Here is an 81,225-nt window from a genome sequence, read left to right as displayed (position 1 = left end):
TGGGGTTTGTCTACGGTCTGGGACTTTCTTTATAAAGAAAGTCTTTTTTTCATTTTTATCATATCTTGCAGCACTAAACCCTCCATCGATATAGTATCTCTCGTTATGTTGATCCCTTTTTTTGGGTTTTTATATAACAAAAATGTGTATAAAATTACAACATTTTTAATAAAACCCCTTTACATTTGGAAGTTTTATAGTAGTATAGTCAGGTTGGAGGTGAAAGAAATGCTAAAAAGCTACTATTTTATTCATACAAAAGATCAACAGGGACAATTTGTTGTACATACAGAAGATTGTGCATTTTTAGGTGATGCTGCAAGCCGAACGTTGATTGGCCTGCATATGAATGGTGAAAGCGCCATTGAAGAAGCCAAACAATTGACGAATGAAGCTGATTTTAATGGATGTTTCTATTGCGCTTATTCTATTCATACAAAATAAAACATGATGTTATGTTTGTCTTACATATGATAAATCTGCAGTCATCTAAACCTATTTAACTTTAATTTGTAAAATAAAAATTCTCCCTATTAAAGGGAGAATGAATTATATATATTAGTTATTAACTTTTATGAGGTTTCTAACGTTTTTTTATATTAATTGTTTTAGATTGTACATACCCTAGATCTTTACCATTCTTACTAGATAAATCGACATGTACAACAGCTTCATATCCTCTATGTTTGTATTCTGGTAGATTTAAGCTTAATTTTTTCAGCGGGGTTTTATATTTAAAACTCCCTCTTTCAAATTTTGCGGTATATGTATAGAGTCCGATTGGGGACAAATGAGCATCATATCTTAGTTCACCACATTTACCATTTTGTTCAATTGTAAAATCAACAGTTTTAGCTTTTTTAGAATAATTGGTAGCATCTGTCCATACTCTTACCTTACATGTAGATTTAGCAAAATAAGGGGTTTGCCAATTGCTAGTAGCAGCTGATGCATCGATAGAAAAAAAGATTGATACACATAAAAATACAAACGATATTACTAGTCTTAACTTCATAAAATCACCCTTTTTTTTAAATATATAGAAATTATATAATATTATTACATTTTGATCAACAATTCTTTCTGAATTACAATATACCAAAACGTTTTCAAAATTATTTATTCAATTTTCATATTATAAATAATTTTTTCGTATTTAATCCCATTTTGTTTCTATAATAAACATCAAAGTCATGTTCATAATTTAAAAAAAATGCCGACCAAGTCCAATACATATATCACTTTTAACCATAACCCTATTTGCAATTTACTAATAAAAACGTATAATTTATACTAAGCACAGGAAGACGAAAGACAAAGGAGAGAAAAAATGGACGATTATGCTCATACTAAAGACATAGAACCTACAGCAGAAAACATCGCAAAAGCCATTTATACTGTTAACCGCCATGCTAAAACCGCACCAAACCCCAAGTTTCTTTATCTTTTGAAAAAACGCGCGCTGCAAAAACTATTGCAAGAAGGTAAAGGAAGAAAAGTGGGCCTACATTTCTCTAACAATCCCAAGTATAGTCAACAACAGTCCGACGTGCTGATTGAAATTGGAGATTATTATTTTCACCTGCCACCAACGAAAGAAGACTTCGAATTTTTGCCACACTTAGGAAATTTAAATCAATCATATCGCAATCCGAAAGCGAATATGTCATTAAACCGAGCAAAGCAAATACTTCAAACGTATGTCGGTTTAAAAGAAAAACCTGCCGCCACAAAACAAAAATCACATTACACAAAGCCCGTCTTCAAACGTCTCGGGGAAAGTTATTTTTAAACAGAAAAAAACCACTCATACCGAGTGGTTTTTTAGTTTAGATAATAAAATGATCGACTTTTTCAATCAGCTGATGAATTTCTGGTTTACTGATTTGATCATCCGCCCCGATCGTTTCCCCTTTATGACGCAAATCTTCAGTGATTAACGAAGAGAAAATAAGAATCGGAATGGAATTTGTTAAAGGATTGTCCTTCAGCAGTTTTGTTAGCCGGTGGCCATCCATTTTAGGCATTTCAATATCCGTAATAATCATATCAATTTCTTCTGTGACACTGATTCCTTTGCTGACAAGGTCCATGACATGATCATATGCTTGTTTGCCATCTTCAAAGGTCACAATGTTTTTATAGCCTGCTTCGGTTAATTCATTTGTTAATAAACGCATGAGAAGCGGAGAATCTTCAACGACATACAGTTTCTTCCCTGTTCTTCTCTCGTCTTTCTCACCGTCAAACATATGATACGTATCAACACCAGAAGCGGATTCAATATCATAAATGATTTTTTCGTAATCTGGAAGGAAAATCATTTTTTCATCAAGCTTAATGATGCCCGTTAAATGACGGTCCATCCCTTGATTGAGTGCAGTCGGCTTCTCAATCTCTTCCCAGCTGACGCGGTGAATTTGTGATACCGTTCCTGTATGGAACACAAATTTCCGTTGGTTGAATTCAGTCACAATATATTTCTCTTGTTCTGACTGATCTGACTCGACATTAAAAAAGGAAAATAGATTGATGACTGGTAAAATCTCGCCTCGTAAACTAATCATCCCTTCTACATCTTGGTGAGAGTGCGGTACAACCGTCACCTCAACCGGCTGAATGATTTCTCTAACTTTCATGACGTTAATGCCAAATTGATTTGCACCAATTTCAAACTTCACAATTTCCAATTCATTGGTACCAGAGTCAAGTAAAATTTCTTGTTTGTTTAAAGCCACGGAAATCCCTCTATTCTTCAATATAAGATTGTACTTTTTATATCGGCAGCATAGGTAAAAAGTTGACGTTTCTTTACGCTTTCTCTCGAACGAATTGATGAATCACAAGTCCTATCGCTGCAAGGATGAGCAAAGACCCTAGTGCAAGGCGGCTTGCGAGATTTCCGTGCTCTGCAAACAGCAGGGTAACTGAGCCATAAATGATCGGCCCGATAATGGAAGATACCTTCCCTGAGAACGCAAAGAGGCCAAAAAACTGTCCTCGCTTTTCCTTCGGTGTCAGTTCAATAATCAAGATTCGTGATGCCCCCCAGCTTGCGCCAAGTGAAATCCCGAATAAACTGCCCGCTATCCAGAAGACCCATTCGGTTGCCGCTGTCACAGCCAGAATGAGCGCCACAATCAAAATGACATACACGACTGTAATCGATCGCTTTGCCCCTATCGCTTTTGTGATATAACCAAACAGAAAGGAGCCAATGATACTTGAAATGGTCGACACAAGATAGAGCAAAATAAATTGCCCAGCAGTAAAGCCAATGATGATTTTGGCATAAACAGCCATCATCGCAATCGCTGTTTGTAAAGCATCATTCATAAAAAAGAAAGCAATCATAAAGATAAAAGCTGGCTTGTACTTTTTCATCTCTTTAAACGTGTGAATAATCTCTTTATACCCGCTGAAAAAAGACGCCTTTTTCTCTCGCTGAGGCAGCGGATGAGGATCTTTTACAAAAAAGAGAAAGGGTAGAAAAAAGAGAAGGAATAAAAGAGCTGTCGGAATAAATGCTTCATGAAACTGGTCATTGCCGACAAGTAAATAAACAGAGAGACCGACAAGTGTTCCTAAATAGCCGACGGCGATACCAAATCCTGAAATAAGCGGGATTTCTTCCTTTGTCCCAAGATCGGGCAAAATGGTGTCATAGAAAACAAGACTAGAATGATAAAAAAACTTTGCGATCACAAACAAGGTGACCACGACTAATAAAGAAACAGGCAGCCCAAACCATTCACTTGAGAAATCAATCCCAGCAAAAATCCCCATCATCAACGTACAAGCAATACATATGAACGTAAACACCGTAATGTAGCGTTTCTTTTTCCCTGTACGATCAATCAGCACTCCGTATAAAGGTGTAAAAATGACGAGAAAAAAGCTGGCTAGTGCGTTTGCATAAGAAATAAAGGTGCTGGCGATCTGGTCCATTCTCGCACTGTCCCCGATCGTTTCCTGCAAGTAAAATGGGAAGAAAATGGTGATCATATTTGATGAAAAGATCGTATTTGCAAAATCATACAACGCCCAGGCCAGCACAGGTGCTGTCAAAAACAGCCCAAAGCCTGCCCCTTTTTTCTGTGCGGTCTTTTTTCCTGTTCTCAATCAATTGTCTCCCTTCCCTGCCTCATTTTTCACTATCATTCTATTTTATGTGCTGTTTCCCTCTTCCATACGAGCGATCTATGAAAAAAAGCACCTCTTACCATATAGCAGAGGTGCTTTTTTCATTATTTCTTCACAACAATGGTACTTGCAATCAAATCGTGAAGTGCTTGTTTTTTTTCTGTGAAGAAAGCAATGATATAGCCAATATATAAGATCGGAGACAAAAAGCCTTTTGCAAAGAAGCGGCCAGTTGCACGGCCAAATGTGACCTTTTCGCCTGTGACTTTTGTTACTTTGATGCCGAGAGCCATCTTTCCAAGTGTTCCTTGCAATTTTGATGATTCCATGATGGCGTAATAAAGCCATGTCACCACGGTACCCATCAAGATTGCCCCTATATAGAAAAAGATCAGTCCCATAATAGCTTCCCACTCCTCATCCGTTATGACGGTTGAAGAATAGTAATAACTGTCGTCATCCATCATCATTGCTGCCTCTGGGCTTGAGATAAAAAAGACTGACGCCAAAATAAACATGATAAATGCAATTGGTACACCGATAATGATACCGTCCAAAAGGTGTGCAAGAAAACGATAGCCTACACCTGCTAGCTCAGGATGCTTCTTTTCTTGAATGTGTGGTTCTGTTATGTTGGTTTCCATCCTATTTCTCCTTTATTATGTATGTTTTCTATAAATTTCTTATAATCATCCGTTATTATATCCTATGAATATAGCAAGATCAATGGAGCTTTACACTTTTACATACATTTTAGATCAGTTTGATCTAAGCGATTTATGTGAATAAATACTGAAAATTTGTGAAAAACATGGCACTTCTAGTTCTTTTACTCCTGATTTTTTAACATTTTGTGATATTTTCGTCTTGTTTCCATTCTTCTGTTGACAATGATTCTTCAAATGGTACAATAGTCAAGGATTTTTTAAAGAAAGGTGTTCATGATGGGAACTGTCGTATTATTAAAGAACAACGAAATGACTGTAATTGAAGATATTTGCGAGGCTGACTTTTTAGATATGAAGCATGGTTTGTCAAATGATGACACAGCTTATATCTCTTGGTATGAAGACTACGATACTGCTTATGGATATTGATTTCATTTCATAGATGAAGCGTAAAAAAAGGCGATACAACCTGAGAATAGGTTGATCGCCTTTTTTACGTTTGTGCGCTTCTTTCACTTTCAGGTTCCACATGAATAAAGATTTGTGCATGCGGAAATTCCAGCTGAATCTTCTCTTCAATTCGATCACATAATTGGTGAACATCTTCAATCGTTGTCTTTCCATCTACAATCAAATGAAAATCAATATATTCCTCGGCACCAGACCGCCTTGTTCGAAAGTCATGATATTCAATAAATTCTTGACTAAATCCTTGAATGATCGCTTCGATTGATTGTTCTTCCTCTGGTGTTAACCGAGCATCAACAAGCGGGGGGAAGGCTTCCTTCATGAGTTTAAACGCTTCACGCATAATAAAGAGGGCCAGAACCATTCCAATGATCGGATCTAGGAAATACCAGTCGGTTAATGCCACAAGCAATAAACTAAATGCCACCCCTAATGACGTAAACACATCCGTTAAAAGATGCAGTGCATTTGATTTCATGGCAACTGAATGTACTCGCTCAGCCTCTTTGTTCACAATCCTCGATACAACAAAATTGATGAGCGCACCTAGCAGCATGACCACAATGCCAAGCACAGGCAGCTTGACTGGCTCTGGATGCATTAATTTGTGAACACATTCGTATATAATCCAAATGCCAGCAACGAAAATCAGCAGTGTCTCAATCGTTCCAGAAATATTTTCGACTTTTCCATGTCCATAAGGATGTTTAGAATCTGCTGGCTTTCTTGAAATACGAACAGAAATAAATGCAATAAACGATGCCATTAAATCGAGAAACGAATGAATGGCTTCTGATAAAACCGCGACAGATCCGGTTAATAGACCCACAATGATTTTTAAGATGACAACAAATGTGTTGCTCAGCACGGATAGAAACGCGATTTTCGATGTCTTCGCTGATTGTTCCATCTATCGTCCTCCTTTAGGAGATCGTATGTCTATGAAAGCAATTCCCATGACCCTGATTCTCACGTTCTTTCAGTTTACGCAGTTTTGCCGTTTTCTAATCATCTTCATCACAGCCTGTATTTTCTCTTGAGGTTACGCTATAATAAATGTTGCTCTTTCTTTAATATATCACTCATGCGGTGATGGATAGGAGAATAGACTACATATAACGATATCCAGTGCCTTTCGCAGGTGACATTTATGCAGTGAATGGTAAAATAGGATAAAAACATAAATTTTTAAGGTGATGAGAAATGGAGCATTTGCTGAATCCAAGAGTAAAGGATATTGAAATTTCAGGCATTCGAACATTTTCAAATCTCGTATCGTCATATGAAGATGTCGTTTCATTGACGATAGGCCAGCCCGATTTTTATACGCCGCATCATGTCAAAACAGCTGCCAAAGCAGCCATTGACGAGAATTACACCTCATACACTCACAATGCTGGTTTCCTAGAGCTAAGACAAGCGATCCAGCATTATATCAAGAAGAAAGTGAATCTTGATTATGATGCAGAGTCAGAAATCATTGTGACGACAGGTGCAAGTCAAGCAATCGATGCTGCGTTTCGAACCATTTTAACAGAAGGCGATGAGGTCATTTTACCTGGACCTGTATACCCCGGATATGAACCGATCATTCGAATGTGCGGTGCCATGCCCGTACATATTGACACAACGAATGCCGGCTTTAAATTGAATGCCAAGCTGATTGAGGATGCGCTAACGGAAAAGACAAAGTGTGTGGTTCTTCCTTACCCTTCAAACCCGACTGGTGTCACGCTTTCAGAAGAAGAATTGAAAGAAATTGCCCAGCTCCTTGAAGGAAAAGACATCTTTATTTTATCCGATGAAATCTACAGCGAGCTGACATTTGACCGGCCGCATCATTCAATTGCCTCTTTCTTAAAAGAACAGACCATTGTCATCAATGGACTGTCTAAATCTCATAGCATGACTGGATGGAGAATTGGATTTTTATTTGCTTCAGCTCCAATTGCTAAACATGTATTAAAAGTACATCAATATAACGTGTCTTGTGCCTCGGCTGTCTCACAAAAGGCGGCACTTGAAGCTGTGACAAATGGTGTGGATGATGCACTGATCATGAGAGAGCAATATAAGAAAAGACTCGATTATGTATATGATCGGCTCATTTCTATGGGGCTTCCGGTGATTAAACCTTCTGGCGCTTTCTATATTTTTCCATCCATTGAATCGTTTGGGATGAGTTCCTTTGATTTTTGCATGGAGCTGTTAGAAAGTACAAGACTTGCGGTCGTACCAGGCTCTGCTTTCTCTCCACTCGGCGAAGGGTATGTGCGCCTGTCTTACGCTTATTCACTTGAAACGCTGAAAGAAGGACTTGACCGGCTAGAACAATTTGTACTCGAAAAACGTTCTATTCATTCGCTAGATTGAAACAACGGCTCTCTTGCCGTTGTTTTTATTTTGCAGGAAACATGATGTGAAATACGGTGCCCTTTTCAGGCTGACTATCCACACGGATCGTCCCGTTATGATTTTCTAAAATATTAAATGTGACCATGAGGCCAAGTCCTGTTCCTTTTTCCTTTGTGGTTAAAAAGGGCTCTCCAATCCGCTTCATCACCGATTCAGGAATGCCGATCCCTTCATCACGAATCGTGACAAGTATTCCATCACCTTCTGCTTTGGCTGTGATGTCTACCTTTCCTCCGTCCGGCATGGATTCTACGGCATTTTTGATTAAATTGATAAACACTTGCTTGAGCTGATTTTGATCTCCGTTCATCAGGAGACCCTCCTCTATCTCACTTGTGTTCATTAAAATGCCATTTAAGTTCGCTTGTGTTTCTAACAAGGCTGTGACTTCGCTGATGATTTTTTTCAAATCCAGCGTCTGCATTGAGGAGGTTTGCTGCGGTTTCGCCAGCATTAGCAGCTCACTCAAGATAATTTCTATTCGGCTCAGCTCAGAGAAAACAATCTCGAAGTATTGATCGCGATCTTTTGTTTTCGGTTTAATGAGCTGTAAAAAGCCTTTGATGGCGGTCAATGGGTTTCTGATTTCATGTGCAATGCCAGCCGCCAATTGGCCTGCAATCGATAATTTTTCAGAGCGGAGCATGAGCTCTTCTGTCTGCTTACGTTCGGAGATATCTCTTAAAATAATTTGAACCGCTGTTTCTCCAAAAAATGTAGTTGGGATACAGACCATTTCTGTATAAATCAGCTTATGTTTAAACGTATGACAGCTCATTGTGACAATCTCAGAATCTGATGCTCTTTCAATAATACGTGATAAACTCTTTTTGACCTTTTGCTGATCACAGGAATGAATTTGATGAAAGATATCCTTTCCTATTAATTTATCGTAATGCTCGGCTTCAAATAATTTAATGCCAGATTCATTCATAAACACCCATTTGTGATCATGGATGACCGCAATCGTATCAATGGAATTTTGAATGAGCAGCTGATACCTCTCCCGGCTTTTTTGAAGAACGGTTTGAAACTTTTTACGGGATGAGATGTCCACGAGCAGTAAAAGCTCTGCCCGCTGATTTTGATAAATCGTCGGTGATGACTTTACCTCAATATGAATACTACTCCCATCTTGACGCTTCCATATCTGTTCAATCATTCCGACTGGAAGGCCTTGCTGCAGCCTTGTTATTCGGCTTCTGACAATATCATGGTACTCTTCAGCAATAAAATCAAACGCGGACTTGCCGATCATGTCATCTCTTGCACTTACCCCCATTAATTGCAGCATCGCATCATTCGCATACACAATTTTCCCTAAAATCGTAATACATAACGGATTTGGCAGCATGGCAATCAATTGTTCAGCTTCACCGACATTTTGGAAAGCCGGCAGACTGCCTAACGACTGTTCTGCTACGTTTGATGTTGTTTGAAATGCTGCTTTTTGGGGCTCAGTATCCAGCACCCTCATTTTCAGGATCATTTCTCTACTTACTTCGTTGTCTAACCCATCACAAGCAACAAAATCAATGCTTGCTTCGATCCATACAGCTGTCAGATCACTTCTTAGCAGTCTAAAGTGGCAAACCTCTAGCATGTGCTGATTGTAAAAATAACTTTCGACGAGAAATTGATCTTCGGTATGAACAAAGTCTTTCAAAAAACACCCTAGTAAATCCTTTTGTTCATAGAGCAAAAGCTGCTTACAGTTGGAAGAAATGTAGAGAAAGCGGCCATTAGAAGAAAGAACGGCATGTAAATCGATGTTCGAATACAATTGATTCGAATCTTTCATTTGTTGTTCCATCGTCGTCCGACCCTCCTTTTCATTTTTTAGGGTTGTCCTTAGATTGATGTATAAAAAAGATTCGCTAGAAAACCCGTATTTTCCTTCTGTCATCGAGGGAAACGTCCATATTTTCAGCAAAAAGGGAGCACTTTCTGCTGCTGTGCTCCCTGCGGTTTATTGTTTTTCATATTTCTTTTGTAATTCAACGTACTTATCCACAATTTTACTTGGGATGTTTTTAATAACAGGATCCTTATCTGAGACATAAGGTGTCACGACACTAAACGCCACCTTTGGATTAGAAGAAGGATAATATCCTCCAAAGGTTAAGTTGTACGTTGAATTTCCCCACCAGCTGCGGTTGGCACCATAGTAGAACGTTTGCGCTGTACCTGTTTTTCCCGCGACATCATGCTGACCAAACCGGCCAGCAGCAGTTCCGCCTGTTGATGTGACCATTTTCAGTCCCGTTTTTACGCGGTCAATATCTGCTTTCGAGTTGTTAATCGTATTCAGCACCTTCGGCTCATATTTTTTTACGACTGGGCCTACTTCATCCTTCTTCGTTGGAAGATGAACACTTTTCACTACTCTTGGCTGAATACGGCTGCCTCCATTGGCGATCGTTGACATGTATTGCGCCACTTGAAGCGGTGTATACGTGTCGTACTGACCAATTGCTTCATCAAGCAAGAGTCCGCCGACCGTCTTAGGATGCGTCTGCATCCCGCTTGATTCCTGCGGCAGATCGATCCCCGTTTTCACGCCAAGACCGAATTGCGCATAGTAGTTTCTCATTTTTTGTAAGTGCTCAGGCCTTGCCGGTAACGGACCATCCTTTTGATAGGTGATGCCCGCCATTCTCATCGCTACTTGGAACATGTAGACGTTGGAACTTTTTTGGAGTGCTTGAATGTCGTTAACCCATCCAAGATCTTTGTAAGACCGCTTCGGTTTTCCATTACTTCCTGCAAAGTAGAGCGGTGTATCCATATAGGCTTGGTTGTGTGACATTCCGTCTTGATAACCAGAGAGGACAGTGGCTCCTTTGACAACAGAGCCCATTTCGTACTGGGTCGTAAATGTTCCGATTGCATAATCTGTGACGTCTCTGCCGTCCATTTTCTTGCCTGACATCGCGAGAACATCCCCTGTGTGAGGGTCCATCATGACGACAAAGGCACGATCCATCATATAGTTTCTCGCGCTGGCAGATCTAAGCTCTGATTCAACGATTTTGTCGACTTCCTTTTGCAGCTCCATATCAAATGTCAGCGCAAGATCAAGTCCTCTTCGTCCTTCTGTCCGCTTGATTTCATCGAGCAGCTTCCCGCCAACCTGTGTATATTGAACGGTCGCTTTCTCTGGGTTTAGAAAATCCTCGTATTGATATTCTAAATAGCTCTTCCCTACCCGGTCATTTCGCGAGTAGCCTCTTGCCATATAGTAATCTTCACGCTCTTTAATGATTCCTTGCTCTGGTGTAGTCACACCGCCAAGTACATTATAAAGGGTCTTTTCATACGGATATTTTCTTGTCCAGTCGTTGATGACGTTCACACCAGGCAGTTCATCAAGATGCTCTGAGACAAGTGAAATTTCTTCATATGTCAGGCTTACGGATGAAGTTTGTTTTGATTCTTTCGTTTCATCGAGTAAAGCCACTTTTTCGTCCCCTTTTTTCTCTTCGTTTGGGTTCATTGCCTTCACGATTTGGGGCTCAAAGGCATATCCGCCTGTAAATCTACGGTAGATCGCTGCAACAGCTTTTTCCTCTGCATCCTTTTCGATCGCTTTGACTTCTTTCTTTGGGACACGCTCTACTTGAAGCGGATAGACATCCTTTGCATCGATATCTTTTTTCTCCGCTTTTGAAATGAGTTTATCCGCTTCTTTCGGATGGCTCGCCAGCCAAAAATCTCGAATGTCACGCTCTCTCAAAAAATCAGTATCCATTTTTATATAAGTCGCAAGTTTTCTTGCTACCTTAATCTTATCCTTCGCTTTCACACCGCTTTCTGATGTATAAACGATGGCAGGTACACTTTCGTTATCAACGACGACTCTTCCTCTCGCGTCATACATTTTTCCTCTTGGAGACGGGTATGATGCTGTTTTGACCTCTGTTCGGTTGGCTTGCTTTTTATAATCTTCACCATTGACGATTTGCAGCACACCCAGCTTGATCACAAGTCCAGCAAATAAACTAAATACAGCGAAGAAAAAGAGATTAATTCTCCAGGCGTTCCGGCGCTTGATTTTTTTTTGCTCGGCAGCACCTTGATGCTGTTTCTCTCCCACTTATGTAGCTCCTCTCATCCTTTTCAATCTTTTACAATTACCACTCATTATTGTAACACTTTTGTAATAGTTGTTACAGCGAAACGAGTGAAAAAAAGCTGTCAATCCCTAATCTGCAAAAAAATATACTAACACTTTAAAATATTGGTATGTTTATGTCGTTTTCTTTAAATGGAAGAATTCCCTATCCTTTGATATGAAGCGGCTCTTACGATGACTTTAACAAAAATGACAAACTTGCATTGTCAATGGAGGATGCTGGTACGTTTATAACAAAAAGTCCATGTTATGATTTTTTGTGAGAAAACAAAACAAAGATTTTAGGAGGAGTTACAATATGAAGAAGAAATCATTCTTTTTTTCAGCGCTGACAGCTGCTGCACTCATCACGTTCACTGGAGGACATTCAGCTGATGCGAAGGAGCTTAACCTGAAACAAGTAATAAATGTACAGCATCAAGCCATTGATCTTCATACACTAGCAGCAAAATTACATATCTCTTCAGATGTAAACAAGCTAAGCAAGTCGAATCAAAAAGAGATCGAAGCTCTATTAAACAAACTGATCAAAAGCGGTCAACCTGTTACAGGAACAAAAGTAGTAAAAGAAGTAAACAAAGCAAAACAAGAACAAAAACAAGAATCAGTGAAAAAACCAACTGCTTCTAAACCAAGCACTCCAGCAAAAGAAAATACAAACAACAACAGCAACACAAAAGCTGACCAAAAAGACACAACGGCATCAAAAGCAGACAGCAGCTTAAATGCATTTGAAAAAGAAGTGGTTGAGCTTACAAATAAAGAGCGTGCAAAACAAGGCTTAAAGGCCCTTTCTGTTGATTCTAAATTAAGCAAATCTGCTCGCGCAAAATCTCAAGATATGAAAGATAAAAACTATTTCTCTCATACAAGCCCAACTTATGGATCTCCATTTGATCAAATGAAGCAATTCGGTATCACTTACAAATCAGCAGGTGAAAACATTGCCCAAGGTCAAAAATCTCCTCAAGAAGTTGTGACAGCATGGATGAACAGTGAAGGCCACAGAGCGAACATTTTAAACAAAAGCTACACACATATCGGTGTTGGTTATGTGAAATCTGGCAACTACTGGACGCAGCAATTCATCGGAAAATAATATCAAGAAAACCTGTCCCTATTTGGGACAGGTTTTTAGTTTGTTTTGAGGATGCTGCAAACTATTTGACCCATAATTTATAGATGCTCTGGGTCCCGCTGTTTTCTTCGCCCTGTTCGCTCAGCTTTTCATAAAGGGACTTCGCAAGTGAGAGCCCTGGCATTTCTTCCCCCATCAGCTCTGCTTCTTCAAGTGCAATGCCCATATCTTTGATAAAATGCTTCACATAAAACCCTGGCTCGAAATCGCCTTTCAGCATTCTTGGTGCAAGGTTTGACAAAGACCAGCTGCCGGCTGCACCTGTTGTGATGCTTTTGAGCACCTGCTCTGGATCAAGCCCTGATTTTTCGGCATAAGCCATTGCCTCTGCGACACCGACCATTCCCGCTGCAATGGCAATTTGGTTACACATTTTTGTATGCTGACCGCTTCCTGCCGGTCCTTGATATTGAATGTTTTCACCCATTTGCTCAAATAGCGGCAGACAGGCTTCATAGGCTGACCTTTCTCCGCCGATCATAATGGCCAGCGTGCCATTTTTGGCTCCTATGTCTCCGCCTGATACAGGTGCATCTAATGTAAATATACCTCTTTCCTTCGCTTTCAACTCAATTTCTTTTGCAAGCTGAGGCTTCGATGTCGTCATATCAATGAGATATGTACCTGGCGCGGCATGTGCCACAAGCCCATCTTCACCTAAATAGATCTCTTCTACATCAGATGGATATCCCACCATTGTAATGACGGCATCTGCACTTTCTGCAATCTCCTTTACTGCCGGCTTCCATGATGCGCCTTTTTGAATCAATGCGTCTGCTTTTGCTTTCGTTCTTGTATAAACGATCACTTCATAGCCTGCATCCATTAAATGTCCTGCCATACTGCGACCCATTACACCGATTCCTATAAAACCAACTGTTTTGATTTGTGCCATCACTTGTTCCTCCTTAAAGAGACTTTGTCAATCCACCATCAATGATCAGTGTTTGACCTGTCATATATGTATTGGCTTCTGATAAAAGAAACACTGCATATGCTGCAAATTCCTCTGGCTGGCCGTAACGGCCAAGCGGGATCGCTCGTTCAGCCTGTGCTTTGATTTCTTCAACCGTTCGATTCTCTCTTTGTGCGCGGTGCTTCTCCAGCTGTTTCACACGGTCTGTTTCAATTTTTCCCGGTGCTAACGTATTGATCAAAATACCATCCTTTGCAAACTCCAGAGCGGCTGTTTTTGTCCAGCCGGCTATGGCCGGTCTAAATGTATTCGACAGCATCAAGCCCGGGATCGGTTCTTTCACTGACATTGACGCAATATTTAAAACACGTGCGCCGCGTTTTTTCAAATAAGGCAATGCCTCTTTTAATAATCGAATATAGCTGAGTAAATGAAGCTGAAATGATTCGATCCAATCTTCATCTGTTAAGGTGTCGAGCGTTCCTGTTTTAGGCCCGCCTGTATTGTTCACAAGAATGTCTAGACACTTCTCATCACCAGCCGCCGCTTGAACAAGCGCCTTGATTTGCCCGGCGTCAGATACATCACATACTTGATAAGTCAGCTGTCCTTTGACAAGCGGAGACAGCTCCTTGACTGTTTCTTTCAGCTTCTGTTCATGTCTTCCCGAGAGCATCACATCTGCTCCCTCTTTTGCTAGAGCAAAGGCAATCGATTTTCCGATACCTTGACTGCTTGCAGCTACCAATGCTTTTTTTCCAGTTAGATTGACATCCATGTCAACACCTCCTCTAGTTTATTTTATCATACAAAAAGAACCTTGCTCACATCGCAAGGTTCCTTTCCGCTCATTACACCTTAAATCGGTCAACCGCCTGACGCAGTGCCTGGCTTGATTCGTTCAGCATTTCAGTTGAGGTTTTCGTTCTTTCTAACACTTGAACTTGTTCATCTGTAGACGCATGCACTTCCTCAGCTGAGGCAGCAGATTCTTCTGAAATGGCAGCAATACTTTGAATGGAGTCACTCATCTTCTGCTGTTCTTCTGTCATTTCATTAATCTGTGTATGAATGCTGTCGATTGAACCGACAAGTGCCTGCATTTCCATTGTGATGCTGCTGAGTGCCTCACCTGTTGCATTGATGGCGGCACCTTGTTCCTCATTCATTTTACTTGCTGTTGTCATCGCTTCAGCCGCCTTCTTCGATTCATCTTGAATGAGTTTGACGGTTTCACTAATGTGTTTTGTTGACTGCGCAGATTGTTCAGCAAGCTTTCTCACTTCTTCTGCTACTACAGCAAATCCTCGTCCGCTTTCTCCTGCTCTCGCTGCTTCAATGCTTGCATTTAGTGCAAGTAAATTCGTTTGATCCGAGATTTCAGAGATGGCGGTCACGACATTTTCAATATTTTTCGTTTTATGCTCAAGGTCTAGCAGCATTTGCTCAACCTTTTTCGATTCTTCACTCGCTTGTGTTGATTTTTGGACGAGCAAACCAAGTGCGTCAAGCCCTTTATAGCTTGCATCTTCAGATGATTTTGAGTTGGTTTGCATTTGTGAAGCGAGCTCACCCATATGGCGCACTTTCTCATACAAATACTCTGATTTTTCATTAATCGTTTCTGCATCTGACGCCTGCTTAGTCGCTCCTGTTGCCACCTCTTGAATGGCCGTTGCAATCTGTTCGCTAGACAGCAAAGTCTCATTTGAAATGTGGGTCACTTCATCCGCTGATTTCACAACTTGATCTGAAGCCCCTTTCACTTTTTCAATTAACTCCCTGACATCCTCGGTCATTTGATTAATGCTTTTCGTGAGGGAACCAATTTCATCTTGGGATTTCACTGCAAGCGTACTTGTTAAATCGCCTTCTGACACCTTACGCACATGCTCTATTAGACGCTTGATTGGCGTTGTAATGCTTCTTGCCAATAAGAAGCTGAGGATTATCGCAAGAATAATGGCAATGACGGATATAATGATACTTGTCTGATTCATTTGTTCTGTGATCCAAAGCAGTTTACTTTTCTCAAAGCTGACACCAACCGTCCAATCGGCTTCTTTGATTTTAGATAGGACCGTCAGTTCTTTGCTGTCATCAACACCTGAGTTGTCAAGCGCTTTTTTCACAGAAGGGACCTTTGATATGTTTTTTCCTTGCTCTGTTGGATGCGCCAAAAGGGTGCCTGTGCCATCAACTAAGAAAGCGGTCCCCTTATAAGGAATCTCTTGTTCATTTATATACGTTTGAATAGACGACAGCTTCAAATCAAGTCCAGCGACCCCAATGACTTTTCCATTTTTGACAATCGCCTTCGTGGCTGAGACAATCACTTTTTTCGTTGCTTCATCGACATATGGATCTGTCCAAACGACCTGATCAGGCTTTTCTGCTGCTTGTTTAAACCAGCCTTGTTTCGATGGATCATATCCTTCGCCAAGATCGAACTCCGGAAAGCCGAACATTTTTCCGTCACTTGTTCCAATATAGGCAAACGAAATGAGCTTATCCTGTTCCTGCATGTTTTTTAGTTCATCGTTTTCAAAAGCCAATGTTTGCTTGGTTTGTTTTCGCGCAAATTCTTCAGTCATTGTACTTGTTGCGAGTTTATTAATTGTATTGCCGTAATTATCAAGCTTTTCTGTAATAATGTCTTTCATGCTTTCTGCCGTTGCTGCTGCGGTGGTTTTTGCATCTCGTTCAATCAGTGGTCTTAACACTAAGTTGGAACCCACTTGAACAGCCACGACGGTTAAAATTAAAATAACTGAGATGAAAACAGCTATTCTCACTTGAAGTTTCTTAAACATCTCATCACCCCTACATCTACTTTCACACCTTAATTTATATATCGGCAAAATGATACCGCATTCAATAGTTGTAAGAAAATTTAAATAGAAAAAACAAGCCTTATTGGCTTGTTTTAAGTAAAATATTCAATTTTTGCAGAAGGAAAGTACTGATCTATATATGACTCTAAAGTCTTTCTCAGTTCTTGTTCCTCATCTTTTTGATAGATATATTTTCCTATACCGTATCTTCCCCACTTGTATCTTCTTTTTTCTTCGTCCAACTCTAATTTTGATTTTGGGTAATTTTTTTGAATCACACGCTTTGCTGGTTTTGTAAAGCGATGCTGAATCATCTCAAAGGTGATATCGTCTCTCACATCTTCTGGAAGGGCTGCATCGAGCTTTTCGAATAGAACTTTATACCCTTCCTGCCAGCCTTCATGGATGTAGATTGGGGCAATAATAAAGCCTAGAGGATAGCCTGCCTTTGCGACCTTAACAGCCGCTTCAATCCGCTTATCTAGCGGTGATGTGCCAGGCTCGAAATATTTAATGACATAATCGGCATTGATGCTAAAACGGAATCGTGTCCGGCCATTATGCTTTGCATCTAACAGATGATCGACATGATGGAATTTCGTGACAAAGCGAAGTTTTCCTAGGTCCGTCTGCCCGAAGTATTCAATCGCTCGTTTGAGTGTATGTGTCAAATGGTCAATTCCTACGATGTCTGAAGTACATGATGCTTCAAATCTCGTGATATCCGGCGCCCGCTCGTTCATGTATTGATCTGCCTGATCTAATATTTCTTCTACATTGACGTACGTTCGAATGTACGGCTTACTTCCCATTGTTGTTTGCAAATAGCAATAATGACAATGCCCCATACATCCTGTTGCAAATGGGATCGCATACTCTGCAGATGGTTTAGACGAGTCAAACTTCAATGTCTTCCTCACACCAATGACAAGCGTTGACTTCGCATTACGATACTTTTGCAAGTCATTTTTTCCCGGAATATTTCTGACCTGGTTGTGTGAAGTCGTTTCTCTTATTTCGATTCCCATACCCTCAAACTTTTCCTTCAGCTCTCGTCCTAACGGGTAATCTAACGCCCGGGGTTCAATGTAAACAAGCTGGGGAACGAAAGGTTTGATCATATTAAGCACATCCTTACCTTTAAGGTTTTCATACCGTTACTTTAACCGCACAGGATGGCTTTTATCCTTTCTAAAATCTCCCTTATTCAAACAAGTCTTGATAAAGAGCTTCTGCTTCTTCATATGTTGGAAACACAGCATCATCAGGTGCTAGTGGATGATACGTTTCAAGTAAAAAGAGGGCAAGCTCTTCTTCGTTGTATGGATGTGAAACAATTTCTGCTTCTTTAATTTGTGCTACGTTTGCAGCATGTGGGTTTCGATAAATCACATATACTTGATCACCTGGTTTGTAGTCTGAGAAAGGCAATCTGGTCACCTCCATTTTTTAATTATAGGGTGCCCTTCTCACTGCCCAATATGACTCAATATGATAAAATTCGACAAAAAAACCAGACAGTTTCACCTGTCTGGTTTTCATTCACTTAGTTCTGTTGAAACGTCTTCTTGACGAAATCAACCACTTCTTCTGTTGTGCTAAGTGATAAAATATGCTCTTTAAATGATGCAGCTTCTTCTTTAGAAAGCTTGCTTAGCTGCGTTCTAGCTGGAAGAATGGATGTTGCACTCATTGAGAATTCATCTAATCCTAATCCAAGTAGAAGCGGGATTGCGATTTCATCTCCTGCCATCTCACCGCACATGCCAACCCATTTACCCTCTTTATGCGCTGCTTCGATTACAAGCGTAATAAGACGTAAAATCGCTGGGTTGTAAGGCTGGTAAAGATAAGACACTCGTTCGTTCATTCGATCAGCAGCCATTGTGTATTGAATCAAATCATTCGTTCCAATACTGAAGAAATCTACTTCTTTTGCAAATTGGTCTGCGATGACAGCCGTTGATGGAATTTCTACCATCATTCCGATTTCAATCGAATCAGAAACGTCTGTACCAGCGGCAACCAATGCTTCTTTTTCTTCAAGTAAAATGGCTTTTGCTTCTCTAAATTCTGATAACGTCGCGATCATAGGGAACATGATTTTCAAGTTTCCATATGTACTTGCACGAAGTAAGGCGCGTAGTTGTGTTCTGAAAATCTCCTGCTCTTCCAGGCAAAGGCGAATGGCTCTATAGCCAAGGAACGGGTTCATTTCTTTTGGAAGCTGCAAGTAAGGAAGTTCTTTATCGCCACCAATATCTAGTGTGCGGACAACCACTGCTTTCCCTTCCATCTTCTCTAAAACTGTTTTATACGCATCGAACTGCTCTTCTTCTGTAGGAAGCTGGTCTCTGCCCATGTATAAAAATTCAGTACGGTACAATCCAACTGCTTCGCCGCCATTTTCAAGTACACCTTTTACATCTTCAGGTGTTCCGATATTTGCAGCTAGCTCTACGTGAACGCCGTCTTTTGTAACCGTTGGCTGGTCAACAAGTTTCGCCCATTCCGCTTTTTGAGCTAAGTAGTCTTCATGCTTTTTTTGATACGCTTTCACTTCATCTTCAGAAGGCTGAATGATGACGTCTCCAGTAATACCATCCACAATGATCAGATCATCGTTTTTCACCGTTTTTGTTGCTTCTTTTGTCCCAACAACTGCTGGAATCTCCATAGATCTTGCCATGATCGCGGAGTGAGAAGTACGACCGCCGATATCTGTTGCAAAGCCTTTGACAAATTGTCTGTTCAGCTGAGCAGTATCAGAAGGTGTTAAATCTTCAGCAATGATGATGACTTCTTCAGAAATCATGCTTGGGTTTGGAATGTCAACGCCTAGCAAATGTCCAGTCACACGTTTCGTTACGTCGCGAATATCCGCTGCACGTTCCTTCATGTATTCATTGTCCATTGCTTCGAACATTGTGACAAACATCGTCGCTGTTTCTTTTAAAGCAAATTCAGCATTTACTTTATCAGATTTGATTTTATCCTTTACTGGGCTTAGCAGTTCAGGATCACTTAACACAAGAAGGTGGGCAGAAAAGATATCTGCTTTGTCTTGGCCAAGCTCTTTTAGCGCATGTTCTTTAATTGCTTCAAGTTCTTGTTTAGAAACATGAATTGCTTCTTCAAAACGCTTCACTTCTGTCTCTGGATCATTGATGTCTTTTTGGTGAACTGTTAAATCTGGTTCTTCCAGACGATACGCTTTTGCAATCGCAACGCCTGCTGAAGCACCGATTCCTTTCAGTTGTTGCATTACTCGCCTAGGCCTTCACTTTTCATTGTGTCTTTAAGCGCAGCAAGTGCATCATTTTCATCAGAACCAGAAGCAGAGATTGTGATTGTAGCACCTTTCGCAATTCCTAGAGACATTACACCCATAATAGATTTCAGGTTCACTGTTTTACCATTATATTCTAAGTTGATATCAGCATCATATTTACTAGCAGTTTGTACAAGAACTGTTGCAGGACGTGCGTGAATTCCAGAATCTGCAGTTACTTTGAATGTTTGTTGAGCCATTTTTATCAATCTCCTTTTTATACAATTAATACATCCACAATATTATATCATACTGCCGAGCTTGTCATCTAACAAGAACGGCAGTTATGAAAATTATTTTGAAATTTTCATGATGTTTTCTTGTCCAGCTTTGATTTCACCGGATGCTTGAAGGTCAATAAATTGTCCTTCACTTAAGTTGGTAAATACAATTGGAGTCATCAAAGATGGTACTTCAGACTTAATTTTATCAATATCAACCTCTAAAAGTTTTTGACCGATTTCTACTTGATCTCCCTCTTGTACAAATGCTTCAAATCCTTCTCCTTTGAGGCCGACCGTATCAATTCCGAAGTGGATCAAAATTTCAAGTCCACCATCAGATTGCAGACCAATAGCGTGTTTCGTTGGGAACACATTTAAGATCTTCCCTCTTACCGGTGAAACCACCGTTCCATCTGTTGGCAAGATAGCGAAACCGTCACCCATCATTTTCCCTGAGAATACTTGATCTGGTACATCTGTAATTGGATGAAGCTCCCCTGTAATTGGTGAAGCAAAAATTTCTTCCCCTTGCTCATTTTGAAGCGGCTTTGCAATAACTTCTTCGACCTGCTGGCTGACTTCTTCTTTTGCAGAAGGGTCTTTCGCTGGGCGAGGCGTGCGGCCTGCAATGATGTCCTGCATTTGTGTTTTTAAGTTATCAGAGCGCGGGCCGAAAATGGCCTGGATGTTGTTCCCTACTTCGAGAACACCAGAAGCGCCAAGCTTTTTCAAACGGTCTTTGTCCACTTTCTTCTGATCATTCACAGTGACACGTAACCGCGTGATACAAGCATCAAGGTGCTTAATGTTTTCTTGATCACCCATTGCTTCAAGAATTTCATAAGGCAAGTCATTACCTTTTTCAGACTTCGCCTCACTTGCTCCGTCTGCTGCTTCATCCTCGCGGCCTGGCGTTTTCAGATTAAATTTGCGAATGGCGAATCTAAATCCGAAGTAGTAAATGACAGCAAGTACGAGACCTACTGGAATGACGAGCCACCAAGCAGTTCTATTTGGCAGGATACCAAATAGGAAGAAGTCGATTAACCCTCCTGAGAAGGTCATCCCGATTTTCACGTTTAGAATATCCATTATCATAAAGGATAATCCAGCAAATACACAGTGAATCGCAAATAATACTGGTGCAACAAACAAGAATGAGAATTCAAGTGGTTCAGTGATCCCTGTTAGGAAAGAAGTAAGGGCCGCTGATCCCATAATTCCTGCTACTAGCTTTTTATTCTTTGGTTTTGCTTCATGGTAAATCGCAAGTGCTGCTGCTGGAAGACCGAACATCATGAACGGATATTTCCCTGTCATGAATGTACCAGCTGTCAGCTGAACACCATCTTTGATTTGCGCCATGAAAATACGCTGGTCACCACGGACAAGCTCTCCTGATAAGCTCTTGTAGCTAAAGAACTCATACCAGAATGGTGAGTAGAAAATATGGTGCAGACCAAACGGAATTAATGATCGTTCAATGACACCGAATACAAAGGCAGCCAGCGGCTCATTCGCTGCGAGCAGTCCTGTTGAAAATGAGTTCAGTGCACCTTGGATTGGCGGCCAAATGACTAGCATCAATAGCCCTAAAATAAGTGCTGAAATAGAAGTAACGATTGGAACAAAACGCTTACCAGCAAAGAAGCCAAGATATTGCGGAAGCTCAATTTTGTAAAATTTATTATACATATAAGCTGCTAATACCCCGACGATAATCCCGCCAAAAACGCCGGTAGACAAAGTCGGTATGCCGAGCATATTAATATATGCTGGATGGCTTTCCTTGAAGAACTGGGCCAGTTTGAGTGAATCGGATGGAATGGATCCGTTGGCCATTAATACAGCACTCATCGTGACGTTCATGACAAGGTAACCGATGATAGCGGCAATCCCTGCCACTCCGTCTCCATTGGCAAGACCGATGGCAACCCCTACAGCAAATAATAGCGGAAGATTCGAGAAAACGATGTTCCCCGCATTCTCCATGACACTTGCAACAAGCTGAATTGTATCATTGCTTAAAAATTGAGCTACATCAATCAGCTGCGGATTTTGCATCGCATTCCCAAGTGCCAGTAAAATACCAGCAGCAGGAAGGATCGCAACTGGAAGCATGAGTGCTCGTCCAATTTTTTGCAACACACCAAAAAGTGATTTAAACACTGGTTGAACCTCCTTTTGTTTTCGCTTACAACATACATTTGGGATGCTCCCTGACGTACATTTCATAATTAACCGTTTACATTTCACTTTCAAACGCAAAAAAAGGCATGGTGATATAAGGTTGCGCAAATAACAGGATCTTATCCTGTATTTACCTTAAGTCACTCATGCCTGATCGAATCAGTTACACGTTTCAAGGAAACTATGAAATTTTATTTGTCAATCTGTACAGATGAAGTGTCAGGTAGACAGCCTCAGCATCCTGTACAGGCTTTTTCAATGCATGCTGCAAAATTTTGATCATTTTCCAAGCAGTATTGTAGCATAAAGGATATTCATTTTTCAATAGATGAAGCAATTTTTCTGGCTCCTCTAATGATTCTCCCCGTTTAATACGCTCAATTGAAAACGTAATATGGCGTAATAAGCGTAAATAATGAATACTTTCTCTGTCTACTTTCATATGAAATGAATCTTCGATGACTTGGACCATTTGTGTAATGAGCTGCGAATGACGGTTCACTTCAGATAAAGGCCGATTCGTCAAAGCTGAATGAATATGAAGCGCTATAAAGCCTATTTCTCCTTCTGGCAGCTTCGTTTCGACATCTGGCCGCTCGTTAATCAGTTCAACGACTTCCTTTGCAACCTCGTATTCTTTAGGGTAAAGCGATTGCGTCTCAAGCATAAAAGGGTTCGTGATATCATAGCCTTGCTGCACCCGCTTAAAACTAAACGCAATATGGTCGGTCAGTGCAACATGTATATGCTCATTCAATCGTTGTCCCATTTTTTCTCGTATATGATAAATGACGTCATTGGCAAGCTCAATCATGTTCTCATCAATATGATGAAGCAGTTGTTTATATTCTGTTTGTTCCTTCGTGTTTTTTAACACAAACATTTTTTCAAACACGTCTTGATCGAGAAGATCCCCCGATTTTTTACCGAAGCCGATCCCTTTCCCAATCAGAACCACTTCGCCCAAAGAAGGGTGTCTTGCGATGATGACATTATTATTTAACGCTTTATCAACGGTGAAGGATTCCATGAACATCCCCACCTCCTTCTTATTCAATCCCTCTTATCGTACAAAACAGATGAAACGTGCGTCAACGATTGTTTTTCAAAACGGTTGTTGTTCGCTCAATCAGGCGAAATGGCAGCATTCTTTTTTCTGATTTCTCTCCCTTTAATGCCCGATCGAACAAGTCAAACGCTTCCTGCCCCATTTGTTTGAGGGGAATATGAATGCTGGAAATCCCCAAAGCCTCACTCAATTGGTTATTTTGAAAGCTGAGTATGGCTGGTGATTCTCCTACTTTTATGTCATGACGCTGCGCCTCTAATAAAAAGCCTGCAGAGACTTCGTCATTTGTGATGAATAAAGCTGTAGGACGATTTTTCATTTCCTGCCATTCTGCAAATAATTGCTTCCCATCAAGCAGGGATAACTTCCCTTCGATGATCCATTCCTCATCAATGGTCTGCCCGAGCGATTGCATCATGTCTTGATAAGCCTGAAGGCGCGACTTGCTATTCGCTCCTTCTGTTCTGGCGAGAACGATCGCTATTCGTTGATGGCCGCATGCCGCCAAATGACGCAGGCCTTCCTTAAATGCTTGATCATGCGCAATCGACACGGTTGAGCATTGATCGTGCAGCGCAGGATGACAAAATATAATCGGTCCTGATTCCTGCCACTTTAAAATGTGCCTTTCACTTAATGCATTTGAACAAAATATTAAACCGTCCACACGGCGTTCTTTTAAACTCATTAACGCTTCTTTTTCTTTTAATGGGTCATATCCTGTTTGAAATAAAGCAAAGTGCATACCGCGCGCCTGTGCTTTTTCTGCAATACCTGTGACGAGTGTGCTGAAATAAGAGTGTTCAATGTTTGGAAGGACAATGCCAAGCATATTCGAATAGCCCTTCGCTAAATGGACCGCCTGGATGTTTCTCGTATACTTGAGATCTTCCATCGCTTGTAGAACACGTTCTCTTTTTTCTTCTTTAACATAAGGATGCTCATTCAACACACGTGATACGGTTGTCACAGATACGCCCGCTCTTTTCGCAATCTCCCTTATGTTTGCCATTTTTTCTCCTACTTTCTCTTGATATGGTAAGCGTTTCATACTTTAAGATGTATGTGAGCTGAACAAATCACTGGATGGAAAGGGGAATTCAAGATGGGTTTCATCATATGGATTATATTATGTATGACTGTTTTGTTTTCTGCTCGTTTTGCATTACATCCTTTAGGAAAAGAACATAAAATCAAACCGTTTCAATCAATTGATGATTTTTTTGTTGATAAGGATCGAGAAGAGTGATAAAAAATCACGATGACACTTCCAAGACCTGGACGTTCATCGTGATTTTTTTATTACTTGATGATCGTCAGCTCTTTCGGATAATTGGTTAAGGTGACTGGACCATCTGCCGTAATGAGAACATCATCTTCAATTCTTACGCCGCCGACTCCTGGCACATAAATTCCTGGTTCAATCGTATACACCATACCTTCTTGCAGAAGGTCATCATTTGCCTGACTCATAGAAGGAAACTCATGAACAGAAACGCCTAATCCATGGCCGAGGCGATGCGGGAAATATTCACCATATCCCGCTTCTGTTATTAGCCCGCGAGCTTTTAAGTCAAGATCACCGATCCTCACGCCGGGCTTACTCATTTCAAGTGCTGCCATTTCTGCATTTAAGACGGTTTGATAGATGTCCTTTTGTTTTTCAGAAGCTTCCTGATAGATGAATGTTCTTGTGATGTCTGAGCAATATCCATCGACAATGACGCCAAGGTCAAATAACACAAAATCGCCTTTCTTTAAGGCTGCCTGCCCCGGATTTCCATGAGGCTCGCCTGATTTTTCACCAAAGAGAACCATGGTGGAAAAGGACATACCTTGAATGCCTTTTTTCTTTAGTTCATATTCTATGACAGCGAGCACTTCTGTTTCTGTGATTCCTTCTTTTAAGGCGTTAACCCCAATTTTTACACCTTCATCTGCCAATTGAGCCGCTTTTTTCAGTGTAGCAATTTCAGATTCATCTTTAATCAGTCTGAGCTGATTGAGCGCATCTTCAGCCCGAACGAACGTTTTAGCTCCGGTAACAGCTTGGAGCTGTTCTGCTCTTTGAAGCGGAATCGATTCTTTTTCAATCGCAAGACGCGCCGTTTGAATATCTCGTTTTTCTATCGCTGATTGAATGAAATCAAATGGATTCTCATGATCTTCATATCCAATAATATCGCCGGACCATCCTGCATTTTTTGCCTGCTCGACTTCCATTTTAGGCAAAATAAAAAATGGTTCTGCCTCTTGGAACACAAACAGCCCCATCACTCTTTCATGCGGCTCTGTGAAGTATCCAGATAGATAAAACACATTTTCCTTTGTATGTATAAATGCACCTTGAATGTCTTCTTTCTTAAGCCAAGAAGACAAGCTCTTCATTCGGTTCATCATGATCCTCCTCACACGTTTTACTACTGGTCTATTGTATCAGTTTTTGCTGTATTTCGCACAAAAGCGCACTGGCATGAATCCAGTGCGCCCTGATGATTGATTTAAGATGCACGAAGCAGACGCAGACCATTTAAAATGACCAAAATCGTACTTCCTTCATGCCCGATGACACCAAAAGGCAAATCAAGCACTTGTAAGAAATTCGCACAAATCAACAGACAGATCACCGTTAATGAGAAAATAATGTTTTGCTTAATGATTCGATTCATTTTTCTTGAAAGACGGATCATCTTTGTTAGGTTATTTAAATTGTTCTTCATTAAGATGAGATCCGCTGTTTCTAAGGCAACATCTGTGCCTCCGCCCATCGCAACCCCAACATCTGCTGTGGCGAGCGCTGGTGCATCATTGATTCCGTCTCCTACCATGATGATTGAATTACCTTGTTTTTTTAATTGATTGAGCTCATGTACCTTTTCATCTGGAAGACATTCAGCCACGACAGCTTGGATACCGGCTTCCTGCGCAATAGCTTCAGCCGTTTTTTGCTGATCTCCTGTCAGCATGACGGTTTGGATGCCTAAATCATTTAGTTCTTGAATCATTTTTTTGGCTTCAGGTCTGATTTGATCCTTAAGGCCAAGACAGCCAACCACTTTTTCATCCTTTTGAACGTAGACCACTGTGTATCCTTGCGCGGAAAGGTCATCACCTGTCTCTTCAATCTCGCGGTCGATTGACGCCTTACCCGCAAAGTCTTTCTTCCCAATCCGCCACGTTTCTCCATTTAATTGTGCTTTCACACCAAATCCAGAGGTTTCTTCAATGGTGACATGGGCTGTTCTTTCTGTTTGGTGCTCTTTTGCCATATCAGAAATTGCTTTTGCTAATGGGTGGTTTGATTGACTCTCAATTTGATAGAGTGCCTGGTAAAAAGCAGATTCATCCTGTCCTTTAGCCATGATGACTTGTTCTACGGCTGGCTTCCCGCTTGTAATCGTCCCCGTTTTATCAAAAGCAATCATGCTGCTCGTGCCTAGTTTTTCTAAAAAGACACTTCCTTTAACAAGCATTCCATTTCTCGCGCCATTTGAGATCAATGACAATGCTGCTGGCATGATGGATGCAACTAGAGCACAAGGTGAAGCAACGACCATAAACACCATTGCCCGGTAGAAGGTTTCACTCATACTCCAGCCGAGGACAAAATGAGGCAGTACCATTAATACCGCAACGGTGATCAGCACACCTTTTACATAGGCCCCTTCAAATTTTTCGATAAATGCCTGGCTTGGCGAAACACTTTCTTGAGCGGATTCAACAAGTTTAATAATTTTATGGAATAACGTTTCTTCATTATGTTTCGTGACTTCCACTGTTAAGGAACCATTTAAATTCACTGTTCCTGCAAATACGTCTTCCCCCTGCCCTTTTTCCTGTGGAATAGATTCGCCTGTGAGGGCAGATTCATCCACACTTGTTCTCCCGCTTAAAATGACACCATCTGCTGCAATGCGTTCCCCAGCTTTGACCATAATCCGGTCACCTGGTGTTAATGATGAAGCGGCGATTTGAATGGTCGTACCGTCTTCTTCAATTAAAGTTGCTTCATCCGGTGCAATGCTCATTAATGCTGTTAAATCTTTCTTGCTTTTATTTGACGTATACGTTTCAAGCGCACCACTCAGTGAGAAAATAAAAATTAAGATAGCGCCTTCTGCCCAATAGCCGATTAGAGCTGAGCCTATTGCTGCGAAAATCATTAAAAGTTCCACATTCAAGGTCTTAGACGAAATCGTTTCTTCAATTCCTTCCTTCGCCTTTGCAAAACCTCCAATAACAAATGCTAGGATGAAAAGAGGAATGCTCCACATGCTCTCATCCTTTAGAACCCATCCAATTAAAATGAGAATCCCTGAGATACCGGCTGCAATTAATTCTCCGTGCTGTGCCCATTTATGTAAGGACCATTTCGATTCCTTTTGATTTGTCGTTTGGTAAAGTGCTGTATTCTCATTCATAATTGTTTTCTCCTCTCTAATTGATAATCGTTTTCACATTATCAATCGTTACCCGTTTCTTTTTCCATCTATATTTTCTGCTATTTCAAGCTTTTTATTGGTCTGTAACTCATTATAACAGGTTCTGACCAATTTTCAATTAATAATTATTATAATTTCTTTTTGATAATAATTATCATTATTGATATAGACCGTTCCGTCTTCTTCTGAGCACAGTGTATTCAGATGAAAAGCAAACGAACACAAAAAAGAACCAACAGAATTGGTTCTTTCACAGAAAGGATTTGTTCTACGAATTTGTCCACTCTTTGATTTGTTTTTTTGTCAGTGGACCTACATGATTTTTCACCACTTCTCCTTTTTCATTAATCAAAAAGGTCGTTGGAATGGTGATGATTTGATATTTCTTCATCATTTCTCCGTGTTCATCTAGTATGATCGGGAATGTAAACCTTCTATCTTTCACAAATTGGGCAACAGCATGTTTACTTTGTTCAGCACCTAGTAAATTCACGGTTAATATGTCAACATCACTCTGATTTTCTTTGACAATCTGTTCAAATTCGGGCAGCTCCATTTTGCAGGACGGACACCATGTTGTCCAAAAATGCAAAATGGTCTTTTTCCCTTTTTCGGGAACCATCTTCATGTCACCATTTAATGTCGGCGCCTCTATCCTTGGCGCCATCACGGGCTCTTTTGCTTCTGCTGCTGCGCTCATTAGAAATAGCAGCAGGGTCATCATCAGAAGACTGGCGGATAGATGTTTACGATTCATCATGATCTTCCTTCCCAGTTTTCTTCTAGCTTGCCCTCTCGATGGCGATGACATTCAAGCTTTTTTCAATGTAAGAAACATTGAAACGCCGAGCTCCTTACAAATCGTCGCATAATGCAGGGCAGTCAACAGCAGCATGCCTGTGTTCATCCCTAAAATGACCCCCATCATATTCAAGCTTTCAATTGAACCGAGGAAATACACCATAGAAAAAGAGACGACATGCACCCATATATTATGTAGGAACACATCTTTGATGAGCCCCATACCGATTAAACACGCTTGAAACGGCATCACAAACAGATGGCATAAAAAGTATGGCCAAAGCAGCTGTAAATAGACAGCAGCTTGCGGTGAATCAAAAAAAAGCTGTGTGAGCGGGTAAGCAAAATAATACATGACCATCACTGCCGGCACCCCGTATCCAAACGTTATGAGAATCGCCTGTCTGACACGTTTTTTCACAAGATCATACTGACCTAAAGCATAGGCTTCAGAGACACTCGGAATCATCACAATCATGATGGAATGAGCAATAAACGCCGGGAAAAAACCGATCGACATTGCGACACCAGCCAGCATGCCGTAATGATCAACAGCAAGTGTTCCAGAAATGCCTGCTGCAACGAGCGCTCCTTTGATTAAAAATGGTTCAACCGCATTGGCGATCGCATGAAAGATGCGCATGCCCGTTGTCGGAATGGAAACGGCTAATAGGCGCTTTCGCACATCACTTCCTCTTAATTCAACAGACCTGACTTTCACAGCATTTTTTGCCATGACGTATTGGGAGTATAAATAAATAAAGACAACAAGATCACTCGCAACAATGACACCAATGGCGATGAGTACTGCTGTTTCAATATCAAACGAATACCAATGAAAAAACAAAAACAAGCAAATAAGCTGGATCGTTTTCTTCAGCATATTGGCTAAAGCGATTCTGCCCATTTGCTGTTTTCCCATAAAATAGCCGCGGGCAATGGAGGTAAACGCAATAATCGGGATAAGTGACAGCACTAGACCCTTCATTAATGGATGATACGACTGAAACACTGGAATGAAAGGCAGTACAATGGCTGCGACAGCTGTAGTTGTACTTGTCACCACAAGCGTCATTTTAAAGGCATGACGGAGCATGCTTTTGTGGAGACGCTCATGTGATTCTGCAATGAATTTAGAAATGGAGACTGGCAGCTCTAAACTGGCGATCACAAGGACAAGCATGATGATTGGAAGGATACTCATATATAAGCCCATTCCATGTTCTCCAAGCTCTCTCGCTAAAATCATATTGACTAAAAACTCTATACACTCTGCAATAAAAGCTGCGACAGATAGCAGAATGACCCCTTTTACAAATCGATTCATGTAGCCTCCCCTTGTCTAAAGCAAATTCTTTTCACATTCTATGAGACAAGTCCAAAAAATATTTTAATAATTGAAGACAAAAAAAGAGCAATCTCATTGATCGCTCTTTTTCTCTATACGGCAAACACGTGACGTCCAATACGTTCTACAATTTTGCGGGAACGAATCCAGTGATCTGTTGCCGTTTTTGGATTATAAAAATAGATAGCCTTTGTTGTTCTGTCATGTTCTTTGACTACCTGCTTCACCGCTTTAATAGAATCTTGATCTGCCTTATCATGAATACTTCCATTTGATACTGGCTGGAAAGCATTTCGCTGATAAATCACACCTTTCACGCTGTCAGGAAAAGAACGATGCTCTACTCTGTTTAAAACAACGCTTGCCACCGCTTTTTTCCCTTCGTAAGATTCACCTTTCGCTTCAGCGTGAACCAACCGAGAAAGCAGTTCCATTTCTTCATTAGAATACTGTTTGCCGCTTGCCTTATTCGTTGTTTCAGATTTTACTTTTTTCTTTTGCTTCGGTTTTGAAGACTTTTCTTCTGTTGACGTACTTAGCATTTTCACTTTTGGCTGACGCTTCTCTTCAGAAAATGCTGGGATGACTTGATCGTGATCTTGATCTATATATGAAAGCTGATGTTTAACAGGTGCTTGTGAAAGTTCGTGACTTAATGTGCCTTGCTGCTCTTGTATATTGTCCATCTTCATTGCTGCAACGAGCATAAGGATGACAAAAAGAGCTGTATGAATTTTAATCATTCGCCTTTTTCCTCCTTTAATCAAAGTAGGCTGTAAGATACTTGTCCACTCTAACAAGACCTCATTCTATTTTCACGCACAAAGATTTACATGCCTGTCCAAATTCCGTCATTAAATGGCATGTCCTAGTTTTGCGCACATAAAATGGAATTGTTAGCGCTTAAAAAGGTCCCTTTTTCACCTATCATCATCCTTATGCTCCTGATTATGGGTTATTACATTTTCTTTTCATATGTATCAGAGTGGTTTGAAGTGTGACAAAAGAACGAAAATAAAAAAAGCTTTCTCTCATCAATGAGAAAAAGCTTTAGCTTCTTGCTTCTGTAAGATATTCAAAAATAACATCTCCACCATGTTTGGCGATCCCACGAAAATGTTTAAAATCATCTTGATTCACCAAAACAGAACGAAACGTTAAAAAGTCATCTTTTTGGATGGTCACCTGTTTTTCCGTCCCATTCCGTAAAGATTCGAGGATGGTGAGGATTTGTTCTTCAGTCAAAAAAACCGCTCCTTTTCAGCCATGATCAATTATTAAATATACCATTCGTTAGAAGAGCATACAACGAAAACAAAACAAAAACGTCTTTATCCTTTACATTGGTATGAAAATATTGCAAAATACTTTTTAATAGGGAATGAAATCTGTTTTTAAAGGAGAGGGATCGGTTGAAGATTGCAAAAATTGGAAATGTGATCGAATTTAGAAATGGTTTAACAGGTGTAGTTGAAAAAGTGAATGAAAACTCTGTCATTGTGGATGTCACCATTATGGACAACTATAGAGATTTAGAACTGGATTCACTAACAGTCGTTAATCATAAAAACTATAAAATCATCAAAGACTCCGTACATTAATTTGCAATCCTCAATTCAGACGATCGGTACATACGTATATATAAAGCAAATTTGGCTCGTTTGACAACTTTGCTCTATTTGAACAATCACATATGAAAAAGACTGATACCACTTAAAGTGGGGTCAGTCTTTTTGCGTATGAAAGGTTTGCATTTCCGCCTTCGTCTTGTACATCTCGACTTCCTCGGGTGTGATCACTCCTTTATCAATCAAGAGGGCAATCACTCCAAGCAATGTGGAGGCACTCCATTTATACCGTTCTTTGTTTTGATGTTCAAGCATTTGAAGCTCTTCCTTTAGCTCCATTAGCAGCTGCTCTGCCCGCTCTTCTTTGTTTGCCAACTCAAACGCCTCCGTTTATCATTCATTGCCTCTATTTTATCTTACATCAAATGAAATAAGCAAAAAAAGCATGATCCCTCTTTACAAACATACGTTCTGTCATGTATAATAAATTTACGAGCTGGTAGCCCCCAGCCGTCCTAGCAAGTTCTATTCCCATTCGTATGAGAAGAGTGACATGACTCTTCTCTTTTTTTTATGGCTGATTCGCAAAAAAAGACATGCATCCGGCATGTCTTTTCCTTTTTTCTCATTTTACATATCCATCATCAAACTTAGTTTACAGCATTTGTGGTTACTCAAGGACATAAGGAAAACGACTTTTTTATGCGACTCAAGTAAAACCCCATTAACTTTTTTTGAGGACTTATTTGTAATCCCTTCGCAGGGACATTATACCTGTGCTAGCCCGCCATCTACGAACAATTCAACACCCGTCAAGTAACTGCTTTCGTCTGATGCAAGGAAAGATACAGCGTTTGCTACTTCTTCAGGTGTCCCAACTGTTCCAGCTGGAACAGTTTTTCTGGCATTTTCCATCGCTCCTTCAAGTGCATCACCAAAAAGCTCATCGTATGCAGGTGTAAGAATAACTCCTGGACTTACCACATTTACACGAATTTCAGTACCTTTTAGGTCAAGAATCCAGTTGCGAACTAGTGCTCTTAATGCTGCTTTAGATGCTCCATATACACTAAATGCTGGGTTACCAATTGATCCAGCAGTAGAGCCCGTTACAATAATAGAACCTACTTTGTCCGGGAATAGTGATAGCGCTTTTTGAACAGTAAAAATGGTTCCTTTCACGTTAATGTCGAACGTTCTATCAACCTGCTCTTCAGTAATTTCACCTAATGGAAGGAAGTTGCCGATGCCTGCATTAGCAAAAAGGATGTCCAACTTACCTTTTTCCTGCTTTATCATGTCATATAGTTTGTCTAAGTCTTCAAGCTTAGAAATATCACCTTGAACACCGGTTACGTTCTTGCCAATTTGGTTAACAGCTTTATCAAGTTCGTTTTGTCTACGTCCCGTGATATAAACATATGCACCTTCGTTTACAAATTTTTGTGCTGTAGCAAGACCAATCCCACTTGTTCCACCCGTTACAAGCGCTACTTTACCTTCAAATTTCCCCATACTTAACACTCCTTTAGAATTCATATTATTTTATGTTTAGTACCTTTAAGTACTTGAAGAACAACTTACAAGATATAGTATCCTTCAGTAAGCACATTATCGGAAGTACCCACTTTTTTGTGATATAGTAACTAAAAAGTAATAAATGTGGATTGGAGAGCTTTAGACATGAAAAAATTTAGCTGTGGGTTTGAAGTGACAAAGGAAGTGATTGGCGGAAAATGGAAAGGCCTTGTATTATACTTTTTAATGAATGGACCAAAGAGAACGAGTGAATTAAAGCGCATTATCCCAAATATCACTCAGAAAATGCTGATTCAAACACTTAGAGAGCTTGAGGCCAGTGGACTTGTGACCAGAAAGATGTATAATCAAGTACCGCCGAAGGTTGAATATTCATCCACTGAACTTGGAGAATCTCTTAAACCTATCTTGCAGGAGCTCTGTCAATGGGGGAGCCATTATGCGGAGCAAGAGTATGCAGAAGGTGAATATGAAATTGTACAACCAGAGCTGCAGCAGCTGAAGTAAATCCTAAACAACTTCAATACCATCACCTAACAGATGAAGAACAGTCAGAAATAAATGAGATAGTCAATTTTGAAAGTGAAGTTCTATTCAAAAGTGTCATGGACTATATTCAGGAAAACTTTGATGAAATTCAAAAAAGAGCTGTTTCAAATGTTAGAGAAGGTTTAGAAACTTAGCCAAAAAATGAATGAAGATATGATCATAATATTTAATGCCTCTGATCTCTAGATAGGCATTTTTTCTTTCGGATAAAAAAGAAAAGACGTACAAATTGTACGCCTTCATCTGCTTCTGAACTATCAATTTTTCTCTGCATAGAAGTCACAGTTCAGGTTGCACCTCAGGTCACACTTTATCATACAATTCCCATGAGTATTTTCAGGTGTGACTTTTTCCATTTTTATTGTGACCCCAGTTCGTTTCACACTCCGTCTCACACAGCGAAATAATTACCGATTATCAATCGTCTCCGGATACATATCATGGTTCATCATACGGTATTCTGCCATTTCCTCATATTTCGTGCCGGGTTTTCCGTAGTTCGTATACGGGTCAATGGAAATACCGCCTCTTGGCGTAAATTTGCCCCAAACTTCAATATACCTTGGGTCCATCAATTCAATCAGGTCGTTCATAATAATGTTCATACAGTCCTCATGGAAGTCACCATGGTTACGGAAGCTGAACAAATATAATTTTAGCGATTTACTTTCGACCATGATTTCATTTGGGATATAGCTGATATAAACTGTCGCAAAATCAGGCTGTCCTGTTTGCGGACATAGTGATGTAAATTCTGGGCAGTTGAATTTCACAAAGTAATCTCTATTTGTATGTTTATTTGGAAACGTTTCAAGCACTTGTGGTGCATAATCAAACAAATAATTGGTTCCTTGGTTTCCTAGTAACGTGACACCTTCTAATTCTTCTGGTTTTCTTGTCGTCATGTCATCTCTTCCTTTCTATACGCCTCGTTTATTTCCCCACAATAACGTGTGCAGCTGCGGCAGCACTCTTACGCGGTTTAAGTCTGGATCTTGCGCGACTTGATCGACAAGCGCTTCATATTTCTTTAATAAATGCGTCAATAAGTACGCATCATCACCTGTCGTCGTGTCATCATTTCCTACCTGCAAATAAAACGCAAGCTCAGGGTATTTCGCATGAACATCCTTCGCATACGCTAGATCACGATCGTCAAAAATCACGACCTTCAGGCTAGCATGCTGCAACCTATTTCCGTTTTTCAGCTCATCTATGATACGTGTTAGTTTCGTAAAATCTGTTTTCATATTCGAGCTTGGCGGCTTAGGAGAAATGGTTAAATCATCAATTTTCAAAAACCATTCCTGATACATTGTCCCTTGTGTTTCAAGCGCTGTATCAATTCCCTCTTCATGCAGTAAATCAATGAGGGATTCCATTTGTTTTAAAAGCGCCGGGTTTCCCCCTGAAATGGTGACATGAGAAAAAGCCTGCCCGCCTATTCTTTTTAATTCTTTGACAATGTCTTCTGCCTCAAGCCACTGAATGTCATGCTTCGCTGAGCCATCCCATGTAAAAGAGGAATCACACCAGCTGCACGAGTAGTCACAGCCAGCCGTTCTAACAAACATGGTTTTTTGTCCAATGACCATTCCTTCTCCTTGAATGGTTGGACCAAAGATTTCTAATACGGGAATCGCTTTAGCCATTGATCTCAACTCGTTTCGGACGGTAAATGCAATAGCTTGTTGGTGTCTCTCTGACAAAAACCTGAACACATGTCGGCTTGTTCGATAAAGTTGATAAATACGCTGCGACTTTGTCATGTATGGTCTTTGCCACCACCTCAGTGGTTGGCATCGCGTATCGATCGTTTGATGAGAATTCCTCATGATCATTGAGCAGCGTGTGATCGTACTGCCCATGAATGAGCTTCTTCAATGTACTGAAATTGACAAGGAAACCCGATTCATCTAGCTCGTCTCCCGCAATCGTGATATTGATGGTGTACGTATGACCATGAACACGGCTGCATGCGCCCGCATCTTCTCGCGGAATGAAATGGGCAGCAGATACATGCATGTCTTTATTTAATTCAAATGAAAATGGATGATTGGTTTGTGGATAGATTTGAGAAAGCATTTAGTTTGCCTCCTTCATTTCCATATAAGTGTCATAACCGTTTTTCCGCAGCTTACACGCAGGACATTCCCCGCAGCCATCAGAGATGATGCCGTTATAGCAAGTGAGCGTTTCATTTTTCACAAAATCCAGCGCATTGAGCTCGTCTGCCAGCTTCCATGTTTCTGCTTTATTCAGCCACATCAGTGGTGTATGAATCACAAATGGTTTTTCCATTGCTAAATTCACTGTGACGTTGCAAGATTTCACAAACTCGTCACGGCAATCTGGATAGCCGCTAAAGTCTGTTTCACAAACACCTGTGATAATATGTCTTGCTCCAATTTGATACGCCAGAATAGAGGCAAAGGATAAGAACACTAAGTTTCTTCCTGGCACAAATGTGGAAGGAAGCTCTCCTTCTTTTTCCTCAATGTCAATGTCATCTCTTGTTAAAGCATTAGGTGCCAGCTGATTTAAAAGTGACATATCTAATAGATGATTCTTCACACCTAACTTGTCAGCAATTCTTTTGGCGACATCAATTTCTTCTTGATGACGCTGATTATAATGAAAGGTCACTGTTTCTACCTCTTCAAATTGTTGAAGTGCCCATAATAAACATGTCGTACTGTCCTGTCCCCCGCTGAAGACAACGACTGCTTTTTCATTTTTCATTTTCTGTTCTCCTCCTTTTGCAGATGCGTACAACCGTACAACACTGCATCTGAAAGGCTCCTGAAAACCCCTATTCTTCTCAAAAGAAAAGACACCTTTACATGTGTATGAGGTGTCCCAGCCATAAAAAATAAAAAATGCCACATCCAAGGATACGGCAAGTCCTTAGTTTTTTATAGAGGGTTTTGCTAGAACCTCTCCCGTCTTCACGGATTTTTGTTCAATTTTCACAGAGGATAGTGTACCACATATTCTTCATGCAGGCTATCCTTTCTTTACTTACCTAGCGGTTCAGGCACTTTTTTTAGACAAAGAAAGAGAATAAAAAAGATGCTGACATATCCAAAAACCGGGTAAACCGTTGATATCAGTGTACCGTAACCAATTTTACTAATCACATAGCAGCATATGAGAATAAGGGATATCGTAAAGATGCTGTTCATTCGGATATATGCCCTTACTTGTCTCTCCAGCCCGTATAAATTGCCTATGACGGATGTAAAAACTTCACCGAAGATGACAAATAAATAAATGAGATGAATGGAGTTTGCGACTTGATACACCACCTGAGCCATTGGAATATCAAAGGCCTCCAGCATATCTAATGAAGAAAGAGATAAAAAGCAAGCAAGCAAAATGAGTGTCAGCATGACGCCCCCAAGCACCGCTCCCTTTTTAATGACTGCTTCAGAGGTCATTTCATTTGCAACGGGTACTAACACTGCCTGTGACAGTGCTAAATTAAAGGCACCATAGGACACTGCTGATAGTATCCACTCGCCCTCACCCATTTGCAGCGCAAGAACATAACTTTCACTGCTGCTAAAAACAAATGAATCAAGAAACACAATCAATGAAAAGAAAATCAGCATTGGAACGACAAGGACGTTAACACCAAATAGCCCTTTTGAACCTTTAAAGAGTACAATGACGCTCAGAATGATCGTCAAAAAGATCCCATACTCCTTCGATATGCCAAGCTGTTCTTCAAAAATAGCCCCTGCGCCTGAAATCATGACTGAGGTAACACCGAGTAAAATAAAAAACATCACAATATTAATATATCGACTCGCAGCAGCGCCAAATAAAAAACGGTTCATATCTTGATAAGATTCTGCTTTGATTCGTTTCGAAATCAGCATCATTTTTGCACCAAGGCCAGTAAAAATAACACCGCTAATCAGAATTCCTAGTAGTCCAATCCAGCCAAAACGAACAAAAAATTCTACGATTTCTTTTCCTGTCGCAAACCCAGCTCCAACCACTGTTCCTACATATACAAAGGCAAGCTGAAAAGCGGATTCATTTGAACGTTTCATGTGACCCCTCCGCACCCATCACTTTCGATTGTCTCTTTTTTATCCTATGAGACAAGTTCCTTGAAAAGAAGGACAAACCATGATTAAATGCAAAAAAGGATTTTTATCCGTCTTTGAGCAAAACAGTTGAAAGTCAAAATTGGTCAGAGTATACTATAGTCAAAGATGGTCAAACAATAGACCATTTTCTTTAACATTCATTGGTCAAATAAAGTCAAACTTTATTTTAAGGAGGTCATGGCAAATGCGTTGTCAACATTGTCAAGTAAATGAAGCAACTATTCGCCTGAATATGCAAGTAAATTCGTCCCGGAGCCAAATGGTTTTATGTGAAGACTGCTATACCTCTTTGATGGAGCAGTCAAAAATGAAAATGGGACCTCAGCTTTTTGGAGGAAGTTCATTCTTCTCTCAGCAGGCAGGTCATGCCCCAAACATGGAGCAATCAAAGCAAAAAGGCTTACTCGATGAGCTTGGCCGTAACTTAACAGATGGAGCAATTGCTGGTTTAATTGATCCAGTCATTGGCCGTGATGAAGAAGTCGCAAGAGTCATTGAGATTTTAAATAGAAGAAATAAAAATAACCCTGTTCTCATTGGTGAACCAGGTGTTGGGAAAACAGCGATTGCAGAAGGACTCGCGCTGAAAATTGCGAGCGGCGATGTGCCAAATAAATTAAAGAACAAACAGATCTATTTATTAGATGTTTCTTCACTTGTCGCAAACACAGGTGTACGCGGTCAATTTGAAGAAAGAATGAAGCAGTTAATTAAAGAACTGCAGAGCCGTAAAAATATCATCTTGTTTGTAGATGAAATCCACCTTCTTGTGGGCGCAGGATCTGCAGAAGGATCAATGGATGCTGGAAACATTTTAAAACCAGCCCTTGCAAGAGGCGAACTGCAGCTAGTAGGTGCGACGACATTAAAAGAATATCGCCAAATTGAAAAAGATGCTGCACTCGAACGACGCTTCCAGCCCGTTATCGTGGATGAGCCAACACCAGATGAAGCGATCGACATCTTAAAAGGTATTCAAGATAAGTACGAGGCCTATCATGGTGTCACCTATTCAGATGAAGCCATCAAAGCGTGCGTTCAATTATCTTCGCGGTATATTCAAGACCGTCATTTGCCGGATAAAGCCATTGATCTAATGGATGAAGCTGGTTCAAAAGCGAACCTCTCCATTGATGCAGCAAGTGAAGATGAACTGACAAACCGACTAGCGCAAATTGCCGCAGAAAAACAGGCTGCGCTAAAAGAAGAGCAATATGAAAAAGCAGCGAAGCTTCGCGATGAAGAAGAAGCTATTGAAGCAAGACTTCAAAACAAAACAACTGACAAAGAGCATATCGTCACAGCAGAGGACATTCAGGCCATTGTGGAACAAAAAACAGGCATTCCTGTCGGCAAACTGCAAGCAGACGAACAAACCAAAATGAAAGAAATTGATGTCCGTCTAAAAGCACGAGTAATCGGGCAGGAGCATGCGGTTGATAAAGTGGCGAAAGCCGTGAAAAGAAGCAGAGCTGGATTAAAATCGAAAGATAGACCGACAGGCTCCTTCCTTTTCGTTGGACCAACAGGTGTCGGGAAAACTGAATTGTCTAAAACACTGGCTGAAGAATTATTCGGTTCAAGAGATGCGATCATACGTTTAGATATGAGTGAGTACATGGAAAAACACTCTGTGTCCAAACTCATCGGTTCTCCTCCTGGTTACGTTGGACATGATGAAGCTGGCCAGTTGACTGAAAAAGTGCGCAGAAAACCTTACAGCATCATTTTGCTGGATGAAATTGAAAAAGCACACCCTGATGTACAACACATGTTCCTTCAAATCATGGAAGATGGCCGCTTAACAGACAGTCAAGGCAGAACGGTCAGCTTTAAAGATACAGTCATCATCATGACAAGTAACGCAGGCAGTGCAGATAAAACGGTCAAGGTCGGCTTCCAGTCTGATCAGGAGGAAGCAATTGAGGAACAATCACTCATTGATTCACTCAGCAGCTACTTCAAACCAGAATTTTTGAACCGTTTTGACAGCATCATTCAATTTGATTCACTAGACAGAGAGGACTTAGTGAAGATTGTTGATCTTCTGCTTAATGAGCTGTCAGAGCAATTAAAAGAGCAGAATTTAACAATCCATGTCACAAATGAAGCGAAAGAAAAAATCGCAGAGCTTGGATATCACCCTGCATTTGGTGCTCGTCCACTTCGAAGAACCATCCAAGAGCATGTTGAAGATCAAATGACGGAGATCCTGCTTGAAGAGGAGCATCTTTCTGGATTTACTGTGGATGTTGAACATGACGAAATCGTTGTAAAAAAAGGATAACTACATCTTCAGGATGATATGCCTCTCCATCATGTTGCGGCGTCTAAGTTCCATCTGAACGCTGACGCTCCCCCGCCTCTTTTCCTTTAGGATAAAAGAAAAAGAGGTGGATCACATGATGAATTGGAGCTACGATCTTGTCAAAATCATGTATGAAGAAAAATTAAAAGAGCTGCTTCATTTAGATGAACCAGCGCAAAACGATTAAATGGAGACTCCCTTTATATGAGAGGGAGTTTCTTCTTTTTACATATAGAAAGCGCTTTCGTCAAAAATTCTTCACAGAAACTGTCTTAATTTTATATTCTGACTAAAACCCTTCTAGAACACACCGATATTAACTATAGAAAAAGATAGTTAAAGGATTTGGTGAGATAATGGACAAAACATCGTTAATTGGTATTATTTTAGCATTTATTGCACTAGGTGTCGGTATGGTTTTGAAAGGTGTGAGTCTAACCGCTCTTATCAACCCGGCGGCTATATTAATCATCATTGTTGGGACGGTTGCAGCTGTTGTCATCGCATTCCCTTCTAGTGAAATTAAGAAAACACCAAAATTGTTCGGCAAAATTTTCAAAGACAGCCAGCTTCCAACGATTCAAGAAATGATCCCTCTATTTTCAAACTGGGCACAAATTGCGCGTCGTGAAGGTCTTTTGGCATTAGAAGCAAGTCTTGAGGAAGTCGATGATGATTTTCTAAAGAACGGGTTAAGCATGGCAGTTGACGGCCAAAGTGCTGAATTTATTCGAGACGTCTTAACAGAAGAAGTCGACGCCATGTCTGAACGACATCAGTCAGGCGCATTAATCTTTACACAAGCAGGTACATACGCTCCGACGCTAGGGGTACTTGGCGCCGTTGTCGGACTTATTGCCGCACTTGCCAACATGGGAGATATTGAAGCACTTGGACATGCAATCAGTGCTGCCTTCGTCGCCACACTGCTTGGGATTTTCACCGGGTATGTATTATGGCATCCATTTGCCAACAAGCTGAAGCGTAAATCAAAGGAAGAAGTAAAACTTCGTCTGATTATGATCGAAGGCATTCTTTCTGTTCTTGAAGGTCAATCTCCAAAAGTCATTGAACAAAAACTTCTTATGTACTTACCAGCAAAAGAACGTGCAAATCTTGTCATTGAAGAAGGAGAAAATCAAAATGGCTAGGAAACGTAAAAAACATGATCATGAAGACCATGTAGATGAATCTTGGCTTATCCCTTATGCCGATCTTCTGACGCTTCTTCTCGCCCTCTTCATTGTGCTTTTTGCATCTAGTTCGATTGATGCGGCAAAATATGAACAGATGGCTAAGTCTTTTAATGTTGTTTTTACTGGCGGTACTGGTGTCATGGATCAATCCAGCATGCAAAGCACGGAAGAAACTGAACACAGCAACCAAGTCAAGAAAGCAGCCGAGGAAGAGAAAGATGAAGAAGCCAAAGCAAAGGCTAGAGACCAAGCGGTTCTCACAAAGGTCAAACAGCAGGTCGATTCATTCATTGCAAATAAAAAACTTGGTTCCAAGCTCGAAACAAAGCTTACGGATGAAGGACTTCTCATTACAATTGAGGACAGTATCTTCTTTGATTCTGGTCGGGCAGTTATTCGCTCTCAGGATGTCCCGTTAGCAAAAGAAATCTCAAAGCTGCTCGTCATTAATCCCGCTCGTGACATTGTCATTAGCGGACATACAGATAATGTACCGATCAGAAATTCAGAATTTGAATCAAACTGGTATTTAAGCGCCATTCGTGCTGTGAACTTTTTAAATATTCTTCTTGAAAACAGCAATCTAGACCAAGAGAACTTTAGTACAAAAGGATATGGCGAATTCAAACCGATTGCCTCAAACGATACAGCAGAAGGCAGAAGTAAAAACCGACGTGTAGAAGTACTCATTTTACCGATTGAGAAAAAAGCGAAATAAAAAAGGAAGCCAGCGGCTTCCTTTTTATTTATTCTTGATGATCATATAAATGCTTTGCACGCAGCCCCACATGTTTGAGCATATCGATGCAGGCATCTTTCTCTTCTTCGCTCAAGACACTGATCATCTCATGAATTTCTTTCGCATGATCTGGGAAGATGTCATCAAGCAAAGCTCGTCCCTGCTTAGTAATATGCGCAAATGTCACCCTGCGGTCTTCTGCACAAGCCTTCCGGCTAAGGAGTTCTTTCTTCTCCAATTTATCGACCACATACGTGATACTGCCGCTTGCAAGTAAAATCTTATCACCGATTTGCTGAAGCGGCTGATCACCTTTATGATACAGCAATTCTAGTACAGCAAATTCAGTCGGATTCAGCCCGTGCTTCACAATATGTTTGTTCATGTGATGATTAATTGAGCGATAGGCACGTGATAATACGATAAATAATTTCAATGATTTTTCAACATTATGATTTTCCATTTTTTATCATCCTTTATGAAATGCAACCCACTAATGTGACATTAATAAACAATAAGTAAAATGTCAACATTTTGATCCATCTTTAGCACGAAAATGAGACCAGAACGAATCACCTAATTTTTTAAAAATCACACAAGTCATCGTAATAAAGATAGGTTCAATGCTATAATAAGTCTATTAGGTAATACGTTGGAGCGATGAATGATGAGTATACTCAAAGGGTTTTGGAAGAAGATCAGGCTTTACCTTATTTTGGTCATGATTCCAACCCTAATCATTAGTTATTTTATCTACGAAAAAGAAACTGAAAAAATTGATTTAAAGAACAAACAAACCGCTACACTTATGTTAAATATTCACAAAAATCAAATGAATTATTTAATAAGTGAAACAGAAGCGAGATTAACTTCCCTTGCTATGGGATTTGACCAGCCGCTTGATACGAAAAAAGTACAAATCATCCTAGAGAAAATCTATAAACAAGAACCTCGTTTTTCAGGTCTGTATCTCCTAGACAAAAAAGGAAATGTAACAGCAAGCACCACCCCGTTAAAGGAAAAAATCAACCTATCATTCAGAGATTACTTTAAACGCATTCAAGTGACCAAGCAGACCGTGATCACAGACAACTATGTGAGCCGAATTACAAAACAGCGGATTCTTTCCATTTGTGTGCCTGTTCTCGATGAAAACGAAGAAGTCACCAATGTGCTGATTGCCGCCATTCAAATTGATTATTTAAGAAATATTATGAATGTATTGAACCCTGATCTTCATTTTAAGATGCTGAATCAAAATGGACATGTCGTGTTTACAAGTGGTCCACAGCCAGTACCCGAGGGCGGCAGCACGGTGTCTACATATTTAGATGAAAACAGCTGGAAGCTGGAGGTCTTTCCGCAGCGTGCTTCAACAAGTGAAGTGCTGTCTGTGATGCTCATCCCTTTATCCAGTGCGTTTATTTTATTAAATATTTTATTCACACTAGTCCAATATATCGTGTTAAGGCGGCAAACTCAGCAGGAGCGTCATCAAAACGAAGCGCAAAAGCTTGAATTGATCGGAACACTCGCAGCAAGTACAGCACACGAAATTCGTAACCCATTAACAGGGATTAGCGGCTTTATCCAGCTATTGCAAAAGAAGTATCATTCAGAAGAAGATCAGCTCTATTTTTCTGTCATTGAGGAAGAAATTAAACGGATCAACCAAATCGTCAGTGAATTTCTTGTATTAGGAAAACCAACAGCAGAAAAATGGCAGAATAACTCTGTAAAAGAAATTGTAAGTGAGATCATGCCGATCGTTTTCTCAGAAGCAAACCTTTATAATGTCGAAGTAGATTTACAAATCAATACGATTCAAGATGTTGGCGTGTATTGCACGAAGGATCATATTAAACAAGTCGTTTTAAATGTAGCAAAGAACTCTTTAGAAGCGATGCCAAACGGCGGTCATTTGAAGATTGTGATCGAAGCTGAAAAAGAACATGTCATCATTAAAGTAGCGGATACAGGTGAAGGCATACCAGAAGAGATGTTAAAGCACATCTTCCTTCCCTTTATTACGTCGAAGGAAAAAGGCACAGGTCTTGGACTTGTCGTGTGTAAACGAATCATTTCGATGTATGGCGGAACAATTGATATTCATAGCGAAGTGAATAAAGGAACGACTGTTATGATCATGCTTCCTTCTGCTCACTCAGCATAGCTGAAGATGTCAGCCGGTTTTGCTTATGCAAGACCGGTTTTTCATGTCAAAAAGAGGGGCGGTTCACAGATAAAAGACTCATTTGAGACACAAGATCATGAAAGGAGGGGGCAGATTGTTTCTCATGAAAAAGAAGATGCTGATACTCATTCATCAGGTTGTCCAGTTCTTGACTATATTTAATTGTCATCTCACCAGTGTACCCTTCCACTTGAGCAGCTTCTACCATTTGTTTTCTCTTCTCATCAATGGACATCAGCAATTGTTCTTTCCTTACATAAATATTCATGATCTCAGCTCCCGCAATGAATTCGACTGTCTATGCTCAAAATGATCCGACACCAAAATTATACTTTATTTGTAAATTAAATTAAATATGCTTATTTTATTTAATTTTTTACAGCCTAAAGACCTTTTACCCAATCAAATTTGGGGGTAAACTTCAAATTTGGACAGGACTGTCACATTGATTAAACAGAATTTTATCCTATACAGAAGATCAAAATCAACTATTTTCTTTCTCATTTTATGTCTAATCTCCTAAAAAAAAGCTGATCTTCCGCCTCATGCGGAATGATCAGCTCTATCATTAAACCGTTTCTTCTTCGTAAATTGGCACCCAGCCCTCAGTTGTGACAAATATGCGAACTGCGACCACTTTGCGATCTTCTTGAAGTGTAAAGTAATGACGGATGTTTGGCGGAACAGAAATTAAATCACCTGGGTTCAATCTCACATCAAAAAAGACGCCATCCTTGCCTTGAATAGCAAAGATTCCGTGCCCGCTCACAATAAAGCGCACTTCATCATCTGTATGGTGATGCTCACGTTTAAAGTTTTGGAGCAGCTCATCAAGATTTGGCGTAGCATCAGATAATGAAATCACATCCTGTGCTTTGTATCCTCTTTTTTCAGAAATACTTTGGATTTCCTTTTGGAAAACAGTCAAAATCTCTTCCTTTTCCTCATCGGTTAAATCATACTTTTCTGATAAACGGTTTGGCAGCTTTTCAATATCCCAATGCTCATAAATAACCCCTTGGTTTTCTAAATATGATGCAACCTCTTGCTCGTTCTCAAGTAATGTGTTCTCTTCATTGTGAATCAAAATCGTCGCCATGTGCTTTTCCTCCTTTTTATCTTACAAGCTGCTGTTGATACAGCGCTAATTTTAAGTGATAGCTAAATAAAAATTCATATGCTTCTAATACTCGTTTTGCTTCAAAGGCTGTGTTTCCCCAGACCGTGATGCCATGATTGCGAATGAGTACAGCACCAGATGACGTCTCTAATGTCAGATGTTTTGCAAATTGCTCTGCAAGATGCGGAATATGAGCTGGATTTTCAATAATCGGAATCGACACTTCTGCATCCTCTTCCCAATAACCAAGCGCTTTGATGATTTCGTTGCCTTTAAAACGAATCTCTCCCTTATCCCCATACAGCTCTGACATCACATTATTATCGATTGTATGGACATGCAGACAGCAGCCTGCTTTCGTCCGCTCATACACATATGTGTGAAGCAATGTTTCAGCAGATGGTCTAAGTGACTCGTTCGGATCGTGAGGCTGGCCTTCCGCATTCACTAACAGAAAATCTTCGTTCGTTTCTTTTCGTTTATCTTTGCCGCTTGCCGTCACCAAAAACGTGATTGGATCATCCGACACCTTGATCGATAAATTTCCGCTTGTTCCGAAAAACCAGTCTCTTTGTGCCAGTTCACGTTTAACGTCTGCTAGCTCCTGCCAGCGTTTGCTTTTTGCGTCTGCCATTCCTTCACTTCCTTTATTTGAACAAATTGCGTGTGTAAATCAACAAATGTGTCATACTCCTTATGTACGAGCCCAAGCTCTTTACATTCATTGAGCAAGTAATCTCGTGCAAACGTGAGATCCGCATGTTTCGCTGCCTCTACATCGGTCACTGAATCTCCGATCATGATGATGAAGTCATTTTCATGAGTCAGCTCTCGAATGATCGAGGGCTTGCAGCATCCGCACCCATTTTGACATTGCGTATCGCAGGCATGAGGCCATTCAATTTGAATATGGTCTTCCCCAAATGATGCATGGTTGCAATAAATATCGTCTCGATCGACAATACCTTCGAGGATGGGGTAGACAAAAAAGTCCATCCCCCCGCTAAGTACATAGAAAGGAATGTCCGCTTTTTTTACCTCATCCACAAATTGCTTAAATCCTTCACGAATCTCTGTATCCTCTAAAATAAATGATTGAATGGCTTCCTTCTGATCACTTGTCAGTAATTGAAACATCTGCCCGACGCCTTCTTGAATGGTAATTTCCTTTGACAGGACACCATCCTTCAGCTTCGTCCATTCACTCGGTGCAAACTGTTTCATGATGCGGATGATATTATCATTTTTTGTAATTGTTCCATCAAAATCACAACATACAATTGGTTTTTTCATTTATTCTGCTACCCTTCCCCAAAGATCAAGTGCCGCTTTTAAGTCTTGGCAAGAAGATGCCTTATCTTCGATCGACTCTTTTTGAATCACTGCATCAATGATCGAACGAAATGCCTTCCCTCCACCGATGGCTCCCCGCGGATGTCCGTGAATGCCTCCGCCTGCGTTAATCACATGATCAACTCCAAAATCTTTGATTAATACTGGAACCATTCCAGGATGAATGCCTGCTGACGGGACAGGGAATGTTTTTTGAACCGTATCCTCTTTTACGCAAGCTTCATAGATTCCAAGGGCATCCTTTTTCGGAAGTGCAACCGATCCATAAGGTGAGGGAAAAAGGCTCAAATCAGCGCCAGCATATCGATTTAATTTGCCTAAAAGAAGAGAATGCGAGAATCCATATTCAGGAGAGGATGTCAATGCACCGCTCACTGCGGGATGCGCCATAATAGGCAGTGGAATATCTGGATCCTCAGCTAAGCTTTGCATGACATCAAGACCGTAAGCAAAGACATTGAATAAGAGTGCATCTGCTCCAAGTTCAGCGGCCTTTCTCGCTCTATCCCTCAGGTCAAAGGTTCTGCCCGTTAAATTGACAGCATACAGCGTGCGGTGTCCTGTCTCTTCATAGGTTTCTTTTAAAATCTCTTTTCCTTCTTTGATTCGCTCTTCAAAAGGAGCTAATGGACTTTCAAATAAAATTTCATCGTCTTTGATGAGGTCAACCCCGCCTAATGCCTGTAAACGGAGCTGCTCTTTTAAATCCTGCATATCACGGCCGATAACACCTTTAAAAATACTCATCAATAATGGACGATCAAATACATTTACCTTTTTACGTATGCCATCAATTCCAAATACCGGTCCTGGCAGGCTTTTTTTAAATTCTTCAGAAAATTGGATATCGACTAGCTTCACTTTTCCGTCTAGTGAAAGCTTTCCAAAAATCGTCGTGAAAACAGCTGGTAAATCTGCTGAAAAGTTTGCATCAGGATAAGCAATGGTCACCTCTGATTGATAAAGACCATTTTCGACTGGAGCAGCCTTTTCTAATACTTTTTCAACTCGGCCTTTATGCTTTTGAAGCTGCTCCTTTTTGAGCTGCGGCAAATCCGTCCATGATCCAACTGTTAAACCAAGCGCGATCTGCTCCGCTTTTCGATTTATTTGTTCATCCTCTCGATGTGTTAATACGTATGTTGCCAGTAATTCACTCACTAGGAATCCCCTTTCGATTGCGTCATGCATATGTTCAATAAAAAAACCTCTTCAAGTGCTTCTTGAGCGCCTTAAAGAGGTTGTTTCGTGTCATTCATCCGAATCTTATCTCTCAGCGCTTGCTGCAAGAATTAGCACCGTGCTTCATGGAAGTCGGTTGCCGGGCTTCATTGGGCTAGTCCCTCTGCCTACTCTTGATAAGAATATTCAATTTTCTTAAATATTGCCTGAATTATCGCACCATTTTTTTATGTTGTCAATGGCTTTTTTTCAAACAGCTTTAAGGCAGCGATGCGCTGAGCAGCTTCTTGTAACCGCTCCTCGCTTGTTAGAAGCCCTACTCTCACGTACCCTTCACCGTGAGCACCAAAGCCATTACCTGGCGCTACAACAACATGCGCTTTTTCTAATAATAAATCAGAGAAGGCTTCAGATGTATATCCTTCTGGCACCTTTAACCAAGCAAAAAATGATCCCTTTGGTGCACTGACTTCCCAGCCAATTTCTTTGCAGGCAGCTATCCACACATTCCGCCTTTTCTCATATCGGTCATTTTGCACCCGTACGCACGTTTGATCGCTTAATAGGGCCTCCGCTGCTGCATCCTGCGTGGCTTTAAACAACGAGACAAACAAATGATCCTGATAAAGCTCAATCGCTTCAATAACAGACGGATTCCCTGCTGCAAATCCTACTCTCCACCCTGCCATATTGTACGTTTTAGACAATGTGTAAATTTCTATTCCCGTCTCTTTCGCTCCATCTATTTGCAGAAAGCTGATCGGCTTTTCCCCATCAAATCCAATGCCGCCATATGCAAAATCATGAACAACACATAGCTTGTGATCTTTCGCAAATGTAACGGTTTCTTCAAAAAATGAACGACTTGCCGTAGCCCCCGTCGGATTGTTGGGATAATTTAAATACATTAATTTTGCCTTTTTCTTATCATCCTCAGGCAGCAAATCGTAGTCAGGTAAAAAATCATTTTTTTCAAGAAGTGGCATGGTCACCATATGAGCTCCAGCAAGTACAGCACCTGACCAATAATCAGGATAACCTGGGTCAGGGACGAGAAGCGTATCACCCGGATTCAGCAGGCACTGCGGCAGCTCAACAAGCCCTGCTTTCCCGCCAAATAAAATCGCAATTTCCGTCTTTGGATCAAGCGTGACGCCATATTCTCTTTCATAAAAAGCGGCCGCAGCCTTTTTTAATTTCGTTGTTCCACGGAATGAGGAGTATTGATGATTTTCAGGTTTTAATACCGCTTCCTGCATGGCTTTTACAATGTGCGGAGGAGTTGGCTGATCAGGATTTCCCTGCCCCAAATTAATGATATCTGCCCCTTCCTGCACTTTTTTCTGCACCTTTTGGACAAGGGACGCAAAAAATTGTTTCGGTAATTGTTTCAACACCTCTGATTGCTGGAATTCCATTTCTTCACCTTCTATTCAAGTTACGTGACAATACAAACACTGTAATGGATTGTTTTATGAATTGTAAAGCAATTTTGAAAAAAGATTGACATGTAAAGCGCAGCTCTGATAATATCTTGAATTAAGAAATGCAAACAGACACGAAACAATTACATATTGATTTCTCTTATCGAGAGTTGGGCGAGGGATTTGGCCTTTTGACCCCAACAGCAACCGACCGTTAATACCACTGTGAAGTGGGGCGCAGCAAGTAACGCGCCAAGACAATTGTCTTATAGGGCACGGTGCTAATTCCATCAGACGTATGTGCTGAGAGATAAGAGAGGCTTTGAGCATACACACCATCAAGCCTCTTTCTCTCAGGAGAAAGAGGCTTTTTTATATGATTTGGAGGGGAAGCAATTGGTTACACTTACGGCATCATATGAAGAACTAACAGAAAGTTCGGCAGTTGCACTTGCAATTAGACTTGGCTTAATCCAAGAAAGCAGTCATTTGACTTGTACTGAAATCGGCGACGGGAATTTAAATTACGTCTTTCATATTTATGATCACAAACAAGAAAAAGGATTGATCATCAAGCAGGCGCTGCCTTATGCAAAGGTGGTTGGTGAGAGCTGGCCTCTTACATTAGACCGGGCAAGAATTGAAAGTGCTGCCCTGATCAAACAGTCAGAATATGCGCCACATCTCGTACCAGCGGTCTATTACTCGGATACAGCTCTTGCAGTGACAGCCATGGAGGATCTCTCACACTTAGAAATCGTCAGAAAAGGGCTAATTGCCGGAAAACAATATCCGCATTTATCTGATCATGTCGGAGAATTTTTAGGAAAAACACTCTTTTACACATCTGACTTTGCCACAAATCCTAAAATCAAAAAACAATTTGTGAAGCAATTTACGAATCCTGACCTGTGTGATATCACAGAAAAACTCGTCTTCACAGACCCTTTCTTTGATAGTGAAACAAATGACTTCGAAGAAGAATTAAGAGAATCAGCAGAAGCGCTTTGGGCAGACCTTGAAGTGCAAGCCAAAGCAGCAGAGTTGAAGCGTATCTTCCTGACATCAGCTGAAACATTGGTTCATGGAGATCTTCATACAGGCAGTATTTTTGCAAATGAGACTGAAACGAAAATCATTGATCCAGAATTCGCGTTTTACGGTCCCTTCGGATTCGATATCGGCCACTTTATCGCCAATTTGTTCTTGAATGCTTTATCTCGCGAGAATGAACACGAACAGCAGCACCTTTTTGACCATGTCGTCAATGTATGGACAACATTCAAAGAAGTGTTCACAAAAGCTTGGAAAGAGGACAGCATTGAAGCGTTTAGTGTATCGGACAGTTTTTTAGAAACAACGTTTGACCGGATTTTAAAAGAAGCGACAGGCTTTGCCGGCTGTGAGCTTGTCCGCCGAACAATCGGTCTTGCTCATGCCGCTGATCTTGATGCGATTCCATCACCAACTAGACGGATTCAGCAGAAAAAAGCAGCACTGACACTTGGAAAAACATTTATCAAACAATATCATGCAGTGGAAACAGCGTCTGACCTCGTCGCATTATTCCAGCCATCTGTAAAGGAGTGACGGGTTTTGTCAAAAGAATTTGAAGTCCCCCGTTCTGTCGAATGGGAAGAAAACCGTATTAACATTTTAAATCAGCAAAAATTACCGGCCGAAACCGTCTTTGAGCATTTATATACGAAAGAGGATGTGTATGATGCAATTGTGACATTAAAAGTACGCGGAGCGCCTGCGATTGGCATTACAGCAGCATTTGGATTGGCGCTTAGTGCGCAAGCCATTGAGACAGAAGAAATCGATGCTTTTAAACAAGAAGTCATTCGGATAAAAGAATATTTAAATAGTGCTCGTCCAACCGCTGTGAACCTCGCCTGGGCATTAGACCGGCTGCTACAGCGCATTCAGCGTGCAGCATCAGTGAATGCAGCCAAAACAGACCTTGTCCATGAAGCCATTCAAATTCAAATTGAAGATGAAGAAACATGCAGACAAATCGGTCAAAATGCACTTCAGCTCTTTAAATCAGGTGACCGTATCATGACCATTTGTAATGCAGGCTCCATCGCAACGAGCCGGTACGGAACAGCTCTTGCTCCCTTTTATTTAGCCAAAAAGAAAAATCTTGATCTTCACATTTATGCATGTGAAACACGCCCTGTTCTTCAAGGCGCTCGTCTGACAACATGGGAGCTCATGCAAGGCGGCGTGGATGTGACGCTCATTACAGATAACATGGCCGCCCATACGATGAAAGAAAAGCAAATTTCTGCTGTCATTGTTGGAGCTGATCGTATCGCCCGGAATGGAGATACAGCGAATAAGATTGGAACGTTGGGTCTTGCCGTTCTAGCCAAGCATTTTCACATTCCATTTTTTGTAGCAGCACCGCTATCCACTTTTGATGTATCCACCCGCGACGGGTCAGATATCCCAATTGAAGAGCGCGACCCGCTGGAAGTAAAGGAATTAAATGGTGTCCCCATTGCACCGCCCGATGTTCAAGTATTCAATCCCGCCTTTGATGTCACTCCTCATCATCTTATTTCAGGCATCATTACAGAAAAGGGAATTATCACATCGAACTATGCAGAAGAGATTGATGCTCTTTTCGCCGAAAGCATCTCTCAATGAATCGCAAAAAGGCGCCGTGTTCTTGTCATTTAAGAGCACCGCGCTTTTTTGTTTCTTGATTCGTTTTTGTTAAGATTTCTTTTTTTTGTTCTTCCGTCAAAACGTTCATTTTGACACATAGTGACGTAACGGCATACATTTTACCTTTTTTGCCCCAAAACATCCCAGCGCCCTCCTTTTTCCCTCAACCAACTTTTTTAGCTTAATAAAAGGATATGTCGCTTGACAAACATTTGGAACAGGTCAATCGATTTATTTTTGAACAAATGGGATGCCTTCTAATTCAAGGAGGATCGCTTTCATGTCTGTCTTCGATCCTGCATAGCCCGTCAGAGAGCGGTCTTTTCCAATCACTCTGTGACAAGGGATAAAAATTGGTAGTGCATTTCGTCTGTTAGCTTGTCCGATCGCCCTTACAGCCTTGGGATTGCCAATCGCTTTTGCAATGTCTGCATAGCTTTTTGATTCACCATATGGAATGTCCGACAATGCTTCCCACACCTGCTCTTGGAACGGAGAACCTGTTTGCTTGAGCGGGAGATCGAATACTTGACGCTCACCCTTAAAATATTCATCCAGCTGCTTTTTCGCTTCTTGTAAGACAGAGGTATCTACTTGCTTTAGATTTACTGCCTGCTTTTTTGCTAAAAACGGCTCATCATCAAACATCACCTCGATGATGGCACCGTCCTTTTCTAGTATGTATAGTGCCCCGATGGGTGCGTGATAGACGGTATAATACACGTTACTGCTCTCCTTCTTGTTTCTGCTGCCTAAGTGGCAGTGTGAGATGGAAGACGGTTCCTACGCCTTCCTCACTTTCTACCTCAATGGTTCCTTGATGCTCTTCAATAATTTTATAACTAACCATTAAACCAAGTCCAGTTCCTCTTTCTTTCGTGGTATAAAAAGGCTCACCTAGACGCTTTAGCTTATCCTCTGCCATTCCGCAGCCTTCATCACGCAATGAAATGACAATATGCTCCTCGCCCTTCCGCTGAATACTCACATAGACATTTCCTTTACGCGGCATGACTTCAATTGCATTTTTTAAAATGTTAATAAAGACCTGCTTTAATTGGTTTTGTTCACAATAAATGAGCGGAATCTCGTCCAGCACATTGAGATGCATTTGAACATTACCAAGATTCGCCTGTGCGTGCAGAAGATCCATCGTGTCCTTCACAATTTGCACCACATTTTTTTCTTCATATACAATAGCTTGCGGTTTCGCTAAAATCAAAAATTCGGTGATGATGGATTCAATTCTTTTCAGCTCTGATGTGATGACATTAAAATAGAGCGAATACTCCCCTTCTATATTTCCTTTTAACAGCTGAATGAAGCCTTTTAATGCTGTCATGGGGTTTCTAATTTCATGAGCAATTCCAGCGGCAAGCTCTCCGACCACATGAAGGGTATCTGATTTTCTCACCCGCTCTTCTAATTCCTTCCGCTCTGTCACATCTCTAAAGATGGCCAAATTCATATTATGGATAATGTTGCGTTTAAAAGAGAATTCCAGTATACGCTGGTCTGGATGGTTCAACACAAATGGAACCTCATTGTCCATTTCATCTAATGACATCGCCTCGGCAGGCTGAGCCAAATTTTCAATTTGATAAGGGGCAAGGATGTGGAAAAGATTCATTTCTGTTAAATGATCGTCCTTCAATTGAAGCAGCTCGCTTGCAGATGGATTGACTTCAATGATTCGGTATTGATTATCAAAAAGAACAATGCCGTCCATTGACCCATTAAATACTTTACGGAATTTGAGCTCACTTTCGCGCAGCTCCTGCTCCATTCTTTTTCGATCACTTACATTACGTAAAATGGTTAAGTGCTGTCCTTCTAATACCGCATGCTTTGAAGTAAACTCAAGCTCTTTATATTGCCCATTTGCCATTTTAAACAATAACTCTTCCCTTATTTCATGATTCCGGATATAACGTCTTCTTGTTGGTCTATATCTCTTATCAGATTTGACGAGAAAATCGGTGAGTTTTTTGCCAATCAGCGAGTGCATCGGTAATTCAAAAATTCGGCAGGCTGATTCATTGGCTCTCACAATCTCTCCATCATCCGCCCATATGATGATGGCATCCATTGCATTTTCGAATATTTCTCTAAAGCGTTCTTCACTTTTTAACAGCTTCTCTTCCATCAGCCTTTTTTCTGTAATATCCCGCATGATGGACATATAAAAACCACTCATCACATTTGATGTAATGGTGAGTTCAAATAATTTTTGCTGGCCAGATTGAAGAGTAACAGGAAGCTCTCCCTTTGCTTTCCCTGTTTCTTTAAGTGACGTTAAAAGGTGCTGCAAGGCGGGAAGATTTCCTTCTTCGACAAATTCATGTAAATATCGATCGGTTAAATCAGTCTTTTGCAGTTCAAAGCTCTGACAAAAAGAATGATTCGCATCAATCATGCAGCCATCCTGATCAAAAATGACCATCCCGTCAATGGCCCGGTCAAACAAATCTTTGAACAGCTGCTCATTCATGGAACGTTCTCGTTCTAATATTTTCTTTGAAGAAATGTCTCGCATGACCACTATATATTGCTGATTCATGGTGTCATGCTCTGCGACAAATTCAATGTATTTTGTTTCGCCATTTTCTAGCTGAATGGAGATTTCTCTTTTTAACGTACCTTTTCGAAAAAATAGATCGAGTGAGCATTCAATTTTATCTTTCGGGATGCCGTATAGGAAATCTAGAACGGATTTATTGAGGAGGTCTTCTTTCGGTGTCTGTACAAGCCTGCATGTTGCTTCGTTGGCTTGGATGATGTTGAGGTGCTGATCAAATATAAAAATGGCATCTAGCGTCTTATTTAACAGCATTTTTTGCTGCATCAACTCAGTTCGCAAATATTCGTTCTCTTTTTCTAATTTTCTGATATCTCCCGCAGGGATTAACCTATTGCCATCGAGCGTTTCAGTCATTCTCTTACACTCCTTTTCCAGCCTCATTCCTCTACAATATTTCTACAATATTTTCATTGTTCCTTCATTCGACTCATAAAAAAAGATAACTTTTCACACGAAGACTGTCTCATTTATTTCATTTGGATGACAGGATTGTATAACGATTCACTTTTCTTACGCTTCTTTTACAACCATTCTACAATTTCACATCAAATAGCGAATTAAGCAAAAATGTATTTTAGAATGGGGCAAATAAGGGAACAGTGCACTTAGAACATTTATGTTTGAAATCGAGCAGGAAAGGTGATGTTATGGCATCTTCACGAGACAGTTATTTTGATAATGCGAAATTCCTTCTGATTTTTCTAGTTGTTTTTGGTCATTTGTTACGATCATTCATTCATGATAATGATTGGATGCTCTATTTATACAAATTTATTTATACCTTTCACATGCCCGCCTTTATTTTAGTTTCTGGCTTTTTTGCAAAAGGGTTTAGAAAACCGGGCTTTATGAAAAAAGTCGCCGTTAAGCTGATCATCCCATATTTAATCTTTCAGGTGATCTATTCGGTTTACTATTACCTATTACAGGAACAAAGCATGGCCAATTTAAATCCAATTGATCCGCAATGGTCCTTATGGTTTTTAATTAGTTTATTCTTTTGGAACTTGCTGCTCATTCCTTTTTCAAAACTGCCGTTCCACTGGGCGATGATCGTCAGTTTATCGATTGCATTACTTGTCGGTTATGTGGACAGCATCAGCAATACACTCAGCTTATCACGTACGTTTGTCTTTTTGCCTATGTTTTTAGCTGGATTTTATTTAAAAAAGCAGCATTTTGAATTCATCCGTACAAGCAAAGGAAAAATGGCAGCACTTTTTGTATTAATGGCTGTCTTCCTGTTTTGCTACTTCTATGAATTTGATTATTCCTTCTTATTTGGTTCAAAGTCGTATGCTTCTCTAGGAGATGAAGGAATGATTGCGGCGATGAAACGAATGGCATGGTACTTGCTTGCATTTGGCGCTACATTCAGCTTCTTTGCATTAGTTCCAACACGCCGTTTCTTCTTTACAAAATGGGGAACAAGAACGTTATATGTTTATTTATTACATGGCTTTGTGATCAAGCTGCTAAGAACCACTTGGTTTGATGACTGGGCACTAAATGCAGCAAGTGTACTCATTTTATTGCTGCTGACCATTCTGTTAACCTTTACACTGTCTAGCACTTTTGTTAAAACCGTTGCACAGCCAGTGATCGAGCTCAAAATGACCCATCTCATGCGAACGATCACTGGCAGGCAAGGGAGTTATATCAAATAAAAAACGATCCTTCATGGATCGTTTTTTCTATTTCTTATTCTGCTGACATGCAGCATCTTTCTTTGGCTTCACCAATGTATCAATCCATTTGCTGCTGTTAATATCTCCAAGCTCACTGCCAAATTCCTCTTCTAAAATATCTGGGTCCATTGGCTTTTTATGGTCCTTCATCTCTTTGCTCTTTACATGCTTCTTAGTCACGAGATGCTCCCCCTTGTTTCCCTTTATGAGAATTTCGGTTTGCCTGACGATCTCTTGATTGTTCGTCAAATTGAGTTTGTCCTTGATCATGTGCCATGCTTTCTGTCGGCGTCATATTATTTGTTAATGCTTCATTTTTCGCTGCTTTTCTTTTCATCTGCATTCAGTCCTTTTTTGACAGGTTTAGTTCTTCTCTTAATTGGTCAAGGAGTTCCTTCATTTGCTTGACCGTCACTGGCTTTTCCTCAGGTTTTAACTCGTAGCCAATTTGTCCATTGGCTTCTAGCGTGGCTTTTTTGAGACTGCTGATGTCAGTGATGCCTTGCTGCTTTAAACGCATTTTGAATTCATCCCTTGTGAGCCTCGTTTTCTTCAGCTTGTGATCAAGCATTGCTCCATCCTGCAAAATGACCACAGATTTCCCTGAAACCAATTTTTCAAAGAAATCAGATCGGATAGACAATTTTTCCATGATGACGAGTGCAATGATAAATGTAGAGGCAGCATAAATCGTTTCAAGTAAATTATGCTCAATAAAGGGTTGGATAATAATCGATCCGATTGAAATCATAATCACTGTTTGTTGCACAGTTAATTGACTAATGGATTTAGGCCCTGCTATTCTCAGCAGCAAGGTACCAACTAGCAGCATGACAATTGCTTTCCATATTACATCCAGCACGTCTCATTCACCTCTTACCTATAGATTGCGAACATCTCATGTGATTTAGCCAGTTAGATAATGGAAATAAAAAAACAGCATTCCATTTGAATGCTGTTTAGCCAATGATCACGCGCTCTTTCGGATAATGATAATTTGCTTCGCTTTCTCTTCGGCCTATTAAATATAAAAAGCTTGGAATGCCGATCCGGCCAATAAACATGACCACCATGATGATACATTTACCGAACACAGTGAGATCTGAGGTGATCCCAAGCGACAGCCCCGTTGTTCCGAAAGCAGAGCAAACTTCAAATAAATTTTCAAGAAGTGTATTATGCTCTGTTAAGGATAACAGGAACGTAGCGCCAAAGACCAAAATAAAGGCCATCATGGTTACCATAAGGGATTTATTAATATCCGCTTGATGAAGCTCTCTCTTGAAGATTTTAATGGACTTATTTCCCCTAGCAAAATGAAACAAGGCAAGTAAATTAAGGGCAAACGTAGTTGTCCGAATTCCGCCCCCCACAGAGCTTGGGGAAGCCCCGATAAACATGAGCATACATAAAAATAAAAGCGTCGGCTCCGTCAGCTGTGTAATATCTAACGTTGTCAGCCCCCCGCTTCTTGTTGCAGTCGATTGAAACAAAGAATAGAACAAGATTTCATGCCAGCTTTTCCCTACGAAGCTAAACCCTGCTTCAAGTGCATAGATTCCAATCGCTCCGACAACGACAAGGCCGCCGAATGTGAGCGTTGTGATTTTTGTAAACAATGAGAACGATGCGTGCTTTCGATCCTGATTGAACAAATAATCCTTCACTTCCACAAGCACAGGAAAACCAATTGCTCCAAAGATGATCAGCAGCATCGTAATAAACTGGACGAAATAATCATCTTTGTAAGGGATAAGAGAACTCCCTGTAATATCGAAGCCCCCATTGGTTGTCGCACTAATACTTGAGAAGAAGCCATGTAAGAAAGCGCTTTGCACATCATAATACTTGAGAAAATACATGCTTAAAATCAGCCCGCCGACAAACTCAATCAGCAAAATTAAATATAAGACCTGCTTCATTAGTTTCACAATTCCAGATAAATTGCTTTGGTTTTGATCTGCCATGATAAGCTTTCTTTCTTTAATTCCAATTCTTTTTCGCATGACAAGCCATACGAAGGTACCAAGCGTCATAATGCCGATTCCTCCGATTTGCAGAACAAACGCAAGGATCCACATCCCTGCCACACTAAATGTTTGTGAGGTGTCGACAACAGTCAGTCCTGTAACACTTACCGCACTTACCGCTGTAAACAAGGCATCAATGAATGTCCATTTGACTCCCTCTTGATGAGCCACTGGCAGGCTGAGAAGAATAAACGACACGGTCACAGCAAGAAAATAATAAAGGGCAATCAACTGAAACGCTGACAGCCGGTCAATTAGCTTTTTTATAGGATTCATTGTCATTCCTTCTTTTATCTATCTTTTCGAATACCTTTATCATTTTAATGAAAAGAGACATGATTTTAAAGCTATTTTATGCTTTATTTTCTTTTTCATCAAAAAGAAATAGACATCCTGTTAAAGAATGTCTATTCCTCTTTCTTATTTTGCTTCTAGTCTTCTGATTCTTTCGTTTAAATCAGGGTGTGTTGAGAAAAGAGAAGCTTTTCGTTTACCGCTGATTTTCAGCGTAGCAACTGCTGTTTGATCATCATCTTTGATTCTTGACGTGTACGCCTCAAGTGAACGAAGCGCATGAATCATTTTATCTTTACCTGCAAGGTCGGCTCCGCCGCGGTCTGCATGGAATTCACGGTGTCTAGAATATGCAAATACGACAAGGCTTCCTAGGATAGAGAAAATGATTTGGAAAACAATCACAGCGATAAAGTGAACAATCGGCACAAGCTCTTCGCGTGAAACAAAACGGCTAGCGATCCATGCCGCAATTCTTGAAAGGAACACAACGAACGTGTTGACGATTCCTTGAAGCAGCGTCATCGTCACCATGTCACCATTCGCAACGTGAGCGACTTCGTGGGCGATTACACCTTCAACTGCTGCATCATCCATTTCATGAAGCAATCCAGTTGATACCGCAACAAGTGATCTTCTCTTAGAAGGACCTGTTGCAAATGCATTTACTTCAGATGATTGATAAATACCAACCTCAGGCATTTTAGAAAGGCCTGCTGCTCTTGAAAGTCTGTGCACGCGGTCAACAAGCTGCTGCTCATCATATGTTAATGAATCCTTTTCTGGATTTAACACACGTACACCCATCATCATTTTTGCCATCCAGCGAGACATTGCAAGTGACATAAACGAGCCAACAAAACCAACAACTGCACTGAATACAAGAAGATAAAGGATATTAAGTCTTCCGTCTGCTCCTATATAAGAACCAACACCAGTTGCTGCACTAATAACCGACAGTACAATACCAATCGTAGTGATAACAAGAATGTTCGTTAATATAAACAGAAATATTCTCTTACCCATACATAACCTCCGCTGTCATATTAAGTTCAAATGAACTTATTAATAAAATTATAAAAATAAACCTCTCAAATTGCAAGGAAAAAGGAATCCCTTTCTCTGTTTATCATAACGGCTAAAGCCCCGTCACATCAATATTTACGACATTTGTCCCAGCAGAAAAGTGAACAAATTGTGACGCACAGGTCTGATTTTGAGTTTATTTTGCATTTTCATCAAAAAGAGACTATGATGTTGAATTAGATCAATAATCACGTTTTGACGTACAAATGAGGTGGAACATGGTTACTTTTAAATTAACGAGAATTGACATGACAAGACTTCTGTATTCTCTAAAAGGAGAGGGAGATCTGACTCCGCTTCAGCTTTTGAAACTATCTGTAAAAAATGGCAAGGATCATGACTATGATGAATTAAAGATCCCGTCTTTTTTTGAGAAGCTCGAACGGCGGAAGCAAAAATCAGAGCATGGTCTTTCTACAAATGAAATTGTTGAGCTTGGCAACTTGTGTGAGCTGACTTCTCTTAAATCGACAGCGATTCAAAATTGGATCAAACGTGATATTAAAGATATGATTGGCCATCCAGAGCTTGGCAAGAAGTACTCTATTGATCAGGTCGTGATTTTACTAATTGTCAGGGATTTAAAATCAGTTTTTGACTTCGATACCATTCGTATGATCTTATCTGCCTTATTTAACACCATCACAGATCGAACAGATGATATTATTAGTCCAATCCGTTTTTATGAAGCTTATGCGCACGTCCTTGATTTTATTTATCACCATACTCAATTTCCATTAAAGGAAACAAATTTACGAGAAATAACCGAAGAGCAGACAGATAAGCTCCATGACGAGTTTACAGAATTGACGAAGAGCCAATGGCATTTGATTAAAGGCATTATCAGTTCTACCGTCTTCTCTGTCTTTACTTCTCATTTGCAAAGTACCGCACAAGAAATGATGTTAAATACGCTGCAGCTGAATAAGGGATAAATAAGAACCGAGGTGACCTCCATCACCTCGGTTTTTTTGTACAGCAATTGCCAGCATAATTGCACGCCGTTTTTTTCAAAATAAGAAGGCGCAACAAACATGAGGTGAAAGGAGGAATATGACATGGCAAATCGAAATCAACTTCTTGTTCCTGGAGTAGAACAAGCCTTAGATCAATTTAAATACGAGATCGCGCAAGAATTTGGCGTCACTCTCGGTTCAGATACAGTCTCACGTGCAAACGGTTCTGTTGGCGGTGAAATCACAAAAAGACTCGTTCAACAGGCTCAATCACAAATGGGCAATCAATCTAAATAATGACATGGTAAAATACGCCGGAGCTAATCTGGCGTTTTTTATTGTTCATATGTGTGCTCATGCCGGTTCTCGCGATAAGGAAACGGTGCACCTTTCCCTTTTTGCTTTGCATGTTCTCTTTTTTGTTCAGCGGATGGATTGTTCTGATCCCTGCCGTTTTTTTTTGCATGTTTTTCTGCATCACCACGTGATGTGCCGTTCCATTGTCTTCTTTCATCAGGGTCAGTTGAGTGATTTTTTTTTTGCTCTTTATCGAAAGAATGATCCTTTTCTTCCTTTACGTTTTTGCCTTTGCTTTCATCATCAGGTCTTTGAGGCTTTTGAACAGATCCTTGTTCTTCCCTCTCTGCCTCCTTCTGCTCTTTGTCCTCAGCTTCAGGAGCCTCTTGATCTGGCTTCATCTCTTCGCTATCGTCTGTCTTTACGTCTTCTCGTTTGTCTTTATCTGCTTGTTCTTCATCATGTTTCTTAGGATCTTCTTCCTTCACAGCATCGTTCTCTACTGCGTTTTCATCCTTTTTGATGTCTTCATGTTCTTTATCTTGCATTTCTTGATTTCTAATATATGTTCCTGTTGAAATGCCTGCCTTTTGAGCTTTTTCTCTTGTTTCCAGGTCACTTTCCACAGTTTCCAGCTTATAATTGCGTTTTTGATATTCACCAGAAATGGTGTTAATTTTGCTTTTTACGTTTGTTTTATATGTATTGTCCTGCTTGTTTTCATAAACGGTTGAAATATAAATACTTTTAGAATGGTTCACATATCCTTTTTTGTCACAGTCATCTATAATTTCCTGCACGACTTTGGTCATGTCGTTTTTTTCTAAATCCTTCATACTCGCCAGTACTTGCTTTGCATCTTTATTCAGCGGTGTGACACCGATCACTTGATAATTGTGATCAAGCTTCAGCTCAAAGCTTGGGTTAATGTCAATTGTCATATACGCATATGCTTTTTGACTTGAGAAAGATGGCATCATAGTAAAAATTACGACAATAATCGCAGCTATTGATAGGATTCCTGCATTTAACGGACGTAAACGAAGCAGGTCAAAAAAACCGGCTCTTTTTCTTTCGAGACGTGATTCATTTGGAAATGTCACTTCTTGGCCGATTTCATAGTTTTGCTCTTCATATTTTGTCCGCAGAAATTGTCCATCAGGGGTCAGCAGCGTGACATATTTTTTGTTTTTCTCTACTATAATGCCTCTTCTCATGAATTAAGCACCCCTTTAAGGTAATCTTTCAAATACACATAATCACCTGTCATAATGATCGCCATCGCAATGATATATTTTCTATTTCTCTCAATCGTTTTGCGGCTGACTTCCACTAACTTTTCCAGCTGTTTGACGGGCAATTGTTTTTTCTGAAATAAAATGGTTCTCAGCTCATCGTGTTCAATGAGTGTATGGGCTACTTTAATGGCATTTTGCCTGGCATCTGCATGCTTTGGTGAATGCTCAAGCAGCTCTTGAAACGTGAGACCGTATACTTTCAATCGTTCTTTAAAATGTTCAATCTCTTCTCTTCTATGTTCTTGTTCAATTAAACGCCTATATTCATTTGCCGAGAGCTCTGCTTCAATCATGCTTTGAGAGTATTCGCCATTCTCACTTTCTTGCAGGTCCATTTGAACCGTTGGCGCATTCCTTGCTTCTTTTCGAATATAGTCAATCACTTTTCTTTTAATAATTAATTCTGCGAAAGCAAGCAGTGAGTTTCCTTTTTCGGCAGAGTATTTTTCTATCGCTTCATTAAAGGCTATTAAGCCTATGCTGAATTCATCATCTTTTTCATCTATATATCGTTTACAAACGGATGAAACCGTCTTAGCGACAAATGGTTTGTATTGCTCTATTAATGCATTTTGCAGTTCGATATCACCTTGTTGAATACTGATAGCCGACTGCTCTAATGTTTGCTTTTTCTTTCCTTTTTTAAACAAAAGGCTAAGCAATGGTTTCACCTCAGTTCTCCCTATATTACTCATTTATGATAGCTAATTTATGAGGGAAGCGCAAAGGAAGAAATGAGGAATTCATTTCCTATTACTCAATTATGACATGTATGTCACCATCTACTTTACAATGTTTCGTCTAAAAGCAAAGAAATAAGGGGGTATCTCCCCCTTATTTGTAATATACGTGTTATGAAAATGAAATGATATTTCTTTCAAAAAACCTACTCTCCCAGGCGTGCCTCTTGCTTCTCCTCGTTTTCCTGCCCGCCTTTTCTTGATGGATTTGATAAAAACCAGCCAAATGCTGCAATTGCGAGAAGCACTGTCCAGAAAATGACTTTCCATAATGCTGAATGGATAAAATGAGACGATACGACCCCAATAGCTGGATGTGACAATGTATAAAGCGTGAGCTTCACACCCACCCACCCGACAATGACAAATGCTGCTGTTTCTAGGCTCGGTCTTGTTTTGAGCAGTTTCACAAAGACCGTTGCTGCAAATCGCATAATAACAAGACCAATGATACCGCCTAAAAGAATGACAATAAATTGACCGCCATCAAGTCCGCCGATTTGCGGAAGACTTGTTTTTGGCAGTGTCACAGCTAAAGCGACTGCCGCTAAAATGGAATCTACAGCAAAAGCAATGTCGGCAAGCTCTACTTTCACGACTGTTGCCCAGAAACCGCTTTGTTTCATGTTTGTATCTGTTTCCTTTTTCTTAAATACGTGCGATTTTAAAATATGGTGAATGGAAATATAAAGAAGATAAATGGCACCAATGGCTTGAACTTGCCACACATCCACTAAAAACGAAATAAGAAACAGAGAACCAAATCGCATAATAAATGCTCCTGCAAGTCCGTAAAACAGTGCCTTTTTTCTTTGTTTTTCTGGAAGGTGTTTGACCATCACGGCCATGACCAGCGCGTTATCAGCTGCTAAAATCCCTTCTAATCCAATCAGTACGAGCAAAACCCACCCGTACTCTAAAATAATGGCTGCATCCATCATCATTCCTCCTTGTTTTTATCTATTGTCCCACAACAGACAAAGGCTTATGAATGCAAAAAAGACCTTTGCCTGTAATGGCAAAGGTCTTGCTAGACATGTGATATGTAGAATCATGCCAACAAAGCCGATGAACATCAGTCCATGTAATGACGACTTTGTTTCCGGTAAAAACCGGACGCTACTCCCCTTTGGCGGGATTTAGAATATTTAGATTACTTATATCATAATCAATAGACACTCGATTGTCAACAGGTGACTTTCTGTTCGATCCATTGATTAGGCAGTTGGCGTTTCTGTTTTTCTTTTTCTTCGTTTTATCAATAGGTAGACAACAAACAATAACACAACACCGATCCCAATTGGTAAAAGATAAGGATCTATCATGGCGCCAACCTCTTTCCAATTCTCCCCAAGCATAAACCCAAGATACACATACACAAACGTAATTGGTGTAATTGCCAAAAACGTATACAGGCAAAAGACCCACACATTCATCTTGGCAATACCGCACGGGATGGAGATCAGCGTTCTGACTCCTGGTATGAACCGGCCGCTGAATGCGACGAATCCGCCATGCTTTTCAAAGAAAGCATCCGATTTATCAAGCGACTCAGGTTTTATAAAAAAGTACTTTCCATATTTATTTAAAAAGGGTCTGCCGCCGTAACGTCCTAACCAGTACAAGGTCAAAGGGCCAGCCACGCCGCCAATAGAGCCGGCCGCCACAACACCGATAAAGGCCATGTCTCCTTCTGAGACCCAGTAACCCGCAAGAGGCAAAACCACTTCAGCAGGTACAAATTCAATGCATAATGCGAGGAAGATGCCAAAGTATGACAAGTTCTTAAAGGCATCAGCTAAAGAAATAATAAAATCTTCGATGTTTATCAATCCCTTTCACACATAATCATTTGACTGATTCTATCTCTTTTAGAATCACACCATATATTAAACGAATAAAACCGAAGAAACGATTCGCTTTTTATCGTTTTTTTACATTAAATTTGATTTTACTATAAAAGAAGGGTGAAAAAAACGTTGATTGTTGTATTTAAGTGAAGGAAAGGTGAACACAGAAGCCATTCGATCCGATATATTAAGTATATGTCTGTTTTAAGATACAGGAGGTTTTCTTACATGACCCATTTAACAGGAAGCTACAATGGATGGCTTGTCTTTCTGTCAATCGCTGTCGCCGCTGTCGCCTCCTACTCAGCTCTTCATATAGCCAGCAGGGTAGCACAGTCAAGCGGTGCAAAGAAAAAGGTATGGCTGCTCATTGGTGCAATGATCATGGGAATGGGGATATGGTCGATGCATTTTATTGGCATGATGGCATTTCAAATGCGTGTTGGCATTACATATGATACATCCTTACTGATTCTATCGATTTTGGCCTCATTTATCGGATCCTTGATCGCTTTTTCAATATGCATTCAAAAGCAGCTCTCTACAAGACGGCTGCTCATTAGTTCAATCACCATGGGTACAGCTATTTGCAGCATGCATTATCTTGGAATGGAATCAATGGCCAATGTCTCAATCAGCTATGATCCCGTCCTCTTTTTTCTTTCATTTTTCATTGCTGCCATTGCCTCCTACTTTTCATTGAAGCTCTTCTTTCGTGTTGAGCACATTAAAAGTAAACAGAAGAATTATCTTTTAAAGAGCCTTGGTTCAATGTTGATGGGCGGTGCTATAGCAGGTATGCATTATACTGGTATGGCTGCCTCTACCATGTTTTATCATTCAAATGGACAGGCTGCTGCAGGTGGTTTTCTTGAAATGTCACCTTTTAGTCTGTCGCTTTTCATCGGATTGATGACACTTATTGTCCAAACGCTGATGATCTTTGGTGCCTATATTGATCACCGGATCATGACGCAGTCAGATCAACTGAAAGAAAATGAACAGCGGTTTCAATCGCTTATCAAACATAATATAGACGGCATTATCGTGTTATCTGTCGATCGAAAGGTTCTTTCTGCAAATGACTCTGGTAAACAAATCTTAGAGTTGTGCAATTCTAAGATTGGTGATGATCTCAGCCAATATGTGATGCCGACTGAGTTGTGGGAAGAATTTATTTCTCAGTCAAAAAAAGCCATCACACGCGAAGCAGAACTGAAAGCAGCAGATCGTTTTTATTATTATCATGTCACTTACATACCTGTTCATGTGAACAATTCACTCGACAGCATTTATCTTGTTTTAAAAGATTTAACGCAACAACGGATTGCAGAAAAGGAAATTCATGTGATGGCACATTATGATGCACTAACAGAGCTTCCTAACCGCCGCCACGGCATCAATCATTTAAATGATGTTCTCTCCGCTCAAGAAAAGTCAAAAACATCAACAGCGGTTCTGTTTCTGGACTTAAATCGTTTTAAAATTATTAATGATGCACTCGGGCATAACATAGGAGATTTACTGCTGAAAAATGCCGCAAACAGACTGACGCAATGTTTACCGGACAATGGCTTTATCGCAAGACTTGGCGGTGATGAATTTTTAATGATCTTTCCCCACATGGATCATGATACACATAAAATCGAACAATTTTCTAAAAATATCATCCATCAATTTGAACGTCCTTTTTTCATCCAGAACCATCAGCTCATTACTTCGATCAGCATTGGGATCGCCATCTCTCCGCAAAATGGCAAAGACGGGATGGAGCTGATGAGAAAAGCCGATATGGCCATGTATTTATCCAAAAAACATAAGCAAAGCCGATATGAGTTCTTTACCGAATCCATGGAAAGATTAAGTGAGGACAGGTTAAACCGGGAGCTGGAGCTGAGGGATGCCATTCAAAGAGAGCAATTTGTCCTTCACTACCAGCCGCAAGTCAGTGCCAAAACAAGAAAGGTGACTGGAGTTGAAGCCCTTTTAAGAATGAAGGCACCAGATGGTTCCTTAAAATCACCTGAGGCTTTTATTGAGCTGGCAGAGGAATCAGGACTGATCATCGATATTGGCAGATGGGTCATTGATACGGCTGGCAAGCAGGCAAAAATGTGGTATGACGATGGGCTGAAGATCCCTGTGGCTGTCAATTTATCTGCGAAACAATTCAATTCTGAAGACTTAATTGATTTGATCAAGCTCACACTGAAAAAATACGACCTAAAACCGTCACTCTTGGAGCTTGAAGTCACAGAAAGTATGACAATGGACAATATCAAGCAATCAAAACAGGTGTTAACGTCGCTAAAACAGCTTGGCGTCCGCATTAGTATTGATGATTTCGGTACAGGCCACAGCTCATTAAGCTATTTAAAGGATTTACCGATTCATCGACTGAAAATTGATAAATCCTTTATTGAGGATATTTTAAGTGATTCAAAGTCTGAACAGATTACAGGGGCTATTATAGCGATGGGACACCAATTATCTCTCGAAGTGATAGCAGAAGGTGTTGAAACATTTGCACAGGCTCAGCTTTTATCTGCCCAGGGCTGTGACGACCTGCAAGGGTTTTATTATGCCAAACCGCTGCCAGCAAGCGATATTGAAAAATTCATCGCCTATCCGGCGCTGCTTGACACATAAAAAAGGTGCCATCATTGGCACCTTTTCGTTTTATCTAAATAATAAATGCTGACTGTGAATACCTGCTTTTTTCAATAGACTAATCAATTGCTCTTGTTCTTCACGTGTCAGACCAGAGAATGCACGCGCAATCCGAAGAGAGTGGATCGGATAAATCTTGTCAAGATAGCTTCGCCCTTTTTCCGTTAAATGGGCATAAACCGACCGTTTATCCTTGGGGTCCTGTTCTCTTTCAATGAAACCATTTCGTTCTAATTTGTCAATTACGTACGTCACATTCCCGCTGACAAGCAGGAGTCTTGAGCCGATTTGCTGAAGCTTTTGAGCACCTCTTGTGTACAGTAATTCAAGAACGGCAAATTCAGTTGGATTGAATCCATGCTCTTTGCTGTCTCTAATACTGTGTTCTGAAACGCTTTTAAATGCTCTTGCAAAAACCTTGTAAAGCGTCATTGAGCGTTCTACTTCTTCTTCATTAAACGATAGTCTCATCACATATCTACCTCTTATAATATTTTTTTAACTTCAAGGCTGTCTTGCGGTGCAGTTGGAGCCTTTCGTAAAAAATAGAAGTACGTTTTTGAAAACCCTTTCAACCACATAAGTGACTCCATTCGTGTTATGTATAAGGTTTCGATATAAACTTTTAAAATCCTTCTTATTTTTCACAATCATCTCGAAAAAAAGCTTTTTCAGCAAACCATCAAGATGTGACACACTTTAACAAAATCTGTAAAGAATCTATGGTTTCTTACACTTCATTCGCCAAATTTCTACAAAATTCAATATTGCTATAATATTAAACACAAAAAAAGAACCCTTTATGTGACATACGCACATTTCAAGGGATTTTTACAGATAGCGCTCTGTTTTGTTGAAAAAGAAATGATACTCTTTTTTTAAGTCACTAATTGTCATGTTCTTGGCCGCATCAGGGCTGTAAACCCCTAATGAACATAGCTGCTTCGTATAATAATGTCTTTCCTTTGCTAAAGCTTCTTTTAATATACGCCGCACCGATTATCCCTCCTATCAAGTGATTTGGATCGGGTGCTTATGAAGACTTCTTATACAAATCATTTTGCATGGCTCTTAGAAGCGCATGTGCATTCTGACCTGCAGCCTGCATGAATTGCTCAAGCAATTCATCCCTCTTCACATCTAATGCGATGATTTCTTTTGCCATACGAATGATCTGTGCTTGCTCCATCATATGCTCCTCCTCCTATGTCAATTCACCATGATTATATGCCGCCGTAAGATATATTGCACACTCTCTGTTATCTTTCCTTCCATGATTTTTTCATTTTTTTCGTTTTTGTGTTATATTTTCTAACAAACGATAGGTTTTTTCACTTCTCGTTCTATATAATATGAAGAAAAGACTTGCAGGGGTGAGTATATGACGCAGGAAGATGTATCTTATAAAGATAAAAAAGTCATTTCAATCGGGATTGTCAGTGAGTTAACAGGGCTTTCCGTCAGGCAAATCCGATATTATGAGGAACGTAAACTCATTTACCCCCAGCGCTCAACAAGAGGCACACGGAAATATTCTTTTGCAGATGTTGAACGTTTGATGGACATCGCCAATAAACGAGAAGACGGTGTGCAGACAGCTGAAATTTTAAAAGATATGAAGAAAAAAGAACAAGCCCTAAAAAGCGGACAATTTAAGAAAAAAATGCTGGAAGGCCAGATTAACGCACACTTTCGGTATAAAAATCGTTAAACAAAAAAAGAATCGCTCTTTTGAACGATTCTTTTTATTTAGAGGAAGCTTCAGTACCTTCTACAACCCCTACAAAATCAATCAGCACGCCGCCTCTTTCAGGGTCTTCTTTCACCCGCAGGGCAAGTGCCTTTTTCTTCCTGGTTTTTGCATCTTCATAATTCGCATGGAATACATGAATGCTGGCTTCTTCCAATTGAAAATCCTTATAAGAAAGCGTGTCTATGCCCCATTTTTTTTTCAGTTTCAGAATGTCATCCGGGCTCGGGACCGCACCTTCGACGTAGATGTCTTCCATTTTTCTTTTATTTCCTTCAGTGATGGCTTCAAGCATATGTTCTGCAGCCACTAGTCTCCGGTCTTTCCCCTCGTCCTCCCTTTGACATGCACTCAGTAAAAGCATACACATCAAAATGAATAAGAATTTCTTCATGTTTCTCTCCCACCTTCTCCTTAAAATGTAAAGGATGGAAGCGCTATATGCAATCTTTATACAAAAAAAGACTGTAAAACGTCATGTTTTACAGTCTTCTTGCTACATAAGTGTATGGAGGAACGCTGTCGCAATACCAAAATAGATGAGCAGTGATAAAATATCATTCAATGTTGTAATCAGCGGCCCAGATGCAATCGCAGGATCGACGTTTAATCTGTGTAAAATAATAGGCACAATCGTACCTGCCATCGTTCCAATAATCAGTGTGGCAAGCAGTGAGGAACCGACAACAAAACCTAAAATCATATTGCCCTGCCAAACCATTGCGACGACTGTAATAATGATGGAACAGACAATGCCAATGTAAATACTTGTTCGGAGCTCTCTAAAAATCAGGCGCATAATGGTTTTTTTCGTTAATTCTTCTTTTGAAAGTCCTCTAATGACGACGGCAAGCGACTGTGTGCCTGTATTCCCTGTCATCCCGGCAATCATTGGCATGAAGAAGGCTAAGGCGACGACTTGCTGAAGGGTATCTTCAAAGTAATTTAAAATACTGCCTGAAATCAGCCCAATGAATAAGAGTAAAATGAGCCACGGGAGACGGCGGTATGCCGCAACAAAAGCGGGCGTGTCGAATGTAATATCTTTACCAGAGGCAGCGAACTTCTCATAGTCTTCTCCTGCCTCTTGAATGACGACATCAATGATATCATCGACTGTGACGATTCCGACCAGGACATTGTTCTCTTCTACAACAGGAATAGCAAGAAAATCATACCGTTCAATCAGCTTTGCGATTTCCTCCTGATCCTGAAAGGCTCCAACGGCAATGACTCTTGTAAACATAAGATCCTGCACTTTTTCATCTGGTTCACCTAAAATGAGATCCCGGTACGACAGAACCCCTACAAGCTGCTTTTGATCATTAATGACATATAAATAGTTGATCGATTCTGCAATTTCAGCAAAGCTTTTCAGCTTTACAACTGCGTCCTGAACCGTATAGTGCTGAGGAATCCATACGTACCGGTTGGTCATGATCCGGCCTGCTGTCTCAGCAGGATAATTCATGAGAAGCTGGACGGCCTTTGATTCCTCTGCCTCCATGTTTGATAAAAGCTGATCTTTCAGCTCATCATCCATTTCATCAAACAAGTTGGCTAGGTCATCGTTATCCATTTTGTTTGTGACGAAGGTGGCTTTGTCTTTCCCTACTTTTTCAAGCACAATTTCTTGGTACTCGCGCTCAAGCTCACCCATCATTTCCGTCACATCATCGACTGTTAAGAAGCTGAGGAAACGGCCGCGGTGTTTTTCTGGAAGTTCTTTAAATAAATAGGCCATATCATATGGCTGAAGTTCTTCCATAATGTTTTTAAATTCTTTGCGTTTGCCATCTCTTAATAAAATAATGATTCTTAAAATGAGTTCATCGTACGTAATGTTCTGTATCATCGCTGTTACCTCCCCAAAGTCAGGAGATACCCGAATCCCTTAGAATGTGCGGGGGTCAGGATCTCCTCTGTCTGATGCGTCAATCTGATCTTTTGACATACTCTCTATGTGTCTCGAATCGGGATGATCCATCCCCACACCTCCTTTTCTCATAAAAAAGCACCTTCAACCGAATGAAGGCGCTTTGTAAGCATGACAAAATAAACACTTGCTCCTTCAATCGTAGAGCTTTAGCACTGTATGGCATAGGATCAAATCCAGCTGCATTAAAAATCACCTTATGTCGATGATTTCTGTTGACCCATTGGCGTCTTTGGACATTTTTGGGCAGCAGCGTATCTCCATACAGGAGCCTCACCTAACGAAGTCTCATATTGTTAACACACTGAGATTACAGAAAAAGCGGAATGATGTCAATAAGCAAGATGCCAAGTATCCTTATGTATTCGCTTACTTTTCAAAAAAAGAGCGATAGACAGCTCAGCCATCGCCCTTTCATGTTTTTTATTCTTCTTCCGGCTGATTCATATCCTCTTGGGAGAGGAGATGAAAGGAATCATGCAAAAACAAAGCATATCCTTCTCCATCAGGATGCGGAACGTATTCCGCGTGATCCATTGTGTGCTCTTCTTCTTTTTTCTTCATATTCTCTCGCCTCCTTTCCCGTAGTTTGTCCCAATGAAAAAACCTTACACATGAAAGTGTAAGGTTTGGTCATAGCTTAATCATCCCATTCTTGCTTCAGGATTTTGCCCGTTTTAGCGGAAATCTCAAAATCAACTTCTTCGCCGTTTGGTGTTGTGATTTCAACTTCATAGATATACACACCATTTTCTTTATCTAGATCAGAATCGGTGACTGTACCTTTTACTTTTGCAAGAGCCATTTTTTCAGCTTGTTTTTTCGTGATCTTCACGTTCTGTTTCTTTTCTTTGACTGGATCATTCAACGCTTTTCCAGTTTTCGCATCGACATATACTTTATATTCAAAGCCGCCTTTTTTAATCTCGACCTCATACACCCATTTTCCTTTTTTACGCTCAAGATCCACATCGTCCACATAGCCTTTCACCACTTTTAAGGCTGCTTTTTCAGCTTGTTTCTTTGAAACAAATGACGATTTCTTTTGCACGACTTGCTCGGCGTTTGCTGTTTGATTTGTATTTTGCGCTTGAAGTGTGAAACCACCTGCGACAAGAGTTCCCGTTAATGCTGTAGCTACTAGTACTTTTTTCATCATGTTCATTTCCTCCTCTGTTTGATTTCTTCTATATCTTAAAAAAACAAGATGATAAAGGAAGGAAAGAAACATGAGAATATCATGAGAAAAGGATTAGTTTTCGTACGTAATGCCCTCAATGTCTCCTGTATAGGCGTTCACAAGCACCTCTGCCTCTCTGCCGTCAGGCAAATCCAGCTCCACCTCAAATACGAGCATACCGCTGAATGTTTCAAGATCAGCATCATCCACTGTTCCTCCAACTTCTTTGACGGCAATTTGGATGGCCTCCTCGACGGTGATTTTCGTGAGCTTCTTTTCTTTAGAGGTTGGTTTTTTCTTTTCTGCTTCAAGCACCTTAAATGACTGTTTGTCGACCTCGACTTGATACAATTCTTTTTTTGATTGGATGGTAAAAATGAAACGATCTGACGTCTCCTTTTTTTGAATGACGGTCCCGCTCACCTTTTTAACAGCCACCTCTTCTGCCTGGAGCTCAGCATTTTTTTCATTTGGCTTCTGATAGCTTTTTAACTGTCTAATTTCTTTCATTTGACCGCTTGCAGAAGATGCAATGATTTGATAGATGCCATTTGCATTTTCCAGCGTCATTGTATAGTCCTGTTTATGATTGATTAACTCAATATGTGTAATGTTTCCATTGTAGTCTTTTGCGATCATTTTTTTCATTTCTGCTTCACTTAATATTTTTTGATCAATGGTTTGGATCATGAGCATTGCAAAGGCCGCAAGAATCACAAGACATCCTGCGAGCGCAAGCACCATTTTCGTTTTTCTAGACATGCAGCGCCTCCTTCCTATTTCCTATTTTATAAGGAGGAAATGAGAAATTGATGAGAAAAGACCCATTTATTTCTGAAAAAGAATGGTCATGGCTGTCCCTTCGCCGATACGGCTGTCTACCTTCAGCTCGGCCTCATGTTCTTCTGCAATTTGCTTCGCAATTGAAAGACCGAGTCCGGTTCCGCCCGTCTCACTGTTTCTCGCTTCATCCACACGGAAAAAGCGGTCAAAGATTTTCGGCAGATCCTCTTCTTTTATGCCAATTCCTTGATCAATCACTGAAATAAATGGCTTGTCTCCTACCCATCCGCAGGTCACATCAACTGGCTCTCTGCTATATTTGACCGCATTATCAATTAAGATAGTCAAAAGCTGTTTGATTTTCTCTTCGTCCCCTTCTGCGATCAGCGGCTGATCTGTCTGCACATGAGATTGAATCGTTCGATTGGTGGCCACTTCAAGTGTATGACATAGCTGTTTGCACAAATGACCAAGATCAACCGGCTTCATATCCAAGTATAACGGCTGGCCGTTTTTCGCCAATGTCAATAATTGATCTGTCAGTCTTTTCATTTTTTTCGCTTCATCATGAATCGCTTGGGAGGATTCTTCTACAACCTCTGGACGTGTTTGCCCCCAGCGTTTGAGTAAATTGCTGTAGCTCATAATGACGGTAATCGGTGTCTTCAATTCATGGGAGGCATCATGCAAAAATTGCTGTTCTTTTTCATAATGCTTCTCGAGAATCTCGGACATTTCATTAAAGGTTTGTCCCATTTGATATAGTTCATCCTTTGAATCGCCTGTTAATTCAATTCGTTTAAACGCCTTCTCTTTCATACTTGCCTTCATGGTACTCGTCATTCTGCTAATCGGCCGGACAATTTGCTTTGTTAAAACGTGGCCTGCAAAATAGGAAAGCACAATAAACAAAACGCCGGTAGCGATTAAAATCATTTTTAATAACGCTAAGTTCTCTTCCGTATTTTCGATTTCTTCATATACTTGAAGCGACATAATCTCACCATTTGTCCAAATGACCGGAATAGCAGCGAACGCAATCATATGCTTATTGTATTCTTTGATTTCTGCTGTCTGACCAGATTCGTATGTAAAAGGCAGTGAGCTAAACGTTGATTCCTTTGTGACAGTCAGTTTTGACTCTCCCGTTTCTGTCACGACACGGATCATACCATTTTGAGGCAGGTACGCCTTCAGCAGCTCCGAGGACGGAAGACCCTCTTCCTCTGATTTTTTTAAAGCAATCGCAATATTTTCAGCCACCTCAGACAAGCGGGACATATCTTTTTGCGTCAAGGTCATCGAAAAAATAAAATAAATGGCTGTATGAAACAAGAGCACCATTAAAAACAAAGACAACGACGTATAAAGCTGAATCTTATTTTTTAATCTCATTCTTTATCCTTTCATCACATAACCCACACCTCTCACTGTGTGAATCAGCTGTTTTTCGAATGGGTAATCGATTTTTTTCCTTAAATAACGGATATAGACATCTACCACGTTTGTATCACCGAAATAATCAAAACCCCAAACCGCTGTTAAAAGCTGATCTCTTGTGAGCACTTGCTGCTGATGGTTCAGTAAGTGAACAAGCAGGTCATATTCTCTCGGTGTGAGTTCAAGCATTTGCCCAGCCCTTTGTATTTCTCTTGTTTTCTCGTTGACCGTTAAGTCTGCTATGCTCAGCTCTGTCTCCTTTTCTTCTTGTGACTGTATATTCAACCTTAGCTGTGCGCGAATTCGCGCTAATAATTCTTCTATGTCGAAAGGTTTTGTTATATAATCATTCGCCCCAAGATCGAGCCCGCTTACTTTATCAGGAACACTTCCCCTTGCTGTAATCAAAATAATAGGTGTCGCTGTATTTGTCTTCCGAACCCTTCTCAGCACTTCAAGCCCGCTTAACTCTGGAAGCATGACGTCAAGCAGAACCAAATCGAAGCTATCTTCTTCAAGAGCCTGAAGCCCGTCTATTCCTGTCTCTTTGACTGTCACCTCATATCCTTCATATTCAAGCTCAAGTGACAGCACCCTTGCGATTTTCTTTTCATCTTCGACTACGAGTATCTTCCCTTTGTTCATCTCTATCTCTCCTATCTAAAAGGCAAGCTTGTCTTTCCATTATTATATGTTGCCTTTCTTATTTGGAACAGTCACAATCTTCACATCTATTTTTTTATGGAGGGAATTATTTTTGAGAAAAAACATTTAACTTGAACCTTCTTCTCAATTTGTTACTTCATCTCATTATTTTTTAGTCTGCCTCTTTTAGTTCTATTCACCCATTTTGTTCTGTACAGGTGCAACCTCACTATGCAGCATTTCCTTCTTTTTCATATGATATCAAGAGTTTTCTTCAAAAGGTGAGCTCTTTCGTCAATATGTGAGGAGAACTGCACTTTTGATAATAGATTGATTATTTGAAAAATTATTACAATTGACCCTTTCCGATCAAAAGTTTCTTTTATACAATAACATTATGCAGCCTGAATCTACTTTGAAAACAAAATAAGGAGGGCTTTCTTATGAAAGGTGAAATTCGCTTAATTCCGTATGAAGTAAAAGCCAATGTGATGGAAGCGAAAGAGACGCCGGAAAGTATTCAGGAGATTAAAGCACCCGAACTTTGGTCAAGTGGCTTCAAAGGAAAAGGCATAACCATTGCTGTCCTTGATACAGGCTGTGACACAGAGCATCCCGACTTAAAAGATCAGATTATCGGTGGGAAGAACTTTACCGATGATGACGATGGAGATGCTGAAAATGTAAAAGACTACAATGGGCATGGCACCCATGTAGCAGGAACGATTGCCGCAACAGATCAAAATGGCGGAATTTTAGGGGTTGCCCCTGAAGCCAAGCTTCTCATCGTGAAAGTTCTTGGCGGTGAAAATGGCAGCGGAAAATATGAGTGGATCATTGATGGCATCAACTATGCCGCAGAGCAGAAGGTTGATATTATCTCCATGTCTCTCGGTGGTCCAAGCAATGAGCCTGCCCTGCAGGAAGCCATTCAAAATGCGGTAAAAAGCGGTGTGCTTGTTGTGTGCGCAGCAGGAAATGAAGGGGACGGGGACGAGCGTACGGAAGAGTTCTCCTACCCAGCAGCATACAATGAAGTCATTGCCGTCGGTTCTGTTTCCCTTGCTAGAGAATCCTCTGAGTTTTCTAACGCCAATAAAGAAATCGACCTCGTCGCTCCAGGAGAAGACATTTTATCCACTCTCCCTAACCATAAATATGGCAGGCTCACAGGAACTTCAATGGCTGCCCCTCACGTAAGCGGTGCACTAGCCATTATTAAAAATGCCGAAGAAGAAGCGTTCCAGCGCAAGCTGACAGAGCCTGAGGTTTATGCTCAGCTTGTCAGAAGAACCCTCCCATTAAAACAGTCGAAAGCCCTTGTAGGGAATGGATTTTTATATTTAACTGCGCCTGATGTCCTTTTAGAAAAAACATTGGAAGCAGATCTTTTATCTCTATAGCTTAAATAGAGGTCCTGAGAAAAGATAGAATTTTCTCAGGATTTTTTTAATTAAAATTATTCAAAATTTACTTTGACGAAATGAAGTGAACGTTATATAATCGAACACAATAAATTCATAGTTTGAGAGTCGGTAATTCGATTACACGTCGAATTTTAATTGGGAAGACCGGTGAAAATCCGGCGCGGTCCCGCCACTGTGAGTGAGGAGAGCTTTTCTCATGAATCCACTGTCATTAGGATGGGAAGGATGAAAAGCTTGCAGATTCACCAGCCAGGATACCAGCCGCTCTATCACATCAAACCCCCTACGGTTGATAGGAGATGTCGGAAAAGCGTCAGTGATACTCACGCCTTATTTCGCACACACATTTTGTCTTTTAAACCAGACATTTACCTCATCAATCATGATCATGAGCGTAAATGTCTTTTTATATTTAGAGGAGGAATTGGAATTGACAATTGTTAAAACAAGTAATCTAGGCTTTCCGCGAATTGGTTTAAACAGAGAATGGAAAAAAGCACTTGAGTCTTACTGGAAAGGTCAAACAGACCGCGAAACCCTCTTAAGCACACTGGATGAACAATTTTTAACTGCCATTAAAACACAAATCGATCAACAAATTGATGTTGTTCCTTCTGGAGACTTTACCTTCTATGATCACGTGCTGGATACCGCTGTTATGTTCAATTGGATTCCAGAGCGCTTCCGCAGCTTAAAAGACCCGCTAGATACATACTTCGCGATGGCAAGGGGAACAAAAGATGCCGTCTCAAGTGAAATGACAAAATGGTTTAATACAAACTATCACTACATCGTTCCAGAATACGAAAAAAGCACAGAATTTAAACTCACACACAACAAACCGCTTGAAGCTTACGAAAAGGTGAAAAAGGCGTTTGGCGTTGAAACAAAACCGGTTGTACTTGGTCTATATACATTTGTCTCACTTTCTAAAGGTTATGAAGCAAATGAAGTGAAAGAAATCCAGCAGCGTCTAGTGCCGCTTTATACCCAGCTTTTAAAAGAACTTAAAGAAGCAGGCGTCAAATGGGTTCAAATTGATGAACCTGCACTTGTCACAGCTTCAAGTGAAGACGTAAAATCCGTAAAAGAAATCTATCAAACGATCAAAGAAGCCGTACCTGGGTTGAACATTCTTCTTCAAACATACTTTGATTCAGTAGATGCGTATGAAGAGCTTGTCACATATCCTGTTGAAGCAATCGGTCTTGATTTTGTCCATGATCAAGGGCGCAACCTTGATCAAGTGAAAAAGCACGGCTTCCCGAAAGATAAAATTTTAGCAGCAGGCGTCATTGATGGAAGAAATATTTGGAGATCAGACCTTGGCGAAAGATTATCCTTTATTTCTGAAGTCATTGCTGACGTTCAGCCGAAAGAAGTATGGCTGCAGCCATCAAGCAGCTTACTGCATGTGCCAGTTGCCAAACACCCAAGCGAACAGCTTGAAGAAAAACTATTAAACGGACTGTCTTATGCCACTGAAAAGCTGGCTGAATTGACACTGCTAAAAGAAGGTTTAACAAAAGGAGCAGCTGCCATTGATGCTGATATTAACGAAGCAGCACAAGCACTTCTTACCTTAAAAGAGTTCGCAAAAGGAACAAATGCGGATCTAACAGCGGAACGCAACAATCTTTCATCGAAAGATTTTAAACGTCCAGCTGCCTTTGAAGAACGCCTGCGTATCCAAAACGAATCTCTTGAGCTCCCGCTCTTGCCAACAACAACAATTGGCAGTTTCCCACAGTCTGCCGAAGTGCGCAGTGCTCGTCAAAAGTGGCGCAAAAATGAGTGGACAGATGCAGAGTATGATGAGTTTATTAAGAAAGAAACAAAACGATGGATTGATATTCAAGAAGAAATTGGTCTGGATGTGCTCGTACATGGAGAATTTGAACGTACAGACATGGTTGAATACTTCGGTGAGAAGCTAGCCGGATTTGCCTTTACGAAATTTGCTTGGGTACAATCCTATGGATCACGCTGCGTGAAGCCGCCAATCATTTATGGAGATGTAGAGTTTACAGAGCCAATGACAGTGAAAGAGACAGTTTACGCACAAAGTTTAACAGAGAAAAAAGTCAAGGGCATGCTGACAGGACCTGTTACCATCTTAAACTGGTCTTTCCCAAGAACTGATATCTCTCGCAAAGACATTGCTTTCCAAATCGCTTTCGCTTTGCGTAAAGAGGTAGAAGCTTTAGAAGCAGCTGGTATTCAAGTGATCCAAGTGGATGAGCCTGCGCTAAGAGAAGGACTTCCGCTCAAAGAAAGTGACTGGGCAGAATATTTAAACTGGGCAGCAGAGTCATTCCGTTTATCCACTTCATCCGTTCAAAATGAAACACAAATTCATACACATATGTGCTACAGTAACTTCGAGGATATTGTCGATACCATCGAAGACTTGGATGCTGACGTGATTACAATTGAACATTCACGCAGTCATGGCGGATTCCTCGATTACTTAGAAAAGCACCCGTATTTGAAAGGACTTGGACTAGGCGTTTATGATATCCATAGCCCGCGCGTTCCATCTGTTGAAGAAATGAGCGAAATCATTGATGATGCGCTGAACGTTTGTCCGACAGATCGCTTCTGGGTGAATCCCGATTGTGGTCTAAAAACTAGACAAGAGCCTGAAACCATTGCTGCTTTGAAAAACATGGTCACAGCTGCTGAAGTCGCTCGTAAAAAGCTGGCGCAGCACGCATAATTGAATGTCTCTCCCCTGCTGAACTCAGCAGGGGTTTTTTATGCGCAAATTGGCCTGTTCGATCTCCTACTATGATGATTTCTTTTCTAGCATGATTCGTTTATACTAGAGAAGTCAGTCGAACAAAGGGAGGAAGACAATGAATCACGAAGATTTTTTACAACGCGCAATTGATCTTGCAGTAGAAGGAGTCAATAGTGGTACTGGCGGCCCTTTTGGAGCAGTCATTGTCAAGGATGGTCAGATTATTGCAGAGGGCAGCAACAACGTGACAACGAGTAACGATCCAACCGCACATGCAGAAGTCACAGCCATTCGCAAAGCGTGCCAAACTCTACATACATACCAATTAGAAGATTGCATTCTATACACAAGCTGCGAGCCTTGTCCGATGTGCCTTGGCGCTATTTACTGGGCTAGACCAAAAGCTGTGTATTTTGCTGCTGGACATCAGGATGCAGCGGATGCTGGTTTTGATGACTCATTTATTTATGAAGAAATCAACAAAGAATACGAATCAAGAAATATACCATTTTATAAGCTGACACCTCAAAAAACCCTTGCGCCATTTGAAGCATGGGAAACATACGATAAAAAGAAAGAATATTAAAAAAAGACACCTGCTCGTAAGCAGGTGTTGCAATTGTTGACAAGGGCTAAAATGGAGTATATTTTAGCCCTTTGTCTTTCACTATTACTCCGCCACTTCAAGCTCTACTTCAATGTTCCCTCTTGTTGCTTTTGAATATGGACAGAATTCATGTGCAGCATGGACAAGCTCTTTCACTTTGTCATGATCATGACCTTTCGCAGATACAATCAGCTTTACGCCAAGCTTAAAGCCGCCGTCACTTTCATCTTTTAAAAGACTGACATGTCCTTCTACTTCCGATTCTATTTCTATCCCTTGCTTCTTCGCTACCTGCTCAAGTGCTCCTCCGAAACAAGCTGCATAGCCTGCTGCAAATAATTGCTCTGGGTTTGTACCAGTCTCTCCATCTTTCTTAGCGTTAGGCATGACAATGTTATGATCGAGCACACCATCCTCTGAACGAACATGTCCAGCTCTTCCATGCTGCGCCTTTACTTTTGCTGTGAATAATGGTTTCATCTTCATCTCCTCCTTCATCTATTCATCCTTTTCACGTTCTATTCATTTCTCAAACATTTATGGCACATTGAAGAATTTTTCATTTTTCGTCTGTATTTATTTTAAAAAGGAAGAAAATCTTATACAATGATAAGTATGACAAAAAATAGTTGGTGACTGACATGACAAATGAATTTGAACATATGAAGCTGGAAAATCAGCTTTGTTTCTTGTTATATGCAAGTTCACGAGAGATGACGAAGCAGTATAAACCGTTGTTAGAAGAATTAAACATTACGTATCCGCAATATTTGGCACTGCTTTTATTGTGGGAGCATGGAACATTAAATGTGAAAACGATGGGAGAGCTTCTCTATTTAGACTCCGGTACACTCACGCCCATGCTGAAACGAATGGAGCAAAACGGACTCATTATCCGAGAACGTTCGAAAGAGGATGAGCGGTCTGTACAAATTCGTTTAACGGAATATGGAGAGCAGTTAAAAGAAAAGGCCACTGCGATTCCGTCTCACATGCTGACTGGGACAGGAAGATCGGAAGAAGAGCTAAAAACACTGCGTGCCTCTTTACATGAGCTTTTGCAAAATTTAACACAATCAAAAGGCTGAGGGAATGTTCCCTCAGCCTTTTATTGATATCTATTATTGTGC

84 protein-coding genes, 1 pseudogene and 6 riboswitches (1 of these 91 only partly in view) are annotated in these 81,225 nt (G+C 40.5%); of the genes and pseudogenes, 23 read left to right on the top strand and 62 right to left on the bottom strand.

The annotated features are described in order from the left end of the window. Nucleotides 1–228: 228 nt before the first annotated feature. The gene (locus tag AWT60_RS04110; protein ID WP_046310797.1) at nucleotides 229–444 is read left to right on the top strand and encodes a hypothetical protein; all 216 of its coding nucleotides are present in this window, start codon (nucleotides 229–231) and stop codon (nucleotides 442–444) included. 139 nt (nucleotides 445–583) lie between these two features. Here AWT60_RS04110 and AWT60_RS04105 read toward each other — a convergent pair whose 3' ends face one another. Then, a complete protein-coding gene (locus AWT60_RS04105; RefSeq protein ID WP_046310795.1) occupies nucleotides 584–1,015 on the bottom strand; it encodes a hypothetical protein in 432 nt (143 codons plus the stop codon). A gap of 315 nt (nucleotides 1,016–1,330) precedes the next feature. Here AWT60_RS04105 and AWT60_RS04100 point away from each other — a divergent pair, with 315 nt between their 5' ends. Further along, nucleotides 1,331–1,792, top strand: a complete 462-nt coding sequence (locus AWT60_RS04100) for a YkyB family protein (protein WP_008356877.1) — start codon at nucleotides 1,331–1,333, stop codon at nucleotides 1,790–1,792. 37 nt (nucleotides 1,793–1,829) lie between these two features. Here the strand turns inward: AWT60_RS04100 and AWT60_RS04095 are convergent, their stop codons facing one another. From AWT60_RS04095 to AWT60_RS04085, 3 genes are all read right to left on the bottom strand, one after another. After that, on the bottom strand, nucleotides 1,830–2,738 hold the full coding sequence (locus AWT60_RS04095; protein ID WP_024424709.1) for a chemotaxis protein: 909 nt from the start codon (nucleotides 2,736–2,738) through the stop codon (nucleotides 1,830–1,832). 73 nt (nucleotides 2,739–2,811) lie between these two features. After that, nucleotides 2,812–4,122, bottom strand: coding sequence for an MFS transporter (locus AWT60_RS04090; RefSeq protein ID WP_024424708.1), 1,311 nt, complete (start codon nucleotides 4,120–4,122; stop codon nucleotides 2,812–2,814). A 125-nt stretch (nucleotides 4,123–4,247) separates the two neighbouring features. Next, nucleotides 4,248–4,787: an RDD family protein gene (locus AWT60_RS04085; RefSeq protein ID WP_024424707.1), complete on the bottom strand. Its 540-nt coding sequence runs from the start codon at nucleotides 4,785–4,787 to the stop codon at nucleotides 4,248–4,250. A 300-nt stretch (nucleotides 4,788–5,087) separates the two neighbouring features. On the opposite strand from AWT60_RS04085, the gene AWT60_RS04080 reads away from it, so the two are divergent. Further along, complete coding sequence (locus AWT60_RS04080; RefSeq protein ID WP_162842519.1) at nucleotides 5,088–5,240, top strand: hypothetical protein; 153 nt, start codon at nucleotides 5,088–5,090, stop codon at nucleotides 5,238–5,240. A gap of 64 nt (nucleotides 5,241–5,304) precedes the next feature. Here AWT60_RS04080 and AWT60_RS04075 read toward each other — a convergent pair whose 3' ends face one another. After that, nucleotides 5,305–6,189 (bottom strand): cation diffusion facilitator family transporter, encoded by an 885-nt coding sequence (locus AWT60_RS04075; protein WP_025092345.1) that lies wholly within the window; start codon nucleotides 6,187–6,189, stop codon nucleotides 5,305–5,307. Between the two features lie 293 nt (nucleotides 6,190–6,482). Between AWT60_RS04075 and AWT60_RS04070 the strand changes: the two genes are divergently transcribed. Further along, the gene (locus AWT60_RS04070; RefSeq protein WP_024424705.1) at nucleotides 6,483–7,652 is read left to right on the top strand and encodes an aminotransferase A; all 1,170 of its coding nucleotides are present in this window, start codon (nucleotides 6,483–6,485) and stop codon (nucleotides 7,650–7,652) included. Nucleotides 7,653–7,677: 25 nt separating this feature from the next. Here AWT60_RS04070 and AWT60_RS04065 read toward each other — a convergent pair whose 3' ends face one another. After that, nucleotides 7,678–9,507, bottom strand: a complete 1,830-nt coding sequence (locus tag AWT60_RS04065; RefSeq protein ID WP_218676923.1) for a PAS domain-containing sensor histidine kinase — start codon at nucleotides 9,505–9,507, stop codon at nucleotides 7,678–7,680. A gap of 156 nt (nucleotides 9,508–9,663) precedes the next feature. After that, nucleotides 9,664–11,790: a peptidoglycan D,D-transpeptidase FtsI family protein gene (locus AWT60_RS04060; protein WP_218676922.1), complete on the bottom strand. Its 2,127-nt coding sequence runs from the start codon at nucleotides 11,788–11,790 to the stop codon at nucleotides 9,664–9,666. 337 nt (nucleotides 11,791–12,127) lie between these two features. On the opposite strand from AWT60_RS04060, the gene AWT60_RS04055 reads away from it, so the two are divergent. Continuing rightward, complete coding sequence (locus AWT60_RS04055; RefSeq protein ID WP_041108781.1) at nucleotides 12,128–12,928, top strand: CAP domain-containing protein; 801 nt, start codon at nucleotides 12,128–12,130, stop codon at nucleotides 12,926–12,928. Nucleotides 12,929–12,989: 61 nt separating this feature from the next. Here the strand turns inward: AWT60_RS04055 and AWT60_RS04050 are convergent, their stop codons facing one another. The 11 genes and pseudogenes from AWT60_RS04050 to AWT60_RS04005 all read right to left on the bottom strand — a co-directional run bounded on the left by AWT60_RS04050 (nucleotide 12,990) and on the right by AWT60_RS04005 (nucleotide 24,543). Then, nucleotides 12,990–13,862 (bottom strand): NAD(P)-dependent oxidoreductase, encoded by an 873-nt coding sequence (locus AWT60_RS04050; protein ID WP_024426850.1) that lies wholly within the window; start codon nucleotides 13,860–13,862, stop codon nucleotides 12,990–12,992. 13 nt (nucleotides 13,863–13,875) lie between these two features. Further along, nucleotides 13,876–14,661, bottom strand: a complete 786-nt coding sequence (locus AWT60_RS04045; protein WP_041106064.1) for an SDR family oxidoreductase — start codon at nucleotides 14,659–14,661, stop codon at nucleotides 13,876–13,878. A 73-nt stretch (nucleotides 14,662–14,734) separates the two neighbouring features. Next, nucleotides 14,735–15,682: a methyl-accepting chemotaxis protein gene (locus AWT60_RS18695; RefSeq protein ID WP_370880879.1), complete on the bottom strand. Its 948-nt coding sequence runs from the start codon at nucleotides 15,680–15,682 to the stop codon at nucleotides 14,735–14,737. Then, nucleotides 15,677–16,696: pseudogene (locus AWT60_RS18690) on the bottom strand (HAMP domain-containing protein); the annotation flags it as partial. The pseudogene AWT60_RS18690 and the gene AWT60_RS18695, both read right to left, overlap by 6 nt. 113 nt (nucleotides 16,697–16,809) lie before the next feature. Then, entirely contained in the window at nucleotides 16,810–17,838 is a 1,029-nt protein-coding gene (gene splB / locus AWT60_RS04035; protein ID WP_218676921.1) for a spore photoproduct lyase, read from the bottom strand. Nucleotides 17,839–17,920: 82 nt separating this feature from the next. Further along, entirely contained in the window at nucleotides 17,921–18,163 is a 243-nt protein-coding gene (locus AWT60_RS04030) for a transcriptional regulator SplA domain-containing protein (RefSeq protein WP_044331928.1), read from the bottom strand. A gap of 100 nt (nucleotides 18,164–18,263) precedes the next feature. Further along, nucleotides 18,264–19,982 (bottom strand): phosphoenolpyruvate--protein phosphotransferase, encoded by a 1,719-nt coding sequence (gene ptsP / locus AWT60_RS04025; protein WP_041106058.1) that lies wholly within the window; start codon nucleotides 19,980–19,982, stop codon nucleotides 18,264–18,266. Next, nucleotides 19,982–20,248 carry a phosphocarrier protein HPr gene (locus AWT60_RS04020; protein ID WP_003211078.1) on the bottom strand — a complete coding sequence of 89 codons (267 nt, stop codon included), beginning with the start codon at nucleotides 20,246–20,248 and terminating at the stop codon, nucleotides 19,982–19,984. Before AWT60_RS04020 ends, ptsP begins: the two co-directional genes overlap by 1 nt. Nucleotides 20,249–20,341: 93 nt before the next feature. Next, a complete protein-coding gene (ptsG, locus tag AWT60_RS04015) occupies nucleotides 20,342–22,441 on the bottom strand; it encodes a glucose-specific PTS transporter subunit IIBC (RefSeq protein ID WP_024424696.1) in 2,100 nt (699 codons plus the stop codon). Between the two features lie 202 nt (nucleotides 22,442–22,643). Continuing rightward, nucleotides 22,644–23,498 carry a glucose PTS transporter transcription antiterminator GlcT gene (gene glcT, locus AWT60_RS04010; protein ID WP_024424695.1) on the bottom strand — a complete coding sequence of 285 codons (855 nt, stop codon included), beginning with the start codon at nucleotides 23,496–23,498 and terminating at the stop codon, nucleotides 22,644–22,646. Nucleotides 23,499–23,553: 55 nt separating this feature from the next. Beyond that, nucleotides 23,554–24,543 (bottom strand): LacI family DNA-binding transcriptional regulator, encoded by a 990-nt coding sequence (locus AWT60_RS04005; RefSeq protein WP_041106055.1) that lies wholly within the window; start codon nucleotides 24,541–24,543, stop codon nucleotides 23,554–23,556. 93 nt (nucleotides 24,544–24,636) lie between these two features. On the opposite strand from AWT60_RS04005, the gene AWT60_RS04000 reads away from it, so the two are divergent. Continuing rightward, nucleotides 24,637–24,780, top strand: coding sequence for a hypothetical protein (locus AWT60_RS04000; RefSeq protein ID WP_162842493.1), 144 nt, complete (start codon nucleotides 24,637–24,639; stop codon nucleotides 24,778–24,780). 53 nt (nucleotides 24,781–24,833) lie between these two features. Here AWT60_RS04000 and AWT60_RS03995 read toward each other — a convergent pair whose 3' ends face one another. From AWT60_RS03995 to AWT60_RS03970, 6 genes are all read right to left on the bottom strand, one after another. After that, nucleotides 24,834–25,928, bottom strand: coding sequence for a M24 family metallopeptidase (locus AWT60_RS03995; protein WP_218676920.1), 1,095 nt, complete (start codon nucleotides 25,926–25,928; stop codon nucleotides 24,834–24,836). Nucleotides 25,929–26,032: 104 nt separating this feature from the next. After that, a complete protein-coding gene (locus AWT60_RS03990) occupies nucleotides 26,033–27,952 on the bottom strand; it encodes a heavy metal translocating P-type ATPase (RefSeq protein ID WP_076840951.1) in 1,920 nt (639 codons plus the stop codon). A 289-nt stretch (nucleotides 27,953–28,241) separates the two neighbouring features. Beyond that, complete coding sequence (gene stoA, locus AWT60_RS03985) at nucleotides 28,242–28,730, bottom strand: endospore biogenesis thiol-disulfide oxidoreductase StoA (RefSeq protein ID WP_218676924.1); 489 nt, start codon at nucleotides 28,728–28,730, stop codon at nucleotides 28,242–28,244. A 54-nt stretch (nucleotides 28,731–28,784) separates the two neighbouring features. Beyond that, nucleotides 28,785–30,101 carry a polysaccharide biosynthesis protein gene (locus AWT60_RS03980; protein ID WP_076840949.1) on the bottom strand — a complete coding sequence of 439 codons (1,317 nt, stop codon included), beginning with the start codon at nucleotides 30,099–30,101 and terminating at the stop codon, nucleotides 28,785–28,787. A 113-nt stretch (nucleotides 30,102–30,214) separates the two neighbouring features. After that, complete coding sequence (locus AWT60_RS03975; RefSeq protein ID WP_218676919.1) at nucleotides 30,215–30,865, bottom strand: cell wall hydrolase; 651 nt, start codon at nucleotides 30,863–30,865, stop codon at nucleotides 30,215–30,217. 307 nt (nucleotides 30,866–31,172) lie between these two features. Further along, on the bottom strand, nucleotides 31,173–31,367 hold the full coding sequence (locus AWT60_RS03970; protein WP_024424688.1) for a hypothetical protein: 195 nt from the start codon (nucleotides 31,365–31,367) through the stop codon (nucleotides 31,173–31,175). Between the two features lie 167 nt (nucleotides 31,368–31,534). On the opposite strand from AWT60_RS03970, the gene AWT60_RS03965 reads away from it, so the two are divergent. Further along, nucleotides 31,535–31,723 carry a YkvS family protein gene (locus AWT60_RS03965; protein ID WP_003211747.1) on the top strand — a complete coding sequence of 63 codons (189 nt, stop codon included), beginning with the start codon at nucleotides 31,535–31,537 and terminating at the stop codon, nucleotides 31,721–31,723. A gap of 123 nt (nucleotides 31,724–31,846) precedes the next feature. Here AWT60_RS03965 and AWT60_RS03960 read toward each other — a convergent pair whose 3' ends face one another. Both AWT60_RS03960 and AWT60_RS03955 read right to left on the bottom strand, forming a co-directional pair. Then, nucleotides 31,847–32,065: a hypothetical protein gene (locus AWT60_RS03960; RefSeq protein ID WP_024424687.1), complete on the bottom strand. Its 219-nt coding sequence runs from the start codon at nucleotides 32,063–32,065 to the stop codon at nucleotides 31,847–31,849. A 393-nt stretch (nucleotides 32,066–32,458) separates the two neighbouring features. Further along, the gene (locus AWT60_RS03955) at nucleotides 32,459–33,205 is read right to left on the bottom strand and encodes an SDR family NAD(P)-dependent oxidoreductase (RefSeq protein WP_075622919.1); all 747 of its coding nucleotides are present in this window, start codon (nucleotides 33,203–33,205) and stop codon (nucleotides 32,459–32,461) included. Nucleotides 33,206–33,373: 168 nt separating this feature from the next. On the opposite strand from AWT60_RS03955, the gene AWT60_RS03950 reads away from it, so the two are divergent. Then, nucleotides 33,374–33,736: a winged helix-turn-helix transcriptional regulator gene (locus tag AWT60_RS03950; RefSeq protein ID WP_041106038.1), complete on the top strand. Its 363-nt coding sequence runs from the start codon at nucleotides 33,374–33,376 to the stop codon at nucleotides 33,734–33,736. 449 nt (nucleotides 33,737–34,185) lie between these two features. Here AWT60_RS03950 and queF read toward each other — a convergent pair whose 3' ends face one another. The 5 genes from queF to AWT60_RS03925 all read right to left on the bottom strand — a co-directional run bounded on the left by queF (nucleotide 34,186) and on the right by AWT60_RS03925 (nucleotide 37,839). Then, nucleotides 34,186–34,683, bottom strand: coding sequence for a preQ(1) synthase (gene queF, locus AWT60_RS03945; RefSeq protein WP_024426839.1), 498 nt, complete (start codon nucleotides 34,681–34,683; stop codon nucleotides 34,186–34,188). 15 nt (nucleotides 34,684–34,698) lie between these two features. Beyond that, a complete protein-coding gene (gene queE / locus AWT60_RS03940) occupies nucleotides 34,699–35,430 on the bottom strand; it encodes a 7-carboxy-7-deazaguanine synthase QueE (RefSeq protein WP_041106036.1) in 732 nt (243 codons plus the stop codon). Next, entirely contained in the window at nucleotides 35,423–35,863 is a 441-nt protein-coding gene (gene queD, locus AWT60_RS03935; protein ID WP_041106034.1) for a 6-carboxytetrahydropterin synthase QueD, read from the bottom strand. The genes queE and queD overlap by 8 nt, the downstream gene beginning before the upstream one ends. Next, the gene (gene queC / locus AWT60_RS03930) at nucleotides 35,864–36,520 is read right to left on the bottom strand and encodes a 7-cyano-7-deazaguanine synthase QueC (RefSeq protein ID WP_041106071.1); all 657 of its coding nucleotides are present in this window, start codon (nucleotides 36,518–36,520) and stop codon (nucleotides 35,864–35,866) included. 159 nt (nucleotides 36,521–36,679) lie between these two features. After that, a riboswitch (PreQ1 riboswitch) is annotated at nucleotides 36,680–36,724 on the bottom strand. A 71-nt stretch (nucleotides 36,725–36,795) separates the two neighbouring features. Continuing rightward, nucleotides 36,796–37,839 (bottom strand): YkvI family membrane protein, encoded by a 1,044-nt coding sequence (locus AWT60_RS03925; RefSeq protein ID WP_041085022.1) that lies wholly within the window; start codon nucleotides 37,837–37,839, stop codon nucleotides 36,796–36,798. Between the two features lie 244 nt (nucleotides 37,840–38,083). Between AWT60_RS03925 and AWT60_RS03920 the strand changes: the two genes are divergently transcribed. The 3 genes from AWT60_RS03920 to motB all read left to right on the top strand — a co-directional run bounded on the left by AWT60_RS03920 (nucleotide 38,084) and on the right by motB (nucleotide 42,121). Continuing rightward, nucleotides 38,084–40,186: an ATP-dependent Clp protease ATP-binding subunit gene (locus AWT60_RS03920; RefSeq protein WP_041085023.1), complete on the top strand. Its 2,103-nt coding sequence runs from the start codon at nucleotides 38,084–38,086 to the stop codon at nucleotides 40,184–40,186. Nucleotides 40,187–40,563: 377 nt separating this feature from the next. After that, nucleotides 40,564–41,358, top strand: coding sequence for a flagellar motor stator protein MotA (gene motA, locus AWT60_RS03915; protein WP_041085024.1), 795 nt, complete (start codon nucleotides 40,564–40,566; stop codon nucleotides 41,356–41,358). Next, nucleotides 41,351–42,121, top strand: coding sequence for a flagellar motor protein MotB (gene motB / locus AWT60_RS03910; RefSeq protein ID WP_041085025.1), 771 nt, complete (start codon nucleotides 41,351–41,353; stop codon nucleotides 42,119–42,121). Before motA ends, motB begins: the two co-directional genes overlap by 8 nt. Nucleotides 42,122–42,149: 28 nt before the next feature. Here the strand turns inward: motB and mhqR are convergent, their stop codons facing one another. Further along, on the bottom strand, nucleotides 42,150–42,605 hold the full coding sequence (gene mhqR, locus AWT60_RS03905; RefSeq protein ID WP_034281539.1) for a MarR family transcriptional regulator MhqR: 456 nt from the start codon (nucleotides 42,603–42,605) through the stop codon (nucleotides 42,150–42,152). Nucleotides 42,606–42,809: 204 nt separating this feature from the next. Between mhqR and AWT60_RS03900 the strand changes: the two genes are divergently transcribed. Continuing rightward, nucleotides 42,810–44,315 carry a sporulation kinase KinD gene (locus AWT60_RS03900; RefSeq protein WP_218676918.1) on the top strand — a complete coding sequence of 502 codons (1,506 nt, stop codon included), beginning with the start codon at nucleotides 42,810–42,812 and terminating at the stop codon, nucleotides 44,313–44,315. A 46-nt stretch (nucleotides 44,316–44,361) separates the two neighbouring features. Here AWT60_RS03900 and AWT60_RS03895 read toward each other — a convergent pair whose 3' ends face one another. The 6 genes from AWT60_RS03895 to AWT60_RS03870 form a co-directional block, all read right to left on the bottom strand. After that, nucleotides 44,362–44,604, bottom strand: a complete 243-nt coding sequence (locus AWT60_RS03895; RefSeq protein ID WP_041085027.1) for an aspartyl-phosphate phosphatase Spo0E family protein — start codon at nucleotides 44,602–44,604, stop codon at nucleotides 44,362–44,364. 300 nt (nucleotides 44,605–44,904) lie between these two features. Next, nucleotides 44,905–45,435, bottom strand: a complete 531-nt coding sequence (locus AWT60_RS03890; RefSeq protein WP_024426834.1) for a 1,2-dihydroxy-3-keto-5-methylthiopentene dioxygenase — start codon at nucleotides 45,433–45,435, stop codon at nucleotides 44,905–44,907. 16 nt (nucleotides 45,436–45,451) lie between these two features. Further along, nucleotides 45,452–46,090 carry a methylthioribulose 1-phosphate dehydratase gene (locus AWT60_RS03885; protein ID WP_218676917.1) on the bottom strand — a complete coding sequence of 213 codons (639 nt, stop codon included), beginning with the start codon at nucleotides 46,088–46,090 and terminating at the stop codon, nucleotides 45,452–45,454. Further along, the gene (locus AWT60_RS03880) at nucleotides 46,054–46,749 is read right to left on the bottom strand and encodes a 2-hydroxy-3-keto-5-methylthiopentenyl-1-phosphate phosphatase (protein ID WP_041085030.1); all 696 of its coding nucleotides are present in this window, start codon (nucleotides 46,747–46,749) and stop codon (nucleotides 46,054–46,056) included. The genes AWT60_RS03885 and AWT60_RS03880 overlap by 37 nt, the downstream gene beginning before the upstream one ends. Further along, complete coding sequence (gene mtnW, locus AWT60_RS03875) at nucleotides 46,750–47,970, bottom strand: 2,3-diketo-5-methylthiopentyl-1-phosphate enolase (protein WP_373272892.1); 1,221 nt, start codon at nucleotides 47,968–47,970, stop codon at nucleotides 46,750–46,752. 102 nt (nucleotides 47,971–48,072) lie between these two features. Further along, a riboswitch (SAM riboswitch) is annotated at nucleotides 48,073–48,174 on the bottom strand. A 44-nt stretch (nucleotides 48,175–48,218) separates the two neighbouring features. Further along, nucleotides 48,219–49,409 (bottom strand): pyridoxal phosphate-dependent aminotransferase, encoded by a 1,191-nt coding sequence (locus AWT60_RS03870; protein ID WP_218676915.1) that lies wholly within the window; start codon nucleotides 49,407–49,409, stop codon nucleotides 48,219–48,221. Nucleotides 49,410–49,573: 164 nt separating this feature from the next. Beyond that, nucleotides 49,574–49,731, top strand: a riboswitch (SAM riboswitch). A gap of 80 nt (nucleotides 49,732–49,811) precedes the next feature. Here AWT60_RS03870 and mtnK point away from each other — a divergent pair. Further along, nucleotides 49,812–51,005 (top strand): S-methyl-5-thioribose kinase, encoded by a 1,194-nt coding sequence (mtnK, locus tag AWT60_RS03865; protein ID WP_218676914.1) that lies wholly within the window; start codon nucleotides 49,812–49,814, stop codon nucleotides 51,003–51,005. 6 nt (nucleotides 51,006–51,011) lie between these two features. Beyond that, a complete protein-coding gene (gene mtnA, locus AWT60_RS03860; RefSeq protein ID WP_073979408.1) occupies nucleotides 51,012–52,073 on the top strand; it encodes an S-methyl-5-thioribose-1-phosphate isomerase in 1,062 nt (353 codons plus the stop codon). A 25-nt stretch (nucleotides 52,074–52,098) separates the two neighbouring features. Here the strand turns inward: mtnA and AWT60_RS03855 are convergent, their stop codons facing one another. From AWT60_RS03855 to AWT60_RS03845, 3 genes are all read right to left on the bottom strand, one after another. Then, nucleotides 52,099–52,236 (bottom strand): hypothetical protein, encoded by a 138-nt coding sequence (locus AWT60_RS03855; protein WP_162860203.1) that lies wholly within the window; start codon nucleotides 52,234–52,236, stop codon nucleotides 52,099–52,101. Between the two features lie 89 nt (nucleotides 52,237–52,325). After that, nucleotides 52,326–52,817 (bottom strand): methylated-DNA--[protein]-cysteine S-methyltransferase, encoded by a 492-nt coding sequence (locus tag AWT60_RS03850; RefSeq protein ID WP_041085034.1) that lies wholly within the window; start codon nucleotides 52,815–52,817, stop codon nucleotides 52,326–52,328. A 1-nt stretch (nucleotide 52,818) separates the two neighbouring features. Beyond that, nucleotides 52,819–55,029 carry a PAS domain-containing sensor histidine kinase gene (locus AWT60_RS03845; RefSeq protein WP_041085035.1) on the bottom strand — a complete coding sequence of 737 codons (2,211 nt, stop codon included), beginning with the start codon at nucleotides 55,027–55,029 and terminating at the stop codon, nucleotides 52,819–52,821. Nucleotides 55,030–55,322: 293 nt separating this feature from the next. On the opposite strand from AWT60_RS03845, the gene AWT60_RS03840 reads away from it, so the two are divergent. After that, entirely contained in the window at nucleotides 55,323–56,342 is a 1,020-nt protein-coding gene (locus AWT60_RS03840; RefSeq protein WP_218676913.1) for an acyltransferase family protein, read from the top strand. Nucleotides 56,343–56,369: 27 nt separating this feature from the next. Here AWT60_RS03840 and AWT60_RS03835 read toward each other — a convergent pair whose 3' ends face one another. From AWT60_RS03835 to htpX, 5 genes are all read right to left on the bottom strand, one after another. Next, nucleotides 56,370–56,543 (bottom strand): hypothetical protein, encoded by a 174-nt coding sequence (locus tag AWT60_RS03835; RefSeq protein WP_162860202.1) that lies wholly within the window; start codon nucleotides 56,541–56,543, stop codon nucleotides 56,370–56,372. Further along, complete coding sequence (locus tag AWT60_RS03830; RefSeq protein WP_087975542.1) at nucleotides 56,536–56,700, bottom strand: hypothetical protein; 165 nt, start codon at nucleotides 56,698–56,700, stop codon at nucleotides 56,536–56,538. Before AWT60_RS03830 ends, AWT60_RS03835 begins: the two co-directional genes overlap by 8 nt. A gap of 6 nt (nucleotides 56,701–56,706) precedes the next feature. Then, nucleotides 56,707–57,225 (bottom strand): DUF421 domain-containing protein, encoded by a 519-nt coding sequence (locus tag AWT60_RS03825; protein WP_024426825.1) that lies wholly within the window; start codon nucleotides 57,223–57,225, stop codon nucleotides 56,707–56,709. Nucleotides 57,226–57,322: 97 nt separating this feature from the next. Further along, nucleotides 57,323–58,669, bottom strand: a complete 1,347-nt coding sequence (locus AWT60_RS03820) for a TrkH family potassium uptake protein (protein ID WP_080652937.1) — start codon at nucleotides 58,667–58,669, stop codon at nucleotides 57,323–57,325. A 144-nt stretch (nucleotides 58,670–58,813) separates the two neighbouring features. Further along, nucleotides 58,814–59,713, bottom strand: a complete 900-nt coding sequence (gene htpX / locus AWT60_RS03815; protein WP_024424664.1) for a protease HtpX — start codon at nucleotides 59,711–59,713, stop codon at nucleotides 58,814–58,816. A 278-nt stretch (nucleotides 59,714–59,991) separates the two neighbouring features. Between htpX and AWT60_RS03810 the strand changes: the two genes are divergently transcribed. Next, a complete protein-coding gene (locus tag AWT60_RS03810) occupies nucleotides 59,992–60,708 on the top strand; it encodes a DUF1836 domain-containing protein (RefSeq protein WP_041106007.1) in 717 nt (238 codons plus the stop codon). A gap of 123 nt (nucleotides 60,709–60,831) precedes the next feature. Beyond that, the gene (locus tag AWT60_RS03805; RefSeq protein WP_024424662.1) at nucleotides 60,832–61,026 is read left to right on the top strand and encodes an alpha/beta-type small acid-soluble spore protein; all 195 of its coding nucleotides are present in this window, start codon (nucleotides 60,832–60,834) and stop codon (nucleotides 61,024–61,026) included. Nucleotides 61,027–61,064: 38 nt separating this feature from the next. Here the strand turns inward: AWT60_RS03805 and AWT60_RS03800 are convergent, their stop codons facing one another. From AWT60_RS03800 to AWT60_RS03785, 4 genes are all read right to left on the bottom strand, one after another. Continuing rightward, nucleotides 61,065–62,243: an anti-sigma factor domain-containing protein gene (locus AWT60_RS03800; protein WP_041106004.1), complete on the bottom strand. Its 1,179-nt coding sequence runs from the start codon at nucleotides 62,241–62,243 to the stop codon at nucleotides 61,065–61,067. After that, nucleotides 62,240–62,995, bottom strand: coding sequence for an RNA polymerase sigma factor SigI (gene sigI / locus AWT60_RS03795; protein WP_202739131.1), 756 nt, complete (start codon nucleotides 62,993–62,995; stop codon nucleotides 62,240–62,242). The genes AWT60_RS03800 and sigI overlap by 4 nt, the downstream gene beginning before the upstream one ends. Nucleotides 62,996–63,210: 215 nt before the next feature. Further along, nucleotides 63,211–64,002: a TerC family protein gene (locus AWT60_RS03790; protein ID WP_024426821.1), complete on the bottom strand. Its 792-nt coding sequence runs from the start codon at nucleotides 64,000–64,002 to the stop codon at nucleotides 63,211–63,213. 31 nt (nucleotides 64,003–64,033) lie between these two features. Continuing rightward, nucleotides 64,034–64,204: riboswitch (yybP-ykoY riboswitch) on the bottom strand. Between the two features lie 77 nt (nucleotides 64,205–64,281). Then, nucleotides 64,282–64,896 (bottom strand): DedA family protein, encoded by a 615-nt coding sequence (locus AWT60_RS03785; protein ID WP_025092317.1) that lies wholly within the window; start codon nucleotides 64,894–64,896, stop codon nucleotides 64,282–64,284. A 246-nt stretch (nucleotides 64,897–65,142) separates the two neighbouring features. Here AWT60_RS03785 and AWT60_RS03780 point away from each other — a divergent pair, with 246 nt between their 5' ends. Beyond that, nucleotides 65,143–67,563 carry a bifunctional diguanylate cyclase/phosphodiesterase gene (locus tag AWT60_RS03780; protein ID WP_218676912.1) on the top strand — a complete coding sequence of 807 codons (2,421 nt, stop codon included), beginning with the start codon at nucleotides 65,143–65,145 and terminating at the stop codon, nucleotides 67,561–67,563. Between the two features lie 30 nt (nucleotides 67,564–67,593). Here the strand turns inward: AWT60_RS03780 and AWT60_RS03775 are convergent, their stop codons facing one another. The 3 genes from AWT60_RS03775 to AWT60_RS03765 form a co-directional block, all read right to left on the bottom strand. Further along, on the bottom strand, nucleotides 67,594–68,058 hold the full coding sequence (locus AWT60_RS03775) for a MarR family winged helix-turn-helix transcriptional regulator (RefSeq protein ID WP_087975546.1): 465 nt from the start codon (nucleotides 68,056–68,058) through the stop codon (nucleotides 67,594–67,596). Between the two features lie 357 nt (nucleotides 68,059–68,415). Beyond that, nucleotides 68,416–68,580 (bottom strand): hypothetical protein, encoded by a 165-nt coding sequence (locus AWT60_RS03770; RefSeq protein WP_041106000.1) that lies wholly within the window; start codon nucleotides 68,578–68,580, stop codon nucleotides 68,416–68,418. Between the two features lie 37 nt (nucleotides 68,581–68,617). Beyond that, nucleotides 68,618–68,773: a hypothetical protein gene (locus AWT60_RS03765; protein WP_087975683.1), complete on the bottom strand. Its 156-nt coding sequence runs from the start codon at nucleotides 68,771–68,773 to the stop codon at nucleotides 68,618–68,620. 192 nt (nucleotides 68,774–68,965) lie between these two features. Between AWT60_RS03765 and AWT60_RS03760 the strand changes: the two genes are divergently transcribed. Then, entirely contained in the window at nucleotides 68,966–69,295 is a 330-nt protein-coding gene (locus AWT60_RS03760; protein ID WP_024424656.1) for a MerR family transcriptional regulator, read from the top strand. Between the two features lie 34 nt (nucleotides 69,296–69,329). Here AWT60_RS03760 and AWT60_RS03755 read toward each other — a convergent pair whose 3' ends face one another. The 7 genes from AWT60_RS03755 to AWT60_RS03725 all read right to left on the bottom strand — a co-directional run bounded on the left by AWT60_RS03755 (nucleotide 69,330) and on the right by AWT60_RS03725 (nucleotide 75,318). Next, entirely contained in the window at nucleotides 69,330–69,728 is a 399-nt protein-coding gene (locus AWT60_RS03755) for a metal ABC transporter substrate-binding protein (protein ID WP_218676911.1), read from the bottom strand. A gap of 102 nt (nucleotides 69,729–69,830) precedes the next feature. Next, nucleotides 69,831–71,189, bottom strand: a complete 1,359-nt coding sequence (gene mgtE, locus AWT60_RS03750; RefSeq protein ID WP_039178033.1) for a magnesium transporter — start codon at nucleotides 71,187–71,189, stop codon at nucleotides 69,831–69,833. 208 nt (nucleotides 71,190–71,397) lie between these two features. Further along, nucleotides 71,398–71,562, bottom strand: a riboswitch (M-box (ykoK) riboswitch). A 131-nt stretch (nucleotides 71,563–71,693) separates the two neighbouring features. Then, nucleotides 71,694–71,834 (bottom strand): hypothetical protein, encoded by a 141-nt coding sequence (locus tag AWT60_RS03745; protein ID WP_087975549.1) that lies wholly within the window; start codon nucleotides 71,832–71,834, stop codon nucleotides 71,694–71,696. A 76-nt stretch (nucleotides 71,835–71,910) separates the two neighbouring features. Further along, on the bottom strand, nucleotides 71,911–72,429 hold the full coding sequence (locus AWT60_RS03740; RefSeq protein ID WP_087975550.1) for a PepSY domain-containing protein: 519 nt from the start codon (nucleotides 72,427–72,429) through the stop codon (nucleotides 71,911–71,913). Nucleotides 72,430–72,522: 93 nt separating this feature from the next. Continuing rightward, nucleotides 72,523–73,212, bottom strand: coding sequence for a PepSY domain-containing protein (locus tag AWT60_RS03735; RefSeq protein WP_218676910.1), 690 nt, complete (start codon nucleotides 73,210–73,212; stop codon nucleotides 72,523–72,525). Nucleotides 73,213–73,278: 66 nt separating this feature from the next. Then, on the bottom strand, nucleotides 73,279–74,628 hold the full coding sequence (locus AWT60_RS03730) for an ATP-binding protein (RefSeq protein WP_041105992.1): 1,350 nt from the start codon (nucleotides 74,626–74,628) through the stop codon (nucleotides 73,279–73,281). A 3-nt stretch (nucleotides 74,629–74,631) separates the two neighbouring features. Beyond that, on the bottom strand, nucleotides 74,632–75,318 hold the full coding sequence (locus tag AWT60_RS03725; protein ID WP_163115227.1) for a response regulator transcription factor: 687 nt from the start codon (nucleotides 75,316–75,318) through the stop codon (nucleotides 74,632–74,634). A gap of 443 nt (nucleotides 75,319–75,761) precedes the next feature. Here AWT60_RS03725 and AWT60_RS03720 point away from each other — a divergent pair, with 443 nt between their 5' ends. From AWT60_RS03720 to guaD, 3 genes are all read left to right on the top strand, one after another. Further along, on the top strand, nucleotides 75,762–76,721 hold the full coding sequence (locus AWT60_RS03720; RefSeq protein WP_024424648.1) for a S8 family peptidase: 960 nt from the start codon (nucleotides 75,762–75,764) through the stop codon (nucleotides 76,719–76,721). A 112-nt stretch (nucleotides 76,722–76,833) separates the two neighbouring features. Then, nucleotides 76,834–77,025: riboswitch (cobalamin riboswitch) on the top strand. 150 nt (nucleotides 77,026–77,175) lie between these two features. Continuing rightward, entirely contained in the window at nucleotides 77,176–79,464 is a 2,289-nt protein-coding gene (gene metE / locus AWT60_RS03715) for a 5-methyltetrahydropteroyltriglutamate--homocysteine S-methyltransferase (RefSeq protein ID WP_046310735.1), read from the top strand. 139 nt (nucleotides 79,465–79,603) lie between these two features. After that, nucleotides 79,604–80,074 (top strand): guanine deaminase, encoded by a 471-nt coding sequence (guaD, locus tag AWT60_RS03710; RefSeq protein ID WP_075622897.1) that lies wholly within the window; start codon nucleotides 79,604–79,606, stop codon nucleotides 80,072–80,074. Nucleotides 80,075–80,158: 84 nt separating this feature from the next. On the opposite strand, the gene ohrB is transcribed toward guaD, so the two are convergent. Beyond that, nucleotides 80,159–80,575 carry an organic hydroperoxide resistance protein OhrB gene (gene ohrB / locus AWT60_RS03705; RefSeq protein ID WP_034281509.1) on the bottom strand — a complete coding sequence of 139 codons (417 nt, stop codon included), beginning with the start codon at nucleotides 80,573–80,575 and terminating at the stop codon, nucleotides 80,159–80,161. 161 nt (nucleotides 80,576–80,736) lie between these two features. Between ohrB and AWT60_RS03700 the strand changes: the two genes are divergently transcribed. Further along, entirely contained in the window at nucleotides 80,737–81,183 is a 447-nt protein-coding gene (locus AWT60_RS03700; RefSeq protein WP_024424644.1) for a MarR family winged helix-turn-helix transcriptional regulator, read from the top strand. Between the two features lie 33 nt (nucleotides 81,184–81,216). Here AWT60_RS03700 and AWT60_RS03695 read toward each other — a convergent pair whose 3' ends face one another. Then, a protein-coding gene (locus tag AWT60_RS03695) for an organic hydroperoxide resistance protein (protein ID WP_024424643.1) crosses the window boundary here: on the bottom strand, nucleotides 81,217–81,225 show its 3' portion. 420 nt of this gene lie beyond the right edge of the window; the window shows 9 of its 429 coding nt (coding positions 421–429); its start codon lies off the right edge, out of view — the gene reads right to left on this strand; the stop codon is at nucleotides 81,217–81,219.

The organism is Bacillus sp. F2HM, from assembly GCF_019266135.1.
In the GTDB taxonomy this organism is placed as follows: domain Bacteria; phylum Bacillota; class Bacilli; order Bacillales; family Bacillaceae; genus Bacillus; species Bacillus safensis.
Note: the sequence above shows the minus strand (reverse complement) of the source record. Positions and strands in the feature narration are given on the sequence as shown.

Coding starts and splice junctions, on each gene's coding strand:
- AWT60_RS04110 (WP_046310797.1), top strand. CDS start 229: ATGCTAAAAAGCTACTATTTTATTCATACAAAAGATCAACAGGGACAA.
- AWT60_RS04105 (WP_046310795.1), bottom strand. CDS start 1,015: ATGAAGTTAAGACTAGTAATATCGTTTGTATTTTTATGTGTATCAATC.
- AWT60_RS04100 (WP_008356877.1), top strand. CDS start 1,331: ATGGACGATTATGCTCATACTAAAGACATAGAACCTACAGCAGAAAAC.
- AWT60_RS04085 (WP_024424707.1), bottom strand. CDS start 4,787: ATGGAAACCAACATAACAGAACCACACATTCAAGAAAAGAAGCATCCT.
- AWT60_RS04080 (WP_162842519.1), top strand. CDS start 5,088: ATGGGAACTGTCGTATTATTAAAGAACAACGAAATGACTGTAATTGAA.
- AWT60_RS04075 (WP_025092345.1), bottom strand. CDS start 6,189: ATGGAACAATCAGCGAAGACATCGAAAATCGCGTTTCTATCCGTGCTG.
- AWT60_RS04070 (WP_024424705.1), top strand. CDS start 6,483: ATGGAGCATTTGCTGAATCCAAGAGTAAAGGATATTGAAATTTCAGGC.
- AWT60_RS04065 (WP_218676923.1), bottom strand. CDS start 9,507: ATGGAACAACAAATGAAAGATTCGAATCAATTGTATTCGAACATCGAT.
- AWT60_RS04055 (WP_041108781.1), top strand. CDS start 12,128: ATGAAGAAGAAATCATTCTTTTTTTCAGCGCTGACAGCTGCTGCACTC.
- AWT60_RS04050 (WP_024426850.1), bottom strand. CDS start 13,862: ATGGCACAAATCAAAACAGTTGGTTTTATAGGAATCGGTGTAATGGGT.
- AWT60_RS04045 (WP_041106064.1), bottom strand. CDS start 14,661: ATGGATGTCAATCTAACTGGAAAAAAAGCATTGGTAGCTGCAAGCAGT.
- AWT60_RS18695 (WP_370880879.1), bottom strand. CDS start 15,682: ATGACCGAGGATGTCAGGGAGTTAATTGAAAAAGTGAAAGGGGCTTCA.
- splB (WP_218676921.1), bottom strand. CDS start 17,838: ATGATCAAACCTTTCGTTCCCCAGCTTGTTTACATTGAACCCCGGGCG.
- AWT60_RS04030 (WP_044331928.1), bottom strand. CDS start 18,163: ATGGAGGTGACCAGATTGCCTTTCTCAGACTACAAACCAGGTGATCAA.
- ptsP (WP_041106058.1), bottom strand. CDS start 19,982: ATGCAACAACTGAAAGGAATCGGTGCTTCAGCAGGCGTTGCGATTGCA.
- AWT60_RS04020 (WP_003211078.1), bottom strand. CDS start 20,248: ATGGCTCAACAAACATTCAAAGTAACTGCAGATTCTGGAATTCACGCA.
- glcT (WP_024424695.1), bottom strand. CDS start 23,498: ATGTTCATGGAATCCTTCACCGTTGATAAAGCGTTAAATAATAATGTC.
- AWT60_RS04005 (WP_041106055.1), bottom strand. CDS start 24,543: ATGGCAAACATAAGGGAGATTGCGAAAAGAGCGGGCGTATCTGTGACA.
- AWT60_RS04000 (WP_162842493.1), top strand. CDS start 24,637: ATGGGTTTCATCATATGGATTATATTATGTATGACTGTTTTGTTTTCT.
- AWT60_RS03995 (WP_218676920.1), bottom strand. CDS start 25,928: ATGAACCGAATGAAGAGCTTGTCTTCTTGGCTTAAGAAAGAAGACATT.
- AWT60_RS03990 (WP_076840951.1), bottom strand. CDS start 27,952: ATGAATGAGAATACAGCACTTTACCAAACGACAAATCAAAAGGAATCG.
- stoA (WP_218676924.1), bottom strand. CDS start 28,730: ATGAATCGTAAACATCTATCCGCCAGTCTTCTGATGATGACCCTGCTG.
- AWT60_RS03980 (WP_076840949.1), bottom strand. CDS start 30,101: ATGAATCGATTTGTAAAAGGGGTCATTCTGCTATCTGTCGCAGCTTTT.
- AWT60_RS03975 (WP_218676919.1), bottom strand. CDS start 30,865: ATGATTAAAATTCATACAGCTCTTTTTGTCATCCTTATGCTCGTTGCA.
- AWT60_RS03955 (WP_075622919.1), bottom strand. CDS start 33,205: ATGGGGAAATTTGAAGGTAAAGTAGCGCTTGTAACGGGTGGAACAAGT.
- AWT60_RS03950 (WP_041106038.1), top strand. CDS start 33,374: ATGAAAAAATTTAGCTGTGGGTTTGAAGTGACAAAGGAAGTGATTGGC.
- queF (WP_024426839.1), bottom strand. CDS start 34,683: ATGACGACAAGAAAACCAGAAGAATTAGAAGGTGTCACGTTACTAGGA.
- queE (WP_041106036.1), bottom strand. CDS start 35,430: ATGGCTAAAGCGATTCCCGTATTAGAAATCTTTGGTCCAACCATTCAA.
- queD (WP_041106034.1), bottom strand. CDS start 35,863: ATGCTTTCTCAAATCTATCCACAAACCAATCATCCATTTTCATTTGAA.
- queC (WP_041106071.1), bottom strand. CDS start 36,520: ATGAAAAATGAAAAAGCAGTCGTTGTCTTCAGCGGGGGACAGGACAGT.
- AWT60_RS03925 (WP_041085022.1), bottom strand. CDS start 37,839: ATGAAACGTTCAAATGAATCCGCTTTTCAGCTTGCCTTTGTATATGTA.
- AWT60_RS03920 (WP_041085023.1), top strand. CDS start 38,084: ATGCGTTGTCAACATTGTCAAGTAAATGAAGCAACTATTCGCCTGAAT.
- motA (WP_041085024.1), top strand. CDS start 40,564: ATGGACAAAACATCGTTAATTGGTATTATTTTAGCATTTATTGCACTA.
- motB (WP_041085025.1), top strand. CDS start 41,351: ATGGCTAGGAAACGTAAAAAACATGATCATGAAGACCATGTAGATGAA.
- mhqR (WP_034281539.1), bottom strand. CDS start 42,605: ATGGAAAATCATAATGTTGAAAAATCATTGAAATTATTTATCGTATTA.
- AWT60_RS03900 (WP_218676918.1), top strand. CDS start 42,810: ATGAGTATACTCAAAGGGTTTTGGAAGAAGATCAGGCTTTACCTTATT.
- AWT60_RS03895 (WP_041085027.1), bottom strand. CDS start 44,604: ATGAATATTTATGTAAGGAAAGAACAATTGCTGATGTCCATTGATGAG.
- AWT60_RS03890 (WP_024426834.1), bottom strand. CDS start 45,435: ATGGCGACGATTTTGATTCACAATGAAGAGAACACATTACTTGAGAAC.
- AWT60_RS03885 (WP_218676917.1), bottom strand. CDS start 46,090: ATGGCAGACGCAAAAAGCAAACGCTGGCAGGAGCTAGCAGACGTTAAA.
- AWT60_RS03880 (WP_041085030.1), bottom strand. CDS start 46,749: ATGAAAAAACCAATTGTATGTTGTGATTTTGATGGAACAATTACAAAA.
- AWT60_RS03870 (WP_218676915.1), bottom strand. CDS start 49,409: ATGGAATTCCAGCAATCAGAGGTGTTGAAACAATTACCGAAACAATTT.
- AWT60_RS03855 (WP_162860203.1), bottom strand. CDS start 52,236: ATGTTTTGGGGCAAAAAAGGTAAAATGTATGCCGTTACGTCACTATGT.
- AWT60_RS03845 (WP_041085035.1), bottom strand. CDS start 55,029: ATGACTGAAACGCTCGATGGCAATAGGTTAATCCCTGCGGGAGATATC.
- AWT60_RS03840 (WP_218676913.1), top strand. CDS start 55,323: ATGGCATCTTCACGAGACAGTTATTTTGATAATGCGAAATTCCTTCTG.
- AWT60_RS03830 (WP_087975542.1), bottom strand. CDS start 56,700: ATGAAAAGAAAAGCAGCGAAAAATGAAGCATTAACAAATAATATGACG.
- AWT60_RS03820 (WP_080652937.1), bottom strand. CDS start 58,669: ATGAATCCTATAAAAAAGCTAATTGACCGGCTGTCAGCGTTTCAGTTG.
- htpX (WP_024424664.1), bottom strand. CDS start 59,713: ATGGGTAAGAGAATATTTCTGTTTATATTAACGAACATTCTTGTTATC.
- AWT60_RS03810 (WP_041106007.1), top strand. CDS start 59,992: ATGGTTACTTTTAAATTAACGAGAATTGACATGACAAGACTTCTGTAT.
- AWT60_RS03805 (WP_024424662.1), top strand. CDS start 60,832: ATGGCAAATCGAAATCAACTTCTTGTTCCTGGAGTAGAACAAGCCTTA.
- AWT60_RS03800 (WP_041106004.1), bottom strand. CDS start 62,243: ATGAGAAGAGGCATTATAGTAGAGAAAAACAAAAAATATGTCACGCTG.
- AWT60_RS03790 (WP_024426821.1), bottom strand. CDS start 64,002: ATGGATGCAGCCATTATTTTAGAGTACGGGTGGGTTTTGCTCGTACTG.
- AWT60_RS03780 (WP_218676912.1), top strand. CDS start 65,143: ATGACCCATTTAACAGGAAGCTACAATGGATGGCTTGTCTTTCTGTCA.
- AWT60_RS03765 (WP_087975683.1), bottom strand. CDS start 68,773: ATGGAGCAAGCACAGATCATTCGTATGGCAAAAGAAATCATCGCATTA.
- AWT60_RS03760 (WP_024424656.1), top strand. CDS start 68,966: ATGACGCAGGAAGATGTATCTTATAAAGATAAAAAAGTCATTTCAATC.
- AWT60_RS03755 (WP_218676911.1), bottom strand. CDS start 69,728: ATGAAGAAATTCTTATTCATTTTGATGTGTATGCTTTTACTGAGTGCA.
- mgtE (WP_039178033.1), bottom strand. CDS start 71,189: ATGATACAGAACATTACGTACGATGAACTCATTTTAAGAATCATTATT.
- AWT60_RS03745 (WP_087975549.1), bottom strand. CDS start 71,834: ATGAAGAAAAAAGAAGAAGAGCACACAATGGATCACGCGGAATACGTT.
- AWT60_RS03740 (WP_087975550.1), bottom strand. CDS start 72,429: ATGATGAAAAAAGTACTAGTAGCTACAGCATTAACGGGAACTCTTGTC.
- AWT60_RS03735 (WP_218676910.1), bottom strand. CDS start 73,212: ATGTCTAGAAAAACGAAAATGGTGCTTGCGCTCGCAGGATGTCTTGTG.
- AWT60_RS03730 (WP_041105992.1), bottom strand. CDS start 74,628: ATGAGATTAAAAAATAAGATTCAGCTTTATACGTCGTTGTCTTTGTTT.
- AWT60_RS03725 (WP_163115227.1), bottom strand. CDS start 75,318: ATGAACAAAGGGAAGATACTCGTAGTCGAAGATGAAAAGAAAATCGCA.
- AWT60_RS03720 (WP_024424648.1), top strand. CDS start 75,762: ATGAAAGGTGAAATTCGCTTAATTCCGTATGAAGTAAAAGCCAATGTG.
- guaD (WP_075622897.1), top strand. CDS start 79,604: ATGAATCACGAAGATTTTTTACAACGCGCAATTGATCTTGCAGTAGAA.
- ohrB (WP_034281509.1), bottom strand. CDS start 80,575: ATGAAACCATTATTCACAGCAAAAGTAAAGGCGCAGCATGGAAGAGCT.
- AWT60_RS03700 (WP_024424644.1), top strand. CDS start 80,737: ATGACAAATGAATTTGAACATATGAAGCTGGAAAATCAGCTTTGTTTC.